The organism is Mycobacterium sp. SA01, assembly GCF_041287105.1.
Lineage (GTDB): Bacteria > Actinomycetota > Actinomycetes > Mycobacteriales > Mycobacteriaceae > Mycobacterium.
Genome location: NZ_JBGGNO010000020.1, coordinates 345,455 through 455,142 on the forward strand (window position 1 = coordinate 345,455; position 109,688 = coordinate 455,142).

The 109,688-nt window shown below is 67.4% G+C and carries 128 protein-coding genes (2 of these 128 running past the window's edge); 89 read left to right on the forward strand and 39 right to left on the reverse strand.

What is annotated here, in order from left to right:
- From AB4879_RS20775 to AB4879_RS20820, 10 genes are all read left to right on the forward strand, one after another.
- A protein-coding gene (locus AB4879_RS20775) for a 2,3-butanediol dehydrogenase (RefSeq protein ID WP_370509102.1) crosses the window boundary here: on the forward strand, positions 1–718 show its 3' portion. 335 nt of this gene lie to the left of the window's left edge; 718 of the gene's 1,053 nt are visible here — the last part of the coding sequence; the start codon falls outside the window, past its left edge; its stop codon occupies positions 716–718.
- On the forward strand, positions 715–1,494 hold the full coding sequence (locus AB4879_RS20780; RefSeq protein WP_102805264.1) for an acetoin reductase: 780 nt from the start codon (positions 715–717) through the stop codon (positions 1,492–1,494). Before AB4879_RS20775 ends, AB4879_RS20780 begins: the two co-directional genes overlap by 4 nt.
- A gap of 23 nt (positions 1,495–1,517) precedes the next feature.
- Positions 1,518–2,807, forward strand: coding sequence for a GAF domain-containing protein (locus AB4879_RS20785; RefSeq protein WP_370509103.1), 1,290 nt, complete (start codon positions 1,518–1,520; stop codon positions 2,805–2,807).
- Between the two features lie 10 nt (positions 2,808–2,817).
- Complete coding sequence (gene adh / locus AB4879_RS20790) at positions 2,818–4,341, forward strand: aldehyde dehydrogenase (protein WP_370509104.1); 1,524 nt, start codon at positions 2,818–2,820, stop codon at positions 4,339–4,341.
- Complete coding sequence (locus AB4879_RS20795; protein ID WP_370509105.1) at positions 4,341–4,844, forward strand: DUF779 domain-containing protein; 504 nt, start codon at positions 4,341–4,343, stop codon at positions 4,842–4,844. The genes adh and AB4879_RS20795 overlap by 1 nt, the downstream gene beginning before the upstream one ends.
- A 29-nt stretch (positions 4,845–4,873) precedes the next feature.
- Positions 4,874–5,152, forward strand: a complete 279-nt coding sequence (locus tag AB4879_RS20800) for a putative holin (RefSeq protein ID WP_370509106.1) — start codon at positions 4,874–4,876, stop codon at positions 5,150–5,152.
- The gene (locus AB4879_RS20805) at positions 5,145–5,699 is read left to right on the forward strand and encodes a hypothetical protein (protein WP_370509107.1); all 555 of its coding nucleotides are present in this window, start codon (positions 5,145–5,147) and stop codon (positions 5,697–5,699) included. The genes AB4879_RS20800 and AB4879_RS20805 overlap by 8 nt, the downstream gene beginning before the upstream one ends.
- A 4-nt stretch (positions 5,700–5,703) precedes the next feature.
- A complete protein-coding gene (gene lpdA / locus AB4879_RS20810) occupies positions 5,704–7,104 on the forward strand; it encodes a dihydrolipoyl dehydrogenase (protein ID WP_102805270.1) in 1,401 nt (466 codons plus the stop codon).
- Positions 7,101–7,370, forward strand: a complete 270-nt coding sequence (locus AB4879_RS20815; RefSeq protein ID WP_199189732.1) for a hypothetical protein — start codon at positions 7,101–7,103, stop codon at positions 7,368–7,370. Before lpdA ends, AB4879_RS20815 begins: the two co-directional genes overlap by 4 nt.
- A gap of 150 nt (positions 7,371–7,520) precedes the next feature.
- Complete coding sequence (locus AB4879_RS20820) at positions 7,521–7,733, forward strand: hypothetical protein (RefSeq protein ID WP_142391310.1); 213 nt, start codon at positions 7,521–7,523, stop codon at positions 7,731–7,733.
- Between the two features lie 6 nt (positions 7,734–7,739).
- Here AB4879_RS20820 and AB4879_RS20825 read toward each other — a convergent pair whose 3' ends face one another.
- Positions 7,740–8,276, reverse strand: coding sequence for a carboxymuconolactone decarboxylase family protein (locus tag AB4879_RS20825; protein WP_370509108.1), 537 nt, complete (start codon positions 8,274–8,276; stop codon positions 7,740–7,742).
- Positions 8,276–9,700, reverse strand: coding sequence for an acetate metabolism transcriptional regulator RamB (gene ramB, locus AB4879_RS20830; protein WP_370509109.1), 1,425 nt, complete (start codon positions 9,698–9,700; stop codon positions 8,276–8,278). The genes AB4879_RS20825 and ramB overlap by 1 nt, the downstream gene beginning before the upstream one ends.
- A 123-nt stretch (positions 9,701–9,823) precedes the next feature.
- Between ramB and AB4879_RS20835 the strand changes: the two genes are divergently transcribed.
- The 4 genes from AB4879_RS20835 to AB4879_RS20850 all read left to right on the forward strand — a co-directional run bounded on the left by AB4879_RS20835 (position 9,824) and on the right by AB4879_RS20850 (position 14,154).
- Entirely contained in the window at positions 9,824–10,639 is an 816-nt protein-coding gene (locus tag AB4879_RS20835) for an acyl-ACP thioesterase domain-containing protein (RefSeq protein ID WP_370509110.1), read from the forward strand.
- A 271-nt stretch (positions 10,640–10,910) separates the two neighbouring features.
- Complete coding sequence (gene aceA, locus AB4879_RS20840; protein WP_102805390.1) at positions 10,911–12,197, forward strand: isocitrate lyase; 1,287 nt, start codon at positions 10,911–10,913, stop codon at positions 12,195–12,197.
- A 90-nt stretch (positions 12,198–12,287) separates the two neighbouring features.
- Entirely contained in the window at positions 12,288–13,142 is an 855-nt protein-coding gene (locus tag AB4879_RS20845; RefSeq protein ID WP_102805276.1) for a 3-hydroxybutyryl-CoA dehydrogenase, read from the forward strand.
- A gap of 136 nt (positions 13,143–13,278) precedes the next feature.
- Positions 13,279–14,154, forward strand: coding sequence for a cyclopropane mycolic acid synthase family methyltransferase (locus tag AB4879_RS20850; protein ID WP_370509111.1), 876 nt, complete (start codon positions 13,279–13,281; stop codon positions 14,152–14,154).
- A 13-nt stretch (positions 14,155–14,167) separates the two neighbouring features.
- Here the strand turns inward: AB4879_RS20850 and AB4879_RS20855 are convergent, their stop codons facing one another.
- Both AB4879_RS20855 and AB4879_RS20860 read right to left on the reverse strand, forming a co-directional pair.
- Positions 14,168–15,025 carry a polyphosphate kinase 2 family protein gene (locus tag AB4879_RS20855; RefSeq protein WP_370509112.1) on the reverse strand — a complete coding sequence of 286 codons (858 nt, stop codon included), beginning with the start codon at positions 15,023–15,025 and terminating at the stop codon, positions 14,168–14,170.
- A 22-nt stretch (positions 15,026–15,047) separates the two neighbouring features.
- The gene (locus AB4879_RS20860) at positions 15,048–16,403 is read right to left on the reverse strand and encodes a hypothetical protein (protein ID WP_370509113.1); all 1,356 of its coding nucleotides are present in this window, start codon (positions 16,401–16,403) and stop codon (positions 15,048–15,050) included.
- 197 nt (positions 16,404–16,600) lie between these two features.
- On the opposite strand from AB4879_RS20860, the gene AB4879_RS20865 reads away from it, so the two are divergent.
- Positions 16,601–17,515 (forward strand): DUF4344 domain-containing metallopeptidase, encoded by a 915-nt coding sequence (locus AB4879_RS20865; RefSeq protein WP_370509114.1) that lies wholly within the window; start codon positions 16,601–16,603, stop codon positions 17,513–17,515.
- On the opposite strand, the gene AB4879_RS20870 is transcribed toward AB4879_RS20865, so the two are convergent.
- Complete coding sequence (locus AB4879_RS20870; protein WP_370509115.1) at positions 17,508–18,206, reverse strand: TetR/AcrR family transcriptional regulator; 699 nt, start codon at positions 18,204–18,206, stop codon at positions 17,508–17,510. The genes AB4879_RS20865 and AB4879_RS20870 overlap by 8 nt on opposite strands.
- A 110-nt stretch (positions 18,207–18,316) precedes the next feature.
- Here AB4879_RS20870 and AB4879_RS20875 point away from each other — a divergent pair, with 110 nt between their 5' ends.
- The 6 genes from AB4879_RS20875 (at position 18,317) to deoC (ending at position 22,243) form a co-directional block, all read left to right on the forward strand.
- Positions 18,317–19,651, forward strand: coding sequence for a DUF445 domain-containing protein (locus AB4879_RS20875; RefSeq protein WP_233209113.1), 1,335 nt, complete (start codon positions 18,317–18,319; stop codon positions 19,649–19,651).
- 92 nt (positions 19,652–19,743) lie between these two features.
- Entirely contained in the window at positions 19,744–20,136 is a 393-nt protein-coding gene (locus tag AB4879_RS20880) for a helix-turn-helix domain-containing protein (RefSeq protein ID WP_370509116.1), read from the forward strand.
- A 64-nt stretch (positions 20,137–20,200) separates the two neighbouring features.
- Positions 20,201–20,815 carry a heparin-binding hemagglutinin gene (locus tag AB4879_RS20885; protein ID WP_102805283.1) on the forward strand — a complete coding sequence of 205 codons (615 nt, stop codon included), beginning with the start codon at positions 20,201–20,203 and terminating at the stop codon, positions 20,813–20,815.
- A gap of 53 nt (positions 20,816–20,868) precedes the next feature.
- Positions 20,869–21,144: a DUF2516 family protein gene (locus AB4879_RS20890; protein ID WP_192827587.1), complete on the forward strand. Its 276-nt coding sequence runs from the start codon at positions 20,869–20,871 to the stop codon at positions 21,142–21,144.
- A gap of 50 nt (positions 21,145–21,194) precedes the next feature.
- On the forward strand, positions 21,195–21,560 hold the full coding sequence (locus AB4879_RS20895; protein ID WP_370509539.1) for a DUF2599 domain-containing protein: 366 nt from the start codon (positions 21,195–21,197) through the stop codon (positions 21,558–21,560).
- Entirely contained in the window at positions 21,560–22,243 is a 684-nt protein-coding gene (deoC, locus tag AB4879_RS20900; RefSeq protein WP_370509117.1) for a deoxyribose-phosphate aldolase, read from the forward strand. The genes AB4879_RS20895 and deoC overlap by 1 nt, the downstream gene beginning before the upstream one ends.
- Here deoC and AB4879_RS20905 read toward each other — a convergent pair.
- From AB4879_RS20905 to AB4879_RS20925, 5 genes are read right to left on the reverse strand one after another with little or no spacing between them, the layout of a single operon-like run.
- The gene (locus AB4879_RS20905) at positions 22,240–23,175 is read right to left on the reverse strand and encodes an LmeA family phospholipid-binding protein (RefSeq protein ID WP_370509118.1); all 936 of its coding nucleotides are present in this window, start codon (positions 23,173–23,175) and stop codon (positions 22,240–22,242) included. The two genes, deoC and AB4879_RS20905, sit on opposite strands and share 4 nt — an antisense overlap.
- Positions 23,172–23,993, reverse strand: a complete 822-nt coding sequence (locus tag AB4879_RS20910; protein ID WP_370509119.1) for a carbon-nitrogen hydrolase family protein — start codon at positions 23,991–23,993, stop codon at positions 23,172–23,174. Before AB4879_RS20910 ends, AB4879_RS20905 begins: the two co-directional genes overlap by 4 nt.
- A 4-nt stretch (positions 23,994–23,997) precedes the next feature.
- The gene (locus AB4879_RS20915; RefSeq protein ID WP_102805286.1) at positions 23,998–24,783 is read right to left on the reverse strand and encodes a class I SAM-dependent methyltransferase; all 786 of its coding nucleotides are present in this window, start codon (positions 24,781–24,783) and stop codon (positions 23,998–24,000) included.
- Positions 24,776–25,288, reverse strand: coding sequence for a DUF2505 domain-containing protein (locus tag AB4879_RS20920; protein ID WP_370509120.1), 513 nt, complete (start codon positions 25,286–25,288; stop codon positions 24,776–24,778). The genes AB4879_RS20915 and AB4879_RS20920 overlap by 8 nt, the downstream gene beginning before the upstream one ends.
- 21 nt (positions 25,289–25,309) lie before the next feature.
- Positions 25,310–25,816: a DUF2505 domain-containing protein gene (locus tag AB4879_RS20925; RefSeq protein ID WP_102805288.1), complete on the reverse strand. Its 507-nt coding sequence runs from the start codon at positions 25,814–25,816 to the stop codon at positions 25,310–25,312.
- Positions 25,817–25,821: 5 nt separating this feature from the next.
- On the opposite strand from AB4879_RS20925, the gene AB4879_RS20930 reads away from it, so the two are divergent.
- The 3 genes from AB4879_RS20930 to AB4879_RS20940 all read left to right on the forward strand — a co-directional run bounded on the left by AB4879_RS20930 (position 25,822) and on the right by AB4879_RS20940 (position 29,471).
- Positions 25,822–26,910 (forward strand): UDP-N-acetylmuramate dehydrogenase, encoded by a 1,089-nt coding sequence (locus AB4879_RS20930; RefSeq protein ID WP_370509121.1) that lies wholly within the window; start codon positions 25,822–25,824, stop codon positions 26,908–26,910.
- Between the two features lie 119 nt (positions 26,911–27,029).
- Positions 27,030–27,992, forward strand: coding sequence for a hypothetical protein (locus AB4879_RS20935; RefSeq protein ID WP_370509122.1), 963 nt, complete (start codon positions 27,030–27,032; stop codon positions 27,990–27,992).
- Between the two features lie 75 nt (positions 27,993–28,067).
- A complete protein-coding gene (locus AB4879_RS20940) occupies positions 28,068–29,471 on the forward strand; it encodes an Ig-like domain-containing protein (RefSeq protein WP_370509123.1) in 1,404 nt (467 codons plus the stop codon).
- On the opposite strand, the gene AB4879_RS20945 is transcribed toward AB4879_RS20940, so the two are convergent.
- On the reverse strand, positions 29,455–30,204 hold the full coding sequence (locus AB4879_RS20945; RefSeq protein WP_370509124.1) for an SDR family NAD(P)-dependent oxidoreductase: 750 nt from the start codon (positions 30,202–30,204) through the stop codon (positions 29,455–29,457). The genes AB4879_RS20940 and AB4879_RS20945 overlap by 17 nt on opposite strands.
- A gap of 196 nt (positions 30,205–30,400) precedes the next feature.
- Here AB4879_RS20945 and AB4879_RS20950 point away from each other — a divergent pair, with 196 nt between their 5' ends.
- From AB4879_RS20950 to AB4879_RS20975, 6 genes are all read left to right on the forward strand, one after another.
- Entirely contained in the window at positions 30,401–31,726 is a 1,326-nt protein-coding gene (locus AB4879_RS20950; RefSeq protein WP_370509125.1) for an ROK family protein, read from the forward strand.
- A gap of 20 nt (positions 31,727–31,746) precedes the next feature.
- Positions 31,747–33,042, forward strand: coding sequence for a D-inositol-3-phosphate glycosyltransferase (mshA, locus tag AB4879_RS20955; protein WP_370509540.1), 1,296 nt, complete (start codon positions 31,747–31,749; stop codon positions 33,040–33,042).
- A 47-nt stretch (positions 33,043–33,089) separates the two neighbouring features.
- Complete coding sequence (locus tag AB4879_RS20960) at positions 33,090–33,596, forward strand: YbjN domain-containing protein (protein WP_102805397.1); 507 nt, start codon at positions 33,090–33,092, stop codon at positions 33,594–33,596.
- A 12-nt stretch (positions 33,597–33,608) separates the two neighbouring features.
- Complete coding sequence (locus AB4879_RS20965; RefSeq protein WP_370509126.1) at positions 33,609–34,355, forward strand: phosphoglyceromutase; 747 nt, start codon at positions 33,609–33,611, stop codon at positions 34,353–34,355.
- Between the two features lie 133 nt (positions 34,356–34,488).
- Entirely contained in the window at positions 34,489–35,694 is a 1,206-nt protein-coding gene (locus AB4879_RS20970) for a sensor histidine kinase (RefSeq protein ID WP_370509127.1), read from the forward strand.
- Complete coding sequence (locus AB4879_RS20975) at positions 35,691–36,377, forward strand: response regulator transcription factor (RefSeq protein WP_036343195.1); 687 nt, start codon at positions 35,691–35,693, stop codon at positions 36,375–36,377. Before AB4879_RS20970 ends, AB4879_RS20975 begins: the two co-directional genes overlap by 4 nt.
- A gap of 28 nt (positions 36,378–36,405) precedes the next feature.
- Here the strand turns inward: AB4879_RS20975 and AB4879_RS20980 are convergent, their stop codons facing one another.
- A complete protein-coding gene (locus tag AB4879_RS20980; RefSeq protein WP_370509128.1) occupies positions 36,406–37,953 on the reverse strand; it encodes a sugar transferase in 1,548 nt (515 codons plus the stop codon).
- A gap of 179 nt (positions 37,954–38,132) precedes the next feature.
- Positions 38,133–38,954: a hypothetical protein gene (locus AB4879_RS20985; RefSeq protein WP_199189734.1), complete on the reverse strand. Its 822-nt coding sequence runs from the start codon at positions 38,952–38,954 to the stop codon at positions 38,133–38,135.
- A 51-nt stretch (positions 38,955–39,005) separates the two neighbouring features.
- On the opposite strand from AB4879_RS20985, the gene AB4879_RS20990 reads away from it, so the two are divergent.
- The 9 genes from AB4879_RS20990 to AB4879_RS21030 all read left to right on the forward strand — a co-directional run bounded on the left by AB4879_RS20990 (position 39,006) and on the right by AB4879_RS21030 (position 46,587).
- Positions 39,006–40,019 (forward strand): Ppx/GppA phosphatase family protein, encoded by a 1,014-nt coding sequence (locus AB4879_RS20990; protein WP_102805297.1) that lies wholly within the window; start codon positions 39,006–39,008, stop codon positions 40,017–40,019.
- Positions 40,016–41,002: a hypothetical protein gene (locus tag AB4879_RS20995; RefSeq protein WP_370509129.1), complete on the forward strand. Its 987-nt coding sequence runs from the start codon at positions 40,016–40,018 to the stop codon at positions 41,000–41,002. Before AB4879_RS20990 ends, AB4879_RS20995 begins: the two co-directional genes overlap by 4 nt.
- Before the next feature lie 7 nt (positions 41,003–41,009).
- Positions 41,010–41,855, forward strand: coding sequence for a sugar phosphate isomerase/epimerase (locus AB4879_RS21000; RefSeq protein ID WP_102805299.1), 846 nt, complete (start codon positions 41,010–41,012; stop codon positions 41,853–41,855).
- A 40-nt stretch (positions 41,856–41,895) separates the two neighbouring features.
- The gene (locus AB4879_RS21005) at positions 41,896–42,693 is read left to right on the forward strand and encodes a thioesterase family protein (protein ID WP_370509541.1); all 798 of its coding nucleotides are present in this window, start codon (positions 41,896–41,898) and stop codon (positions 42,691–42,693) included.
- 137 nt (positions 42,694–42,830) lie between these two features.
- Positions 42,831–43,694, forward strand: coding sequence for a pyrroline-5-carboxylate reductase (proC, locus tag AB4879_RS21010; protein ID WP_102805301.1), 864 nt, complete (start codon positions 42,831–42,833; stop codon positions 43,692–43,694).
- Positions 43,695–43,833: 139 nt separating this feature from the next.
- The gene (locus tag AB4879_RS21015) at positions 43,834–44,094 is read left to right on the forward strand and encodes a helix-turn-helix domain-containing protein (protein ID WP_036343205.1); all 261 of its coding nucleotides are present in this window, start codon (positions 43,834–43,836) and stop codon (positions 44,092–44,094) included.
- A gap of 150 nt (positions 44,095–44,244) precedes the next feature.
- Positions 44,245–44,346: a 30S ribosomal protein bS22 gene (locus tag AB4879_RS21020; RefSeq protein ID WP_003402602.1), complete on the forward strand. Its 102-nt coding sequence runs from the start codon at positions 44,245–44,247 to the stop codon at positions 44,344–44,346.
- A 73-nt stretch (positions 44,347–44,419) separates the two neighbouring features.
- The gene (locus AB4879_RS21025) at positions 44,420–45,493 is read left to right on the forward strand and encodes an SDR family oxidoreductase (RefSeq protein ID WP_370509130.1); all 1,074 of its coding nucleotides are present in this window, start codon (positions 44,420–44,422) and stop codon (positions 45,491–45,493) included.
- A gap of 29 nt (positions 45,494–45,522) precedes the next feature.
- Positions 45,523–46,587, forward strand: coding sequence for a lysophospholipid acyltransferase family protein (locus AB4879_RS21030; RefSeq protein ID WP_370509131.1), 1,065 nt, complete (start codon positions 45,523–45,525; stop codon positions 46,585–46,587).
- 16 nt (positions 46,588–46,603) lie between these two features.
- On the opposite strand, the gene AB4879_RS21035 is transcribed toward AB4879_RS21030, so the two are convergent.
- Complete coding sequence (locus tag AB4879_RS21035; RefSeq protein ID WP_102805304.1) at positions 46,604–47,110, reverse strand: MaoC family dehydratase N-terminal domain-containing protein; 507 nt, start codon at positions 47,108–47,110, stop codon at positions 46,604–46,606.
- 38 nt (positions 47,111–47,148) lie between these two features.
- The gene (locus tag AB4879_RS21040) at positions 47,149–48,078 is read right to left on the reverse strand and encodes an HAD family phosphatase (protein ID WP_102805305.1); all 930 of its coding nucleotides are present in this window, start codon (positions 48,076–48,078) and stop codon (positions 47,149–47,151) included.
- A gap of 30 nt (positions 48,079–48,108) precedes the next feature.
- On the opposite strand from AB4879_RS21040, the gene AB4879_RS21045 reads away from it, so the two are divergent.
- The 9 genes from AB4879_RS21045 (at position 48,109) to AB4879_RS21085 (ending at position 55,091) form a co-directional block, all read left to right on the forward strand.
- Positions 48,109–48,369 (forward strand): glutaredoxin family protein, encoded by a 261-nt coding sequence (locus tag AB4879_RS21045; RefSeq protein WP_370509132.1) that lies wholly within the window; start codon positions 48,109–48,111, stop codon positions 48,367–48,369.
- Between the two features lie 106 nt (positions 48,370–48,475).
- Positions 48,476–49,843, forward strand: coding sequence for a glutamyl-tRNA reductase (locus AB4879_RS21050; protein WP_102805307.1), 1,368 nt, complete (start codon positions 48,476–48,478; stop codon positions 49,841–49,843).
- Between the two features lie 26 nt (positions 49,844–49,869).
- Positions 49,870–50,811 carry a hydroxymethylbilane synthase gene (gene hemC / locus AB4879_RS21055; RefSeq protein ID WP_199189746.1) on the forward strand — a complete coding sequence of 314 codons (942 nt, stop codon included), beginning with the start codon at positions 49,870–49,872 and terminating at the stop codon, positions 50,809–50,811.
- A 14-nt stretch (positions 50,812–50,825) separates the two neighbouring features.
- Entirely contained in the window at positions 50,826–52,487 is a 1,662-nt protein-coding gene (locus AB4879_RS21060; protein WP_199189736.1) for a bifunctional uroporphyrinogen-III C-methyltransferase/uroporphyrinogen-III synthase, read from the forward strand.
- Positions 52,488–52,501: 14 nt separating this feature from the next.
- Positions 52,502–53,482, forward strand: coding sequence for a porphobilinogen synthase (hemB, locus tag AB4879_RS21065; RefSeq protein WP_102805310.1), 981 nt, complete (start codon positions 52,502–52,504; stop codon positions 53,480–53,482).
- Positions 53,479–53,901 carry a hypothetical protein gene (locus AB4879_RS21070; protein WP_102805311.1) on the forward strand — a complete coding sequence of 141 codons (423 nt, stop codon included), beginning with the start codon at positions 53,479–53,481 and terminating at the stop codon, positions 53,899–53,901. The genes hemB and AB4879_RS21070 overlap by 4 nt, the downstream gene beginning before the upstream one ends.
- A gap of 20 nt (positions 53,902–53,921) precedes the next feature.
- Positions 53,922–54,305 carry a hypothetical protein gene (locus tag AB4879_RS21075; RefSeq protein WP_102805312.1) on the forward strand — a complete coding sequence of 128 codons (384 nt, stop codon included), beginning with the start codon at positions 53,922–53,924 and terminating at the stop codon, positions 54,303–54,305.
- The gene (locus AB4879_RS21080) at positions 54,298–54,804 is read left to right on the forward strand and encodes a DUF3093 domain-containing protein (protein WP_370509133.1); all 507 of its coding nucleotides are present in this window, start codon (positions 54,298–54,300) and stop codon (positions 54,802–54,804) included. The genes AB4879_RS21075 and AB4879_RS21080 overlap by 8 nt, the downstream gene beginning before the upstream one ends.
- Positions 54,801–55,091, forward strand: coding sequence for a hypothetical protein (locus tag AB4879_RS21085; RefSeq protein ID WP_370509134.1), 291 nt, complete (start codon positions 54,801–54,803; stop codon positions 55,089–55,091). Before AB4879_RS21080 ends, AB4879_RS21085 begins: the two co-directional genes overlap by 4 nt.
- On the opposite strand, the gene AB4879_RS21090 is transcribed toward AB4879_RS21085, so the two are convergent.
- Positions 55,048–56,193, reverse strand: coding sequence for an amidohydrolase family protein (locus AB4879_RS21090; protein WP_370509135.1), 1,146 nt, complete (start codon positions 56,191–56,193; stop codon positions 55,048–55,050). The two genes, AB4879_RS21085 and AB4879_RS21090, sit on opposite strands and share 44 nt — an antisense overlap.
- Before the next feature lie 139 nt (positions 56,194–56,332).
- On the opposite strand from AB4879_RS21090, the gene AB4879_RS21095 reads away from it, so the two are divergent.
- The 5 genes from AB4879_RS21095 (at position 56,333) to AB4879_RS21115 (ending at position 60,887) form a co-directional block, all read left to right on the forward strand.
- Positions 56,333–57,019 carry a GPP34 family phosphoprotein gene (locus tag AB4879_RS21095; RefSeq protein WP_370509136.1) on the forward strand — a complete coding sequence of 229 codons (687 nt, stop codon included), beginning with the start codon at positions 56,333–56,335 and terminating at the stop codon, positions 57,017–57,019.
- Positions 57,016–57,144 carry a hypothetical protein gene (locus AB4879_RS21100; RefSeq protein WP_370509137.1) on the forward strand — a complete coding sequence of 43 codons (129 nt, stop codon included), beginning with the start codon at positions 57,016–57,018 and terminating at the stop codon, positions 57,142–57,144. The genes AB4879_RS21095 and AB4879_RS21100 overlap by 4 nt, the downstream gene beginning before the upstream one ends.
- A gap of 47 nt (positions 57,145–57,191) precedes the next feature.
- Complete coding sequence (locus AB4879_RS21105) at positions 57,192–59,303, forward strand: heavy metal translocating P-type ATPase (RefSeq protein ID WP_370509138.1); 2,112 nt, start codon at positions 57,192–57,194, stop codon at positions 59,301–59,303.
- A gap of 128 nt (positions 59,304–59,431) precedes the next feature.
- Entirely contained in the window at positions 59,432–60,307 is an 876-nt protein-coding gene (locus AB4879_RS21110; RefSeq protein WP_370509139.1) for an oxygenase MpaB family protein, read from the forward strand.
- Entirely contained in the window at positions 60,300–60,887 is a 588-nt protein-coding gene (locus AB4879_RS21115) for a TetR/AcrR family transcriptional regulator (protein ID WP_370509140.1), read from the forward strand. Before AB4879_RS21110 ends, AB4879_RS21115 begins: the two co-directional genes overlap by 8 nt.
- Here AB4879_RS21115 and AB4879_RS21120 read toward each other — a convergent pair.
- From AB4879_RS21120 to AB4879_RS21130, 3 genes are read right to left on the reverse strand one after another with little or no spacing between them, the layout of a single operon-like run.
- Positions 60,884–61,105, reverse strand: a complete 222-nt coding sequence (locus tag AB4879_RS21120) for a hypothetical protein (protein ID WP_370509141.1) — start codon at positions 61,103–61,105, stop codon at positions 60,884–60,886. The genes AB4879_RS21115 and AB4879_RS21120 overlap by 4 nt on opposite strands.
- A 30-nt stretch (positions 61,106–61,135) precedes the next feature.
- On the reverse strand, positions 61,136–61,846 hold the full coding sequence (locus AB4879_RS21125) for a Rieske (2Fe-2S) protein (RefSeq protein WP_370509142.1): 711 nt from the start codon (positions 61,844–61,846) through the stop codon (positions 61,136–61,138).
- A complete protein-coding gene (locus AB4879_RS21130) occupies positions 61,843–62,382 on the reverse strand; it encodes an RNA polymerase sigma factor (RefSeq protein ID WP_370509542.1) in 540 nt (179 codons plus the stop codon). The genes AB4879_RS21125 and AB4879_RS21130 overlap by 4 nt, the downstream gene beginning before the upstream one ends.
- A gap of 132 nt (positions 62,383–62,514) precedes the next feature.
- Between AB4879_RS21130 and AB4879_RS21135 the strand changes: the two genes are divergently transcribed.
- Genes AB4879_RS21135 through AB4879_RS21145 form a run of 3 tightly spaced genes read left to right on the forward strand, consistent with a single transcriptional unit; the run spans position 62,515 to position 64,273 of the window.
- Positions 62,515–62,964: a cupredoxin family copper-binding protein gene (locus tag AB4879_RS21135; RefSeq protein ID WP_102805320.1), complete on the forward strand. Its 450-nt coding sequence runs from the start codon at positions 62,515–62,517 to the stop codon at positions 62,962–62,964.
- Positions 62,961–63,884, forward strand: a complete 924-nt coding sequence (locus tag AB4879_RS21140; RefSeq protein WP_370509143.1) for a metallophosphoesterase — start codon at positions 62,961–62,963, stop codon at positions 63,882–63,884. Before AB4879_RS21135 ends, AB4879_RS21140 begins: the two co-directional genes overlap by 4 nt.
- Positions 63,881–64,273 carry a hypothetical protein gene (locus tag AB4879_RS21145; protein ID WP_370509144.1) on the forward strand — a complete coding sequence of 131 codons (393 nt, stop codon included), beginning with the start codon at positions 63,881–63,883 and terminating at the stop codon, positions 64,271–64,273. Before AB4879_RS21140 ends, AB4879_RS21145 begins: the two co-directional genes overlap by 4 nt.
- Here the strand turns inward: AB4879_RS21145 and AB4879_RS21150 are convergent.
- Positions 64,227–64,607 carry a nitroreductase family deazaflavin-dependent oxidoreductase gene (locus tag AB4879_RS21150; RefSeq protein WP_102805401.1) on the reverse strand — a complete coding sequence of 127 codons (381 nt, stop codon included), beginning with the start codon at positions 64,605–64,607 and terminating at the stop codon, positions 64,227–64,229. The genes AB4879_RS21145 and AB4879_RS21150 overlap by 47 nt on opposite strands.
- 234 nt (positions 64,608–64,841) lie before the next feature.
- Between AB4879_RS21150 and hemL the strand changes: the two genes are divergently transcribed.
- The 7 genes from hemL to AB4879_RS21185 all read left to right on the forward strand — a co-directional run bounded on the left by hemL (position 64,842) and on the right by AB4879_RS21185 (position 72,043).
- On the forward strand, positions 64,842–66,158 hold the full coding sequence (hemL, locus tag AB4879_RS21155; RefSeq protein WP_370509145.1) for a glutamate-1-semialdehyde 2,1-aminomutase: 1,317 nt from the start codon (positions 64,842–64,844) through the stop codon (positions 66,156–66,158).
- 23 nt (positions 66,159–66,181) lie between these two features.
- The gene (locus AB4879_RS21160; RefSeq protein ID WP_370509543.1) at positions 66,182–66,763 is read left to right on the forward strand and encodes a histidine phosphatase family protein; all 582 of its coding nucleotides are present in this window, start codon (positions 66,182–66,184) and stop codon (positions 66,761–66,763) included.
- A complete protein-coding gene (locus AB4879_RS21165; protein WP_102805324.1) occupies positions 66,760–67,356 on the forward strand; it encodes a TlpA disulfide reductase family protein in 597 nt (198 codons plus the stop codon). The genes AB4879_RS21160 and AB4879_RS21165 overlap by 4 nt, the downstream gene beginning before the upstream one ends.
- Positions 67,353–68,123, forward strand: coding sequence for a cytochrome c biogenesis CcdA family protein (locus tag AB4879_RS21170; protein ID WP_370509146.1), 771 nt, complete (start codon positions 67,353–67,355; stop codon positions 68,121–68,123). The genes AB4879_RS21165 and AB4879_RS21170 overlap by 4 nt, the downstream gene beginning before the upstream one ends.
- Positions 68,124–68,212: 89 nt before the next feature.
- Positions 68,213–69,787 carry a cytochrome c biogenesis protein ResB gene (locus tag AB4879_RS21175; protein WP_370509544.1) on the forward strand — a complete coding sequence of 525 codons (1,575 nt, stop codon included), beginning with the start codon at positions 68,213–68,215 and terminating at the stop codon, positions 69,785–69,787.
- A 2-nt stretch (positions 69,788–69,789) separates the two neighbouring features.
- Positions 69,790–70,767 carry a c-type cytochrome biogenesis protein CcsB gene (ccsB, locus tag AB4879_RS21180; protein ID WP_102805327.1) on the forward strand — a complete coding sequence of 326 codons (978 nt, stop codon included), beginning with the start codon at positions 69,790–69,792 and terminating at the stop codon, positions 70,765–70,767.
- A 169-nt stretch (positions 70,768–70,936) separates the two neighbouring features.
- Positions 70,937–72,043: a MinD/ParA family protein gene (locus tag AB4879_RS21185; RefSeq protein ID WP_370509545.1), complete on the forward strand. Its 1,107-nt coding sequence runs from the start codon at positions 70,937–70,939 to the stop codon at positions 72,041–72,043.
- 8 nt (positions 72,044–72,051) lie between these two features.
- Here AB4879_RS21185 and AB4879_RS21190 read toward each other — a convergent pair whose 3' ends face one another.
- Entirely contained in the window at positions 72,052–72,213 is a 162-nt protein-coding gene (locus AB4879_RS21190) for a hypothetical protein (protein ID WP_199189737.1), read from the reverse strand.
- A gap of 47 nt (positions 72,214–72,260) precedes the next feature.
- Here AB4879_RS21190 and AB4879_RS21195 point away from each other — a divergent pair, with 47 nt between their 5' ends.
- Positions 72,261–72,584 carry a DUF4229 domain-containing protein gene (locus tag AB4879_RS21195; RefSeq protein ID WP_102805329.1) on the forward strand — a complete coding sequence of 108 codons (324 nt, stop codon included), beginning with the start codon at positions 72,261–72,263 and terminating at the stop codon, positions 72,582–72,584.
- On the opposite strand, the gene AB4879_RS21200 is transcribed toward AB4879_RS21195, so the two are convergent.
- Complete coding sequence (locus AB4879_RS21200) at positions 72,581–73,450, reverse strand: 1,4-dihydroxy-2-naphthoate polyprenyltransferase (protein ID WP_370509147.1); 870 nt, start codon at positions 73,448–73,450, stop codon at positions 72,581–72,583. The genes AB4879_RS21195 and AB4879_RS21200 overlap by 4 nt on opposite strands.
- 590 nt (positions 73,451–74,040) lie before the next feature.
- On the opposite strand from AB4879_RS21200, the gene AB4879_RS21205 reads away from it, so the two are divergent.
- The 7 genes from AB4879_RS21205 (at position 74,041) to AB4879_RS21235 (ending at position 80,215) form a co-directional block, all read left to right on the forward strand.
- Positions 74,041–75,249, forward strand: a complete 1,209-nt coding sequence (locus AB4879_RS21205) for a hypothetical protein (protein WP_370509148.1) — start codon at positions 74,041–74,043, stop codon at positions 75,247–75,249.
- A 102-nt stretch (positions 75,250–75,351) separates the two neighbouring features.
- On the forward strand, positions 75,352–75,882 hold the full coding sequence (locus AB4879_RS21210) for a MarR family winged helix-turn-helix transcriptional regulator (RefSeq protein ID WP_370509149.1): 531 nt from the start codon (positions 75,352–75,354) through the stop codon (positions 75,880–75,882).
- Positions 75,883–75,916: 34 nt separating this feature from the next.
- Entirely contained in the window at positions 75,917–76,693 is a 777-nt protein-coding gene (locus AB4879_RS21215; RefSeq protein WP_102805332.1) for an S-methyl-5'-thioadenosine phosphorylase, read from the forward strand.
- Complete coding sequence (locus tag AB4879_RS21220; protein ID WP_370509150.1) at positions 76,690–77,721, forward strand: NAD-dependent epimerase/dehydratase family protein; 1,032 nt, start codon at positions 76,690–76,692, stop codon at positions 77,719–77,721. Before AB4879_RS21215 ends, AB4879_RS21220 begins: the two co-directional genes overlap by 4 nt.
- 174 nt (positions 77,722–77,895) lie before the next feature.
- On the forward strand, positions 77,896–78,483 hold the full coding sequence (locus tag AB4879_RS21225) for a peroxiredoxin (RefSeq protein ID WP_083118388.1): 588 nt from the start codon (positions 77,896–77,898) through the stop codon (positions 78,481–78,483).
- A gap of 2 nt (positions 78,484–78,485) precedes the next feature.
- Positions 78,486–79,019, forward strand: a complete 534-nt coding sequence (gene ahpD / locus AB4879_RS21230; protein WP_370509151.1) for an alkyl hydroperoxide reductase AhpD — start codon at positions 78,486–78,488, stop codon at positions 79,017–79,019.
- Between the two features lie 71 nt (positions 79,020–79,090).
- The gene (locus tag AB4879_RS21235; protein ID WP_102805335.1) at positions 79,091–80,215 is read left to right on the forward strand and encodes a nitronate monooxygenase family protein; all 1,125 of its coding nucleotides are present in this window, start codon (positions 79,091–79,093) and stop codon (positions 80,213–80,215) included.
- 1 nt (position 80,216) lies between these two features.
- Here AB4879_RS21235 and AB4879_RS21240 read toward each other — a convergent pair whose 3' ends face one another.
- From AB4879_RS21240 to AB4879_RS21250, 3 genes are all read right to left on the reverse strand, one after another.
- The gene (locus AB4879_RS21240) at positions 80,217–80,837 is read right to left on the reverse strand and encodes a TIGR03085 family metal-binding protein (protein WP_370509152.1); all 621 of its coding nucleotides are present in this window, start codon (positions 80,835–80,837) and stop codon (positions 80,217–80,219) included.
- Positions 80,838–80,923: 86 nt separating this feature from the next.
- The gene (locus tag AB4879_RS21245; RefSeq protein WP_102805405.1) at positions 80,924–81,946 is read right to left on the reverse strand and encodes a cell wall metabolism sensor histidine kinase WalK; all 1,023 of its coding nucleotides are present in this window, start codon (positions 81,944–81,946) and stop codon (positions 80,924–80,926) included.
- On the reverse strand, positions 81,933–82,637 hold the full coding sequence (locus AB4879_RS21250) for a response regulator transcription factor (protein WP_102805336.1): 705 nt from the start codon (positions 82,635–82,637) through the stop codon (positions 81,933–81,935). The genes AB4879_RS21245 and AB4879_RS21250 overlap by 14 nt, the downstream gene beginning before the upstream one ends.
- 100 nt (positions 82,638–82,737) lie before the next feature.
- Between AB4879_RS21250 and AB4879_RS21255 the strand changes: the two genes are divergently transcribed.
- The 4 genes from AB4879_RS21255 to AB4879_RS21270 are packed head-to-tail and all read left to right on the forward strand — an operon-like array spanning position 82,738 to position 85,810.
- Complete coding sequence (locus AB4879_RS21255; RefSeq protein WP_370509153.1) at positions 82,738–83,394, forward strand: glycosyltransferase family 2 protein; 657 nt, start codon at positions 82,738–82,740, stop codon at positions 83,392–83,394.
- Positions 83,391–84,050: a DUF2064 domain-containing protein gene (locus AB4879_RS21260; protein WP_370509154.1), complete on the forward strand. Its 660-nt coding sequence runs from the start codon at positions 83,391–83,393 to the stop codon at positions 84,048–84,050. Before AB4879_RS21255 ends, AB4879_RS21260 begins: the two co-directional genes overlap by 4 nt.
- Complete coding sequence (locus AB4879_RS21265) at positions 84,051–84,680, forward strand: methyltransferase domain-containing protein (protein ID WP_370509155.1); 630 nt, start codon at positions 84,051–84,053, stop codon at positions 84,678–84,680.
- A gap of 8 nt (positions 84,681–84,688) precedes the next feature.
- Entirely contained in the window at positions 84,689–85,810 is a 1,122-nt protein-coding gene (locus tag AB4879_RS21270; protein WP_370509546.1) for a molybdopterin-dependent oxidoreductase, read from the forward strand.
- Positions 85,811–86,199: 389 nt separating this feature from the next.
- On the opposite strand, the gene AB4879_RS21275 is transcribed toward AB4879_RS21270, so the two are convergent.
- Positions 86,200–87,555 carry a hypothetical protein gene (locus tag AB4879_RS21275; RefSeq protein WP_370509156.1) on the reverse strand — a complete coding sequence of 452 codons (1,356 nt, stop codon included), beginning with the start codon at positions 87,553–87,555 and terminating at the stop codon, positions 86,200–86,202.
- 85 nt (positions 87,556–87,640) lie between these two features.
- Here AB4879_RS21275 and AB4879_RS21280 point away from each other — a divergent pair, with 85 nt between their 5' ends.
- Both AB4879_RS21280 and AB4879_RS21285 read left to right on the forward strand, forming a co-directional pair.
- The gene (locus AB4879_RS21280) at positions 87,641–87,979 is read left to right on the forward strand and encodes an ArsR/SmtB family transcription factor (RefSeq protein WP_370509157.1); all 339 of its coding nucleotides are present in this window, start codon (positions 87,641–87,643) and stop codon (positions 87,977–87,979) included.
- Entirely contained in the window at positions 87,969–88,460 is a 492-nt protein-coding gene (locus AB4879_RS21285; RefSeq protein WP_370509158.1) for an SRPBCC family protein, read from the forward strand. Before AB4879_RS21280 ends, AB4879_RS21285 begins: the two co-directional genes overlap by 11 nt.
- Here AB4879_RS21285 and AB4879_RS21290 read toward each other — a convergent pair.
- Genes AB4879_RS21290 through AB4879_RS21305 form a run of 4 tightly spaced genes read right to left on the reverse strand, consistent with a single transcriptional unit; the run spans position 88,436 to position 91,241 of the window.
- On the reverse strand, positions 88,436–88,837 hold the full coding sequence (locus AB4879_RS21290; RefSeq protein WP_370509159.1) for a TIGR03668 family PPOX class F420-dependent oxidoreductase: 402 nt from the start codon (positions 88,835–88,837) through the stop codon (positions 88,436–88,438). The genes AB4879_RS21285 and AB4879_RS21290 overlap by 25 nt on opposite strands.
- Positions 88,834–89,703 carry an alpha/beta fold hydrolase gene (locus tag AB4879_RS21295; protein ID WP_102805342.1) on the reverse strand — a complete coding sequence of 290 codons (870 nt, stop codon included), beginning with the start codon at positions 89,701–89,703 and terminating at the stop codon, positions 88,834–88,836. Before AB4879_RS21295 ends, AB4879_RS21290 begins: the two co-directional genes overlap by 4 nt.
- A gap of 39 nt (positions 89,704–89,742) precedes the next feature.
- The gene (gene menE, locus AB4879_RS21300) at positions 89,743–90,888 is read right to left on the reverse strand and encodes an o-succinylbenzoate--CoA ligase (protein WP_370509160.1); all 1,146 of its coding nucleotides are present in this window, start codon (positions 90,886–90,888) and stop codon (positions 89,743–89,745) included.
- Positions 90,889–90,938: 50 nt separating this feature from the next.
- Complete coding sequence (locus AB4879_RS21305) at positions 90,939–91,241, reverse strand: DUF3349 domain-containing protein (RefSeq protein ID WP_083118234.1); 303 nt, start codon at positions 91,239–91,241, stop codon at positions 90,939–90,941.
- Between the two features lie 229 nt (positions 91,242–91,470).
- On the opposite strand from AB4879_RS21305, the gene AB4879_RS21310 reads away from it, so the two are divergent.
- From AB4879_RS21310 to AB4879_RS21320, 3 genes are read left to right on the forward strand one after another with little or no spacing between them, the layout of a single operon-like run.
- Positions 91,471–92,727 carry an inorganic phosphate transporter gene (locus AB4879_RS21310; RefSeq protein WP_102805344.1) on the forward strand — a complete coding sequence of 419 codons (1,257 nt, stop codon included), beginning with the start codon at positions 91,471–91,473 and terminating at the stop codon, positions 92,725–92,727.
- 28 nt (positions 92,728–92,755) lie between these two features.
- A complete protein-coding gene (locus AB4879_RS21315) occupies positions 92,756–93,037 on the forward strand; it encodes a hypothetical protein (RefSeq protein WP_370509161.1) in 282 nt (93 codons plus the stop codon).
- A gap of 7 nt (positions 93,038–93,044) precedes the next feature.
- Entirely contained in the window at positions 93,045–93,353 is a 309-nt protein-coding gene (locus tag AB4879_RS21320) for a DUF3349 domain-containing protein (protein WP_370509162.1), read from the forward strand.
- On the opposite strand, the gene AB4879_RS21325 is transcribed toward AB4879_RS21320, so the two are convergent.
- The 7 genes from AB4879_RS21325 to fadD8 all read right to left on the reverse strand — a co-directional run bounded on the left by AB4879_RS21325 (position 93,350) and on the right by fadD8 (position 98,969).
- Complete coding sequence (locus tag AB4879_RS21325) at positions 93,350–93,736, reverse strand: VOC family protein (RefSeq protein WP_370509163.1); 387 nt, start codon at positions 93,734–93,736, stop codon at positions 93,350–93,352. The genes AB4879_RS21320 and AB4879_RS21325 overlap by 4 nt on opposite strands.
- Before the next feature lie 15 nt (positions 93,737–93,751).
- Positions 93,752–94,597, reverse strand: coding sequence for an SDR family oxidoreductase (locus AB4879_RS21330; protein ID WP_370509164.1), 846 nt, complete (start codon positions 94,595–94,597; stop codon positions 93,752–93,754).
- A 72-nt stretch (positions 94,598–94,669) separates the two neighbouring features.
- On the reverse strand, positions 94,670–95,572 hold the full coding sequence (locus AB4879_RS21335; RefSeq protein WP_102809275.1) for a 1,4-dihydroxy-2-naphthoyl-CoA synthase: 903 nt from the start codon (positions 95,570–95,572) through the stop codon (positions 94,670–94,672).
- A gap of 15 nt (positions 95,573–95,587) precedes the next feature.
- The gene (locus AB4879_RS21340; protein WP_370509165.1) at positions 95,588–96,061 is read right to left on the reverse strand and encodes a nitroreductase/quinone reductase family protein; all 474 of its coding nucleotides are present in this window, start codon (positions 96,059–96,061) and stop codon (positions 95,588–95,590) included.
- 15 nt (positions 96,062–96,076) lie between these two features.
- The gene (locus tag AB4879_RS21345) at positions 96,077–96,775 is read right to left on the reverse strand and encodes an HAD family hydrolase (RefSeq protein ID WP_370509166.1); all 699 of its coding nucleotides are present in this window, start codon (positions 96,773–96,775) and stop codon (positions 96,077–96,079) included.
- A gap of 27 nt (positions 96,776–96,802) precedes the next feature.
- The gene (locus AB4879_RS21350) at positions 96,803–97,345 is read right to left on the reverse strand and encodes a hypothetical protein (protein WP_370509167.1); all 543 of its coding nucleotides are present in this window, start codon (positions 97,343–97,345) and stop codon (positions 96,803–96,805) included.
- Between the two features lie 22 nt (positions 97,346–97,367).
- Entirely contained in the window at positions 97,368–98,969 is a 1,602-nt protein-coding gene (fadD8, locus tag AB4879_RS21355) for a fatty-acid--CoA ligase FadD8 (protein ID WP_370509168.1), read from the reverse strand.
- Positions 98,970–99,084: 115 nt separating this feature from the next.
- On the opposite strand from fadD8, the gene AB4879_RS21360 reads away from it, so the two are divergent.
- A complete protein-coding gene (locus AB4879_RS21360; RefSeq protein ID WP_370509169.1) occupies positions 99,085–100,452 on the forward strand; it encodes a DUF2254 domain-containing protein in 1,368 nt (455 codons plus the stop codon).
- On the opposite strand, the gene AB4879_RS21365 is transcribed toward AB4879_RS21360, so the two are convergent.
- On the reverse strand, positions 100,424–100,957 hold the full coding sequence (locus AB4879_RS21365; protein WP_370509170.1) for a DUF421 domain-containing protein: 534 nt from the start codon (positions 100,955–100,957) through the stop codon (positions 100,424–100,426). The two genes, AB4879_RS21360 and AB4879_RS21365, sit on opposite strands and share 29 nt — an antisense overlap.
- Before the next feature lie 179 nt (positions 100,958–101,136).
- Here AB4879_RS21365 and AB4879_RS21370 point away from each other — a divergent pair, with 179 nt between their 5' ends.
- From AB4879_RS21370 to AB4879_RS21385, 4 genes are read left to right on the forward strand one after another with little or no spacing between them, the layout of a single operon-like run.
- Positions 101,137–101,391, forward strand: a complete 255-nt coding sequence (locus AB4879_RS21370) for a DUF3253 domain-containing protein (RefSeq protein ID WP_102809269.1) — start codon at positions 101,137–101,139, stop codon at positions 101,389–101,391.
- Positions 101,392–101,445: 54 nt separating this feature from the next.
- Positions 101,446–102,972, forward strand: a complete 1,527-nt coding sequence (locus tag AB4879_RS21375) for an MFS transporter (RefSeq protein ID WP_370509171.1) — start codon at positions 101,446–101,448, stop codon at positions 102,970–102,972.
- Between the two features lie 18 nt (positions 102,973–102,990).
- On the forward strand, positions 102,991–104,556 hold the full coding sequence (locus AB4879_RS21380; RefSeq protein WP_370509172.1) for a long-chain-fatty-acid--CoA ligase: 1,566 nt from the start codon (positions 102,991–102,993) through the stop codon (positions 104,554–104,556).
- Positions 104,556–105,539, forward strand: coding sequence for an o-succinylbenzoate synthase (locus AB4879_RS21385; protein ID WP_370509173.1), 984 nt, complete (start codon positions 104,556–104,558; stop codon positions 105,537–105,539). The genes AB4879_RS21380 and AB4879_RS21385 overlap by 1 nt, the downstream gene beginning before the upstream one ends.
- Positions 105,540–105,565: 26 nt before the next feature.
- On the opposite strand, the gene AB4879_RS21390 is transcribed toward AB4879_RS21385, so the two are convergent.
- Positions 105,566–106,120: a TetR family transcriptional regulator gene (locus tag AB4879_RS21390; protein ID WP_102809265.1), complete on the reverse strand. Its 555-nt coding sequence runs from the start codon at positions 106,118–106,120 to the stop codon at positions 105,566–105,568.
- Positions 106,121–106,197: 77 nt separating this feature from the next.
- Between AB4879_RS21390 and AB4879_RS21395 the strand changes: the two genes are divergently transcribed.
- The 4 genes from AB4879_RS21395 to AB4879_RS21410 form a co-directional block, all read left to right on the forward strand.
- Positions 106,198–107,073, forward strand: coding sequence for an SDR family oxidoreductase (locus AB4879_RS21395; RefSeq protein WP_370509174.1), 876 nt, complete (start codon positions 106,198–106,200; stop codon positions 107,071–107,073).
- A gap of 65 nt (positions 107,074–107,138) precedes the next feature.
- Positions 107,139–108,284: an LLM class flavin-dependent oxidoreductase gene (locus AB4879_RS21400; protein ID WP_370509175.1), complete on the forward strand. Its 1,146-nt coding sequence runs from the start codon at positions 107,139–107,141 to the stop codon at positions 108,282–108,284.
- Between the two features lie 61 nt (positions 108,285–108,345).
- A complete protein-coding gene (locus tag AB4879_RS21405) occupies positions 108,346–109,293 on the forward strand; it encodes a GlxA family transcriptional regulator (RefSeq protein ID WP_102809262.1) in 948 nt (315 codons plus the stop codon).
- 11 nt (positions 109,294–109,304) lie between these two features.
- A protein-coding gene (locus AB4879_RS21410; protein WP_370509176.1) for a DJ-1/PfpI family protein crosses the window boundary here: on the forward strand, positions 109,305–109,688 show its 5' portion. It continues 360 nt past the right edge of the window; 384 of the gene's 744 nt are visible here — the first part of the coding sequence; the start codon lies at positions 109,305–109,307; the stop codon falls past the right edge of the window.

Here is a 109,688-nt window from a genome sequence, read left to right on the forward strand (position 1 = left end):
CTGCCAGCAGATCGGCTTCCACGGCCTGATGTCCGACGGCGGGATGGCCGAATACACGACGGTGCCGACCAGCATGCTGCACAAACTCCCCGACAACGTCTCGCTGGAACTCGGGGCACTCGTCGAGCCGATGTCGGTGGCCTATCACGCCGCCACCCTGGGCGATGTCCGCCCCGGCGACACCGCGATGGTGTTCGGTGCCGGGCCGATCGGCATCGGACTGTGGTTCGCGTTGCGCGGCAAGGGACTTGACGACGTTCTGGTCGTCGAACCCTCTCCGACCCGGCGCGCCGCCATCGAGGTGCTCGGCGCGACGACCCTGGATCCCGCCGCCCTCGATATCCCCGGCTTCATCGCAGAACACACCGGAGGACGCGGCGCCGATGCGGTGTTCGATGCCGCCGGCGTCACCCCCGCAGTGGCGACGGCGCTGGCGTGCGTGGGTTCCCGCAAACCCATGGTCAGTGTCGCGATCTACGAAAAAACACTGGAGACACCACTTCTCAACCTGGTGATGAACGAGTCCCGGATCCAGGGATCGCTGTGCTACACCGGCGCCGACTTCGAGGCGGTCATCGCGCTGATGGCCGCCGGCAAGTACGACACCACCGGATGGGTGACCCGCATCCCGATCGACGATGTGGTCGACGAGGGATTCGAGGCGTTGCATGCCGGCACCAAGATGAAAGTTCTCGTCGACCCCAACGGAGAATCATGAGCCTGAACGGAAAGGTCGCGCTGGTCACCGGTGCGGCACGAGGCATCGGACGCGGCATCGCGCTGCGGCTCGGCCGCGACGGCGCTGACCTGGCCCTGGTCGACGTGCGACCGGAAGGTATCGACGCCGTCGCCAACGAGATCAGCGAGATCGGCTGCAAAGTAACCACATTCGTCGCCGACGTCAGTGATCGCCTACAAGTCTTCGCCGCCGTCGACCATGCCGCCTCGGCGCTCGGCGGCTTCGACATCATGGTCAACAACGCCGGTATCGCACTGGTCGGCCCGATCGCCGACGTCACGCCCGACCAGATCGAGAAGCTCTGGGCGATCAACGTCAACGGCGTGCTGTGGGGCACCCAGGCCGCCGTCGCCATGTTCAGACGCAACGGCACCAAGGGAAAGATCATCAATGCTTCGTCGATCGCCGGCCACGACGGCTTCGCGATGCTCGGCCCGTACAGTGCCTCCAAGTTCGCCGTGCGCGCGCTGACCCAGGCCGCCGCCAAGGAACACGCCGCCGACGGGATCACCGTCAACGCCTACTGCCCGGGTGTGGTGGGCACCGACATGTGGGTGGAGATCGACAAACGGTTCGCCGAACTGACCGGGGCCGCCGAAGGCGAGACTTACGAGAAGTTCGTCGGTGGTATCGCCCTGGGACGTGCCGAAACCCCCGATGACGTGGCGGGCTTCGTCTCGTATCTGGCCGGCCCGGACGCCGACTACATGACCGGCCAGTCGGGTCTGATCGACGGCGGCCTGGTCTACCGCTGAGATGCGGAGCACAATCGGCAGTAATGCAAGGGGTGTACGTGCCTGAGCCCGCAGTCGCGCTCGGCGAGGACCCGCGCAACTATGCGCGGCTGATGTCGGCTGTCTACGACGCGACGATGGCGGGCCATCGCGCCCCCGCCCGCCCGCGCGACGTCATCGGCGAATCGTGGCACCGGCTGATGTCGGCCGGGATCGACCCGGACCGCCGCGCCCAGCCCGTCGTCGAAGCCGGCGGGCTGGAGGCGCTGCGCCGGGCGTCCGGCTTGATGGCGGTGCTCGACGAGGTCTCCCGCGGGTTGGAATCCCTGGTCGCCGACGGCACCAACATCCTCGTCGTCGCCGACTCGCAAGGCCGGGTGCTGTGGCGGTCCGGCTCGCCCGCGGTGCTCAACAACGCCGACCGGCTGGGCTTCATCGAAGGTGCGCACTGGGCGGAAGGGGAAGTCGGCACCAACGCCATCGGCACCGCCTTGGTGTCCAAGCGCGCCGTGCAGGTGTTCTCCGCCGAGCATTTTCTGCGCACCCACCACTCCTGGACGTGTGCGGGCGCGCCCATCCGCGATCCGCGAACCGGGCAGGTGATCGGCGTGGTCGACGTATCCGGTCCCGCGGCGACCGTGCACCCGACGACCGTCGCGCTGGTCGACGCCGTCGCCCGGCTCGCCGAGTCGCACCTGCGTGAACAACACGACCGCACCTTGAACCGGCTGCGCATGGTCGCGGCCCCGATCCTCGCCCGGATCGGCAAGCCGGCGTTGGCGGTCGACGCCGAGGGCTGGGTGGCGGCCGTCGACTCGCTGCCGCTGCATCACCGCATCCTGTTACCGGAGGACATCGCGGCAGGCCGCTCGTGGATCCCCACCTTCGGAATCTGCGATATCGATGTGCTGCCCGGCGGGTGGCTGGTTCGGCCGGCTGACGACGACGACGCGCCCGCGTTGGCACAGGCCTCGTTGGACTTGAGCGTCGCCGGCGCACCGGCGTTGGACATGACTGGACAGTTCGGGCGGTGGCGCCACGACGTCTCGCTGCGGCACGCCGAGATCTTGCTGATCCTGGCGCGTGATCCCCGCGGCCGTTCGGCGCCCGAGTTGGCTGCCGACCTTTATGGTGATCGTTCCCGGGTCGTCACGGTTCGCGCCGAATTGTCCCGGCTGCGCAAGCAGTTCGCCGGTCTGCTTGCCGCCCAGCCCTACCGCTTCGCCGGCGGAATCGAGGTGACGGTCCGCTACCCGGCGGACCTGTCGATGGTGTTGCCCGCGTCGACCGCACCCGCGGTTCGCGCTATTCGTATCAATGCAAGTGTCTCGTAGAGGAGTACCTATGCCAGTGTTCGCCCGCCCCGGAACGTCGGGATCTGCCATGTCTTTTCAGTCCCGCTACGAGAACTTCATCGGTGGTGAGTGGACGGCGCCGGTGGGCGGCCAGTACTTCGAGAACCCGACACCGGTGACCGGTGAGGTGTTCTGCGAGGTAGCGCGGTCCACCGATGCCGATATCGAGCTGGCCCTGGACGCCGCCCACGCCGCGGCACCCGGCTGGGGGAAGACGTCGGCGGGGGAGCGGGCGGTGATCCTGAACAAGATCGCTGACCGCATCGAGGCCAACCTGGAGTCGATCGCGCTGGCCGAGTCGTGGGACAACGGTAAGCCGATTCGGGAAACGCTGAACGCCGATATTCCGTTGGCGGTGGACCACTTTCGGTATTTCGCCGCCGCGATCCGCGCGCAGGAAGGCGCCCTGTCCCAGATTGATGAGGACACCGTCGCCTACCACTTCCACGAGCCGCTCGGCGTGGTCGGGCAGATCATCCCGTGGAACTTCCCGATCCTGATGGCGGTGTGGAAGTTGGCGCCGGCGCTGGCCGCGGGCAACGCGATCGTGCTCAAGCCCGCCGAGCAGACCCCGTCCTCGGTGCTGTATCTGATCTCGCTGATCGCCGACCTGTTGCCCGCCGGAGTCCTCAACGTGGTCAACGGCTTTGGTGTCGAGGCGGGTAAGCCGTTGGCGTCGAGCAACCGGATCGCCAAGATCGCGTTCACCGGGGAGACCACCACGGGCCGGTTGATCATGCAATACGCCTCCCAGAACCTGATCCCGGTCACCCTGGAGTTGGGCGGCAAGAGCCCGAACATCTTCTTCTCCGATGTGATGGCCGCCAACGACGATTATCAGGACAAGGCGTTGGAAGGCTTCACGATGTTCGCCCTCAACCAGGGCGAGGTCTGCACGTGTCCGTCGCGCAGCCTGATCCAGTCCGATATCTACGACGAGTTCCTGGCCATGGCGGCGATCCGGACCAAGGCGGTGCGCCAGGGTGACCCGTTGGACACCGAGACGATGATCGGGGCGCAGGCGTCCAACGATCAGCTCGAGAAGATCTTGTCCTACATCGAGATCGGCAAGAGTGAGGGCGCCCAGATCGTCACCGGCGGGGAGCGCGCCGATCTCGGTGGCGACCTCAATGGCGGCTATTACGTGCAGCCGACGATCTTCACCGGTGACAACGCGATGCGGGTCTTCCAGGAGGAGATCTTCGGCCCGGTGGTGTCGGTGACCTCGTTCACCGATTACGACGACGCCATCCGCATCGCCAACGACACCCTCTACGGGTTGGGCGCCGGAGTGTGGAGCCGCGACGGCAACACCGCCTACCGCGCCGGCCGCGACATCAAAGCCGGCCGGGTCTGGACCAACTGCTACCACGCCTATCCCGCGCACGCGGCGTTCGGCGGGTACAAGCAGTCCGGCATCGGCCGCGAAAACCACAAGATGATGCTCGACCATTACCAGCAGACCAAGAACCTGCTGGTGTCCTACAGCAACAAAGCGCAAGGCTTCTTTTAGTGGGCGACGTGGAGGAGCAGACGCCGCCGCGGGCACTGATCACCGCGGCGGCCGCTGAGCTGCTGCATCGCTTGCAGCAGCGGCACGGGTCGCTGATGTTTCATCAGTCCGGCGGCTGCTGCGACGGGTCGTCGCCGATGTGCTACCCGGACGGCGACTTCATCGTCGGCGACCGTGACGTGCTGCTCGGGGTTCTCGAAGGCACCCCGGTCTGGATTTCCGGCCCGCAGTTCGAGACGTGGAAGCACACCCAGCTCGTCATCGACGTCGTCCCCGGTCGCGGCGGCGGCTTCAGCCTCGAGGCCCCCGAGGGGATGCGCTTCCTCAGCCGCGGACGGGCGTTCACCGATGCGGAAAACCGGTTGCTGGCCAGCGATTCTCCGCTGACCGGAGCCGATTATGAGCGCGGCGCGCGACCCGTTGAACGGACCGATCTTGTGGTCATCGAGGCGGCAGACGCGTGTGCAATCCCTGGTCGGCGCGCCGGAGTCGTTCAGCAATAGTCCGTGCCACTGCACGTACCCTGATAAGCGTGATACCCCTGCCTCGGGCATGGCTGCTCACAAGTGCGTTGCTGGTGGGCACCGTGACCGGCCTCATTGCGGCGGTCGTGGCCACCCTGGTGGTCAAGACGCCGGTTCGCCCCGACCTGGTGGTCGGCTTGGTGGTGGCTGTTCCGAGCGTCATCGGCATGCTGCTGATCCTGTTCTCGGGCCGCCGCTGGATGACGACAGTGGGGGCATTCATTCTGGCGATGGCGCCAGGTTGGCTGGGGGCATTGGTTCTGGTTCAGGTGGTGTCGCATGGCTGAAAAAACGTCCCTGCCGTCGACCGAGCCCCACCACGCGCCGATCTTCGACACCGGCCCGCATCCCCACGCACTCCGGTCGCTGACCGACGAACCCGAGGCCGAAGTCTCGGAGGAATCCATCGCCTTCAGCGAGTTGGAGAACTTCGACACCGATGCGTTCCTGCACCGGGTCGAGGGTTCGCTACACGCGGAGCCGGTGGTGGTGCCGCCCGCGTCGACCGCCGCCGCCGGCACCTACCAGTACGTGAAGCGGTGGCACTTCGTGTTCATCGTCGCCGCGGTATGGGTGCTGGCCGCAGCCACCGGCCTGGGCTTCTACTTCTGGTGGTACACCTCGCTGCAGAAGACCCCCGCGGTGTTCTGCGTGCTGATCTACCTGATCGTCTGCTCGGTCGCCAGCATGCTGGTCTCGATGGTGCCGAACCGGCCATCGGTAACGGCCCTGGCCATCGCGCTGATGTCGGCACCGTTGGCCTCGGTGGCCACCGCCGCGCTGCTGCATGGCGCCTACTACTTCGAATGGATTGCCCGCCCGACGATAGGCTGAGGTCGTGACTCACTATGACGTCGTCGTTGTCGGAGCCGGTCCCGGCGGATACGTCGCGGCGATCCGCGCGGCACAGCTCGGACTGAACACCGCAATCATCGAACCCAAGTATTGGGGCGGAGTCTGCCTCAATGTCGGCTGCATCCCGTCGAAGGCGTTGCTGCGCAATGCCGAGCTGGCCCACATCTTCACCAAGGACGCCAAGACGTTCGGCATCAGCGGAGAGGCCACCTTCGATTACGGAGTCGCCTTCGACCGCAGCCGCAAGGTCGCCGACGGCCGTGTGGCCGGGGTGCACTTCCTGATGAAGAAGAACAAGATCACCGAGATCCACGGCTACGGGAAGTTCACCGGCCCGAACAGCATCGAGGTCGACCTCAACGAGGGCGGTACCGAGAAGGTCGAGTTCGACAACGCGATCATCGCGACCGGCTCGAGTACCCGCTTGGTTCCGGGCACCTCGCTGTCGAAGAACGTCGTCACCTACGAGGAGCAGATCCTGTCCCGGGAGCTGCCCAAGTCGATCGTCATCGCCGGCGCCGGCGCGATCGGCATGGAATTCGCCTACGTGATGAAGAACTACGGCGTCGACGTCACCATCGTCGAGTTCCTGCCGCGCGCGCTGCCCAATGAGGACGCCGAGGTCTCCAAGGAGATCGAGAAGCAGTACAAGAAGCTCGGCGTGAAGATCCTCACCGGCACCAAGGTCGAGTCCATCACTGATAACGAGGCCGACGGGTCCGTGGTTGTCGTGGTCAGCAAGGACGGCAAGACCGAGGAGATCAAAACCGAGAAGGTGTTGCAGGCCATCGGCTTTGCCCCGAATGTCGAAGGCTTCGGACTCGACAAGACGGGCGTCGAGCTGACCGACCGCAAGGCCATCGGCATCGACGACTACATGCGCACCAATGTGCCGCACATTTACGCCATCGGCGACGTCACCGCCAAGCTGCAGCTCGCGCACGTCGCCGAGGCGATGGGTGTGGTGGCCGCCGAGACCATCGCCGGTGCCGAAACGCTGGCCCTGGGTGACTACCGGATGCTGCCGCGCGCGACGTTCTGCCAGCCGCAGGTCGCCAGCTTCGGCCTCACCGAACAGCAGGCCCGCGACGAGGGCTACGACGTGAAGGTGGCCAAGTTCCCGTTCACCGCCAACGGCAAGGCGCACGGGCTGGGCGACCCGACCGGCTTCGTCAAGGTCATCGCCGACGCCAAATACGGCGAGCTCCTCGGCGGCCACCTGATCGGGCCCGACGTCTCCGAACTCCTGCCGGAGCTGACCTTGGCACAGAAGTGGGATCTGACGGTCAACGAGCTGACCCGCAACGTGCACACCCACCCGACGCTGTCGGAGGCACTCCAGGAATGCTTCCACGGTCTCGCCGGCCACATGATCAACTTTTGAGACCGACGCTGATCGCCGGTATCGGCGGCATTGTGCTGGGCCACATCCTGTGGCTGATCGGTATCTCGTTGGCGACCAGCGGGCAGGACGTCAGCTTCTGGGTGCTGATCCTCTCGGCGGTGATCCTCGTTGTCACCGCGGTCGTCGGCTATCTGGCATGGCGGGCGTATCAGCGTAAGAGCATGGTGTGGGCGGCTTTTCTCGGCTGCGTGCCGGTCTCGCCGGTGATCTTCACGCTGATCGTTCTCGGCGTCACCTACCTGTAGACGGATCTGCCAGCTGTTCGACAGGTGCGTTTCAGGCTGCCTCAAGCAACAGGGTGTCGACTCCGTAATAGCCGGTGCCAGACAGGGTCCCGGCTGTGAACGGGGGGCGACATGGCCGAGTCGGCACGTGCTGGGCGCACGAAAGTTCTGATGGCAGTGATCGGGGGCGGCGCAGTGCTCGCGATGGGGGGCCTGACCGTCGCGTTCGACGACGGTGTGCCGATGGATTCGTCGCCGGTGGCGGCACCGGTGATGCCTGGCCCCATGACTCAGGGTGAGACGGTGACCACAACGATTCCACCGACCGTTCTGGACACCGAGAAGGCCGTCGTGACGCACAAGGCCCAGCCCTACAAGGGGTAGCCCGTCCTAGTCGGGGAAGTCCATCGGAACCCGCAGAGTGGCCAGAATCCCTGCGATCGCGTCGTAATGCCCTGCCAGGGCGCAGAATTCGATCACCTGCTCGCGGCTCAAGTGCGTCGACAGTGTGGCGAACGTGTCATCGGACAGGTCGCGATTGAGCACGAACTCGTCCACCGCGGTCAGCAGCGCGCGCTGCCGGTCAGTCAGTCCCTCGGCCGCCGGGCCGGCAAAGATCCTGTCCTGCAACGCCGCATCGACGCCACGGCTGCGGGCCAGCCTGCGGTGCTGCTGCAGCTCGTACTCCGAACCGCGCAGGTGACCGACGCGCAGGATCACCAGCTCTTTGTCCTGCTTGGGTAGCTTGCCCCAATTCAGCAGCACACCCGAATACGGCAGAAATGACAGGAACAGCAGCTTGTGCCGGCCCAGGACTTCGAAAAGGTGCATGTGCGGAGCGCGAATCGACCGTGCACCCAGCCGGGAGATGCCCCAGTTGACCAGGCCGAGCTCACGTCGGCCCCCGGGTGGAATACGTTGACCCATCAAGACTCCTTGACCAAATAGGGTGACACCGTGCTGCGGTGCTCATCGAGATCCAGCGCCCGTCCCAATGCCGGGAAGGCCCGCTGCGGGCAGTTGTCCCGTTCGCACACCCGGCAGCCCGCACCGATCGGTGTCGCGCTGTCTGATGACAGATCAAGACCCTTCGAGTAAACCAACCGGTTGGCATGTCGCATCTCGCAGCCCAGTCCGATCGCGAAGGTCTTGACCGGCTGGCCGTAGCGCGACGCCCGCCGTTCAACTGTGCGCGCCACCCACATGTAGTTCTGCCCGTCGGGCATCTGCGCGATCTGGACCAGGATCTTGCCCGGGTTCGAGAACGTCTCGTAGACGTTCCACAGTGGGCAGGTGCCGCCGGCGGAGGAGAAGTGAAAGCCCGTGGCGGACTGGCGTTTCGACATGTTCCCGGCCTTATCCACCCGGACGAAGGAGAACGGTACCCCACGCATGGACGGCCGCTGCAACGTCGAGAGCCGATGGCAGATCGTCTCGTAACTGACCTGATAGAAGGCCGAGAGTCGCTCGATGTCGTAACGAAAGTTCTCGGCCATATTGTGAAACTGCCCGTAGGGCAACACCGTTGCGGCCGCGAAGTAACTGGCCAGACCCAGGCGGGCCAGCTTCCGCGACTCCTCGCTGGTGAATTTTCCCTCGTCGACCAACTTGTCGATCAGGTCACCGCACTCGAGATACGCCAGCTCCGTGGCCATCTTGAACACTTGCTGGCCCGACGACAGATGGTTACTGATCTCGAGAGTGCGCGCCACCGGGTCGTATCGGTGCAGCACGGTATCGCCCATATCGACACGCCGGATGATGTGCACGCCATGCACCATCGTCAGCCGGTCGGCCAACTCCCGGGACAGCTCGGCACGGTGCATCCGCATCCGGATGGTGAGATCCTCGGCGGCGGTGTCGAGTTCGTGCAGATAGTTCTGCCGTTGGTAGAAGTAGTCGCGAACTTCCTCGTGCGGCATGGAGATCGACGCCGAGCCACTGCCCCCGGTGTTGAGGTTGAATCGATCCTCGGTGGCTGCCGCGAGTTGCGCGGTGGTGATCCGGTAGCGGCGATGCAGATTGACGATCGCGCGGGCGATCGCCGGGTGGGTGCCGACGATGTCGGCGACCTCGGTCATGTCGACATCGAGGTCGAGGTCGCGATCCATGGTCACTTCGCGCAGTTCGGCCACCAGTCGGGTGTCGTCCTCCGACGAGAAGAAGGTGGCATCAACCCCGAACACCTCGGTGATGCGCAGCAGCACCGCGACGGTCAACGGCCGGACGTCGTGCTCGATCTGGTTGAGATAGCTCGGTGATATCTCCAGCATCTGGGCCAGTGCGGCTTGGCTGAATCCGCGTTCGCTGCGGAGCTGTCGTATCCGGGAGCCGACGAACGTCTTGGCCACGCGCCCAGCGTACTCACGCCTGCGAAGGCTGCTTCGCAGCGTTGCCAACGCAGGCTGGTTGGCATCCGGGAGGGCCTTTGGCATGATCGCGCTGGGACGGGATGGGAGAGGACGACAGACCAGATGACCACCAGCACCACCGACACCGGCTTGGCAAAGGTGTTGATGCCGGTTCCCGATCCACATCCCGATGTTTTCGACCGCGAATGGCCGCTGCGCGTCGGCGATATCGACCGCGTCGGCCGGTTGCGTCTGGACGCCGCCTGCCGCCATATCCAGGACATCGGCCAGGACCAGCTCCGCGAGATGGGCCACGAGGAAACGCATCCGCTGTGGATCGTCCGGCGCACCATGGTCGATCTGATCCGCCCGATCGAATACCCGGAGATGCTGCGGCTGCGGCGCTGGTGCTCGGGGACCTCGAACCGCTGGTGTGAGATGCGGGTCCGGATCGACGGCCGCAAGGGCGGCCTCATTGAATCCGAGGCCTTCTGGATCAACATCAACCGGGAGACTCAGGGGCCGGCCCGCATCGCCGACGACTTCCTGGAGGGTCTGCAGCGCACCACCGATGTGAAACGGCTGCGGTGGAAGGCCTATCTGACCGCCGGCTCCCGGCATGACGCCAACGAGATCCGCGCTTTCCCCATCCGCGTCAGCGACATCGACCTGTTCGACCATGTCAACAACTCGGTGTACTGGAAGGTCGTCGAGGAGTTCCTGGCGCCGCAGCCGGAGCTCTTCGAAGCGCCGCTGCGGGTCACCATCGAACACGATGCGCCGGTCGCGTTCGGCGACAGGCTCGAGATCTTGCTGCACGTGTATCCGCCCGGCTCCACCGACAAGTTCGGCCCGGAGCTCGCGGATCGCACTGTTAGAACGCTCACATACGTCGTCGGCGAAGAGGTCAAAGCCGTCGCATCGATCTTCGCGGTCTGACGATCGCCGGTTTAACAGTACGGGCGTACTGACCTGCGAGAATCTGCTACTGAACGGTAACTTCTGAACCGGTTCAGCTGTTGGCTGTCTTCGCAACCTTTGCAGAGTTACCAGTCGGGTTGGCGAAAATTGGCACTCTTAATGGCTTGAACTGCGCTAATGGTGCGAGGCATGCTCGAGTCAGCACACCAGCCACGCTGCGTTGACGTTAACAACTGATTTGCCGTCAAGGTGGCCAGTCGATAAAGAAGGAGCGTAGGCGCCCATGACACTGTCCAACGTTGGCCAGCCGAAGAGCCCAGAAGAAATCCAGAAGGACTGGGACACCAATCCCCGCTGGAAAGGGATCACCCGTACCTACAGCCCGGCCGACGTCGTCGCGCTGCAGGGCAGTGTCGTCGAGGAGGCCACCCTGGCCCGCCGCGGCGCCGAGGTGCTGTGGAACCAGCTGCACGACATGGAGTTCGTCAACGCGCTGGGCGCCCTGACCGGCAACATGGCCGTGCAGCAGGTCCGCGCCGGCCTGAAGGCCATCTATCTGTCGGGTTGGCAGGTCGCCGGCGACGCGAACCTGTCCGGCCACACCTACCCCGACCAGAGCCTGTACCCGGCCAACTCGGTGCCGCAGGTCGTGCGCCGGATCAACAACGCGCTCATGCGTGCCGACCAGATCGCCAAGGTCGAGGGTGACACCTCGATCGAGAACTGGCTCGCCCCGATCGTCGCCGACGGCGAAGCGGGCTTCGGTGGCGCGCTGAACGTCTACGAGCTGCAGAAGGCGATGATCGCCGCCGGTGTCGCCGGTTCGCACTGGGAGGACCAGCTGGCCTCGGAGAAGAAGTGCGGCCACCTCGGTGGCAAGGTGCTGATCCCGACCCAGCAGCACATCCGCACCCTGACCTCGGCCCGCCTGGCGGCCGACGTCGCCGACGTCCCGACCGTCGTCATCGCCCGTACCGACGCCGAGGCCGCCACGCTCATCACCTCCGATGTGGACGACCGCGACAAGCCGTTCGTCACCGGTGAGCGCACCGCCGAAGGCTTCTACCGGGTTAAGAACGGCCTCGAGCCGTGTATCGCCCGCGCCAAGGCCTACGCGCCGTACTCCGACCTGATCTGGATGGAGACTGGCACCCCGGACCTGGAGTTGGCAGCCAAGTTCGCCGAGGGCGTCAAGAGCGAGTTCCCGGACCAGATGCTGGCCTACAACTGCTCGCCGTCGTTCAACTGGCGCAAGCACCTGGACGACGCGACGATCGCGAAGTTCCAGAAGGAGCTCGGCGCGATGGGCTTCAAGTTCCAGTTCATCACCCTCGCCGGCTTCCACGCCCTGAACTACTCGATGTTCGATCTGGCCTACGGCTACGCCCGCAACCAGATGAGCGCCTACGTCGAGCTGCAGGAGCGCGAGTTCGACGCCGAGGAGCGCGGCTACACCGCCACCAAGCACCAGCGTGAGGTTGGCGCCGGTTACTTCGACCGGATCGCCACCACGGTGGACCCGACCTCGTCGACCACCGCGCTCGCGGGCTCGACCGAAGAGGGCCAGTTCCACTAAATCACCGCACGAGCAGACGCAAACTCGCACGATCGGACATCCGAGAGTGCGAGTTTGTGTCTGTTCGCGCCTCTAGTAGAAAGAGTTCTCGTGAGTATTGAACGAGTGGGTGTGGTCGGAGCCGGGCAGATGGGCTCGGGCATCGTCGAGGTGTGCGCCAAGGCGGGTGCGAACGTCGTCGTCTACGAGCCGACCGACGCATTGATCAACGCCGGACGTGACCGCGTCACCTCCTCGCTCGAACGCGCGACGAGCAAGGGCAAGCTCTCGGAAGCCGATCGCGACGCGACGCTGGCCCGACTGACGTTCACCACGGATATGGCGGCTCTGTCGGATCGTCAGCTGGTGATCGAGGCCGTCGTCGAGGACGAGGCCGTCAAAGGCAAGATCTTCGCCCAACTCGACGAGCTCATCACCGACCCCGACGCCGTGCTCGCGTCCAACACCTCGAGCATCCCGATCATGAAGATCGCTGCGGCGACCAAGAATCCGAGCCGGGTGCTGGGCCTGCACTTCTTCAACCCGGTTCCGGTGCTGCCGCTCGTCGAGCTGGTCAACACATTGGTCACCTCCGCGGACGCCATCGCCCGGGTGGAGCAGTTCGCCGGTGAGGTGCTCGGCAAGAAGGTGGTGCGCTGCGGCGACCGCTCCGGGTTCGTCGTCAACGCCCTGCTGGTGCCTTACCTGTTGTCCGCCATCCGCATGGTCGAGGCCGGCGTGGCCACCATCGAGGACGTCGACACCGCAATCGTCGCCGGCCTGTCCCACCCGATGGGCCCGCTACGTCTTTCGGACCTGATCGGCCTGGACACCATGAAGCTCATCGCCGACTCGATGTACGACGAACTCAAGGACGCGCACTATGCGCCGCCGCCATTGCTGCTGCGCATGGTCGAGGCGGGACAGTTGGGCAAGAAATCCGGCCAGGGGTTCTACACCTACTGAGCGCGCCGCCGCACCCGCCGCTTGTGCATTTCCTTCGCTGATTGGCTAGGCTCCTGGATTTGGTCGGGGGGCCGCGCAGCAACATTGCATTTCGCGGCAACCGGCCGTGCACACAATGCGTTGGAGGTAGCTGTCGATGGTCGATGTGGATACGGATCTGACTCCCTACTACGAGGAATCACAATCCATCTACGACGTCTCCGACGACTTCTTCGCCCTGTTCCTGGGCCCGACCATGGGCTACACCTGCGGCTACTACGAGCGCGACGACATGACGCTCGACGAGTCCCAGACCGCCAAGTTCGACCTCGCGTTGGGCAAGCTCAACCTGCAGCCCGGCATGACACTGCTCGACGTCGGTTGCGGCTGGGGCGGGGCGCTCGAGATGGCCGTCCAGAAGTACGACGTCAACGTCATCGGCATCACTCTGAGCAAGAACCAGTCGGAGTTCGCGCGTAAGCGCCTGGCCAAACTCGACACCCACCGCTCCATCGAGGTGCGGCTGCAGGGCTGGGAGGAGTTCGACGAGCCCGTCGACCGCATCGTGAGCATCGGCGCCTTCGAGGCGTTCAAGGTCGAGCGTTACCCACTGTTCTTCGAGAAGGCCTACCAGCTGCTGCCCGACGACGGCCGCATGCTGCTGCACACGATTTTGGCGCACACCCAGAAGTTCTTCCGCGACAACGGGATCAAGGTCACGATCAGCGACCTGAAGTTCATGAAGTTCATCGAGCAGGAGATCTTCCCGGGCGGCCGGCTGCCTGCCGTCGAGGACATCGAGCAGCTGGCCGTCGACTCCGGCTTCACCCTCGAGCGCATTCACCTGCTGCAGCATCACTATGCCCGCACGCTGGACATGTGGGCGGCCAAGCTGGTCGCCAACCGGGACGAGGCCATTGCGATCACGTCGACGGAAATCTACGAGCGCTACATGAAGTACCTGACCGGTTGCGCGGACTTCTTCCGCCGCGGCATCACCAACATCGGTCAGTTCACCCTGGTCAAGGGCTGAGGCTCAGGCCGGCCTAAGCCTCCGCCAGCTTCTTCTTCTCCGCCTCGACGTCGAAGTCGGCGGGCGGCCACTCCAGCTTCATTCCTTTGAGCGCCTCGATCAACAGCTCGTTGATGGCCAGCCGGGAATACCACTTCTTGTCACAGGGGATGACGAACCACGGGGCGTAATCGGTCGAGGTCCGGTCCAGCATTGCCTGATACGCCTCTTGATACGCCGGCCACAGCTTGCGCTCGGCGACATCGCCCGGGTTGTACTTCCAGTACTTGTCCGGACGTTCGAGGCGTTCGGAGAGCCGCCTCTTCTGCTCGTCCAGGGAGACGAACATCGCGCATTTGACGATCGTGGTCCCGGAGTCGACGAGCTCCTTCTCGAAGGCGTTGATCTCGTCGTAGCGTGGCTCCCACACGTCGCGCGGAACCAGCTCGTGCACCCGCACGACCAGCACGTCCTCGTAGTGGGACCGGTCGAACACCCCGATGTTGCCTGCCGCGGGCAGCGCCTTGCGAACGCGCCACAGGTAGTGGTGGGCACGCTCCTCCTCGGTTGGCACGCCGAAGCTCGTGTAATGGATGCCTTGCGGATTGCCCGCTCCGACAACGTGTTTCACGGTGCCGCCCTTGCCGGCGGTGTCCATGCCCTGCAGGACGAGCAGCAGTGAGCGGTTGTCGCCGGCGCGGCCGTTCGCGTAGAGCATCTCCTGCAGACCGGCGAACCGCTCGTTGCGTTCGTCCTGCAGCTCCTCCGACCCGTCCTTGCCGTCGGAGTAACCCGGGGAGGAATCGGTGTCGATGTCGGCCACCTTGTCACCGGGAATGAACCGCAGGACCTTGCGCGGCTCATGGGTCCATTGCGACGGCAGATCACTCATAGCGGACGAGACTAACCCTCAATCACCCGCCTGTGCCGCGGCGCCGCGAAACCATCATGAACCCGACCACGGCCAGTGCCAGTACGCCCCCCGCGACGGCAACGCTGATCAGGACGGTCCGGTTCTTGTCGATCCACGACGTCGATTTGGACGCGGCGGCCAGTTTCACGTTGTAGCCGGGCAGCGGCTCCTGGGCCGGACGCTGGATGCCGGGCAGCAGCTGCGTCTGGTTGATGACGAACAACGCGTCGCCCTTGTCGGTCTTCGACCACTCACCCCAGGCCGGGACCTCCTCGTCGAGCAGGACCTTGGTGGCGTTGTTGACGGCCGGATCCTTGCCCAGGTCGGTGAGCGACGTCACCCGGAACGGTTCGGACTGTCCCCGGTCGAACTTGACCTGAACCAGCACGTTCTTCTGGGTGTTCACCGGCGCCGGCTTCTGCGGCGGCGCCTGGCCCGGACCCGGCTGGTACCCGCCGCCGGAGAAGCTGCCCACCGACAGGTTGGTAGCCGGTCCGGACGCCGGACGCGTCATCGCGGTGAAGTTGTAGGTGCCGGCATTGGGCACGTTCAGCGCGGCGCGCTGCAGCGGGGGCACCGTGAAGACCTGGGTGCCTCCGCCGTAGTCGTACAGCACGCTCAGCGGCGTGCGGTACGGATTGGTGAACACCGGACGGTAGAAGCGGTCATAGGTGATCCAGCTCGAATTCCACAGTGTCACCGGGCTACTCAGGGTCATGCCGGTGGTCATGGTCGAGGTGCTCACGGTCGACGAGACCGACTCCTGGTAGGTGGTGACCTCCTCGGACGTCACCTCGGTGGACGTGGTGGTCTCGACCTCTGAGGCGAGCGCCGTGGCGACGTCTTCCTGGGACACCTGCGGCTCGGCCGGTTCGGCCAGCCCGTCGGCGTTCGTGGGTTCCTGCGTGCCGCCGCCGGGCGCCGGCGCCGGGGTGCCGGGCGCCTCGTTCGTACCGCTGCCGCCGGGGGCTTCGGCACCGCCGGGCTCAGCGGGCGCGCCTGGTTCGTCGGTTGTGGCGCCGGCGGGCGGTTCGGTGCCGCCGGGCTCGTCGTGCATGCCACCGCCCGGCATGTCGATGCCGCCCGGTTCGTCGTGAGGAGCGCCGGCAGGCGGTTCGCCGCCGCCCGGTTCCTGATGGATCCCGCCGTCCGAGGGCTCCTCCACGCCGCCGCCGGACGGGGCCTCGGGTGCGCTGCCGCCGTCGTCGCCGCTGTAGCTGCTGCCGCCACCGTCGTCGTCGCCGAACGGATCCGCTGAACTGACCGCGGTACCAGCAAACAGCGCCGACGTCGATAACGCGACGGCGGCGATCACCGCCGCCGGCTTACGGAATTTTGCGGTGCTGTCGTTGTCCACCCCGGCCTCCCTAGACCCTTATGACGCGAAACCATTCCGCCCGAGGACATATCTCACGGGCAGGCCCGAAGGATTGTTCTACATGATTCGCAGCGCTTTCATGGGAGGTTGGGTTTCCTGCGCTCGTGCGCGTCCGTTTTCCCCGGCAGGCAGTTAACATCATGTGGCTTATGTGCGGATGAGCCTCGGGGGGATTGGTGCGGGCGCGAACCTGGTCGATCAGTGCAGCGGTGCTTGCGGTCGCGGTGGCCGCCGCCGGTTGTGGACGCGACACCTCAGCCACATCGACGTCGGAGTCGGTGGTGGCCCCGTCGACAGCTCAGGCATCTGCCACGCCGTCGGGGCAACCGGACGTGAACGAGAACGGCGTTCCGGACTCCTCGGCCGACGACAACGACTGGCCGGGCAAGATGACGGCGACCTATGAGGACGCCACCTCACCGGAGGCGGTGACGGGTCGCGACCTGATCAAGAATGACCATCTGCTGGAGGATCTGGCCGACGGCATCAACGAGTCGCTGAAGCTGCCGTTCGACATCCCGCTGATCGGCAAGCAGTGCGGCACGGCCAACGCGTACTGGAGCCCCGACGCCAAGTCGGTCACCATCTGCTACGAAGACGCCGCCGACGCGCTGAGCATCTACACCAAGGCCGGTGACCCCGACCCGACGGCCTCGGCGATCAACTCCGAGATCGCGACGTTCTATCACGAGACCGGGCACATGGTGATCGACATCTACGACCTGCCGGCGACCGGGCGGGAAGAGGACGTCGCCGATCAGCTGGCTGCCTACATCCTGCTGGCACCCGGCCCCGACGGGAAGATCGACCCGGAATCGGTCCAGGCGGTCAAGGACTTCGCCCGGGAGTTCAAGGGATACAGCGACCAGCGGGGCGGCGAGATCGACGAAGGTCAGCTCGCCGACGTGCACACACTGGATCTGGCTCGGATGTACAACCTCGAGTGTTGGGTTTACGGCGCCGATCCCACGGGCAACGCCGATCTGGTGAGCAGCGGCGCGCTGCCCCAGGACCGCGCCGATGGTTGCGAGGACGAGTACACCAAGCTGAGCAGTTCGTGGGATACCTTGCTCGGCCCGTACATCAAGTGAGCGGCGGCAGCGTCGGAGACGGATGCGGGCCGGAGTTGAACCGTTTCAGCGATCCGCCCGCCTCGACGATGCCGCACAGGGCGTTCCAGCACAGCATCGTCAGGTAGTCGATCAACTCGTCGCTGCTCATCCGCGGGTTCGACATCCACGAGTGCGTCGCCAACTGCACGCCGCCGACGATCAGATAGGCCCAGGGCTCGACGCCACCGGTGTCCATCCCGGCCCGCTTCATGCGTCTGCGCAGGACCACGGCGAGCATCCTGGCGATGATTTGCTCCGAGTCGGCGATGACTTTGGTTTTGCTGGCGGAACTGTTTGCCATCACGAATTGATACGTTGCGGGCTCGGCAGCGACGGTGTCCACATAGACCCGGATGATCTCGCGGGTGAGGTCGAAACCGTCCATGTTCGACGACAGGGCGGCAGCCATGTTGGGGATGAGGGTGGTTTGCGCGAAGCGCATCATCACCGCGGTGGTGAGGTCGTTCTTGTCGACGAAATAGCGGTACAGCACGGTCTTCGACACACCGATTTCCGCAGCTATCTCGTCCATGCTGACGTCACGGCCGCGCTGGCGGACGGCCTCGAGCGCGCCGTCCACCAATTCGGTGCGTCGCTCGACCTTGTGCTGATGCCAGCGTCGCTTGCGACCGTCTGTCTTGGCCCGGCTGCCGTCCAGGCCATGGCTCATGTTCTGTGCCACTATCGCGGAGTCCGTTCCCCTCGTTCGCAACGATTCTACGGTCTGATCCGAGGGCAGCGTCACATTAACTGGGTCGCGGGATAGCGGATGATGGTGGAGTGGCAGCCAAACATCGCCTCCCGGGGTTGCCCGCGGAGGCAGTCCGCACAGGTACCTCGCTTGCGGAATCGTTCGCCGGTGCCGACCCGGAGGCGGACGCGCAACGAGCACGTGCCCTGCGCCGGATGAAGGCGGTGGCGCTGAGCTTCCTGCTCGGTGCCACGGTGATTTTCTTGGCCTGCCGCTGGGGCCAGGCCCACGGCGGCCCGGCCTGGATCGGGTACGTCGGGGCGGCCGCCGAGGCCGGGATGGTCGGCGCGCTGGCCGACTGGTTCGCCGTCACCGCGCTGTTCCGCCACCCGCTGGGCCTCAAGATCCCGCACACCGCGATCATCAAGCGCAAAAAGGATCAGCTCGGCGAGGGGCTCGGCACGTTCGTGCGGGAGAACTTCCTGTCGCCCGCGGTGGTGGAGACCAAGCTGCGTGACGCCGAAGTCGCTGGGCGCCTTGGTAAGTGGCTATCCGAGCCGTCACACGCCGAGCGGGTCGCCACCGAGGCGGGCACCGTGCTGCGGGTCGTGGTGGAACTGCTCAACGATGACGACATCCAGCAGGTTATCGATCGCACCATCGTCCGTCGTCTCGCCGAACCGCAGTGGGGCCCGCCGGTGGGCCGGGTGCTCGGGCAACTTCTGGCGGAGAACCGTCAGGAAGCCCTGATCCAGCTGCTGTGCGACCGCGCGTTCCAGTGGGCGCTCAATGCCGGCGACACGATCGAGCGGGTGGTCACCCGTGACTCACCAAGCTGGTCACCGAAATTCGTCGACCAGCTGGTGGGGGACCGGATTCACCGTGAGCTCATGGATTTCACCGACAAAGTGCGGCGCGACCCGAATCACGAACTGCGGCAATCGGCCAACCGATTCCTGTTCGAGTTCGCCAGCGATCTGCAGAACGACGATGCGACCATTGCGCGCGCCGAAGCGGTCAAAGAGCAGCTGATGGAACGCGACGAGGTCGCACGGGCGGCCGAGACGGCGTGGAAGACGTTGAAACGCTTGGTACTCGAGGGCGTCGACGACCCGCAGAGCACACTGCGAACCCGGGTCACCGAGTCGGTGATGCGGATCGGGGAGTCGCTGCGCGACGATGCCGAACTCCGCGACAAGGTGGACAACTGGATCGTGCGCGGCGCGCAGCACCTGGTCGCCCAGTACGGGGCGGAGATCACCACGATCATCACCGACACCATCGAGCGCTGGGACGCCGACGAGGCGAGCCGGCGCATCGAGTTGCATGTCGGACGCGACCTGCAATTCATCCGGATCAACGGCACCGTGGTGGGCTCGCTGGCCGGCTTGATCATCTACACCGTGGCGCAATTACTGTTCTGACCTGCGCTAGCATGAGTGCTTGCAAAAGCTAGCACCCCCGCGTAGGGTGGCGTTCGTACGCACCGGACACCCATCGCGACGGGAGGGAACTCATGGCGCAAGACGGCGATCTTCAGGCCGTGGTAACCAGCGCCGCGCATGACATCGGCGGCTTCATCAGGGCGCAGCGTGAAGCCGCTCAGGTTTCGGTGCGGCAGTTGGCCGAGAAGGCCGGTGTCAGCAACCCGTACCTCAGTCAGATCGAACGGGGACTGCGGAAGCCGTCTGCGGAGGTGCTGAGCCAGATCGCCAAGGCGCTGCGGCTATCGGCCGAGGTGCTCTACATCCGGGCGGGAATTCTCGAGCCCGGGGAGGCGAGCATGGTGCACGACGCGATCATCGGGGACACCGTGATCACCGAGCGTCAGAAGCAGGTGCTGCTCGATATCTACACCTCGTTCTGTCAGCAGAACGAAGCTGCCCGTGAGGAGCTCATCCCTGAGTAACAGACCAGCAACTCGCGAAAACCATTAACGGACAACAACATCCAATCTGAAAGGAGCCACTACGATGGCTGAGAACAACCCCAATGTCGAAGACCTGAAGGCCCCGCTGCTCGCTGCGGTCGGCGCTGCCGATCTGGCCCTGGCCACCGTCAACGAAATCCTCGCGACCCTGCGTGACCGTGCCGAAGAGGCCCGCAGCGAGGCCAGCACCCGCGTCGAAGAGCGTCGCGCCGCGCTGACCAAGCTGCAGGAAGACCTGCCGCAGCGCGCCGAGGAGCTGCGCGGCCGGCTGTCCAGCGAGGAGCTGCGCAAGGCTGCGGAGGGCTACGTCGAGTCGGCCACCGCGACCTACAACAGCCTCGTCGAGCGCGGCGAGGCCGCCCTGGAGCGCCTGCGCAGCCAGTCGGACCTCAAGGACGTCGCCGCTCGTGCCGAGGGTTACGTCGACCAGGCCGTCGAGCTGACCCAGGAGGCCCTGGGCAACGTGTCGTCGCAGACCCGCGCCGTCGGTGAGCGCGCCGCCAAGCTGGTCGGTGTCGAACTGCCCGCCAAGGCCACCCCCGCCACGAAGGCCGCCCCGGCCAAGAAGGCACCGGCCAAGAAGGCCGCCCCGGCCAAGGCTGCGGCCAAGAAGGCTCCTGCCAAGAAGGCGCCGGCCAAGAAGGTCACCCAGAAGTAAGCAGAAGCAATTCGTCGTAAGGACAAGACCCGCCTACGCTTGTAGCCGTGATGCTGCAAGGTGTGGCGGGTCTTGTTCTTCAGGTCGTCTTCTGGGTGGTCACCGCGGTGACCATCTATGCGTTCGTCAATGCGGCGATGCAGCGACCGGATGCCTACACCGCGGCCGAGAAACTCACCAAGCCGGTGTGGCTGGTGATCCTCGGTGTCGCGGGTCTGCTGTCGCTGTTCCTGGGCGTCACCGGCGTGGCTATTGCCGCTGTGGCCACCGGCGTGTACCTGGTGGACGTGCGGCCCAAGCTGCTCGAGGTCCAGGGGAAGTCGCGCTGAGCGCTCGACGCCGTCTGGCCGCGGTGCTCCTGGCCGGCCCGGTCGGGCTGATGCTCGCCGCTCCGGCCGCCGCCGCGCCCCCTCCCGCTCCGCCGTACATCGACCACGTCACGTGGGCCGCCTGGGGCGATCTGAAAAGCCTGCGGGTCTATCCCACACCGGCCGGCCGCGCGGTGGCCGGTCAGTTGCTCAAGCCGCAGACCGACATCGACGAAGCCTGGGGTGAGGTGCTGGCGCTGGCACCCGAGGCCGACCTGCCCGGGATGCGGGACCAGTTCGTCTGCCACTTCCGGTTCGCGGAGTTCGGTCAGCCCGGCAAGACCAGCTGGAATCTGGAGCCGTGGCGGCCGGTGGTCGACGACCAGACTATGACCGAAGCCGGCTGCAATCCGGGTGGCCTCGAGGAGCCGTTCTGATGCTGAACCCCGCTCAGGTCGCCGCACTGGTCGACCACACGCTGCTCAAGCCCGAGGCCACCGACGCTGACGTGATTGCGCTGGTCGACGAGGCCGTGGACCTCGGCGTGCTGGCGGTCTGTGTGTCCCCGTCGATGGTGTCCGTCGCCGTCAAGGCCGCGAGCGCGCATCCGGAGGCCCTGGCCATCGCCGCTGTCGCCGGGTTCCCGTCGGGCAAGCACCTGCCGGTCATCAAGGCGCAGGAGGCTCTCGCGGCGGTCGACGACGGTGCCACCGAGATCGACATGGTCATCGACGTCGGGGCCGCCCTGGCCGGCGACATCGCCCAGGTGGCGGCCGACATCGCGACCGTCCGTTCCGCGGTGCCCGGAGCTGTCCTGAAGGTCATCGTCGAATCGGCCGCCCTGCTGAGCCTGGCCGACGAGGACACCCTGGTCGCGGTGTGCCGGGCCGCCGAGGAATCGGGAGCCGACTTCGTCAAGACCTCCACCGGATTCCATCCCGCCGGCGGCGCATCCGTGGTCGCGATCGAGATCATGGCGGCGACCGTGGGTGGTCGGCTCGGCGTCAAAGCCAGCGGCGGTATCCGCACCGCCGAGCACGCGATCGCGATGCTCGACGCGGGCGCGACCAGGCTGGGCCTGTCCGGGACGCGAGCGGTGCTCGACGGGTTGGCGGGCTAGACCCCGGCGAAGCAGGGATCCTGCTGGCCGTTGGGGATGGTCGCGTTCTGGGTGACGAACTTGGCCGTGACGCCCTCGTCGGTGACCGCGACGCTGTCCGCGTGAATGCCCATCGGCAGGTTCTTCGTCAGCGTCGACATGAAGGCGTCCAGCGCCGGCTGCACGGTTTCCCGCGGCAGCGTGAAGCCCAGCCCGGTCAGATTCACCACCTGCAGGGTGAGGCCGCCGTTGGAGATCGCCGGCTTGGTGGTGATGGAGCCCATCGCGCTCTTCAGCTCGATCGTGCCGTCCGACGGGCTCGTGCTGACGCCGCTGACCAGGCTGCCGAAGAACGGGATGGCGTTCTGCACGGTCTCCTTGATGCCGTCCTTGGTCCAGGCGATCGTGGCGTCCAGCGAACCCATGGTGCCGGCCGAGTTCGCGGTCTGGTCAATCCGGATGTCATCGAGCCACAGGTCGAGCTTCATGCCCTTGGCCCCACGAATCTGATTGCCCGCGGTCTGCACGTGGATGTCGCTGTAGTGCTTCGACAGGTGCTGCAGCAGGAAGGGCCGCGCGCCGAACGAGACATCGGCCTGGTCCTGCACCACGCAGGAGACGGCCCGCGACACCACGGTGTCGGCCTCGTGGCGCACGTAGAGTTCGGTGCCCAGCAGCCCGGCGATCACCACGGCCAGCACGATGACCAGTACCAGCACGATCGACAGCGGGTCGCGCAGGAAGCCCCGCTTACCCTCGTCCGGCTCCTCGCCGGGCGGTGTCTGCGACGGCGGGGGCATATGCGGGATGTGCTGAGTCGGCGCGTCAGCGGGGCCGCCCGGTCGGGGGATGTACTCGGTGGGTGTGCCTTGACCCGGGGAGGCGGCCCATGCCGGCGTGGTCGGGTCGCCGGGGCCGACGGGATGGTTGGGGCCCTGTGGCGGATTCGTCACCTGGGCGATTCTGCCTTATCAATCTGAGCGAACTCTGAGCGGTTACGCAGCACCGCGAGGGTTTCCCTGGTCGGCGCGACCCGATCGATGTCGATGTCGGTCACCAGGAGCTGCGGATCGGCGCCCGCCGCGGCGACCACTTCACCGAGCGGCGAGGCCACCATACTGCCGCCGACACCGGTCGGCGCCTTGGTCGACGTCGCCAGCTCGTCGCCCGGGTAACCCTGGTCGACGGCTGCGACGAAAGACTGCGAGTCCAGCGCGCGTGCGCGGGCCAGCAGGGTCCACTGCTCCAATTTGCCCGGCCCTGCGCCCCACGACGCATGCACGGTGATGAGCTGCGCCCCGCGGTCGGCGAGCTCGGTGTAGAGCGCGGGGAACCGGACGTCGTAACACAGCGTGATCCCGACGCCGACGCCGTCGACGGTGATCACGACGGGTTCCCGGCCGGGGGCCACCGCATCGGATTCAGCAAATCCGAATGCGTCGTACATGTGGATCTTGTGATAGTGCGCGTCGACGTCTGGTCCCGTCGCCAGGATCGTGTTGGTGACCCGCCCGTCGGGGGCGGGAGTGAACATCCCGGCCAGCACGGTGATGCCCGCACTCTGCCCGATGCGGCGCACCTCGTCAGCCCAGGCGCCGTCGAGTGGTTCGGCCACCGGGGCCAGCGGCACACCGAAGCGGCACATCGTGCCTTCCGGGAAGGCCACCAGCCGGGCACCGGCGTCGGCGGCGCGACGGGTGTAGTCCTCGACCAGCTTCAGGTTCACGGCCGGGTCGGTGTCCGATAGCAGCTGGGCCAGCGCAATCCGCATGGCTTCAGCCTACGTCCGGCGCGACCGTCGACCAGGGCACGGTGAGCACCGCATCCCGGACGGTGCGGCGCTGTGCCTCGATGGGGGCACCGGCCGCCCGCAGCTCGGCGAGCATCGCGCGCCAGCGATCACGCGGACCGAACACCGAATGCCCGGCAGCGCTCGCCCACGCCCGGTCCGCCGACGACAACAGGTCGTGAATAGGCTGGCCCGGAACATTATGGTGGATAAGCACTTTCGGCAACCGCTCGGCCAGGTCTGACGGGCGGTCGATATGCCGGGGGTCGCACGCCAGGGTCAGGCTCACCGGTCCGTCGCGGTCCAGCAGCACCCAGCAGCAGCGCCGCCCGAGCTCGTCGCAGGTGCCGTCGACGATCAGCCCGCCCGGCGCCAGCTGGGCCCGCATCTGCGCCCACGCCTGGTCCACCGCCTCCTCGGGGTACTGCCGCAGCACGTTGAACGCCCGCACGAGGACCGGATGCAGGCCCGCGAGTTCGAAACCGCCGACCCTGAACTCGACCCCGTCGACGTCGGGCACCACCCGCTGCGGGTCGATCTCCAGCCCGACGACCCGCACATCGGGCCGGACCGCGCGAAGCCGCGCGGCCAATTCCAGTGTGGTGACCGGCAATCGGCCGTACCCGAGGTCGACGATCACCGGGGTGGTGGCCGACTCCAGCGCCGCGCGCACCCGGGGGGAATTGACCATCCAGCGATCGGCACGCCGCAGCCGGTTGGCGTTGGTGGTGCCGCGGGTGGGGACACCCACCGGCCGTGGTGGTCTAGTGATGGCTGGCGATCCAGTCGCGGGTGAAATCCCGTTCGTTGTCGAACAATCCGCGCAGACCGTCCAGTACCCACTGTTCGATCTTGCCGCCGAGGAGTGGCACGTTGACCTTGCAGAGGCTGCGCAGGCGCAGTTCGCTTCCCGCGCCGGTCTGCTGAAGGACGTAGGTGCCGTCGAAGTCCAGCGGGGCGGCGGGCACCAGTGCCCGATAGTGCCCGTCGGCCGAGTTCGTCCCGGCGTCGAACGGGTCGAAATGTTGTTCGCGGGTGATGGTGAGCCGCAACGGAACCACCGCGGCGATCATCGACGGCATATCGCGGCGCGACACGGTGTGGGTGAACACGATGTCGGTGCCGTTGACGTCGGAGTGGAAATGCGTCATCTCGGAATCCGTGTGCTGCTGATGCTCGGCGACCAGGTCTTCCCAGTACTCGCGACTGGTGAAGCTCTGGTAGAGCTCAGCGACGGGCTTGTCGAGCCCGATGACGTAGTCCATGCGGCGGGACATGTGCCAACGGTACCTGTGACGTCAGCTGTTCTCGGCGATCCACCTGGTGGTGAACTGCTGCTCGGCGATCAGAAGGTCGACGAGTTGGTGGCCGATGAAATTCTCCACCTTGCCGCCCACCAGGGGGATGCGAACCTCGACGGTGGCGCGAAAAGCCAAGTGCGCCTGCAACTCTGCCGGTGTCAGGTGAGCACTTCCGGTCAAAGACACCGGCGCTCCGGGGATGGCGCCGCTGACAGTTGCTTCGGCTGTGCCGTCGACCAGTCCGGTCCAGCTCTCCACCCGGCGAATTTCGAGATCGCCGTGGTGGAACTGGGTGACCACAGCAGGCAGCCGGTCGACTCTGAGCACCTGGGTGGTCGCCACGTCGACGCCACCGCCGGCCGTCAACCGAATCGAGTCGAGCGACGCGTGGTCGGCACCGGAATCGGCCAACCGCGCCAGCCAGTACTGCTCGTCGCGCAGAGCCCGGTGCACTTGTTCGACGCTGCCCTCGTAGGCGGTGGCCATGTCGAATGAGCGCGGCATAGCTGGTGAGGCTACCGTTACGGGCCGTGGCAGCTGGGAACTCATACGGTGGCGCGGCGGTTGCCGAGAACGTGCCGCTGGCTCCGCTGACCACCCTGCGGGTCGGTCCGGTCGCGCGTCGCCTCATCACCTGCACCACCACCGAGCAGATCGTGTCGACATTGGGCACCCTCGATGGCGATTCCGACGGCCCGGTTCTGGTGCTGGCCGGGGGTTCCAACGTGGTGATCGCCGACGACCTCACCGACCTGACCGTCGTGCTGCTGGCCAGCCGAACCATCAGCATCCAGGGCGGGCTGCTTCGCGCCGAGGCAGGCGCGGTCTGGGATGACGTGGTCGTCGCCGCCGTCGCGGCGGGGCTCGGCGGACTGGAGTGCCTGTCCGGGATCCCGGGGTCGGCGGGCGCCACCCCGGTGCAGAACGTGGGCGCCTACGGCGTGGAGGTGGCCGACTGCCTGACCCGCGTCCGGCTGCTCGACCGGCGCAGCTCGCTGGTGCGGTGGGTGCCCGCCGCGGATCTGGGTCTCGGCTACCGGCACAGCGATCTGAAGGGCTCGTCCGACGCGGTGGTGCTGGAGGTGGAGTTCGGCCTGGACACCGACGGTCGCTCGGCTCCGCTGCGGTATGCCGAGCTGACCGGTGCGCTCGGCGTGCCTACGGGGGAGCGGGCTGCACCTGCCGACGTACGCAGCGCCGTGTTGTCGTTGCGCGCCCGCAAAGGCATGGTGCTCGACGCCGACGACCATGACACCTGGAGTGTCGGATCGTTCTTCACCAATCCTGTTGTCCCCGCGGGGCAATTCGAAGAGCTGCAGGGCCGGGTGGACGGCCCGGTGCCGCACTATCCGGGCGACGACGGGGTCAAGCTGGCGGCCGGCTGGCTGGTCGAGAACGCCGGTTTCGGCAAGGGTTACCCCGGCCCGGACGGTGCGCCGTGCCGGCTGTCGACCAAGCACGCGCTGGCGTTGACCAATCGCGGGGGCGCAACCACCGCCGATGTCCTGGCGCTGGCGCGCACGGTCCGCGACGGTGTGCGAGACAGCTTCGGCATCACTCTGGTGCCGGAACCGGTGCTGGTCGGCTGTTCGCTGTAGGCACTTCCGGTGCCCGGCCGCGAATATTCTGATAATTAACCCGCGCGACGAAAAATGCGGAGAATGGTGGGTGTCAGCCCGGCACCGGGTTTGCTTAGATCATCTACGGGGGATGTGAAATGGCTACTGCCAGCACCAAAACTGTCAATCGCGGACGCAACCGCACACTGGGCGTCAAGACATGGCTGGGGGCGGGGGCACTGACCCTGGGCGTCGGCGCCGCGCTGGCCGGCGCCACTGCTGTCGCGTCGGCTGATACCGGCGGCCATTCGGCGTCGGGTTCGGCCTCCTCGAGCTCGTCCAGCAAGTCTGACGCCGGGCCCAAGCGCACGGTGGCCGCCTCGGCCCGCACGGTCGCCAAGGTGACGACGGTTCCCTCGAGCTCGGCGGTCTCCAAGCCCGCAGCCAGCGTCAAACCGGCCGCCAAGGTCAAGACAGCCACCGCCAACGCGAGCCTTCCGCCGATCAATCAGACCATCAACACGCCGTTCGGTCCGATCTCGTTCGTGGCGAACGTGACCGCGCCGACCCCGCCTGACAGCGGGCCGGTGGCGATCGACGTCACCGCGAAGACCCCGCTCGGCGGCGCCAAGTTCTCGATCGGCGGAACGTCGACGTTCGTCGCTACGCCCACGCCGACCAGTACGACGGCGTTGACCGACGGGACCCTGCAACTGCCGCCGGCGGTGGCATTCGCCGCCAGCGCGGCCGGGGCGTTCGTCGGCGCCGGACTCAGCGCGGCCGACAGCCTGAACACCTTTGTCACCGCCGCACGCAGCGGAAACGTGGTGGGGGCGTTCGTCGCCTGGGCCGCGGCCGCACCGAAGTTCACGAATGCGCTGCTGTTCGGCAGCAGCACGCTCGACCTGCCGATCCCGACCGGCGGAACAGGTCCGGCCATCGTGGCGCACATCCCCGTCGGCGGGTTCTTCTCCCCGGCTCGGTCGCTGCGGGTGACCTGGGATGAGTACAGCACCGACCAGTCCGGCGTCACGGTGACGCTGAGCGCCGGCGACATCGTGTTTGCCGGATCGAAGTTCGGCGGTGCCGCGCCGGCGTTCCTGGCGATCTTCGGCCTCTGATCCCGCCGGGGTGGGGCGAATCCCACACTCCGCCGATTGGCCGCCGGGCGGCTGGGTTCCGTATCTTGGATTGACGTGAGCCCAGCCGACCGACCGCCGATCAACCGGCGACGCGCTTTGGCAGCGCTGGCGGTCGGCGTTGCCGCGCCCAGTGCGCTGGCGGCATGCATGAGTGGCCCTGGCAAACAGGCCGAGAAGCAGGGACCCCCGCCGAAGGCGTCGCTGAACTTCACCCCGGCCGACGACGCCAAGGATGTGCTGCCCACCAACCCAGTGAGCCTCGAGGTCAAAGACGGCTGGCTCCAGCACGTCGCGCTGACCAATGCCGACGGCAACCCCGTGGCCGGCACGCTCAACCGCGATCGCACCGCCTTCACCGTCACCGAACCGCTGGGCTACGGCGCGTCCTACACCTGGACCGGTTCGGCGGTCGGACGCGACGGGCAGGCGGTACCGATCGCCGCGGCGTTCACCACGATCAACCCCACCAAACAGGTCAACGGCCAGTTCCAGCTGTCCGACGGGCAGACCGTCGGGGTGGCCGCGCCGATCATCTTGCAGTTCGACGCCGCGATCGACGACGAGCACAAGCCGGATGTCGAAAAGGCGCTGACCGTCACCACCACGCCGCCGAACGAGGGCAGTTGGGCCTGGCTGCCCGACGAGGTGGGCGGCTCGCGGGTGCACTGGCGCACCAAGGAGTACTACCAACCGGGAACCAAGGTCCACGTCGACGCGCGGCTCTACGCGGTGAAGTTCGGCGATGACTCCTTCGGCGCGACGGACTCGACGCTGGACTTCGAGATCGGCCGCCGGCAGGTGGTCAAGGCCGATGCGACGTCGCACCGCATCCAGGTGATCACCGACGAGGGCGTGATCATGGACTTCCCGTGCAGCTATGGCGAAGCCGACAAGCCCCGCAACGTGACCCGCAGCGGCATTCACGTCGTCAGCGAGAAGTACGCCGACTTCTACATGACGAACCAGGCCGCCGGATATTCGAATGTCCATGAGCGCTGGGCGGTTCGGATCTCCAACAACGGCGAGTTCATCCACGCCAACCCGGCCAGCTCCGGTGCGCAGGGCAATACCAACGTCACCAACGGCTGCATCAACCTGTCCACCGGCGATGCCGAGCAGTACTTCGGCACCGCCGTGTACGGCGACCCGGTCGAGGTGACCGGCACGTCGATCCAGCTGTCCTACGCCGACGGCGACATCTGGGACTGGGCGGTGGACTGGAACGAATGGAAGGCCATGTCGGCGCTGTCCGACACCCAGCCCGAGACCAGCATCCCGAGCAGCGCACCGGCCACCCCGAGCGACGCGCCGACCCTGTCTGGCACACCCACGACGACGACCCCGACAACGACGAGTTCGTCGTCGGCGACGTCCACGACGAGTTCCACCACCACCTCTACGGCGACCACCTCTACGGCGACCCCGACGACGACCGATTCGGCTACGAGCGGCGGTTGAACCGGCTGGCGCTGGCCTGATCGCGGGGCCGCAGCACGATCTGGTCCAGGTTGACGTGCGACGGCCGTGACGCCACGAAGCCGATCACCTCGGCGACGTCGGCGGCGACCAGCGGGGTGATTCCCGAGTAGACCGCGTCGGCGCGCTGTTCGTCGCCGCCGAAACGAACCAGCGAGAATTCCGTCTCCACCGCCCCGGGCGCAATCTCGGTGAGCCGCACCGGTTTTCCGAGGAGTTCGCCGCGCAGCGTCCGGTGCAGAGCGCCCTGGGCGTGCTTGGCGGCGGTATACCCGCCCCCGTTGTCATAGACCTCGAGCGCGGCGATCGAGGTGACCGTGACGATCAACCCGTCACCGGATTCGATGAGCTTGGGCAGCAATGCGCGCGTCACCCGCAGTGTCCCGAGGACGTTGGTCTCCCACATCCAGCGCCAGTTGTCCATGTTCGCCTCGGCGATCGATTCCAGGCCTTTGGCACCGCCGGCGTTGTTGACCAGGACATCCACCCGCGGCACGCGCTGGGCCAGCGCGGCGACGGCGGCATCGTCGGTGACGTCGGCCACAATGGCGGTGCCGCTGATCTCGTCGGCCAGCCGTTCGATGCGATCGGCCCTGCGCGCCACCGCGACCACGTGAAAGCCAAGGGCGGCAAGAGCTCTCGAGGTCGCCTCGCCGATGCCGGAGCTCGCCCCGGTCACTACCGCTACACGGGAATGGGCGTCTGGAGTGATCATCGAACCAACTCTAGTAACTGTGCTAAGTTCGCCAACGTGATCCGAATCGGTCTGACCAGTTGTCTGGTCGCGCACACCGCGTGTTGTTGTCACGCGACTTGCTGCGCCTGACCCGACCGGACTTTCTCCTCTCGTCCCGCTCACGTCGCCAGGTGTGGCATCTGCCCCCATCTGAGACTCGAGAAGGACACCCCACATGCGTACCGTCGCTCTTTCGCCCCGCATCGCCGTTCATGACGCCGCCCGCCCACATCCCCTGCGGACCCGCCGCCACGTCGTGGCCCCGTCACTGCGGGTTCCCGATGGGGCTGCCGCATCGGTCTTCGCGGCCGTCCGCCAGCGTGGCGCCATCGGCCGCGATGTGATCGCCCAGGTCACCAACCTGTCGATCGCCACGGTCAACCGGCAGGTCGCCGCATTGCTGGATGCCGGGATCCTGCGTGAGCGGGCCGATCTGGCCGTGTCGGGCGCGATCGGCCGTCCGCGCGTCCCGGTCGAGGTTCGTCACGAACCGTTCCTGACTCTCGGCATCCACATCGGCGCGCGCACCACGAACATCGTTGCGACCGACCTGCTCGGCCGCACCCTGGACGCGGTCGAAACCCCGACGCCGCGCGGTGGTCAGGCTGCCGCACTGGCGTCGTTGGCCGGCAGTGCCCGTCGCTACCTGAGCCGCTGGCATCGCCGCCGTCCGTTATGGATCGGCGTGGCGATCGGTGGTGTGGTCGACAGCGGCACGGGCCACGTCGACCACAGCCGGTTGGGGTGGACACAGGCCCCCGTCGGCCCGGTGCTGGCCGAGGCGTTGGGTCTGCCGGTGTCAGTGGCATCCCACGTGGACGCGATGGCCGGCGCCGAACTGCTGCTCGGGCTGCGTCGTCCGCAGGCCCAGGCGTCGAGCAGCCTGTACGTCTACGCCCGTGAGACCGTCGGCTTCGCGCTGGTGATCGGCGGCCGGGTGCACAGCCCGATCAGCGGCCCCGGCACCATCGCCGCGCTGCCGGTGACCTCCGAATTACTAGGCGGCAGTGGGCAACTGGAGTCGACAGTCAGCGACGAGGCGGTGCTGGCCGCGGCCCGCGAGCGTGGCATCGTGCCCGGCTCCGGCCCCGGCGCGTCGATGACTACGCTGCTGCGCACCGCCCGCCAGGGCGACATCCCGACCGCGGCGCGCGCCCGGGAATTGCTTGCCGAGCGGGCCCGCGTCCTGGGCGGCGCGGTGGCCCTGCTGCGCGACATGCTCAACCCCGACGATCTGGTGGTCGGCGGCCAGGCCTTCACCGAATACCCCGAGGGCATGCAGTTGGTCGAGGCCGCGTTCGCCGAGCGGTCGGTGCTGCCGCACCGCGATATCCGGGTGACCGCGTTCGGCAACCGGGTGCAGGAGGCCGGCGCCGGGATCGTCTCACTGGGCGGCCTGTACGCCGATCCGATCGGCGCGCTGAGACGGGCACAGAACCGTCGCGAAGCCCTGAACGCGACGGGTGTAAAGATGGAGGCGTGCGGCACGCCCGGGAACTGAGCGACAGCTCGGTCGATGCGATGCCGCGGCGCGTCGCGGTGTTGTCGGTGCACACCTCCCCGCTGGCTCAGCCCGGGACCGGTGACGCCGGCGGAATGAACGTCTACGTACTGCAGACCGCGTTGCACCTGGCCCGGCGCGGGGTGGAGGTGGAGATCTTCACCCGGGCGACGTCGTCGTCGGATCAGCCGCTGGTCCGGGTGGCCCCCGGGGTGCTGGTGCGCAATGTCGTGGCGGGGCCGTTCGAGGGACTCGACAAGTACGACCTGCCCACCCAGCTGTGCGCGTTCACCGCCGGAGTGCTGCGCGCCGAGGCCAACCACGAGCCCGGCTACTACGACATCGTGCATTCGCATTACTGGCTCTCCGGCCAGGTCGGCTGGCTGGCCCGCGACCGGTGGGCAGTGCCGTTGGTGCACACCGCCCACACGCTGGCCGCGGTGAAGAACGCCGCCCTGGCCGACGGCGACTCGCCGGAGCCTCCGCTGCGCGCGGTGGGCGAACAGCAGGTGGTCGACGAGGCCGACCGGCTGGTCGTCAACACCGAAGATGAAGCACACCAGCTCATTTCGCTGCACAACGCGGACCCGCGGCGGATCGATGTGGTGTACCCGGGCGTCGATCTGGAGACGTTCACCCCCGGCGACCGACGCACTGCGCGAGCTGCGCTCGGCCTCCCCGACGGCGAGCGCGTGGTCGCCTTCGTCGGGCGTATCCAGCCGCTCAAAGCACCCGATGTGCTGTTGCGCGCCGCCGCCCGCCTGCCCGGTGTGCGGGTGCTGGTGGCCGGTGGCCCGTCGGGCAGCGGCCTGGCCGCGCCCGATGCGTTGGTGGGCCTCGCCGCGGAACTGGGTATTGCAGACCGGGTGACATTCCTTCCGCCCCAGTCGCGCGAGCAACTCGTCAACGTCTATCGCGCCGCCGATCTGGTCGCCGTGCCCAGCTATTCGGAGTCGTTCGGTCTGGTCGCGGTGGAGGCGCAGGCGTGCGGGACGCCCGTGGTCGCCGCCGCGGTCGGCGGGCTGCCGGTGGCCGTATCCGACGGAGTCAGCGGTGCGCTGGTCGCCGGCCACGAGCCCGGCCAATGGGCCGACGCGATCGCCACTGTGCTGGCCCGCGACCCCGACGAGCTCAGCAGAGCAGCCGTCGAGCACGCGCAGGGGTTCTCCTGGGCGCACACCGTCGACGGACTGCTGACCAGCTACGGCCACGCGATCGACGACTATGCCAGCGCCCGACACCGTCGCGCGGCCGGTGACGCGCTGGCCAAGCGCAACGGGCGGCGCTGGTCGATGCGGCGCGGGGTGCGGCTGTGAGTGGCGAGCGAGAAGCCGAAGGCGGATCGCGCGTCGGCGCCGCGGACGTGCATCAGGTCATCGAGAAGACGCTGGACGAGCACGGGCTGGTCTACAGCCGCCACGAAGGCGCCCACGGCGGGTTGCCGGGACTGATCGTCGAGCTGCCGGGGGAGCGCAAGCTGACGACCAACACCCTGCTGAGCGTCGGTGAGCATTCGGTGCGCGTCGAGGCGTTCGTCTGCCGGCAGCCCGACGAGAACCACCAGGGCGTCTACCGGTTCCTGCTCAAGCGCAACCGCCGGCTGTACGGGGTGGCCTACACGCTGGACAACATCGGCGACATCTATCTGATCGGGCGGATGGCGCTGGAGGCGGTGACCGCCGACGAGCTGGACCGGGTGCTCGGCCAGGTGCTCGAGGCCGTCGACTCCGACTTCAACACCCTGCTGGAACTGGGCTTCAAGTCGTCCATCCAGAAGGAGTGGGCGTGGCGGGTGTCGCGTGGCGAATCGCTGAAGAACCTGGCGGCCTTCGAGCACCTCATAGACGAGGACGACCAAACGGGGTCGTGAGAGGATTCCGGCATGGCTGACTCCACACTGATTCTGCTGCGGCACGGCGAAAGCGAATGGAACGCGCTGAACCTGTTCACCGGCTGGGTGGACGTCGACCTCACCGACAAGGGTCGCGCTGAGGCGGTGCGCGGCGGAACGCTGATGGCCGAGCAGGGACTGCTGCCCGACGTGCTGTACACCTCGCTGCTGCGCCGCGCGATCACCACCGCCCACCTGGCGCTGGACGCGGCCGACCGGCTGTGGATCCCGGTGACGCGCAACTGGCGGCTCAACGAGCGGCACTACGGCGCCCTGCAGGGCCTCGACAAGGCCGAGACCAAGGAAAAGTACGGCGAGGAGCAGTTCATGCTGTGGCGGCGCAGCTACGACACACCGCCGCCGCCCATCGAGAAGGGCAGCAAGTACAGCCAGGACGCCGATCCGCGCTACGCCGACATCGACGGCGGCCCGCTGACCGAATGCCTTGCCGACGTGGTGGCCCGCTTCGTCCCGTACTTCACCGAGACGATCGTCCCGGACCTGCAGGCGGGCAAGACGGTGCTGATGGTCGCGCACGGCAACTCGCTGCGAGCCCTGGTGAAGTATCTGGACAACATGTCCGATGCCGACGTGGTGGGCCTGAACATCCCGACCGGTATACCGCTGCGCTACGACCTGGACGCCGATCTGAAGCCACGGGTGCCGGGCGGCACCTACCTGGATCCCGAGGCCGCCGCCGCCGGCGCGGCCGCGGTCGCCAGCCAGGGCGCCAAGTAATTCCGGTGCTCACCTCGGATTTGGCAAACACGGGGTAAACGGGGGCGGAATACATGCGCGCTGAGAGTGTGACGTGTACCGATTTGGCCGCACGCTGCTGGGATGACGTTCACCGGATGCGTACCCTTTTCCTGTGAGTGTTGGCTCGGTGGTACTACTGGCCACCGCCGCAGCGCTGGTAGCGCTTGCTTGCGGACTCGGAATCGGGGCCGCACTCACCCCACGGATCCTCGAACGCAGGCAGCGCCGCGCGATCACCGAAGCCGGCATCACGGTGTCGCAGATGCTGCAGCATGTGGTGTCGCTGGCGCCGATCGGGATGGTGGTCGTCGACTCCCATCGCGACGTGGTGTTCATCAACGACCGCGCCACCGAACTCGGCATCGTGCGGGACCGCCAGCTCGACGAGCGGGCCTGGACGGCTGCCCAACGCGTGCTCGCCACCGGTGAGGGCGTCGAGGTCGACCTGTCTGCGCCGCAGCGCGCGGCGGCCGGCCGGTCGGGGCTGTCGGTGCGTGGGCACGTGCGGCTGCTGAGCAAGCAGGATCCCCGCTTCGTCGTGGTCTACGTCGACGACCAGTCCGAGCAGGCCCGGATGGAGGCCAGCCGGCGCGATTTCGTGGCCAACGTCAGCCACGAACTCAAGACCCCGGTGGCCGCGATGGGCGTGCTGGCCGAGGCGCTGCTGGAGTCGGGCGACGATGCCGAGACCGTGCGCCACTTCGGCAAGAAGATCCTCACCGAATCGCAGCGGCTGGCGAACATGGTCCGCGAGCTGATCGAACTGTCCCGCCTGCAGGGTGCCGAACCGCTTCCCGACCTCGACAGTGTCGACGTCGATTCCGTTGTCACCGAAGCTATTTCGCGGCACAAAGTGGCTGCCGACAATGCTGACATCACGGTGACCACCGACGCGCCGAGTGGGTTCCGGGTGTTGGGTGACCAGTCGCTGTTGGTCACCGCGCTGGCCAACCTGATCTCCAACGCGATCGCATACTCACCGGACGGATCGAAGGTGTCGATCAGTCGCCGTCGTCGTGGCGACAACATCGAGATCGCCGTCACCGACCGGGGTATCGGGATCGCCCGCGCCGATCAGGAGCGGGTGTTCGAACGGTTCTTCCGGGTCGACAAGGCGCGCTCGCGGGCCACCGGCGGCACCGGCTTGGGGCTGGCCATCGTCAAACATGTGGCGGCCAATCACAACGGCAGCATCCGGCTGTGGAGCCAGCCGGGCACCGGCTCGACGTTCACCCTGTCCATTCCCGCCTATCCGCATACCGACGATGACGAACCGGCCGACCTTTCGGCCATTGACGAGGAGGCACTACGCCAATGACCAATGTGTTGATCGTGGAAGACGAAGAGTCGCTGGCCGACCCGCTGGCGTTCCTGCTGCGCAAGGAGGGGTTCGAGGCCACCGTGGTCGGCGACGGCCCGTCGGCGCTGGCTGAATTCGACCGGTCGGGGGCCGACATCGTGCTGCTCGACCTGATGCTGCCGGGCATGACCGGCACCGACGTGTGTAAGCAGCTGCGGGCCCGCTCCAGCGTGCCGGTGATCATGGTGACCGCCCGCGACAGCGAGATCGACAAGGTCGTCGGTCTGGAACTCGGCGCCGACGACTACGTGACCAAGCCGTACTCAGCCCGCGAACTGATCGCCCGCATCCGCGCCGTGCTGCGTCGCGGCAGCGATACCGAGGACTCCGGCATCGGCGACGCGATCCTGGAGGCCGGCCCGGTGCGGATGGATGTCGAACGGCACGTCGTGACCGTCGGCAGCGAGCCGATCACCTTGCCGCTCAAGGAATTCGACCTGCTGGAGTACTTGATGCGCAACAGTGGACGGGTACTCACCCGCGGTCAGCTCATCGATCGGGTGTGGGGTGCGGACTATGTGGGGGATACCAAGACCCTCGACGTCCACGTCAAGCGTCTGCGCTCGAAGATCGAATCCGATCCGGCCAACCCGGTGCATCTGGTCACGGTGCGCGGTCTGGGCTACAAGCTGGAGGGCTAGACGCCCCGGGGGTTCCTGGCGGCGGGGCCTAGTAGGCGCCGTCGCCGCTCAGGACCGTCCTGATGGTCTTGGCGATGATCATCAGATCGCGGATGGGCGACCAGTTTTCGATGTAGCTGAGGTCGAGGCGGACGGCGTCCTCGAGGGGCAGGTCTGACCGTCCGCTGACCTGCCAGAGCCCGGTCAGTCCGGGCTTCACCGTCAGCCGCCTGCGGACCAGATCGTCGTAGGAGTCCACCTCGCGGCGCACCTGCGGGCGCGGCCCCACCACGCTCATGTCGCCGCGCAGCACATTGATGAACTGCGGCAGTTCGTCGATGCTGTACTTGCGAATGATCTTGCCCACGTGGGTGATCCGCGGGTCGTCCTTATCTTTCCAGAACACCGGATCGCTGCCGTTGGCGGCGATCATCGCCTGCGCGTCGGCGTCGGCGCCGTCGACCATGCTGCGGAACTTGAGCATCGTGAACGTCGTGCCCTTGAACCCGATTCGTTCGGAGGCGTAGAACACCGGCCCGGGTCCGGAGAGCCGCACGGCGAGCGCGGCGAGGAAGAACACCGGCGCCATGATCGTCATCGCGGCGAGGGTGAACACGACGTCGAACACCCGCTTGGCCACGGAGTTGGCGCCGTCGTACTGGGGCTTGGTCACCTCGAACATCGCCATGCCGGCGACGGGTCGGCTGTGCAGCCGATCCTCGGCGATGTCGACCAGGCCGGGAGCGATCATCAGGTCCACGCCCAGCGAATCGAGTTCCCAGATCAGCCGGCGGATCTCGGTGGGATGCAGATGGTCGGTAGCGGTCAGGGCGACGGTGTGGGCGTTGGTGTGTCGGACGGCGTCGACGATCGCCTGGTCGATCCCGACGATCGGGATGTGGCGTCCGTCGACGTCGATGCCGTCGTGCTGTGCGGTCGGTCCGGTGGGTGTGCAGATCCCCACGACGCGGTAACCGGCGCCGGGATCTCGCACGAAGTTGGTGGCGACGTCGGCGGCGGTCCTGGCGCTGCCCACGACGAGCACCGAGATCTGGTGTTCGTCGCGGCGGAGTTCGGCGGCCGCCACCCGGCGCCAGCACAGTCGGCTGGTCAGAAGGCCGAGCAGGCCGACGGCGAAGACGACGGCGAGATAGGTTCGCGACACGTCGACGTGCAGGAGCAGCGCACCGATCGCGATCAGCCCGAAGAGTTGGAGGGTGGCGAGGATGACGCTCATGTATTCACCGACGTCGCGGCCCACCACCCGGCGGACGCGGTATCCGGTGAGGCCGAGCGCGGCCATCCACGAGGCGGCCAGTGCCGCTGAGCCAACGGCGTAGGTCAGCAGGACAGCGGGGTGGCCGGCGAATAACGCCATCGTCGTGGCTGCCGAGGCAAGGCAAATAACGGCGGCATCAGTCAAGATCAATCGCCTGGAGTGCCGGACGTGCCGGGTCTCGCGTCGGGAAGCCTGCGCCTGTTGCCAGAGCGGGGGGATGCTGCTCTCGTCAAATAACGATTCGGTTGAGTTTTGGCGAAGATAGTTGGGGCGGCTGTTACCGACTGAGATCTGATTATCAGACTGTTCAGCCAACACAGCGAAGATCTGCTCCCATAGTCACCGAACTGCTATTAACTGCACCGTAACCCTACTTAGGTCACAAGGCAACCTCAGCGACGGATGACGAAGATCACGAGTTTTATACAGAGTGATGCAGAACTAGCAAATTACGGTCAGCGCCTGGTGGGGCTGGAGAGCCCGGGCGTGATAGTGCGCTACTGCGCGGCGCGGGTGGCGGGGTGGATGGCGATCAGCGGAAATCCGCCACGCCGCCGGCACATCGCCGCCAACTCCGAGTACGCCTTCTCGCCGAGCAATTCGGTCAGCTCCGGGGCGTAGGACTGCCACACCTGCTTGGCACCGACGTGGGCGGCCGGGTCACCGGTGCAGTACCAGTGCAGGTCGGCCCCGCCTTCACCCCAGCCGCGCCGGTCGTATTCGGTGATGGTGGATTTCAGGATCTCCGAACCGTCCGGTCGGGTGATCCATTCCTGGACGCGCCGGATGGGGAGCTGCCAGCACACCTCGGGCTTCATGGTCAGCGGCTCGACCCCGAGCTTGAGCGCCTTGGTGTGCAGCGCGCAGCCGATGCCGGTCGGGAAACCCGGCCGGTTGAGGAAGATGCATGCACCCTTGTACTTACGGGTGCGCAGGCTCGGTTTGTCGTCGAACTCGTCCATCTCGAGGTAGCCCTTGCGGCCCAGTCCCTTGTCCCGGAACTGCCAATCCTCGTCGGTCAGGTGTTTGACGGCATCGTCGAGATTGGCGCGGTCGTCGTCGTCGGACAGGAATGCCCCGTGCGAACAGCAACCGTCATCCGGCCGCCCCTCGACGGTGCCCTTGCAGGCCGGCGTACCGAACACGCACGTCCAATTCGACAGCAGCCAAGTCAAATCCGCGGCGATCAGATGTTCCGGATTGTCCGGGTCGTAGAACTCCACCCACTCGCGGGGGAAGTCCAGGTCAACTTCGCCAGGGTGCGCATCTGTCACAGCGCCCAACCGTAGTCCACCTGCGCGCCACCTTCGCGCTGGCATTTGCCCCATGTCGCAGGTGCCGCGCGCGGAACGCAGGCTAGTTTTGTTCACGTGCGATTAGGCGTGCTCGACGTGGGCAGCAACACAGTTCATCTGTTGGTGGTCGATGCCCACCGCGGCGGGCATCCGACTCCGATGAGCTCGACCAAAGCCGCGCTGCGGCTCGCCGAGGCGATCGACGACTCCGGCAAGCTCACCCGCCGCGGTGCCGACAAGCTGATCGACACCATCGACGAGTTCGCCAAGATCGCGGCCAGTTCGGGCTGCGCCGACCTGATGGCCTTCGCCACCTCCGCGGTGCGCGACGCCAAGAACTCCGAGGATGTCCTGGCGCGTGTGCTCGCCGAAACGGGGGTGAACCTGCAGGTCCTGTCTGGTGCGAACGAGTCGCGGCTGACGTTTCTGGCGGTGCGCCGGTGGTACGGCTGGAGCGCCGGTCGCATCATCAACCTCGACATCGGCGGCGGCTCGTTGGAGCTGTCCAACGGCGTCGACGAAGCGCCCGAGGTGGCACTGTCGCTGCCGCTGGGCGCGGGCCGGCTCACCCGCGAGTGGCTCCCGGACGATCCGCCGGGCCGCCGCCGGGTCGCGATGCTGCGCGACTGGCTGGACAACGAGCTGGCCGAGGCCAGTTCCTTCGTCCTGGATGCCGGCCTCCCGGACCTCGCGGTCGCCACGTCGAAGACCTTCCGGTCGCTGGCGCGGCTCACCGGCGCCGCCCCGTCGGGTGCCGGGCCCAGGGTTAAACGAACGCTGACCCTCAACGGCCTGAGGCAGCTCATATCTTTCATCTCTAGGATGACCACGACAGATCGTGCCGAGTTGGAGGGAGTCAGTGCCGAGCGGGCGCCACAGATAGTGGCCGGTGCTCTGGTGGCGGAGGCGAGCATGCGAGCACTGTCATTGGAATCCGTGGACATCTGCCCGTGGGCGCTGCGCGAGGGTCTCATCCTGCGCCGACTCGACAGTGAAGCTGACGGAACTGCCCTGGTGGAAACCGCCGTGGGGGATGCTGGAAGCAAAAATTTTGATCGGTCGACTGCCCGATCGAGAGGCACACGATGACAGCACCAGATGACAGCGAGAACAGCAGGCCCATCTCGGTGGCCGAGCTGCTCGCGAAGAACGGAACGATCGGCTCACCGCCGGTCGGGGGGCGCCGCCGTCGTCGTCGCGGTAACAGTGACGCCGTGACCGTCGCCGAGTTGACCGGTGAGATCCCGATCTTCCGGACCGGCGAGATGCCCGTCGTGCGTGAGGACCGCGAGGACCACGTCGCCGAGGAGCCGGTCGAGCCTGCGCCGCCTGCCCAGCCGTCTGCCGTCACCAACGGCTCGGCCGCCGCGACGGCGGTGGTCGAGGACGACGAGACTGCGGAACACGAGGAACACGAGGACGAGGCGCCGGAGCGGCCGTTCGACGGACCGCCGCCGCGCTCGGAGCGCCCGCTGCCGCGACGCGAGCCGGGCCCGGAGCGCGCCTATGACCCGCGCCCGCAGCGCCGGCCCGAACCCACCCCCGTCGACGAATCGGACTCCGACGCCGAGCAGATGGCGTTCGACCCGGTCGACGAGGCGGCGCCGGTGCTCGACCTGACCGCCGACGAACAGGTCGACGAGGCCGCCGAGCTGCAGTCCTATCTGCGGTCGTCGGCAGGCGCCCTGTTCAGCGGCCAGACCGTCGCGGACGACCTCGCCCGCCGCGGGGTGGCCGTCGACGAGCACGATGACGACGCGGCATCGGCAGACCTCGACACCCAGGCGGACCATCCGCGCGAAGGCAAGCTCACCGCGCTCTGGCGCGGGCTGCTGGTGGCCGGGCAGTCGATCCTGGCCGTCGCGTTCGGTGCCGGGCTGTTCATCGCGTTCGACCAGCTGTGGCGGTGGAACAACATCGTCGCGTTGGTGCTGTCGGTGTTGGTCATCCTCGGTTTGGTGATCGCCGTCCGAATCGTCCGTAAGACCGAGGACATCGCCAGCACGCTGATCGCCGTGGCGGTCGGTGCGCTGGTGACGCTCGGCCCGCTGGCGCTGCTGCAATCGACCTGATCCCTCAGTGCGCCCAGCCATCAAGGTCGGTCTGTCGACTGCCTCGGTCTATCCGCTGAGGACCGAGGCCGCATTCGAGTATGCGGCCGAATTGGGTTACGACGGAGTCGAACTCATGGTGTGGGCCGAAACCGTGAGCCAGGACGTCGGCGCCATCGCCAAGCTGTCCCGGCGGTACAACATGCCGGTGTTGTCGGTGCACGCGCCGTGCCTGTTGATCTCCCAGCGGGTGTGGGGTGCCAATCCCATCCCGAAGCTGACCCGCAGCGTGCAGGCCGCCGAGCGGCTCGGCGCGCAGACCGTGGTGGTGCATCCGCCGTTCCGATGGCAGCGCCGCTACGCCGACGGGTTCAGCGAACAGGTCGCCGAGTTGGAAAGCCGCAGTGACGTTCTGGTGGCGGTGGAGAACATGTTCCCGTTCCGGGCCGACAGGTTCTTCGGCTCCGGTGACTCGTCGATCGAGCGGATGCGCAAGCGCGGCGGCCGTCCGGGGGTGGGCATTTCGGCGTTCGCGCCGTCGTATGACCCGCTGGATGGCAACCATGCGCACTACACGTTGGACCTGTCCCATACCGCGACGGCGGGTACCGACGCCCTGGAGATGGCAGACCGGATGGGTGAGGGTCTGGTGCACCTGCACTTGTGCGACGGCAACGGTGCCTCGACCGACGAACACCTGGTGCCCGGCCGGGGAACCCAGCCGACCGCCGAGGTGTGCCAGATGCTGGCCGCGAGTGACTTCACCGGGCATGTGATCCTGGAGGTCACCACCTCGGGTGCGCGCACCAAGGCCGAGCGCGAGGCGCTGCTGGTCGAATCGCTGCAGTTTGCGCGCACCCACCTGCTGCGGTGAGTGCCGCGGCGCGCGGAATTGTTGTGTGAGAAAGGCATTGATGCACCCCCGGTTCGCCGACGCGATGATGTTGCACCCCGTCGAGGATGGTTTCGAGGCAAACCTCAACGAGCACTGGACAATTGGGCCCAAGATCCACGGCGGTGTGATGCTGGCGCTGTGCGCCAACGCCGCCCGGGCGGCGTATGGCGACCCGCAGTTCCAACCGGTCGCGGTGTCGGCGGACTTCCTGTCGGCGCCGGATCCCGGATCGGTTCGCCTGGTCACCACCGTGCAGAAGCGGGGACGCCGAATCGGTTTGGTCGACGTCGCCCTCACCCAGGGTGGGCGCACCTGCGTGCGCAGCGTCGTCACCCTTGGCGATCCCGAACATCACGTCGAGCCCCTGCTGTCGGCCAATCCGGTGACACCGCTGATGAGCGTCGAGCCGCCGGAGCACATCGAGCCGATCGGCCCGGGCCATCCGGCGGCGGCGATCAACAATCTGGCGCGCGGCTGCGACATCCGCCCCGAGCTGGACGAGACCCACACCGAGTCCGGTGCGCCGGTGTTCAAGATCTGGGTGCGGCCCAAGGACGGGCCGGTGGACGTGTTGTTCGCGTTGATGTGTGGCGACATCTCGGTGCCGGCGTGCTACGCGGTGGGCCGCCGCGGCTGGGCGCCGACGGTGCAGATGACGGCGTACCTGCGCGGCATGCCCGACCAGGGTTGGCTGCGGGTGGCGTGCACGACGACCCAGATCGGCCAGGACTGGTTCGACGAGGACCACACCGTGGTGGACAGCGCCGGACGCATCATCGTGCAGACCCGCCAGCTGGCCTTGGTGCCCGCCCAGTGACGTCGGCGCGCAACGCCGTCGGGCCAGCGAAGCGCGCCGAAATCGTGGGGACCTCGAACGGCCGACCCAGGCCGAATTCATCGGCCTCCTCCTCGTGCCGCGGGCGGCCCGCATCGGTCGGCCGATAGGGTCTGCCCATGGCCAGAATCGCGATCATCGGCGGCGGCAGTATGGGCGAGGCGATCCTTGCGGGACTGCTTCGGGCGGGCCGGCAGGTGAAGGACATCGTCGTCTCCGAACGCATGCCGGAGCGTGCTCACTACCTGGGCGAGAAGTATTCGATCCAGCTGGCGTCGGTGTCGGAGGCGGTGGAGACCGCGACCTTCGTCATCGTGGCGGTCAAGCCCGGTGACGCCGAGTCCGTCGTCGCCGAGATCGCGGAGGCCGCCGCCCTGGCCGAGGGCGACAGCGTCGAGCAGGTCTTCGTGACCGTCGCCGCCGGGGTGACGATCGGCTTCTACGAATCGCGGCTGCCCGCCGGATCACCGGTCGTCCGGGTGATGCCCAATGCACCGGCTCTGGTCGGTGCGGGCGTCAGCGCCATGGCGCCGGGGCGCTTCGCCACCGCTGAGCAGCTCGCTGACGTCGCGGCGGTGTTCCGCTGCGTCGGCGACGTGTTGACGGTCCCGGAGAGCCAACTGGACGCCGTCACGGCCGTCTCCGGTTCGGGGCCGGCCTACTTCTTCCTGTTCGTCGAAGCATTGGTCGACGCGGCGGTCGCCAACGGGCTCGGGAGGGCCGTCGCGACGGACCTCGCCGTGCAGACCATGGCCGGATCCGCGGCGATGCTGCTGGAACGCCTCGATAGTCAGCGCGCTGCTGGCGAAGACGTCGGCCTGGACACGTCGCCGGCCCGGCTGCGGGCGATGGTCACATCACCTGGCGGCACCACTGCCGCTGGCCTGCGGGAACTCGAGAACGGTGGGCTGCGGGCGGCCCTCGCAGCTGCCATCGATGCCGCAAAAACCCGCTCTGAGCAGCTAGGAATTACATCAGAGTAGTTCAAAGAATTTCTGATGGATTGACCCACACCCGTCGCAGTAACCCCATCCGCCACGCTATTCTCCTCGTGTATGCACGGCTGGGTGCCAGCGGTGGGGAAGCCGCTGGAACTGCCCGTGCCTGACGGATTGGGTTGCGATGACGTCTATGAACGGGCCATCAGCGCGGGATTCGGCTGGAAAATCGGCGCGTGATGCCGGCGCCGACAACCCGCCCGCCGCTCGAGCTCAATTTCTCACCGTCGCCGAGGTCGCCGCGCTGATGCGCGTCAGCAAGATGACGGTCTACCGCCTGGTGCACAACGGCGAGCTGCCAGCGGTGCGGGTGGGCAGGTCGTTCCGGGTGCACGCCAAGGCCGTTCACGATCTGCTGGAGACGTCGTACTTCGACGCGGGCTAGCGAGCTCGTCGCGCAGGCGTTCATCGCACGCTTGCCGGCTCGTCGGCACCAGGTCGTTTTCCGTTCCGGATGCCTGCTTAGGTAAGGTGTCCGGGACACAAGAAGCCTGCTCTCGTGCAGGCACTGCGAGGATTTAGGTAGCGGATTTTCATGGGTTCAGTCATCAAGAAGCGGCGTAAGCGCATGTCGAAGAAGAAGCACCGCAAGCTGCTGCGTCGTACCCGGGTCCAGCGCAGAAAACTCGGCAAGTAGTCGTCGCACCCGGCCTGGCTCGGCCATCTCGTCGAGCCGTGCCGGGTTTCGCGCAGGCCGATAGGCTGTCCTGATGTCTTCCGGCGGTATCGACAACGAAGCCCCGCATTACCCGAAGGTCGTGCTGGTCACCGGAGCGTGCCGTTTCCTCGGCGGGTACCTCACCGCGCGTCTGGCGCAGAACCCGCTGATCAACAAAGTCATCGCCGTCGACGCCGTCGCGCCCAGCAAGGATCTGCTGCGCCGGATGGGCCGCGCCGAGTTCGTGCGCGCCGATATTCGAAACCCGTTCATCGCCAAGGTGATCCGCAACGGCGAAGTCGACACCGTGGTGCATGCCGCCGCGGCCTCGTACGCCCCGCGATCGGGTGGGCGCGCCACGTTGAAGGAGATCAACGTGATGGGCGCCATGCAGCTGTTCGCGGCGTGCCAGAAGGCGCCCTCGGTGCGGCGGGTGATCCTTAAGTCGACCTCCGAGGTCTACGGCTCGCACCCGCACGACCCGGTGGCGTTCACCGAGGACAGCAGTAGCCGCCGCCCACCGGCGGAAGGGTTCGCCCGCGACAGCATCGACATCGAGGGCTACGCCCGCGGACTCGGCAGGCGCAGGCCGGACATCGCGGTCACGATTCTGCGGCTGGCCAACATGATCGGCCCGGGCATGGACACCGCGCTGTCGCGGTACCTGGCCGGCCCGCTGGTGACCACGATGCTCGGCCACGATGCGCGGCTGCAGCTGCTGCACGAGCAGGACGCACTCGGGGCGCTGGAGCGGGCGACGATGGCCGGCAAATCGGGCACCTTCAACATCGGCGCCGACGGCGTGATCATGATGTCGCAAGCGGTTCGGCGGTCCGGCCGCGTTGCGATTCCATTGCCGAATTCCGCGGTTTGGGCACTGTATTCGTTGCGAAGAGCGGGCCGGGCTTCCGACCTCAACCGTGACCAGATGGATTGGCTGAATTACGGCCGGGTCATGGACACCACCAGAATGCGCTCCGAGTTGGGCTTCGCGCCGAAATGGACGACGATGGAGGCGTTCGACGACTATGTGCGCGGCCGAGGTTTGACGCCGATCATCGACCCGAAATGGGTACGATCTGTGGAGAGTCGCGCGGTCGCCGTTGCGCAGCGGTGGGGCGGCTGAGGGGCCAATGGTGGGGAGAGGGTACCGAAGTGGCGGGTGAATCAAAGGCGAAAGTGATTCCGCTGCACTCGAATACGAGTCGAGTCGCGGCGGCCCGTCGTGCTGCGCAGCGTGCCGATGCGGCGCGCCGTCATCCCTCGCTGCTGTCCGACCCGGGCACCCGCGCCTCGGCGGAGGAGATCGCCGCCGTCGTCCGGGAAATCGACGCGCGGCGCGGGCCAGGGGGAAACGGGGTTGCCGAAGATGCGCCCAATGAACTGGCGCAACGCATTTCGGCCGTCGCGGAGTATGTGACCAAACGATTCACCGGCGACTATTCGGTCGACGAATTCGGGTTCGACCCGATGTTCAACAATGCGATCGTATTGCCGTTGCTCCGGCCGCTTTTCCAGAATTGGTTCCGGGTCGAGGTCAGCGGCATCGAGAATCTGCCGAAAAAGGGCGCCGGCCTGGTGGTCGCCAATCACGCCGGAACGTTGCCGATGGACGGGTTGATGTTGTCGGTGGCGGTCCATGACCATCACCCGGCGAATCGGGACGTCCGATTGCTGGCGGCCGACATGGTCTTCGATATGCCGATGCTCGGCCCGATCGCCCGCAAGGCCGGGCACACCATGGCGTGCACCACCGACGCCCATCGTCTGCTCGCCGGCGGGGAACTCACCGCCGTCTTCCCGGAGGGCTACAAGGGTCTGGGCAAGCCGTTCCGGGACCGCTACAAGTTGCAGCGGTTCGGCCGGGGCGGCTTCGTCTCGGCGGCGTTGCGCACCAAGGCGCCGATCATCCCGTGCTCGATCGTCGGGTCCGAGGAGATCTATCCGATGATCACCGACGTCAAGCTCCTGGCGCGGGTGCTCGGGCTGCCCTACTTCCCCATCACGCCGCTGTTCCCACTGGCCGGCCCGGCTGGGCTGATCCCGCTACCGTCGAAGTGGCACATCGCATTCGGCAAGCCCATCGAGACGGCCGACTATGACGAGGCCGCCGCCGACGATCCGATGATCACGTTCGACCTCACCGATCAGGTGCGCGAGACCATCCAGCAGACGCTGTATCAGTTGCTGACCAAGCGTCGCAACATGTTCTTCGGCTGAGCGCGGTCGCTGCGCGCTAGGGTTGCCTGCCCATTGCTGCCGCGGCGATGGCCGCGACCTGAGCATTGGTTTCCTCGTCGCCCCCGGCTTCGCCGATCATTGTCACGACGGTCGTCATCACCGGTTTGCCCTCTTCGTCGGTGACTTCGCTGCGCAATTCGCTGATCACCGTGCCGTGCGATTCGACAACCGAGTCCAGCCACGAATCGAAGAACAATTTGTCGCCCGCCACAATCCGGCGGTGGAATTTGATCTTCTGGTCGCGGTGAATGACGCGGGCGATATTGATGCCGACATCGAAGTTGCGGAAGATGTCGAGCTGCACCTGGCGGCCCGGGATCGCGATGAACGTCAGTGGCGCCACCACGTCGGGGTAACCGGCGGCCTTGGCCGCCTCCTCGCTGAAGTGCAGCGGATCGTCGGACTGGATCGCCTTGGCGTACTCGCGGATTTTCTCGCGACCGACGAGGTAGTAGTCCGGGTAGCGGTAGTGGGTTCCGATGATGTCGCTGGCGATTGACACCCGGGGAGCCTATCAGCGGGTATGGCGGACGCTGTGAATCAGCGCCGGCGCGAGACCGCCGCCGCGAGCGCACCGCCGACCGCGCCGAGCGCCAGCGCCGACGGCACCCCGATGCGCGCCGCTTTGCGTGCGGTGCGGAAATCGCGGATCTCCCAGCCCCGCTCGCGGGCCAGCTCGCGCAGATCGGCGTCGGGGTTGATCGCGACCGCGGTGCCCACCAGCGACAGCATCGGCACGTCGTTGTAGCTGTCGGAGTACGCCGTGCAGCGTCTGAGGTTCAGCCCTTCGCGAATGGCCAGCTGCCGCACCGCGTGTGCCTTGCCCACCCCATGCAGGATGTCGCCCACCAGCCGGCCGGTGAAGACCCCGTTCTCCGACTCGGCGACGGTCCCCAGCGCGCCGGTGAAACCGAGCCGGCGGGCGATCGTGTCGGCCAGCTCGTACGGCGTCGCGGTGACCAGCCACACCTGCTGGCCGGCGTCGAGGTGCATCTGCGCCAATGCCCGGGTGCCCGGCCAGATCTTGTCGGCGATGATCTCGTCGTAGATCTCCTCGCCGACAGCGATCAGTTCGGCCGTCGACCGTCCTTCGATGAACGCCAGCGCCTTGCGCCGGCCCTCGGCGACATCGTCGCTGTTCTCCCGGCCGGTGAGCTGAAACTTGGCCTGCGCGTAGATGAATTTGGCCATGTCGCCGTAGGTGAAGTACTTGCGTGCGGCCAGTCCGCGGCCGAAGTGCACCAGCGACGAGCCCTGCACCAGCGTGTTGTCCACGTCGAAGAACGCGGCCGCGGTGAGGTCGGCAGGCGGCGGCACGGCCGGCTCGGCGGCCGCCGGCCCCGGCTCGCGAACCGCGGCGATGCTCGCGTCGCGCGCCACCGCACTGGCTTGCTCGGCGACCAGTTCGTCGACGGCCAGCTCCGCGCTGGCATCACCGGCAAGCTCCTCGTCGTGGTCCCCGGAACCCATGGGTCAACCCTAACTGCGACACTGGCTCAGATGAGCCGCGCACACGTCGAGCTGTTGACCCGGGCCGGGTGCACCCTCTGCCGGCAGGTCTACGGGCGCCTCACCGACCTGGCCGCCGAACTCGATTTCGAGCTGTCGGCCACCGACGTCGACGCCGCTGCGGCCGCGGGGGACAACGCCTTACGTGCCGAGTTCGGCGACCGGCTGCCCGTCGTGCTGCTCGACGGGCGCGAGCACAGCTACTGGGATGTCGATGTCGACAGGCTCCGCGCCGACCTGTCTCAGCGGTGAACACCGGCGGAATTTGGCCAGCCGCCTGCGCAGCGTTTACCGTGGAACTAAGTTTCACTAACGGAGCATTCCGTCACAGCGAGGGAGCGGGCCAGGTGATCGTGCCGTGAGCGTCCTGCTGTTCGGAGTTTCGCATCGCAGCGCTCCGGTTTCCGTTCTCGAGCAACTGTCCACCGACGAGTCGGACCAGCTCAAAATCGTCGATCAGCTTCTGCAGTCACCGCTGGTGACCGAGGCGATGGTGCTGTCCACCTGCAACCGCGTCGAGGTCTACGCGGTGGTCGACGCCTTCCACGGCGGTCTGTCGGCGATCGGCCAGGTGCTCGCCGAGCACTCCGGCATGCCGATGGGCGATCTGACCAAGTACGCCTACGTCCGCTACGCCGAAGCCGCCGTCGAGCATCTGTTCGCGGTCGCCAGCGGCCTGGACAGCGCGGTGATCGGCGAGCAACAGGTGCTCGGCCAGGTCCGACGTGCCTACGCCACCGCGGAAGCCAACAAGACCGTCGGGCGGATCCTGCACGACCTGTCCCAGCGCGCGCTGTCGGTGGGCAAGCGGGTGCACTCCGAAACCGCGATCGACACCGCCGGCGCCAGTGTGGTGTCGGTCGCACTGGACATCGCCGCCGGCCGAACGGACGGCTTGGCCGGACGCACCGCCGCCGTCGTCGGCGCCGGATCGATGGGCGGGCTGTCGGTCGCGCACCTGCTGCGCGCCGGGATCACTCATATCGATGTCCTCAACCGGTCGCTGCCCCGCGCCGAGCGGCTCGCCGAAAGCATCCGCCAGCAGGGCGCCACAGCGCAGGCGCTGAGCCTTGAGGAGCTGCCTGCCGCGCTGGCCGCCGCCGACGTCGTGGTCAGCTGCACCGGCGCGGTCCGTCCGGTGGTCTCGCTGGCCGATGTGCACCACGCGCTGGCCAGCGTCCGTCGCGATGAGACCGCAGCTCCGCTGGTGCTCTGCGACCTGGGCATGCCCCGCGACGTCGACCCCGCGGTGGCGGGTCTGCCCGGGGTGGCGGTCATCGACATGGACCGCGTGCAGCGTGAGCCGTCGGCCAGGGCCGCTGCCACCGACGCCGAAGCGGCCCGGCAGATTGTCGCCGCCGAGGTTGCCAGCTACCTGGCCGGCCAGCGGATGTCGGAGGTCACGCCCACCGTCACCGCACTGCGCCAGCGCGCCGCCGACGTCGTCGAATCCGAACTGCTGCGCCTGGACAACCGGTTGCCGGGCCTGGATGACGCCCAGCGCGACGAGGTCGCCCGCACCGTGCGGCGGGTGGTCGACAAGCTGCTCCACGCCCCGACAGTGCGCGTCAAGCAGCTGGCCAGCGCGCCCGGCGGCGACAGCTACGCCGAGGCGTTGCGCGAACTCTTCGAACTCGATCCGCAGGCCGTCGATGCCGTGGCCGCAGGTGAATTGCCCCTGCTGGCACCGGAATTCGATCAGGGCCGAACCGACGGCACCGGGTAGCGCGGTTGGCCGGCAGTAACGACGCGGTGATCCGGATAGGTACCCGGGGCAGCCTGCTGGCGACCACGCAGGCGGGGACCATCAGAGACCAACTGATCGAGCGCGGACACCGCGCCGAGCTGATCATCATCAGCACCGCCGGCGACCGCTCCGACAAGCCGATCGCCGAAATCGGGGTCGGGGTGTTCACCGCCGCCTTGCGGGAAGCCATCGCCGACGGCCGCGTCGACATGGCGGTGCACTCGTACAAGGATTTGCCGACAGCATCCGACGAGCGGTTCACCATCGCCGCGATCCCGCCCCGGGAGGACGCCCGCGACGCCTTGGTGGCCCGCGACGGCATGGTTTTGGGGGAGTTGCCTGCGGGTTCGGTGATCGGCACGAGCTCGGTGCGACGGGCCGCGCAGCTTAGAGCACTGGGTCTCGGTTTGGAAATCCGCCCCCTACGAGGCAACCTAGATACCAGGTTGAACAGGGTAAGCAGTGGTGATCTCGACGCCATCGTGGTTGCCCGGGCGGGCCTGGCCCGTCTTGGACGACTCGGCGATGTCACCGAGACGCTGGAGCCGGTGCAGATGTTGCCAGCGCCGGCCCAAGGTGCGCTTGCGGTCGAGTGCCGCGCAGGCGACACCGAGCTGGTGGCGCTGTTGGGATCACTCGATGATCCCGACACCCGCGTCGCGGTCACCGCGGAGCGAACCCTGCTGGCCGAACTGGAGGCGGGTTGTTCCGCACCGGTGGGCGCGATCGCCGAAGTGGTCGAGTCCATCGATGACGACGGCCGCGTCTTCGACGAGCTGTCACTGCGCGCATGCGTGGCGGCAGCAGACGGATCCGACGTGATTCGTGCGTCCGGTATCGGCACCCCCGGCCGGTCCGCAGAGCTAGGGCTCTCGGTCGCCGCGGAGTTGTTCGAGCTCGGTGCGCGTGAGGTCATGTCGGTACAGACTCCGCACGTAGAGCGGTAGGCGGGAGTGAAGCGATGACTGGTCATGTGAGCGGTCGGGGACGCAAGGCGAAGCCGGGACACATCACGTTCGTCGGCTCGGGTCCGGGTGACCCCAACCTGTTGACGACGCGAGCCCGCACCGTGTTGGCCAACGCCGCGCTGGTGTTCACCGATCCCGACGTGCCGCCGGCCGTCCTGAGCACGGTCGGCACCGACCTGCCACCGGCGTCCGGCCCCGCGCCGGCGCCGGACGGTCCCCCTGCTGACGGTCATGACGAGACCGCGCCGCCGGTTGTCTCCGTCGGCCCGGACATCCGGCCCGCGCTCGGTGACCCGGCCGAGGTGGCCAAGACGCTGGTCCAGGAGGCCAAGGCCGGCTTCGACGTGGTGCGCCTGGTCGCCGGGGATCCGCTGTCGATCGACTCGGTCATCACCGAGGTCAACGCCGTCGCGCGGGCTCACGCCGAGTTCGAGATCGTTCCCGGCCTGCCCGCCACCAGTGCCGTCCCGACCTACGCGGGTCTGCCGCTGGGATCGGCGCACACCGTGGCCGACGTGCGCGGCGAGGTCGACTGGGCGGCCCTGGCCGCCGCACCCGGCCCGCTGATCCTCACCGCGAGCGCCTCGCACCTTCCCGAGGCCGCGCGCACCCTGATCGAGTACGGCCTGGCCGAGGCCACGCCGTGTGTGGTGACCTCCAACGGCACCACCTGTGGCCAGCGTTCGGTCGAGACCACCCTGCACGGCCTGACCGACCGCGCCACCCTGGCCTGCAACAGCGATCCGGCAGGTCCGCTGACCGGCACGCTGGTGGTCACCATCGGCAAGACGGTGGCGCACCGCGCGAAGTTGAACTGGTGGGAGAGCCGGGCCCTGTACGGCTGGACCGTGCTGGTGCCGCGCACCAAGGATCAGGCCGGCGAGATGAGCGACCGGCTGGTCGGCCATGGGGCACTGCCCATCGAGGTGCCCACGATCGCCGTCGAGCCGCCGCGCAGCCCGGCCCAAATGGAAAGGGCCGTAAAGGGTTTGGTGGACGGCCGTTACCAGTGGGTGGTGTTCACCTCCACCAACGCGGTGCGTGCGGTCTGGGAGAAGTTCGGCGAGTTCGGTCTGGACGCGCGGGCTTTCTCCGGCGTGAAGATCGCCTGCGTGGGCGAAGCGACCGCCGACCGGGTCCGTGCCTTCGGCGTCAGCCCTGAGCTGGTGCCCGCCGGTGAGCAGTCCTCACTCGGTCTGCTCGACGAATTCCCGGAGTACGACAGCATTTTCGATCCGGTGAACCGGGTGCTGCTGCCGCGCGCCGACATCGCCACCGAGACCCTGGCCGAGGGCCTGCGCGACCGTGGCTGGGAGATCGAAGACGTCACCGCCTACCGCACCGTGCGTGCGGCACCGCCGCCGGCCGAGACCCGCGAGATGATCAAGACCGGCGGGTTCGACGCGGTGTGCTTCACCTCGAGCTCGACGGTGCGCAACCTGGTCGGCATCGCCGGAAAGCCGCACGCCCGCACCATCGTGGCGTGCATCGGGCCGAAGACGGCGGAGACGGCCGCGGAGTTCGGGCTGCGGGTCGACGTCCAGCCGGAGACCGCTGCGGTCGGTCCGCTGGTCGACGCGCTGGCCGAGCATGCCGCCCGGCTGCGTGCCGAGGGAGCGTTGCCGCCGCCGCGCAAGAAGAGCCGACGCCGCTAACCGGAAGCCGTTACATGTCGTTCCCGAGGCAGCGCCCGCGCCGATTGCGCTCAACCCCGGCGGTTCGCCGGTTGGTCGCCGAAACCACGGTGGAGCCAAGGCATTTGGTGCTCCCGATGTTCGTCGCCGACGGGATCGACGAGCCTCGGGAGATTGCCTCGATGCCGGGGGTCTATCAACACACCCGCGATTCGCTGCGCCGCGCCGCCGAACAGGCGGTGGCTGCCGGCGTCGGCGGCGTGATGCTGTTCGGTGTTCCTCGCGAAACGGACAAGGACGCTCTCGGTTCGTGTGGGGTGGACCCCGACGGCATCCTCAACGTGGCACTGCGCGACCTTGCCAAGGACCTCGGCACCGATACCGTGCTGATGGCCGACACCTGCCTCGACGAGTTCACTGACCACGGGCATTGCGGCGTGCTGGACGCCCGGGGCCGGGTCGATAACGACGCCACCAACTCCCAGTACGTCAAACTTGCTGTGGCACAGGCAGAATCGGGGGCCCACGTGGTGGGGCCCAGCGGTATGATGGACGGTCAGGTGGCGGCCATCCGCGATGGTCTCGATTCGGCCGGGTTCACCGACGTGCTGATCCTGGCCTACGCCGCGAAGTTCGCCTCGGCGTTCTACGGACCGTTCCGCGATGCGGTGGCGTCCAGCCTGCAGGGGGACCGGCGTACCTATCAGCAGGACAGCGGCAACGCGCGGGAAGCGTTGCGCGAGATCGTTCTCGACCTCGACGAGGGGGCCGACATCATCATGGTCAAGCCGGCGATGGCCTATCTGGACGTGGTGCGAGCGGCCGCCGACGTCTCGCCGGTTCCGGTTGCCGCCTATCAGGTATCGGGGGAGTACGCGATGATCAGCGCGGCCGCGGCCAACGGATGGATCGACGGGCGTGCTGCCGCGCTGGAGTCGTTGACCAGCATCCGGCGCGCGGGCGCCGACATCGTGCTGACCTACTGGGCCGCTGACGTCGCGGGCTGGCTGGCGTGACACATCAGCAGCCGCCCGCGGCTCCCACGCGTCCCGCCGATGTCGATACCGGCTTCTGGCTGTGGCTCATCGCCCTACCGCTGATGGTCATCGGCTACCTCGTCGACGCGTACTTCACCGCGAGTAAGCACTCGTCGTTCTTCGTCATCGGGATCACCGTGTTGTTCGCGGTGACGGTGTCGGCGGTGGTCGTCACGTTCCTGTTCTTGATGCGGTCCGGCTATCGCTGGACCCGAACGGTGCTGACCGGTGGCGGGGTGGCCAGCGTCATCTACACCGCGGCCAGCCTGTTCAGCACCGATCGGGAGACCGTGCAAGCGGTCGTCTTCGCGGTCACCGGCATCATCGGTTCGGTTCTGATCATGGGCGGCGCCTACCTGCTGCACCGGCCGGACGCGCACGGGTTCTTCAGCAAGTGACCCGATAGGCTGGCCCGACCATGACCGCAACCCAACCCCGGCCGCGCCTTGTCTCGATCGCGTTCTGGTGCTGGCTGGCCGGCTCCATCGTGCTGATGTTGGGCGGACTACTGCTGGTGTTCTCCACCGGCCCGGTTCCGGTGTTCTTCCGCGGCGCCGGCGTGCTGTGGATCGTGGCCGGCGCGCTGTTGAGCTACATCGCAGGCCGCACCCGTGGCGGTGACACCCGCTTCCGGCGAGCCGCGGTGGCGCTCTCGGTCGCGCTGGCGATACTGCTGGCGCTGTTCTCGGTGATGACCGGCGGCCTGGTGTGGCTGTTCGCCCTGGTGCTGGTGCTCGTTCCCGCGGTGTTGATCATGCGACCCGCGGCCCAGGAGTGGTACACCCCGGAGTCCGATGTCTGACGATCAGCTGACCGAGCAGCCGGAGCGGCTGTTCTTCGAAACCGGCGCCAGCTGGTACTGGCTGGTCGCCGGGCCGGCGTCGGCGATCGCGATGCTGCTGATCCAGATCAAGGGTGGGGTGGGATTCCAGCCGGTCGTGCCGCTGATCTTCCTGGTGCTCGTCACCGGCTTCCTCTACATCCAGGTCAAGGCGGCCCGTATTCACACCAGTGTGGAACTGACCCGCGACGCCCTGCGCCAGGGCACCGAGGTCACCAAGCTGATCCACATCGTGCGGGTGTTCCCGCCGGCTGAGCATTCGGTGAAATCGCGGGAGCCGCTGGAGAAGTGGCAGACTTCGCGGGCGCTGGGAGAGTTGTCCGGGGTGCCCCGCGGCCGGACCGGCATAGGCGTCGAGCTCACCGGCAAGCGCACCGCGCAAGCCTGGGCGCGCAACCATCGCGCTCTGCGTGCCGCGCTGACCGCACTGGTCGAGGGCGAGACGGTGGACGCCTCGTGAGGCACATCGTCCAGTTGGTCCTGGCGGCCCTGGCGTTGGCCGGCGCCGTAATGACCGGTTTGGCCGCGCGCAGCGTGGCGGTCGTGGCGCCGGTCACCGACGGTCAGCCCTCGACGACCTCGGCGGTCTTCAACCCGCCGCTGATGATGCTGACCTGGTTGCTGGTCACCCTGGCCGGGGTGCTCGCGGTGCTGGGTGTGGCCGGTCTGATCCGGGCCAGGCGGGCCCGCACCGCCGTACAGCTCAGAACACCCGAGTCTGCCCCTCCAGCACTGGAACCGTCGTAGGCAGCTTGTAAGTCTCGACGCCGTTGCGCCACATCACAGCATCACGCGCATGGTCGGGCAGGTGCTTGACCAGCCAGCGCGGGTCGTCGAATGTCCAGTGCGGGTAGTCCGAGGAGAACAGCAGGATCTTCTCGCATTCCATCCATTCGAAGGCCCGCAACAGTTCGGTCTTGTCCTCGGGATAGTCCAGCGGCTGGGTGGTGAACTTGATGTGGTCCTTGACGTAGTCGCTCGGCTTGCGCGTGATGTCGACCCACGATTTACGCGCGTCGTAGATGGCGTCCATCCGCCACATCAGCGGCAGGATCCAGTTGAATGCGTGCTCGACGAACACGATCCGCAACGTGGGGTACCGGTCGAAGACGCCGTCGAAGATCAGGCTCATCACCTGATTGGCGGCCAGCAGTGAGTAGCTGACCATGAAGTCGTGGTTGTAGCTGGGGAACCCGACCGGCGGGATCGGCAGGGTCTCGAACTTCCCCCGACCGAGGTGGCAGCTGACCGTGATGTCGTGTTTGGTGGCGGCCGCCCAGACCGGGTCGTATTTCGGGTCACCCCATGACGGCCGGGGTTCGGCCTTGATCAGGATCTGCGACATGTACGGGTGGCCGGCCCACTGCTCGATCTCGCGGGCCGCCCCGGCCGGATCTTCGATAGCCACGCTGATCGAGCCGCGCCAGCGCTGGTGCCAGTTGTTGCGGCTGTCCAGCCAGTGTTCGTCGAGCCAGCGGTTGGTCGCGATGGCCGACGCCTGCGCCGCGTCGGCCAGCCGCGCCCCGGGAGCCAGCGGTTCCAGGATGCAGATGTCGGCACCGGCATCCATGACGAGTTGGCGAAACGCCAGATCAGGGTCGGTGCCGGCGAACTCACCGTCGGGCGGGAAGGTATCGGTGCGCATCGCATAGGCGTGCGCATAGTCGGGGGCGTCGTAGTAGATCTGCTCCCCGATGGGGTGCGAGAGGAAGTAGTTGGTGCGCCAGGGCTCGGGGATGTAGTCGATCAGCACTCCGCGGCGCGGTACCGGGTGGACGTCGGAATCCACGCACCGCACGGGGATGTGTTCGGTCGGTGCTGACCGCGCCTCGATATGGGTCAGTGTCATCCGGGTCATCTCTTCGTCGTCGGTGTGCCCATTCTCTCACTCCGGGCTATCCACAGCGGACCAAAAATTGAGTAGTCGGCTACGGATGTCCTCGCGCGGTCGGGTACCCAGAGTTGGAGACGGGGAGCGAGGAGGCGGTATGGGGCGCATCGGCGATCTGACGTCTGAGTTCTCCGCCGTGCCCTCGACCCTGCACGGGCAGCTGTTCCTGCTCGCGTTCGATCCTCGGAGCGGTCGGTTCGACGGTTACGATCCTCAGCTCTTCGGCTATGCGTTGCGGGCCGCGATGCTGACGGATCTGTATCTGCGGGGTTTCCTGGTGGAGCGTGCCGGCACGCCGGTCCCGGCCCGGGCGGCCAGTCCCGACGATCCGATTCTGCGCGCCGAATTCGCCCAGGTGGGCGTTCACAATCGGGCGACGTGGGCGCAGTTGATCGCCGGTGACCAGCACGAAGCGATCACCGCGGTGCGGGAACAGCTGGTCAACCAGGGCTGGCTGCGCACGCGACGGCGGCAGCCCGGTCTCGCGGACCCGGGCCTCGAGCCGTTCGACCAGTGCCGGGTCCGCGCCTTGGCCGACGCGGCCCGCCGCGCGCTGCGGGACGCGGTTGCGGGCCTTCCGGCGGAGCCCCGGCCGGTCGCGTGCGGCTTGCTTGCGGTGATGGCCGAACTGCCCGTGATGGGCGAGTTCTCCGCCGAGGTGCATGGCCGGGGTGGTCTTGACGGGTTGGCGGTCGGTGGTTTGGTGCCTGTGTCGGGGTTGATCGACGCGATCCGCGAGCGTCGCGGGGGCCGCTGTCCGGGGTTGATGGGCGGGTCATCGTGACGGCCGGACGGCCTCGGCACCTGTGGTCGGCGCCCCCGCCGGACAGCTCGGACGACGAACCCGACCCGCCGGACCACGAGGATTTCGAACCGCCCGAGGACGAGACCCGCGTGTTGTTGTGGTGACTCAGTAGGCACTGGACAATATACCCCCTAGGGGTATCATCGGGTTTATGGCGACAACGGACCTTCAGTTGACCGGCATGAGCTGTGCGTCGTGCGCGGCTCGCATCGAACGCGGCCTCAACGACCTGGACGGTGTGCAAGCCACGGTGAACTTCGCCGTCGAGCGCGCACACGTCGAGCACGGCCCGCAGGTGTCCGAGGGCGATCTGATCCACGCCGTGGAATCCACCGGCTATCACGCGTCGGTGGTGGACCACTCGGGCCACGGTGACGACCACATGAACCACGACATTCCGAGTGAACAGCTGCGTCCCCGGCTGATCGGCTCGGCGGTGCTGGCGGTCCCGGTGGTGGCGCTGTCGATGGTGATGCCGTGGCAGTTCCCGGGATGGCTGTGGGTGGTGCTGGCGCTGACGACCCCGATCGTGTTCTGGGGCGGCTATCCGTTCCACAAGGCCGCGTTGAACAGTGCGCGCCACGGATCCTCGACGATGGACACCCTGGTGTCGATCGGCACACTGGCCGCCTACCTGTGGTCGCTGTACGCGGTGCTGACCGGCGCCGCCGAGCACGGGCACGGCCACGTCTACTTCGAAGTCGCGGCCGCCGTGACGGTGTTCCTCCTGGCCGGCCGGTACGCCGAGTCCAAAGCCAAGCGGTCGGCGGGAGCGGCGCTGCGGGCGCTGCTGTCGCTGGGTGCAAAGGAGGCGACCGTGCTGCGCGACGACGCAGAGGTTCGCATCCCGGTGCAGGACTTGAACGTTGGCGATGTCATCGTCGTGCGGCCCGGAGAGCGGGTGGCCACCGACGGCGTGATCGTCGACGGCGCGTCGGCGCTGGACACCTCGGCGATGACCGGGGAGTCGGTGCCCGCCGACGTCGGCCCGGGTGACGAGGTACTCGGCGGAGCGGTCAACACCTACGGCCGGATTCTGGTGAGCGCCAAGCGCGTCGGCGGTGACACCCAGCTCGCCCGGATGGCCCGGATGGTTTCCGACGCACAAAGCGGGAAGGCGTCCATCCAGCGGCTGGCCGATCGGGTGTCGTCGATCTTCGTGCCGGTGGTGTTGGCCATCGCGGCGGTCACGCTGATTGCCTGGCTTGTGGCCGGCGGCTCGGCCACGGCGGCGTTCACCGCGGCGGTCGCCGTGCTGATCATCGCCTGCCCGTGCGCACTCGGCCTGGCGACACCGACGGCGATCCTGGTCGGCACCGGCCGCGGCGCTCAGCTCGGGGTGCTGATCAAGGAGCCGCAGGTTCTCGAAACCGTCACCGGCATCGACGCCGTCGTCCTCGACAAGACCGGCACGGTGACCACCGGCTCGATGGCCGTGGCTGCCGTGGAGACCGAAACCGGCGACGACGCCGACGCGGTGCTGGCTCAGGCGGCCGCGGTCGAATCGGCGTCCGAGCACCCGGTTGCCGCGGCAATCGTGGCGGCCGCCCGGGAGCGGGGCCTGACCGTGCCCGCGGTGCGCGACTTCGCCAACGACCCCGGGACCGGCGTCAGCGGCGTCGTCGACGGGGTGCGGGTGCAGGTGTCCCGCGCATCGGACGACGACGGGCGCACCAGCGTCGAGGTCCGCGCCGACGGCAGCCGCCGCGGGGTGATCCGGTTGGTCGACGCGGTCAAGCCGACCAGCGCGGAGGCCATCGCCGAGTTGAAGGCGATGGGCATCACGCCGATCCTGCTGACCGGCGACAACACCGCCGTTGCCGCGCGGGTGGCCGCCGAGGTCGGTATCGCGGCCGAGAACGTCATCGCGGGCGTGTTGCCCTCGGAGAAGGCCGACGCCATCAGCCGATTGCAGGCACAGGGACGCAAGGTCGCGATGGTCGGGGACGGGGTCAACGATTCGGTGGCATTGGCTACCGCCGACGTTGGTATGGCGATGGGCACTGGGACCGATGCCGCGATCGAGGCCGGGGACGTCACGCTGGTCCGCGGGGACCTGCGCACCGTCCCGACCGCACTGCGGCTGTCGTCGCGCACGCTGCGGATCATCAAACAGAACCTGTTCTGGGCGTTCGGCTACAACGTCGCGGCGATCCCGCTTGCGGCGCTGGGCCTGCTGAACCCGATGATCGCCGGCGCGGCCATGGCGTTCTCCTCGGTGCTGGTGGTGACCAACAGCCTCCGGCTCAAGCGCTTCTCCTGACCGCGCCCAAACCGACGATTGGCCGGGAAAGTGCGAGTAGATCCCCGCATTTCGTCGATCTCGGCGGTGGGGTGACGCTCGTCACGAAGCGGTTGGTACAAAGTGCGAACTCTGTAACACTGTTGCACATGACGGACCTCGCCGAATCTGACTCCGCAACCGACGCCCTCCCGCTGGGCCCGCAGTCACTGGTGTGGCGCTACTTCGGCGACAACCGGATGTTCCTCATCGGCCCGCGTCCGGCAGTGCTGCAGAACATGCTTGCCGAACTCGGACAGGGTGTGCTCGACCATTCGGTGTGGTTCGCCGACACCGCGGCCCGGATCAAACGGTCGTTGCCGCCGATCTTCATGACCGTCTACGGCAGCGAGGACGACAACGCCGGCGCCAGCGTCCGCGACTTTCACCACAACATCAAGGGCGACATGCCTGGCCCACCCGGAAAGGCCGGCCGCTACCACGCGTTGGATCCGGACACCTACTACTGGGCGCACGCCACCTTCTTCGATCAGGCGCTGTACTTCGCCGACACCTTCGTCAAGCGGCTTTCGCGCGAGGAGAAGGAGCAGATGTACCTGGAGTCCAAGACCTGGTATCGCCGCTACGGCGTCAGTGATCGCCCGATGCCTGCCGACTACGCCGAGTTCGAGCGCTACTGGGACCGGATGATCAACGAGGTGCTGGTGGCGCACCGGACCGCCGTCTACGGTGTCGGCTACGTGACCAAGGGATTTCCGCGACCCAAAGCCGTGAACCCGATCGTCTGGCGGCTGGTGGCACCGATCTTCAACCCGATCGCGGCGTTTCTGACCACCGGTGGGATGCCGCCGCGCACCCGCGAAATTCTCGGCCTGCCGTGGAGTGATCGCAAGGAGCGCAATTATCAGCGCTTCGCGGCGTTCTGGCGCTCGCGTCCGGTGAACTGGCTGTGGGATCATCTTCCCATGAATGTCCGCTATAACCGCTACGCTGCAAAGGGTTTCGCGCAGGCAGGGCATGCCTGACCAGTCGACCGAAGCGATACTCGACGCCGCGCTCGTCGAGTTCGATCAGCATGGCATTCGCCGGGTCGCCCTCGATGACGTCGCCCGCCGGGCCGGGGTGAGCCGGACGACGATCTACCGGCGCTTCGCCAACAAGGACGACCTGGTGGCCGCGGTGATGGACCGGGAAAACCTACGGTTGTTCCACGACATCGCCGAGGACTTGAAAACTGCTCGCCCGCAGTCGAATTACTACGTCGAGGCGTTCACTCAGGCGATCCTGCGATCCCGACGGCACCGGGTGCTCAACCGCATGGTCGTCGACGAGCCGGCGCTGACGTTGGAGCTGGCCCGGTTGCATTACGGCGCCGCGGTCCAGCGAATCGAGGCGGCGCTGCAGGTGATCTTCCCGCCCGGGTTCGCCGAGCGGATCGGGCCTCAGGCCGTCCATGAACTGGCCGACAACATCTGGCGCTACGCGTTGATGGCGATGCTGTTGCCCAGCCCGGTACCGCTCGAAACCGCGGACGATATACGAGCTTTCGCCACCAAGCACTTCCTGCCCAGCCTGCCCGAAGTGCTGCGCGTGGTACCGGTTTAAGTACCGGCCGGGCAGTCCAAGTCCACATACGCCACCGGCGCTGCCTGGTGGACACCGGTGACGGTGCACTGGGACAGCCCATCGCTCGGCTGACCGTTGAATTGCACCTGATAACCCTGGGCCTGAAGTTCGCTGACGATATCGGGTGCCGATCCGGTTCCGGCGGACACGACGTGGGCGATGCCGACGAGTGCTGCTGCAATGAGGTTGCTGTACATATTTGTAGATAGGCGCGCGGGTTACAGCTCTCAGGTCGTCCGCGGTGGTGGAGCCAGCACCTCCACCACGCCGTTGAGCTCGCGGACTTCGAAGTGCGGCAGCGGTTTCGGGGCGATCGGCAGGGCATGCGTGACGACGGCGCCGGCCGGTGAGAACGATGTCGAATGGCACGGGCAGCGCAGCCGGTCATCGCCCTGGTCGAACCACAGCTTGCAGCCCTGGTGGGTGCACACGCCGGACACGGCGTCGACCCGGCCGTTGACCCGGCGGACGAATCCGTTGACCGAGCCCAGATCGAATGCGCGCACTGCCCCTTCGGAGAGGTCGGCGCTGGACGACACGGTCTGCCACGCCCCGTCGGTGGGCACCAACTCCGCGTCGGCGACGGGTTGGTCGCCGGTGTGCGGGCGGACCACCATCCGGTCGACCGCAACCCCGGCGACCGCAGCCGTTGCCGCGGCGGAGGTGCCGACGATCACCTGTCGGCGGGTGGCTGACATGGCTCGCTTGGCGGGTGGTGTGCTCGTCGAAGATGCCGGATCCGACGACATGTCGGCGGCCAGCCGGGCTTTGAGCCGGTCGACGAATTCCGGTCGGGGTTTGCCGGCGTCCTCGCGGGTGGCGGCGAGGTCGATCGCGGTGCGCAGCTGGGCCGCCTCGAACTCGTCGGGGGTGAAGCCCTTCGGCTGGCGGCCGGCGAGCATGTCGTCGATGTAGTGGCGAAGATCGCGGCGGGTCATGGCAGGGCCCCCTCGCTGATCTGTGCGGCCAGCCGCAACGCTCTATGCTGCAACACTTTCGCGTTCGCGACGCTGATGCCGAGCGTAGCGGCCGCGTCCCGCACCGAACAGCCTTGGAGGAACCGCAGTTCCAGTATCCGGCGATAGTTGTCGGGCAGGGCGCCGAGAAGCGTGGCGACGCGCTGCGGGGCGGTGCTCGGCGCGGCGGGACCGAATACGGTGGCCGGCACGTCCTCGATGGTGGTGATCTCGGTGCCCAGGGTGGCCCGCCAATGCGCGGCCAATACGGTGCGCGCGGTGGCCCGCAGGTAGGCACGCACTTCCGCGATGCTGGCGGTCAGACGCAGCGGGCGCATCGCGGCCAGAAACACCTCCGAGGTCAAGTCCTCGGCGTCGGCGCGGTTCCCCACCCGGCCGAAGATCAGCCGGTAGACCCACGTGACGTTGTCGTCGTACACGGCTTCCCAATCGGGATAGCGCGCGTCGGCGACCAGACGTAGCTCGGGTCGTGGGCGTGGATCGTCGTCCGCCGCCATCATCGGTTGCCTTCCACTCATCGATAGGAGATAGGCGGCGGGGTTACCCGACCGTCGGCGTGTAACCGCCGCCCTACCTCTTGATGAGACGGTCCGCGCCGCGGACTTGGTTCAGCCGAGGAGGCAGCTTCCATGCATCACACCCGTACCGCGCTGGCATGCCTGGCGGTCGTCGTCGGCGCCGCTGCGTGCTCCACACCGGCGAAGGCCCCACCGCCGACCGTCGATTTCGCGCCAAACGGCGGCACATCGGTTGGCATGCCGGGGATGTCGAACATGCCCGGTATGCCGATGCCACAGGCCACGACAGCCGTGTCCGCCCCGCCCATCGCCGGAACAGCGGTCAACATCACCAATTTCGCGTTCACGCCGGCCACCCTGACCGTCAAGGTCGGCGACACCGTCACTTGGACGAACAAGGACGAGGAGCCGCACACCGTCGTCGCAAACGACGGCTCGTTCCACTCGCCGGGCCTGGATGCCAACGCCACGTACAGCTTCACGTTCACCAAGGCGGGCAGTGTCGACTACATCTGCAGCATCCACCCGTTCATGCACGGCACCGTGGTGGTGAGCGCGTGACCGGCGACCCGCACCAGATGAGCAGGCGCCAGCTGATCCGGCACGGCGCCTGGTTCGGCGCGGCCGTCGGGCTGGCCGTCGTCGGCGGTGAGGTGCTGTCCCACGTGGCGAGCGCCCCGGCCGCAACCGACGCCCGGCCCACGCTGCGGTTCGCTCAGATCAGCGACAGCCACATCGGGTTCACCGGCGCCGCCAATGCCGACGTCACGGGATCCTTCGAGCGGGCCATCCGGCAGGTCAACAGTCTCGGGTACACGCCCGATTTCGTCATCCACACCGGTGACCTCACCCATCTGGCCACCCCCGCCCAGTTCGACCAGGTCAGCCAGATGCTGGGCGCCTTGAACACCCCGCACGTCTGCACCGTGCCGGGCGAGCACGACTCGGTGGACGACGCCGGGCAGAAGTACCGGTCGGTGTTCGGCGCGGGCACCCGAGGTGACGGCTGGTACAGCTTCGACATCGCGGGCGTGCACGTCATCGGGTTGGTCAACACGTTGAACCTGAAGAAACTGGGGCACCTCGGGGCGGACCAGCTGGAGTTCGTCGAGAAGGACGTGGCGTCGCTGTCGTCGGACACCCCCATCATCGTGTTCAGCCACATCCCGCTGTTCGCGATGTACCCGGACTGGGGCTGGGGCACCGACGACGCCACCCAGGCGCTCAGTTACCTGCGCCGGTTCTCGTCGGTGACGTGCCTCAACGGTCATGTCCACCAGCTGTTTTCGAAGACCGAGGGCAACGTCACGTTCTACAGCGCCACCACCACGGCCTACCCGCTGCCGCATCCCGGTGACGGGCCCGCTCCCAAGCCGCTGACGCTGCCCGCCGGTCAGCTGCACGATGCCCTCGGCATCCGCGAGGTCAGCTACACCCGCGGCCAGAACGTGCTCGCCCTGAAAGAGCAGACCCTGCGATGAGCCGTCTGGTGAACCTCGGCATCGCCGCGAGCCTGCTGGTCAGCGCGGCCAGCCACGGCTATCTCTATCTGCACGGATACTCCGCCGCCCCGGTCGTCGGTCGGGGGTTCCTCGCGCTGACGAGCGTGTTCGTCGCGCTGGCCATCCTGATCGCGGTCGGCGGGCCGGCGTGGTTGCGTGCGGTGGCGTTGGTGGCCGCGCTCGGTTCGTTGGGTGCGTTCGCGATGTCGCGCACGGTCGGGTTGCAGGGGTTCGTCGAACATGGCTGGCAGCCGGCACCGCACGCGGTGATCAGCGTGCTGGCCGAGACCGTCACCGTGGGGCTGTGCGCCTGGTCGTTAGTCAGGAGCGGGTCAGCAGTACTGCGGACTCGAACGGCAGCATCCTGACCAGCGGACGCCAACCTGCTGAAATATGATGGACAGCTTCGGTTTTGGGCATCACGCGCGGATTGCTGACGGTGAAGGTTCGTCCGTAGCGGGTGAGCTGCCCGCCGCCGGCTGCGGTGATGTTCTTGAGCCAGTCGCGGTTGGGCCCGTAGGTGAGCAGGATGGCGATGCCGTCGTCGGTGGTGAACACCATCAACGGGGTGCGGTATGGCCGCCCGGAGCGGCGGCCGACGTGGTCGAGGATTCCCATCGTCGGAACGAAGCCGGCCCACAACCGCTGCACCGGATTGGTGACGTACCGGTTGAACCTGGCCAGCCATTGCGGCAGTTGCATCACCCGATCCAACTCCTAACCGGGGCGTACCTCAAGGCCACGTGCTGGCCGGACGACGCACTCCGGCGTGAGAGTGCAGCCACGCACCAGGTCACTCGCACTCGTGCGGCGTGAGTTCAATCTCGGCGGACTTGTGACCGCTTCTGCCTGCCATTTGTCGCTCCGAGGCGGACGAACGAACCCACTCCTACACCCTGTAGTTGAGCATGCTCTCGGTCTGGGACACTGGTGGCCATGAGCAGTACGGATCAGGCCGCCTCCACGGCGGCATCGGCCGGGCTGTTCGCCGACGCCTGCGCAGTCATCCCCGGTGGAGTGAACTCGCCGGTCCGGGCCTTCAACTCCGTCGGCGGCACGCCTCGCTACATCACCTCCGCCAAGGGCTACTGGCTGACCGACGCCGACAGCAACCGCTATATCGACCTGGTGTGCTCGTGGGGCCCGATGATCCTGGGGCACGCGCACCCGGCCGTCGTCGAGGCTGTGCAGCGGGCCGCCGCCGACGGCCTGTCGTTCGGCGCGCCGACCCCCGGGGAGACCGAGCTGGCCGCCGAGATCATCGCCCGGGTGAAACCGGTCGAGCGGGTGCGCCTGGTCAACTCCGGCACCGAGGCCACCATGAGTGCGGTGCGCCTGGCCCGCGGCTTCACCGGCCGCTCCAAGGTCATCAAGTTCTCCGGTTGCTATCACGGCCACGTCGACGCGCTGCTCGCCGACGCCGGTTCGGGTGTCGCGACCCTGGGTCTGCCGTCGTCGCCAGGAGTCACCGGCGCCACGGCCGCCGACACGATCGTGCTGCCCTACAACGATGTCGCCGCCGTGGAGGAGTCCTTCGCCAAGTTCGGTGACACCATCGCCGCGGTCATCACCGAGGCGTGCCCGGGCAACATGGGCGCTGTGCCGCCGCTGCCCGGCTACAACGCCGCGCTGCGGCGCATCACCGCAGAGCACGGCGCGCTGCTGATCATCGACGAGGTGATGACCGGGTTCCGGATGAGTCGAAGTGGTTGGTACGGGCTCGATCCCGTCGATGCCGATCTGTTCACCTTCGGAAAGGTGATGAGCGGTGGGCTGCCCGCCGCGGCATTCGGCGGTCGCAGAGACGTGATGGAACGCCTGGCCCCGCTGGGTCCGGTGTACCAGGCCGGCACCCTGTCCGGGAACCCGGTGGCGGTGGCCGCCGGACTGGCCACCTTGCGCAACGCCGACGACGCGGTTTACGCCGCCCTCGACGCCAACGCCGACCGGCTGGCCGGGCTGCTCTCAAATGCGCTCACCGAAGCCGGTGTGGCCCATCAGGTTCCCCGGGCCGGCAACTTCCTGTCGGTGTTCTTCACCGACTCGCCCGTCACCAACTTCGGGCAAGCCAAGGCCAGCGAGACGTGGCGGTTCCCGGCGTTCTTCCACGCCCTGCTCGACGCCGGGGTGTACGCGCCGCCGAGCGCCTTCGAAACCTGGTTCGTCTCAGCCGCGCTCGACGACGCCGCCTTCGACCGAATCGCCGGGGCATTGCCGGCGGCGGCTCGCGCTGCCGCAGGAGCAAAGCAGTGAGCGGCCGAACCGTCGTACACGTCATGCGCCACGGCGAAGTCCACAACCCGGAGGGCATCCTCTACGGGCGCCTGCCTGATTTCCACCTCTCCGATCGTGGCCGCGCCCAGGCCGAGGCGGTGGCCGGCTGGCTGGCCACCCGCGACATCGTCTACGTGGTGGCGTCACCCCTCGAGCGCGCCCAGGAGACGGCCGCGCCGATAGCCGCGCACCACGGCTTGGCCATCGACACCGATGACGAACTCATCGAGTCGCACAATGTGTTTCAGGGTGAGAAGGTCTCGCCGGGCGACGGGGCGCTGCGCGACCCGCGCAACTGGTGGCATCTTCGCAACCCGCGCACACCCACCTGGGGCGAGCCTTACCGGGAGATCGCCGAGCGGATGCGCCGCGCGGTGGAGCGGGCCAGGGTCAAGGGTGCCGGGCACGAAGCGGTCTGCGTCAGCCATCAGCTGCCGGTCGAGACGCTGCGCCGGTCCATGACCGGTAGTAAGCTGCACCACTTTCCGACCCGGCGGCTGTGCAACCTGGCATCGGTGACGTCGTTCTACTTCGATGGGAATGAGTACGTCGGCTGGGGATACTCGGAGCTCGCCGGGCGGTGAAGCGGCTGTTGGTCCTCCTGGTGGCGGCGACGGTGTTGGTCGGCTGCTCCACCGGTGACGACGCTGTCGCTCAGGGCGGCACATTCGAGTTCGTCGCCCCGGGCGGCAAGACCGACATTTTCTACGACCCGCCGAGCAGTCGCGGCACCCCGGGACCGCTGTCCGGTCCAGAGCTGATGGACACCTCGAAGACCCTGTCGCTGAAGGACTTCGAGGGCAAAGTGGTCGTGATCAACGTGTGGGGTCAATGGTGCGGGCCGTGCCGGTCTGAAATCACCCAGTTGGAGCAGGTTTACGCCCAGACCCGTGACCTGGGAGTGGCGTTCCTCGGGATCGATGTGCGGGACAACGACATCAGCGCGCCGCAGGACTTCGTCGTCGACCGCAAGGTCACGTTCCCGTCGATCTACGACCCTGCGATGCGCACGATGATCGCCTTCGGCGGCAAGTACCCCGCCACGGTGATCCCGTCGACGGTCGTGCTCGACCGGCAACACCGGGTCGCCGCGGTGTTCCTTCGCGAACTGCTGGCCGAGGACCTGCTGCCGGTGGTTCAGCGGCTGGCCGCCGAGCCGAAACCGGGCACGCCATGACCGGTTTCGCGCAGACTGCCGCCGCGGGCCCGCTGCTGCTGGCCCTGGGTGTCTGCGTGCTTGCCGGTTTGGTGTCGTTCGCCTCGCCGTGTGTGGTTCCGCTGGTTCCCGGCTATCTGTCCTACCTCGCGGCGGTCGTCGGTGTGGACGATACGTCCGGCCCGGTGGCCGTGCGGACTCAGCGCCTGCGGGTGGCCGGGTCGGCGCTGCTGTTCGTCGCCGGCTTCACCCTGGTCTTCGTGCTCGGCACGGTGGCGGTGCTGGGGATGACCACCACCCTGATCACCAATCAGCTTGTGCTGCAACGTGTCGGTGGGGTGCTGACCATCGTCATGGGTCTGGCGTTCATCGGCTTCATCCCGGCCCTACAGCGCCAGGCCCGGTTCACCCCGCGCCGGTTCGCCGGTGTGGCGGGGGCACCGCTGCTCGGCGCGGTGTTCGGGCTGGGCTGGACACCGTGCCTGGGTCCGACGCTGACCGGGGTGATCACCGTCGCCTCGGCCACCGACGGCGCCAGCGTCGCCCGCGGTGTCGCCCTGGTGATCGCCTACTGCCTGGGCCTGGGTATCCCGTTCGTGGTGCTGGCGCTGGGATCCAGTTGGGCGGCCAACGGTTTGGGCTGGCTGCGCAGGCATACCCGGACCATTCAGGTCGTCGGCGGTGTGCTGTTGATCGCCGTCGGGCTGGCCCTGGTCACCGGGGCATGGAACGACTTCATCTCCTGGGTGCGCGACGCTTTCGTCTCCGACGTGAGGTTGCCGATTTGACGACCGCCCCGCCGCGAGCAGACACAAAATCGCCCAAAACAGGGGGTTTTGGGGCGATTTTGCGTCTGCTCGGCAGGTCAGTCCGCACTCTGTGGCGGGCGCTGACCTCCATGGGCACCGCGTTGGTGCTGCTGTTTCTGCTCGCCGTCGCGGCTGTGCCCGGCGCGCTGCTGCCGCAGCGCAGCTTGAACGACGCCAAGGTCGAGCAGTACATCGCCGAGCACAACATCATCGGGCCATGGTTGAACCGCCTGCAATTCTTCGAGGTGTTCTCCAGTTTCTGGTTCACCGCGATCTACGCGCTGTTGTTCATCTCGCTGGTGGGCTGCCTGACCCCGCGGATGATCGAACACGTCAAGAGCATGCGTGCCGTGCCGGTTCCGGCCCCGCGCAATCTGTCCCGGCTGCCCAAGTACGCCACTGCCGAGGTGGTCGGGACGCAGGAGGCCGTCGCGGCAGGCATATCCGAGCGGCTCAAGGGCTGGCGTCGGGTCACCCGCCACACCGACGACGGCATCGAAATCTCCGCTGAGAAGGGTTACCTGCGCGAGTTCGGCAACATTGTTTTCCACTTCTCGCTGCTCGGCCTGCTGGTGGCGATCGCCGTCGGCAAGCTGTTCGGTTACGAGGGCAACGTCATCGTCATCGCCAACGGCGGCCCCGGTTTCTGCTCGGCGTCACCGGCGGCATTCGACTCGTTCCGGGCCGGTAACAGCGTCGACGGCACCTCCCTGTACCCGATGTGCGTGCGAGTCAACGACTTCCAAGCCCACTACCTGCCCAACGGCCAGGCGCTGTCGTTCGCGTCGAACATCGACTACCAGGCCGGGGACGATCTGGCCGCCGGCACCTGGCAGCCCTACCGTCTCGAGGTCAACCATCCGCTGCGCATCGGCGGCGACCGGGTGTACCTGCAGGGCCACGGCTACGCGCCGACGTTCACCGTCACCTTCCCGAACGGGCAGAAGCGGACCCAGACCCTGCAATGGCGCCCGGACGATCAGCACACCCTGCTGTCCTCGGGCGTCATCCGCGTCGACCCGCCCGGCGGCATGTACCCCGACCCCACCGAGCGGCGTAAGCATCAGCTGGCGATCATGGGGCTGTTCGCGCCCACCGCCGAACTCGACGGCACCCTGCTGTCGTCGAAGTATCCGGCGGCCAACGACCCGGCGGTGGCCATCGACATCTACCGCGGCGACACCGGGCTGGACACCGGCCGACCGCAGTCACTGTTCACCCTCGACCCGCGCCTCATCGAGCAGAAGCGGCTGACCAAGGTCAAGCGCACCAACCTGCGCCTTGGCGAGGAGGTGCGCCTCGACGACGGCACCGTGGTCCGGTTTGACGGCGCCACCCCGTTCGTCAACCTGCAGGTTTCCCACGATCCCGGGCAGGTGTGGGTGCTGGTGTTCGCGATGTCGATGATGGGCGGTCTGCTGGTGTCGCTGATCGTGCGCCGCCGCCGGGTGTGGGCGAGGATTTCCACCGGCGGGCAGGAGCGAAGCGACTCGGGAGATGGCCCTGGCAGTTCGAGCGGTACGGTGAATGTCGAGCTGGGCGGTCTGGCCCGCACCGACAACTCCGGCTGGGGCAACGAGTTCGAGAAGCTCACCGAACGGATGTTGGCGGACCCGCCGGAGCCGTCGAAAGAGAAGGTCTGAGCATGAATACCGAGCACATCGACATCGGGCTGGCCCGCTACTCCGATTGGGCTTTCACCTCGTCGGTCGTCGTCCTGGTCTTGGCGCTGCTGCTGCTGGCCGTCGAACTCGCCTACAGCCGAGGCCGCAAGGTTGAGGCCCGCGAGCTGGTATCGGCCGGGGCCGTCTCCGCCGACAGCGACCGCCCCGGCGTCGTCGTCGACCGACCCGGGCGCTCCGCCGACGAGCGCATCGGCACCGCCGGCTTGTCGCTGGTATACCTCGGCATCGCCTTGTTGTTCGTCTGCATCGTGCTGCGCGGGCTGGCCACCGCGCGCGTGCCGTGGGGCAACATGTACGAGTTCATCAACCTGACCTGCTTCTGCGGGCTGATCGCGGCGTCGATCGTGCTGCGCAGACCGCAGTACCGCGCGCTGTGGGTTTTCGTACTCGTTCCTGTACTCATCCTCCTGACCGTCTCGGGCCGTTGGCTGTACACCAACGCCGCACCGGTGATGCCCGCGCTGCAGTCGTACTGGCTGCCGATCCACGTGTCGGTCGTCAGCCTCGGCTCGGGTGTCTTCCTGGTCGCCGGGGTGGCCAGCATCCTGTTCCTGCTGAAGATGTCGTCACTGGCCGATCCCGGCCGGGATGGACGGCTGGCGCAGATCGTGCAGCGGCTGCCCGACGCTCAGACTCTCGATCGAATCGCTTACCGCACCACGATTTTCGCGTTCCCGATCTTCGGCTTCGGCGTCATCTTCGGTGCCATCTGGGCCGAGGAGGCGTGGGGCCGGTACTGGGGCTGGGACCCCAAGGAGACGGTGTCGTTCATCGCGTGGGTGGTCTACGCCGCATACCTGCACGCCCGCTCGACGGCGGGATGGCGCGACAAAAAAGCCGCGTGGATCAACGTCATTGGCTTCGTCGCGATGGTCTTCAATCTGTTCTTCATCAACCTGGTGACGGTCGGCCTGCACTCCTACGCCGGAGTGAGCTGACACGAGCGTGCGCTAGGGTTCAAAGGACCCACGAACCACCACTCGACCCGAAACGATATGTCAGGGGGAAGTGCACGTGTCCACTCCTCATGGGTCCCGCCAGGGCCATGAATTAACTGATGCGACAACGGTATTCCGCACCGAACAGCGGTTCACCGATCCGGCGACCATGGCACCCGAATCCGAACCGGACTGGCTGGCGCCCACCCCGCCGATCGGCATCCCGATGGAGTCGCTGACCGCGGCCGCGCCGCTGTTCAACCAGGCCGCCCCGCGGTTGAAACCGTATGAAGCCGAGCATCCGGTGCCGTCCTACCGCCCGACGGTGCCGCCGACGCCGTATCCGGACCTGTCGACGAGCGCGCTGCTGCGCCAGGTGAAGCCGCCGCCGTCCGGTGGCTGGCGACGCTGGCTGTATCTGGCGTCGGGCAAGCTGATCAACGTCGGCGAGGGCCAGCGCGCCGCGCACCACACCAACCTGGTCGCCCAGGTGAACCGTCCGCTGCAGGGCTGCTACAAGATCGCGCTGCTGTCGCTGAAGGGCGGGGTCGGCAAGACGACGATCACCGCCACTCTGGGCGGGACGTTCGCCACGATTCGGGGCGACCGGGTGATCGCGGTCGACGCCAATCCCGACCGCGGGACCCTGAGCCAGAAGGTGCCGCTGGAAACCCCGGCCACCGTGCGTCATCTGCTGCGCGACGCCGAGAAGATCGAGCGCTACAGCGATGTCCGCGGTTACACCTCGCAGGGCCCGAGCCGGCTGGAAGTGCTGGCGTCAGAAAGCGACCCCGCGGTGTCCGAGGCGTTCAGCGCAACGGATTACGACAAGGCGCTGGCGGTGCTCGAGCGGTTCTACAGCCTGGTCCTCACCGACTGCGGCACCGGACTGCTGCACTCGGCGATGTCGTCGGTGCTGTCGCAGGCCGACGCACTGGTCGTGGTGAGTTCAGGTTCGGTGGACGGGGCCCGCAGCGCCTCGGCGACGCTGGACTGGCTGGACGCCCACGGTCATCAGGACCTGGTGCGGCGGTCCGTGTGCGTGATCAATGCCGTCCGGCCGCGGTCGGGCAAGGTCGACATGCAGAAGGTGGTGGACCACTTCTCGCGGAGGTGCCGCGCGGTGTGCGTGGTGCCGTTCGACCCGCATCTGGAAGAGGGCGCCGAGATCGATCTCGAGCGGCTGAAGCCGAAGACTCGTGAGGCGCTGGTTCAGCTGGCCGCTGTGGTGGCCGACGGATTTCCCGCCGTCGAGGCGAACGAACGGTTCGGCTAGCGCGGGCGCTAGCGGGGGTTGTTGTCGCCGTGGCTGAGTCGCCACAGGAAGTCGGGGTCGTCGTCGGGGCCGACGACCCTGGTCTTCGGCCGCTGCGCCTGGGCGCGAACCGCGCGCCAGCCGACGTAGACCGCGGCGGCGATGATCAGAATCAACAGCAGGTACAGCACGAAAACCTCCTTTGTCCGAATATACGCGCGTCGGTAGGCTCGGCGCGGTGTCGGACAATTCGGACAACAAGACCCCGGGCGCGGGCGGTCGCTTAGCGCTCGACGTCCTCGTGTACACCCTTGCGCGGATCGCCTTGGTGGTAGTTCTGACGGCGGCGATCTACTACCTCGGCAAGCTGATCGGGATCACCGAGTTCCCGCTCATCGTGGCGTTGTTGTTCGCGATCGTGCTGGCTCTGCCGCTGGGGATCTGGCTGTTGGCGCCACTGCGCAAGCGGGCCACCGCGAGCATCGCCGCGGTTGATGAGCGTCGTCGCCGGGACCGTGAGCAACTGCAGGCCCGGCTGCGCGGCAAGGAGCCGACCGACTAGCCGAGCGCGAGCGCCAGTGCCACCGCGATCGACCAGACCAGCATCGTCAGGCCGGTATCGCGCAGCACCGGGATGAGCTCGCGACCACCGAGGCCGCGGCGCACCGGGCCGGCCGCACGCAGGGCCAGCGGTGCGGCGATCAGGCCGACCGCGCACCACGGTGTGGCGAGCATCAGGACCAGGGTCAGCACGCCGGCCACGGCCAGCATGGACTGGTAGAGGATTCGGGTGCGGCCATCGCCCAGCCGGACGGCCAAGGTGACCTTGCCCGCCACCCGGTCGGTCGGGATGTCACGCAGGTTGTTGGCCACCAGCACGGCCGACGACAGCGCGCCGGTCGCGACGGCCAGCGCCAGGCCGACCAAGTCGACCCGCAGCGCCTGGGTGTACTGCGTGCCCAGCACGGCGACGAGGCCGAAGAACACGAACACCGCGACTTCGCCGAATCCGGCATAGCCGTAGGGTCGCGAGCCGCCGGTGTACAGCCACGCTCCCGCGATACAGACGACACCCACCGCGATCAGCCAGGGCGCGCTGACGACGGCCAGCGCCAGCCCGGCGACCGCGCCCACACCGAGGCTGACGACGGCAGCGCTCAGCACCGCGCGCGGTGACGCCAGCTTCGAGCCGACCAGTCGCAGCGGTCCGGCCCGTTCATCGTCGGTTCCGCGGATGCCGTCGGAGTAGTCGTTGGCGAAGTTGACCCCGACGATAAGTGCGAGTGAGACGACAAGTGCCAGCAACGCCTTCCACCACACAAAGGCGTCCAGCCAGGCCGCTGCGCCGGTACCCGCGACCACCGGCGCCACCGCGTTGGGCAGAGTTCTGGGTCTGGCCCCTTCGACCCACTGCGCGATGCTCGCCATGCCCGCAATCGTCGCACGCAGGTCAGCCCGGGTGCTCAGGTGTCGTGCGGCCCTGGGTGCCGATATTTGCTCGCCGGCCGGTAAGGGTCTGTTAACTAAGTAGCTGGGCGGCGCCGCTGAAATTAGTTAGCCAGGGGGAGGCAATCTGGGTATCTGTGTTCGCAGGAGGGCCGCGAGTCGATCACTTGGCTTTGCCGCAGTGGGTGGGCGCCGGGGTAGCTGGGGTAGGCGATGTGAATCTACCGCGGACCCGGCTCAGTGCGTCCACGGAATCGGCCCCCAACAAATGAAACCAGACCACACGGCTTGTCGTAGCTGCTCGTGGGGGCTTCTCGGTTGATGGCGATCTAGCAGCCGGCGCTGTTCGGATGCCGATGCGGATAGTTGCCTCCTAAAATATTTCACGCGTCAGATCTGTTCGCTGGAGAAGCGGAGAATGGCCTTTACCAGTGCTTCCGCGGGGGGACCGACATTGCGGTCGGGTGCCTGCAACTGACTGACAAGTAAGTTCTTTCCGGAATGCGGCAGCTCTCAGGTTTCCCTCAGGTAACTTTTGCCCGGTCCGCACTTGTCCCCTGACAGGAGTAACCATGCCCATTGCTGTCCGGCCCTCTGTCGCCACCGGGGTAGCACTGCTCGGAGCCGGCGCTATTGCGCTGGCTCCGATTCAACCGGCCGCTTCCTCGCTCTCGAACATCCACGCCCCGGCCGTCTTCTCGACCGCGAGCATTCAGCTCACAGCTGCCGGTGGATTCGACCCCGTAACCCCGTGGGTCGATGTCCTGACTGCCGCAGCCAGCAACGTGGCAGCGATCGGTCAGGAGTGGCTGGCCAACCCGGCGCCCGCGCTACGCCAGCTCGGCACCAACTGGCTCGGCTACGGCGAGACCGTCGGCACTGCCCTGGGCGGTGTCGCAACCGGCACCTGGACCTACTTCACCCAGACCGTGCCCGAATCGATCAACACGGCCATCCAGCAGATCGCCGACGGCGACCTGTCCGGGGCGGCATCGACGATCAACAACGCGCTGGGCAGCGCCATCTTCTCGATCGGCCTTCCGCTGTTCCCGGTGCTGGACATCCCCGGCAAGATCACCGACAACCTCAGCGCAGTGGTCAAGACGCTGGCCGGGCTCAACACCGCGCTGCCGCTGGTCCTCGGCATCCTCGGCCCGATCGAGGGTGGGATCCAGGCGTTCGGCGACAGCGCGCAGAGTGTGCTCGACGCGGCGGCAGCCGGCGAGTATGTCACCGCTTTCAACAACGCCGTCAACACCCTGCCGACGGTCGTCGGAGCGGTGCTCAACGGCTACCAGGACGGCGTCTATCCCGGGCTGTTCTCCCTGCCGCCGGAGCCTGGCGTTCTCGGTGGGGGCTTGGTCCACGCTCTGCTGGTCGATATCCCGAATGCGATCGCCGTCGCTCTGGGCGCGCCGGCCCCGGTTACTACCGCCGCGGCGAAGAAGGCCGCCCCCAGCGCTGAGGCCGTGGTGGCCGATGCGCCGGCTGCCGTCGAGAACGGATCCGGTGTGGCTCAATCCAAGACAGCAACTGCTGCGGTCAGCCCGGCCGCCGATTCGGCGGCCGAGGGTGCGGAAGCGGCCGCGGGTTCTGATTCGACGGTCAAAGACGGCAACAAGGTCGAGCCGGGCCAGGTCACTGGCTCAGGTGCGGCGGGCGCGCGTGGTGCCGCGGCCGCCGGCTCCTCGAAGCCCGCGGGTGCCGCTGGGGCGAAGAAGGAGTCGGGTGGCAGCAGCGGTGCCAAGGGGCACAGCGCTCGGCATGCCGCAGGTAACTAACCGGCGGCCACTGGTCGTCATGAGGTGAGCGGTGGCCCCCGGTCCAGGTGACCGGGGGCCACCCTCCGTTCCGATCCGTTCCGAAAGGTCAAGCGAGGACGCGTGTCGACACGTCGACCGGGCGACGTAGGCCGTCGATTGGTTCAACAACGCCGCCACAGACTGGGCCTCGACGATGTCGAGGCCCATGCGTGGGTGCAGTTCGAGTCGGTCGCCATCGCACTGCACGGCCTGGTCAATCGAGCCCTGCAGCATCAGCACCAACTGAGCCTCGCCGACGTCCAGTTGATGACCCATCTGAAGAGTCATGGTCCCAGTCCGATGGGTGCTCTGGCCGAGATGCTGATGGTCACCCCGAGTGCGCTGACCCAGCAGATCCAGCGCCTGGAGCGGCGGCGGCTGGTCGACCGGGAGTCGAGTAGCGATGACGGCCGCCGAGTGCTGGCGACGCTCACCCGCCACGGGCTGCGGGTGGCCGCCGCGTCGTTGGAGACCTACGCCGGTGTGGTGCGTGCCCACTTCCTCGATGAGCTGAGCAGGAATCAGATGATCGCGCTCGGCGATGGCTGCCGGCGGATCAGCGCCCGGTTGAAGGAAGCGGATTCGGCCGGGGGATCGTCCGACGGCCAGTGATCGGCGAGATCGGAACTGCCTGCACAATGGTCGAATGCTCGGAGTCATCGGCGGCAGCGGTTTCTACACCTTCTTCGGGGCCGACGCGCGCAGCGTCAACCTGGATACGCCCTACGGGGAGCCGAGTGCGCCGATCACGGTCGGCCGGGTCGGCCAGCACGAGGTCGCCTTTCTGCCCCGGCACGGCCTGAGCCATGAATTCTCGCCCCACAAGGTGCCCTACCGGGCCAACATGTGGGCGCTGCGTGCACTCGGCGTGCGGCGGGTGTTCGGGCCGTGCGCAGTCGGCAGCCTCACTCCCGAGCTCGGACCGGGCGCCGTCGTCGTCCCCGATCAATTGGTCGACCGGACCCGAGGCAGGCTGGACACGTACTTCGACTCCGGCGGCATCCATGTCGGCTTCGCCGATCCGTACTGCCCGACGTTGCGCTCGGCGGTGACGGGGCTGCCCGGTGTGGTCGACGGCGGCACCATGGTGGTGGTGCAGGGGCCACGGTTCTCCACCCGAGCCGAGAGCCAGTGGTTCGCGCGCGAAGGGTTCAGTTTGATCAACATGACCGGATATCCCGAGGCGGTGCTCGCCCGGGAGTTGGAAATGTGTTATGCGGCAATTGCTTTGGTGACCGATCTGGATGCCGGCGTGGATGTCGGGGCGGGTGTTCGCGCGGTCGACGTCTTCGCGGAGTTCGAGAAGAACATGGGGCCGTTCAAGCAGTTGGTGCTGGAAGCCATCGACCAGGTGGCGTCTGACCGCGTGTGCGAGCACTGCCTTGCGCACGAAGGTGTCGAGTTGCCGTTCGACCTGCCATGAGGATCCTGCTGACCGGCGCGGCCGGGTTCATCGGCAGCCGGGTGCGCACGGCGCTGTTGGCCGACGGGCACGAGGTGGTGGCCGCAGACGTCATGCTCGACGCGGCTCATGGTCCCGGGGCCCAACTGCCCGCCGACACACACCGGGTCGACGTGCGCGACGCGGATGCCTTGGCCCCCTTGCTGTCCGGGGTCGACGCCGTGTGCCATCAGGCCGCTGTGGTGGGGGCGGGTGTCAACGCCGCCGACGCGCCGTCCTACGGCAGTCACAACGACTATGGGACCGCAATTCTGCTGGCGCAGATGTTCGCGGCCGGCGTGCAGCGGTTGGTGTTGGCGTCGTCGATGGTGGTCTACGGCCAGGGCGGATACCGCTGCCCCGAACACGGTGCCGTCGAACCATTGCCGCGCACCCGGGCCGACCTCGATGCCGGCGTCTTCGAACATCGTTGCCCCCTCGGGGGTGAGGAACTGCAGTGGCAGCTGGTCGGTGAGGACGCGCCGCTGCGCCCCCGCAGCCTGTACGCCGCCAGCAAGGCGGCTCAGGAGCACTACGCGCTGGCGTGGGCCGAATCGACCGGCGGGTCGGTGGTCGCGCTGCGTTATCACAATGTCTACGGCCCTGGCATGCCGCGTGACACCCCGTACTCGGGAGTGGCCGCGATATTCCGGTCGTCGCTCGAGAAGGGCGAGTCGCCAAGGGTTTTCGAAGACGGCGGCCAGATGCGAGATTTCGTGCACGTTGACGACGTCGCAGCGGCAAACGTCGCGGCCGTGCGTTCGGAAGCCGGTGGATTTCTGGCGGCGAACGTGTGCTCGGGGCGGCCGGTCTCGATCATGACGGTCGCCACCCGGATCTGCGAGGCTCGGGGTGGCCCGGCGCCGGTGGTCACCGGCCAGTTCCGCAGCGGTGACGTCCGCCACATAGTGGCCGATCCCGCCCTGGCTGCCGAGCGGCTGGGATTTCGGGCCGAGGTCGACCCGGACCGGGGACTGCGGGACTTCGCCTTCGCGCCCTTGCGGGCGTGACCCGCGCCACATCTTTAAATGCCTTCGCTCCGTGGGCATTTCATGGATGATGTCCGCGGTCCCCGGAACTGGTGACAATGGTCACCTTCGGCGCGGGGAGCGCTGACTAAACCGCACCGCAATGGCAGAATCTGGATTGGTTCCAATTTAGCTATACAAGGAGTGGTGACGATCATGGCTCTGTTGACAATCGGGGATCAGTTCCCGGCCTATGACCTCAAAGCGGTTGTCGGGGGTGACCTGTCGAAGGTCAACGCCCAGCAGCCCGACGATTACTTCATTCAGGTGACGAGCTCGGACAGCCCGGGCAAGTGGCGCATTATCTTCTTCTGGCCCAAGGACTTCACGTTCGTCTGCCCCACCGAGATCGCCGCGTTCGGCAAGCTCAACGACGAGTTCGAAGACCGCGATGCCCAGGTGATCGGGGTGTCGGTGGACAACGAGTTCGTCCACTTCCAGTGGCGCGCGCAGCACGAGGATCTCAAGAAGCTGCCGTTCCCGATGGTGTCCGACCTCAAGCGCGAGCTCGCCCTGGCCACCGGCGTGCTCAACGCCGACGGCGTGGCCGACCGTGCCACGTTCATCGTCGACCCGAACAACGAGATCCAATTCGTCTCGGTGACCGCGGGATCGGTCGGCCGCAACGTCGACGAGGTGCTGCGGGTGCTCGACGCGTTGCAGTCCGACGAGCTGTGTGCCTGCAACTGGAAGAAGGGCGACCCGACCATCGACGCCGGCGAGTTGCTGGCCGAGGCGGTCTGAGTATGAGCATCGATAACGTCAAGGAAGCTCTGCCGGAGTACGCCAAGGATCTCAAGCTCAACCTGGGCAGCATCGTCCGCTCGACCGAGCTGACCGAACAGCAGTTGTGGGGCGCGCTCGTGGCGACCGCCGCGGCGACCAAGTCCGAGCGGCTGCTGCGCGAGGTGACCGAGGACGCCTTGGACGTGCTGTCCGAGGAGGCGTATCACGCCGCGTTGGGCGCCGCCGCGATCATGGGGATGAACAACGTCTTCTACCGCACCAAGTATCAGCTCGAGGGTCGGTATGACGACCTGCGGGCCGGTCTACGGATGAACATCATCGCCAACCCGGGCGTGGCCAAGGCGGACTTCGAGCTGTGGTCGCTGGCCGTGTCGGCGATCAACGGGTGTGCGCAATGCCTGACCGCGCACGAGGACGAGCTACGTAAGGCCGAGGTGTCCCGGACGGTGATCTTCGAGGCGATCCGGCTGGCGTCGATCGTGTCCGGGGTTGCACAAGCCCTGCTCACGACGCAGGCGCTCACCCCCGCCTGATCGATCAGCAGCTCGACCCCCTTCCCAACCCGGTGGTTGGTCGGGAAGGGGGTCGAGCGCATACTGGGCCGGTGAAGACTGAGATCTGCGACCAGTTCGGCATCGAGTTCCCTTTGTTCGCCTTCAGCCACTGCCGCGACGTCGTAGCCGCCGTGACCAACGCGGGCGGCTTCGGCGTGCTCGGCGGCACCGCCTACACCCCCGATCAGCTCGACCAGGAGCTCACCTGGATCGACGAGCAGGTGAAGGGCAAGCCGTACGGCGTGGACATCATCGTGCCCGCCAAATTCGAGGGCAAGGGCGAGAACCTCTCGTTCGGTCAGCTCGCCGACCGCATTCCCGAGGATTTCCGCGGCTTCATCAACGAACTCCTCGCCGCCCACGACATCGACGTCAGCGATCAGCCGCGGATGGCCGCGTCGTCGCTGAGTGGGGACACCGGCGCGAGCCTGCTCGACGTCTCGCTGAGTCATCCGATCAAGTTGATGGCCAACGCACTCGGCGTTCCGCCGGACTACATGATCGAGGCAGGCAAGCAGACCGGCATCCCGGTCGCGGCGCTCGTCGGCGCCAAGGAGCACGCGATCAAACAGGTCAACGCCGGCGTCGACCTCATCGTCGCGCAGGGCACCGAGGCCGGCGGTCACTGCGGTGAGGTGACCACCTTGGTGCTCATCCCCGAGGTCATCGAAGCCATCAAGCCGATTCGCGAGGTCCCGGTGCTGGCGGCGGGCGGGATCGTGACCGGCCGGCAGATGGCCGCATCCGTCGCCCTCGGTGCCGCCGGCGCCTGGACGGGTTCGGTGTGGTTGACCACCGAGGAGGCCGAGACAGCCCCGTACACGGTGCAGAAGTTCCTGGCCGCGACGTCGCGCGACACGGTCCGGTCGGCCGGCCGCACGGGAAAGCCGTCGCGCCAACTGGTTTCGGATTGGACCGATGCGTGGGCACCGCATGAGGGTGGTCGCCAACCGCTGCCCCTGCCGCTGCAGAACATGATCGCCGAGCCGGTGTTGCGCCGGATCGACAAGCTCGCCGAGGGCGGCCATCCCGGTGCTCAGGCGTTGGCGACCTACTTCGTCGGCCAGGGCGTCGGGCTGATGAACAAGGTCAAGCCGGCCCGCGAGGTGGTTCTGGAGTTCATCGAGGATTACCTCGCCGCCGCCGAGCGGCTCAGTAGGTCACTCGACGACTGATCTACAGCCCCTTCGGCGCGGCCTTCACGGCCTGCACGTCGGAGGGGTCGCCGTCGAAGTCGACGTGGGCCGGCCGTCCGGTCGCGAACAACAACAGCTCCTCGGGAGCGCCGGTCACCGTCACGGCCGGGCCGTGGCCCGCGGTCAGCACGGTCGTGCCGTCGGGGGTGCGCAGCTGCACGCGGGCCGGCATCTTGGCCAGCGTCAGCCGGGCCATCATTCCCAGAGTGCGCCGCAACTTTCCGGTCAGTTCCGCGTCGAGCACCCGCGGCTGCCAGTCCGGCTGGGCGCGGCGGACGTCCTCATGGTGGATGAACATCTCGGCGACGTTGGCCACCGAATCGACCAGCTTCAGCGGTGAGTAGAGCGGCGGGCCTGCGGCCACCTTGTCCACCAGGTCGTCCCACTGCGTCTGACCGGCCACCGCGTCCTGCACCTTGGCGGTGTGCCCGGCAAACAGCGGGATCAGGATGCCGGGCGCGGCATCCACGCGATACTCGCGAACCATCAAGTGCGCTGCCAGGTCTCGGGCCGTCCAGCCTTCACACAAGGTCGGTGCGTCGGGTCCGACGTCGCGCAGGGCGGCGACGAGGGCGGCACGTTCACGCTGGGCTACGGACATCTCGCCCACGCTACTACGCCCAAACCGACGTTTCGCCGGAGAAGCTCGAGTAGATCGCTGCAGAACGTCGATCTCGGCGAACCTGCTCACTCCGACTTCGGCAGCCGGACCTCGAACCGGGCGCCGTGGGCGGTGTTGTGCGCCGACAGGGTGCCGTGGTGTGCCTGCACCAGCCCGGCCGCGATCGCCAACCCCAGGCCGGAGCCGCTGGGCAGCGACGAATCCTCGCGCGGCACACGACCGTTCGAGCCGCGATAGGCCACGTCGAACACCCGCGGCAGGTCCGTCTCGTCGATCCCGACGCCGGTGTCGTCCACCCGCGCCCACGCGCCGGTGGCATCGCTGCCGAGCGCCAGCGTCACCGCCCCACCGGACGGGGTGTGCGCAATCGCGTTCGCCACCAGATTGGACAACACCCGGACCAGCGCGCGATCGCTGCCGATCACCCGGACCGGGTCGGCCGGTACCGACGCGGTCAGGTGCACCCCGGCCCGCTCCGCGGCGATCTTGTGGGCCGCGATCACGTCGTCGACGACCTCGTCGAGGGCCACCTTCTCGTATGGTGCGTGGACCGCCCCGGCGTTGATCTTCGACATCTCGAACAGGTCGTCGACCATCTCGGAGAGCCGAACCGATTCGTGTTCAATGTGTTTGGCCTGCACCCGCACCTCGTCGTCGCTGACCACCCCGTCGGCGATCGCCTCGGCCAGCGCGCGGATGCCGGCCAGCGGGGTGCGCAGGTCATGGCTGACGAACGCCACCAAGCGGCGTCTGGACTGTTCGGCCATCCGCTCGGCGTCGTGAATCTCTCTCTCCCACACCGTCCGGCGTGCCTGATAGCGGGCCAGCATCACCGCCGCGGGCAGTGTCACGATCGCCACGATCAGTAGCACGACGGCGATCGGCGCGAACGTGCTGGTGATCATGAATCCGCTGGCGCCCAGCACGCCGGTCAGCGTCGCCAGCGTCGGGATCAACACCAGGGCGACCATCGTGACCGTCATCGACCAGGACCGGGCCAGCCGGATCACCAACGCGCCCAACAGGACTACCGGCAGCGAGCAGGCCAGCGCAAGTACCGCGATCTGGGCGAGATCATGCGGTGGCACGGTCACCGCCGCCGGCTTCACCGCGCCACAGGTACCCACGGCCCCAGACCGTTTGTACGCGGTGATGATCGCCGAGCTTGGACCGCAAGCGCTTGACATGCACGGTGACCGTCGACAGGTCACCGAAGTCCCAATGCCACACCTGCTGCAGCAACTCCTCGCGGGAGAACACGGTGTCGGTGTGAGTCAGGAAGAACAGCAGCAGATCGAATTCGCGGTTGGTCAAGCCCACCGGCTTACCGTCGATCTGCACGGCACGCGCCGCCGTCGACACCGTCAGGTCACCGACGGTCATCTCCAGCGGGAGAGCGGCCGCGGGGGCCGGGGCCCGCCGCAACACCGAACGCACCCGCAGCGCGAGCTCGCGCGGGCTGAACGGCTTGGTCAGGTAGTCGTCGGCGCCGGCCTCCAGCCCCGCTATGCGGTCTTCTTCCTCGCCGAGCGCGGTCAGCAGGATCACCGGAACGCTGAAGTCGCCGTGCTGGCGCAGGGTTCGGCACAGCGACAGACCGTTGGGTCCGGGCATCATCACGTCGAGCACGGCGACGTCGATTCGCTGCGTGCCCAGCACCCGCAGCGCCTCGCTCCCATCGCCGGCCACCGCCACTTCCAGGCCGTCGCGCTCGAGGTATCGGCGCACCACGTCACGGACGACGGTGTCGTCGTCGGCGATGAGCACACGTGCGGGCATAGGAAAAGGTTAGCCAACAGCAGCCTTCACCTGCACCAACGTCACGATTTTGTCATTCCCTCCCGCGCAGATTCGCCAATGCTCGCCTAGGTTGGCTCCTATGCCCGACTGTCCGGTCACGGTGGTGCTGCCCTGCCTGAACGAAGCGGATTCACTGCCCACCGTGCTGGCCGCCATGCCGCCTGGTTATCGCGCTCTGGTCGTGGACAACAACAGCACCGACGGCACGGCGCAGGTCGCTGAGCAGCACGGCGCGGACGTGGTTCACGAGGCCCGGCCGGGCTACGGATCCGCGGTTCACGCCGGGGTGCTGGCGGCCACCACGCCCATCGTCGCGGTGCTCGACGGTGACGGTTCGCTGGACCCCGCCGATCTGCCGCGGCTGGTCGCCGCGCTGGAGGCCGGCGCCGACATGGTGACCGGCCGGCGCCGTCCGCTGCCAGGGGTGACATGGCCCTGGCATGCCCGTTTGGGCACCGCGGCGGTGTGCTGGCGGTTGCGGACCCGGCATCGGCTGCCGGTCCACGACATCGCGCCGATGCGGGTGGCCAACCGTGACGCGTTGCTGGCACTCGGCGTAGTCGACCGCCGTTCGGGGTACCCGCTCGAACTACTGGTTCGTGCCGCTGCCGCGGGATGGCGTGTGGTGGAGGTCGACGTCGACTACGGCCCGCGGGTCGGCGGCAAATCGAAGGTCAGCGGGTCGGTGCGAGGAAGCTTCACCGCCGCCGTTGACTTCTGGAAGGTCATTTCGTGACGCCGATCCCGGTCACCGTGCTGGTGGTGGCCAAAGCGCCGATACCCGGACTCGCCAAGACCCGGTTGGCCGCGACGGTGGGGGACCGTGCCGCGGCCGACATCGCTGCCGCCGCGCTGTTGGACACCCTCGACGCGGTGGCCGAAGCCCCGGTCACGCATCGGGTGGTCGCGATGACCGGCGAGCTGGATCACGCCTGCCGGGCCGATGAGATACACGATCGGCTCGCCGACTTCACCGTGATCGCGCAACGCGGGGACGGCTTCGCCGACCGGCTGGCCAATGCGCACACCGACGCCGCGACGGTTCGTCAGCCGGTGCTGCAGATCGGGATGGACACCCCGCAGGTCAGCGCGGAGCTTCTCACCGCCTGCGCCCACCGACTCATCGACGCACAGGCCGTACTCGGAATGGCGCGCGACGGCGGGTGGTGGGTGCTCGGCGTGTCCGACGGCGCGAGTGCCGACTGTCTGCGCGATGTGCCGATGTCCCAGTCCGACACCGGCGCTGTAACGCTCGCCGCGCTGGAGCACACCGGTATTTCCGTGACCCTTGTCGAGGAACTGCACGACGTCGACGCCGTCGACGACATTCCTGCCGTCCGCGCTGCCTGCTCGCCGTCGAGTCGGTTCGCCCAAGCCACCCGAGGACTGTGAATGTTGGGACAGCTGTACGACGACGCCCTCGACGGTGAGCGATGTTGGTTGCGCCACGGCGACGGCCGACGGCACCCGCTTCCGGTGCGCAGCTGGCTGGGCGGTCAGGACGCCGACAGCGTGTTCGACGCGGCCATCGTGGCGCTGTGCGACGGTCCGACGATCGACTTGGGTTGCGGCCCAGGACGTTTGGTAGCGGACTTGATCCAGCGCGGTATTCCTGCCCTTGGTGTCGACCAGTCGGCGACGGCGGTCCGGCTCGCACGGCGTAGCGGTGCACCGGCGTTGCTGCGCGACGTGTTCGAGCCGCTGCCGGGTACCGGCCGCTGGCAGACGGTGCTGTTGGCCGACGGGAACATCGGTCTGGCCGGTGATCCGCGCCGGGTCCTGCGTCGGGCCGCGGAGCTGCTGTGCGCCGGCGGTCGTTGCGTGGCCGAGTTCGACCCGGGCACAGTCGGGGTGCGGACCAGCTGGGTGCGGTTGGAGTCGTCGAACAACATCGGCCCGTGGTTCAAATGGGCCTCGGTGGGTGTGGACTGCGCGGCCGCGCTGGCCGAAGAAGCCGGGTTGACGTTGGTCGGGATTCACCCGATCGGCGGGCGTGTGGTGGCTACACTCACGCTGACGTGACGCCGCAGATGGGATCGACCACGAAGGCCACATCCTTGCGTGGTACAGCAGTGACGGCTCGGGTCGGGGTCGCCCTCGGTGTCGCCGTGGCCGTCTGCTTCGGCACGGGATTGATCAGCCACTTCATCCAGCATCCGCAACCGTGGTTCTTGTGGCCGACGCGCCCGGTCTGGCTCTATCAGCTGACCCAGGGCATGCACGTCATCTCGGGTATCGCCGCGATCCCGCTACTGCTGGTCAAGCTGTGGTCGGTGTACCCCAAGCTGTTCGAACGGCCCATCATCGGCGGGCTGACCCGGCAGATCGAGCGTGCGTCGATCCTGGTTCTGGTGGGCTCGATGATCTTTCAGCTGTCCACCGGCGTCATGAACATCGCGCAGTGGTATGCGTTCAAGTTCTTCTTCACCACCAGCCATTACGCGATGGCCTACGTCGCGGCCGGGGCGGTCCTGGTGCACATCGGGGTGAAACTGCCGGTGATCCGCCGGGCTCTCGGCGAGCCTCTCGAGGAGCCGCCCACCGGTGAGCTGCGGGTCGGTCCCAGCCGGCGCGCGGTGCTGGCCGGCACCTGGCTGGCCGTCGGCGCGGCAACGGTAGTCACAGCGGGGCAGACGATTCCGTGGCTTCGGCGGGTGTCCCTACTGGCCCCGCGGTCGGGCGAGGGCCCCCAGGGTGTGCCGGTGAACCGGTCGGCGTTCGCCGCCGGGGTGCTCGGCAGCGCGCGCTCGCCGGACTACCGGCTGACCATCGTCAACGGTGCCGCCGTCACGGCGATGACCGTCGACGAGCTCGCGGCGATGCCGCAAACCACCCATCGGCTTCCCATCGCGTGTGTGGAGGGCTGGAGTGCCACCGCAGACTGGACTGGTGTCGTTCTCGCCGACCTACTCAAAGCTGTTGGCGCCAAGGATGATTCCGATGTCCGGATGATCTCGCTTGAACCGCCGGGGCCGTACTCGCGCACTGTGCTGCCCGCGCGGCACACCCGAGATTCACAGACCCTGATAGCGCTGAAGCTCAACGGCCAGACCCTCGACCTCGACCACGGTTATCCGTGCCGGCTGATCGCTCCGACGAGACCAGGTGTGCTGCAGACAAAATGGCTGTCCAGAATTGAGGTGGTGACGTGACGTCCGCCCGGCTTTTCCTGGTGGCGCTCGGGGTGGCGCTCGGCGTCTACGGTGTGGTGCTGGTGGCGGACAACTCGACCGACGTCATCATCCGCATCGTGGTGTGGGCCTTGATCGGTGTGCTGCTGCACGACGCGGTGTTCGCGCCGGTGTGCGTTGCCCTCGGGTTCGCCGGCCGGCGTCTCCTGCCGCACAAGTGGTGGACGCCGGTGCTGGTGGCCGCACTCCTCACGGTGGTCCTTGTGCTGCTGGCGATTCCGGTCTACGACAAGCCCGGACTGCATCTGGACAATCTGACGGTGCTCGACCGCAACTACGAGACCGGCTTCTGGATCGCGCTTGCCGTGGTCTGGGGCGCGGCACTGCTGTATCTCGTCGGTGACCGGGTGCTACCAGTTGGTCAGGATGAAATGGTTGAGCAGCAGCGCGCCGATGATGTTGAGGCCCAGCCACCATCGGTGGGCCCGGACGGGCAGCAGGGCACCGGCGGCGGTGAGCCACACCTCGAACGGTAGCCAGATCCGTTCGGTCTCGGCTTTCGACAGCATCGACAGGTCGGCGAACAGGATCGCGACCAGGGCGGCCAGGAGCAGCAGGTGCAGCCCGGAGCGTCGTTTGATCGCGGCGATGTCGAATACCCGGCCGATGCCGGCGACGCTGCCCAGCCCGATTGCGCACACCACCGAGGCCAGGTTGGCCCAACTCCAGTACTGGAACGGCCGGTTCAGCGCAATGCCCTGCCAATACCGCTGCTGCACAAGGGTGTAGCCGTCGAACCACCAGAAGCCTGCGATCGCGAACACGCCGACCACCGCCAGTGCGCCCAGCGCCGCCGGAATCAGTACCCGAACCGCGCCGCGCCACGACGTCGCGCACATCAGGACGGCGAGCGCGGGCACGGCCATCAGGGCCAGCCCGTAATTGAGGAAGATCGCCCAGCCCAACACCAGGCCGGCTGCCACGGCGACCAGCAGGGGCCGGCGCACCGTCCGGCGAACGGCCAACGCCAGCAACGCGATTCCCCACGCGGCGACACCCGCGAAATAGCCGTCGGCGGACACCGCGATCCAGATCGCGGTCGGTGCGACGGCGACGAACGGCGCGACCAGGCGTGCCGTCTGCTCACCGTTGAGTGCTCGTACCGCGACCACGATGGCCGCCGCTGCGGACGAGCCGACCAACAGACACCACAGGCCGGCCCACGCGCCGCCGCCCAGCCCGATGCGGTCGAGCCAGACGAACGTCAGCAGCGCCCCCGGCGGATGGCCGGAGACGTGGGTGATCCACGAATTCGGTTGGAAATCCAGGATCCGGCTGGCGAACGTGCGGACCGCTACCGGGATGTCGGTGATCGTCGGAACCTGATTGAGGTATTCGTGCCGGGCGGTGAGCCGGCCGGCGAAGCCGCGCTGCCAGCCGTCGATCATCGCCAGAGAGAACGCCCAGAGCATCGACGTCGCCCACACCGTGAGCGTCAACGCTCGCCAGGGCAGCCGCCGCGCGAGCGTGGCGCCCCAGATCACGGCCGCCACACCGATGAGGATCGCCGGTACGGTGCCCCAGCCGACGTGGGCGTTCCACCACCCGAAGATGGGTGCGGTGTCGGCGAAGCTCTTGATTTGGGCGGGGGAGCTGTTGATCAGCGGGGTGACGATGCCCAGATGAAGGTGCGGAACGACGAACGCCGCTATCACCAGCAGCACGCCGACGGTTACCGCGACCGCTTCCTTGCGACCGATGCTCACAAGACTCCAGCGTACGGACAGCCCAGTTAGTGTAAGCAGTGGCTAACGGTTGACGGACGCTTACCGTTAGTTGTAGCTTACCGATGTGCCCGGATCTGCTGCCGCCGTCCTCGATGCCTTGGGGGACCGCACGCGGCGATCGATCTTCGAAAAGCTGGCTGACGGTCCGATCGCCGTCGGCGTTCTCGCTGAGCAGCTGCCCATCTCGAGACCGGCTGTCTCGCAGCATCTTCGAGTGCTCAAGGAAGCCGGTCTCGTGGTGGAGACGGCCGCCGGAACCCGTCGGCTGTATCGGGTCAACCCGGCTGGGCTGGCCGCGGTCCGGTCTTACCTCGACCGGTTCTGGGAGGCGACCTTGGACAACTTCGCGCTGCTGGCCGAGGCCGAAGCGCACCGACAGGGAGGACCTTCTCATGACCGCTGAGTCAACGTCAGATCTGCACGTGATCCGCTCGATCACCGTCCCACTCGCGCCGGCGGCGGCGTTTGATCTGTTCACGCGCCGGATGACCGAATTCTGGCCGTCAGGCCACTCGATCGGCGCCAGTCCCTTTGAAGCCGTGGTGATGGAGCCGAAAGTCGGCGGCCGCTGGTACGAGCGAAGTGCGGACGGTGTCGAGTGCCCGTGGGGCCGGGTGTTGGCGTGGGAACCGCCGCGCCGGGTGGTACTGGCCTGGCAGCTCAACGCCGACTGGACCTATGACCCCGGCTTCGAAACCGACGTCGAGGTCAGCTTCACCGAAGTCGAGGTGGGTCGCACGAAAGTGGAACTGCGGCATGGGCATCTGGAGCGGTTTGGGGAACGCGCCGTCGAGATGCAGACAACCTTCGACTCGCCCGGAGCCTGGGACAGCATCCTCGCCGGATACGCCGAAGCGATTCAGTCGCCCCAGGACGTCCACTGATCGACGTCCACCGCGATCACCGGGCCGTCCAGCGGAACCCACTGGTACTGGGGGTATTTCGCGCGCAACAGTTCATAGCCGCGTTCGCATACCGAATCGTCGTGGTGGATTGCCGCGATGCCGTCGGCCCGCACCCACCACAGCTGCGACCAGTCGTCGTCGTAGTGGTCCACCAGGATGCTCACCCGCGGGTTGGCCTCGATGTTGGCCAGCCGCCGCAGCCGGTGAGTGGTTTTCGGCTTCCCGTCCACCGCGGTGTAGATGGTGGACTCGGCCACCGCGAACACGATCGGCACCACGTGCGGGGGGCCGTCCGGTGTCACGGTGGCGAGCCTGGCCACCGCCGCGGCGGCGAATCGGTCGACGGGTTCGGTCACGCCTGGGTGGCGGGCTGCTCGATGTCGGCGCCCGCCGTGGTGGCGATGAAGTCGTCGATCAGGTCGACTACTTCCATCGGGCGCTCCACCTGGGGGAAGTGTCCGACGCCGGCCAGCACTTCGAGCCGGACGTCCGGCCGCGTCTCATGCGCGGAGTACGCGTGCTCGACGGGAATGATGGCGTCCTGATCGCCCCAGATGACCATGACCGGCATGGTGGCGACGTGCAGTCGGTTCAAGGCGCTGACGGCCTGCCCGCGGTAGTCGACCACCGAACGCAGCGTGCGCAGGAACGCCTGCCGCGTCTCGGCATCGGCGAAGGAACTGTAGGCGTTCCAGATCTCCCCGCCGCGCGGCGAGGTGATGCCGAGCTTGCTGAACAGCGACCGCACCTTCTCACCGGCGGCGAGCACCGGCGGCGGCGCGATGATCGGCATGATCAGCTCGGCGCCGGGCGCGGAGAGCAGTCGCAATGTCCATCCGACGTCCGGGCCCAGCCCACCGCTGTTCATCAGGACCAGCCGCCGGCAGTAGTCGGGGTGCTGATAGACGAATTGCATGGCGATGCCGCCGCCCAGTGACTGCCCGACGACGGTGGCGTGCGTCACGCCGAGTTCGTCGAGCAAGTCGCGCAGAAACACCGCGAACGCGCCTAGCGAGTAGTCGCTGCGCGGCTTGTCGGAACGCCCGTGGCCGGGCAGGTCCGGGGCGATCACCCGGTATCTGCGCGACAGCGGGCGCATCATCTGGCGCCAGGTCTGCGAGCTGCCGGCCATGCCGTGCAGCAGCAGGATGACGTCGCCCTGGCCTTCGTCGAGATAGGCCACCTGGTCACCGTGCAGGTCGAGAAACTTCAGCTCGTCCATACTCTTCTGTCCCCTCTATGTGGCTGCGTAAACCATTGTTCACCAGCCGTAGCCGCCGGGTAGGTCGCCGCCGTTGGCAAACCGCTCGCGCAGCGCGCGACGGTCGAGCTTGCCGATGCCGCGTCGCGGCAGCTCGTCGAGAATGTGCAGTTCACGGGGGGCGGCCGTCGGATCGAGCGACTCGGCCAAGTGCTCACGAATGTCGTCCAGGCTGGGTTCGAGGGCCCCAGTGACAAGCACCACTGCGGCCGCCACCCGCTCGCCGAGCCGGTCGTCGTCGAGGCCGAACACCGCGCAATCGGCGATCGCCGGGTGCTGCAAGAGCACTGCTTCCACCGGTGCGGGCATCACCGTCAGCCCGCCGGTGCTGATGCCCTCGTCGACCCGGCCCAGTACGCGCAGCCGGCCGTCCTCGTCGACGGTGCCCAGATCATCGGTCCGAAACCAGCCGGCTTCCGAAAACGGATCGGGATCGGGCGGATTGCGATAGCCCAGCGCCAACGTCGGACCGCCGATCACGATGCGACCCTCGCCCGGCTCGGCACCATCGTCCAGCCGGATGGTCACCCCGGTCAGCGGGACGCCGTCGTACACGCATCCGCCGGCGGTCTCGCTGGAGCCATAAGTCCGCACCACCGTGATTCCGGCTGCCGCCGCACCGTCCAGAACTGGCCGCGGCGCGGGCCCGCCACCGAGCAGCACGACGTCGAGTTCGGCGAGTGCCGCGGTGGCCTCGGGGTCCAGCAGCACCTTGGCGAGCTGAGTGGCAACCAGCGAGGTGTAGCGCCGCCCCGATCCCAATTGCGCTATGGCCGTGGGTAATTGCGTTACATCGAAGCCTGCTGAGACGTCCATCTCGACCGGCACCGTGCCGGCCTGCAGGCTGCGCACCAGCACCTGGATCCCGGCGATGTGATGCGTCGGCAGCGCCAGCAGCCAGGTTCCCGGGCCGCCGAGGTGATCCAGGGTGGCCGATGCGCTGGCGATCAGCGCCGCAGGGGTGAGCATCGCGCCCTTGGGCGTGCCGGTGGTGCCCGACGTCGACACCACCAGCGCGACGTCGTCGTCGATTTCCTCGCCGACTCGCAGGGAGCTTGTCAGCAGCTCGCTTTCACGCAAGTCGCCGGCGGGAATCGGCACCAGGGGCGCGTCGCGCCCGTCGAGCACACCATCCAGGGCGGCCATCACTGACTGCGCCGACGGGCCGGGCGGAATGGCGAGCGCTCGCAGAGTGGTTATTCGACGTCCTCACTGTCCCGTGGATCGTCCAGCGGCCAGCCGTAGTTCGCCAGCCTGTCATGGACCCGATCGATGTCCTCCGGAGTGGGCAGCGCGTCGGTGATCTCAGTGATCAGTACCCCGATGTCGATGTGGTCGAACGCGCCGCGCTCGAGCAGTGCGTTGGCCACCGCGATGACCTCGTCGTCGCTCAACCTCCGCCGCAGCAGCGCGAACAGCGGCACCTGGTCGGGGTGCGGGACCCCGTCGGGGTAACCGGCTTTGATCCAGGCCACGATCTTGGTGATGAAATTGGTCACCGCAGCATCTCCCTTGCGGGGGGCGTGTGGGCGCCCTGTGGAATGCACGAATTCTAGTCGGCATCGAATTGCCGCGCCTACGTTGTACCCCCGATGCGTCGGCCCCGAGAAACGGCGTAAGGCTGGTAGGTTAACGACCGATGAACACCTGCGGGACGTTCGCAAATGCCCAGTTCGAGGACTTTTGGCAACTGGTCAAAGTGCCTGAGCACCCAGCAGAATCTGTGTCATGAGCACGGAGATGATCATCCTGGTGTTGTTGATTGCCACGGCGCTGGCATTCGATTTCACCAATGGATTCCACGACACCGGCAATGCCATGGCGACATCGATCGCCACGGGCGCGCTCAAGCCCAAAACTGCGGTGCTGCTGTCCGGGCTCCTGAACCTGGTCGGTGCGTTCCTCTCGGTCGAGGTGGCCGTCACCGTGACCACGTCGGTGCTGAAGGTCCAAGACGGTAAGACGGGTCACCTGCTGCCGGGCATCTCGTCCTCGACGGGATTGACCATCATCTTCGCCGGCCTTATCGGCGGCATCCTGTGGAACCTGATGACGTGGCTGTTCGGCATTCCGTCGAGCTCGTCGCACGCGCTGTTCGGCGGATTGATCGGCTCCGGTCTGGCGGCCCTGGGCTCCGCCGGCGTCAACTGGTCGGGCGTCACCCAGAAGGTCTTGCTGCCCGCGGTGGCCTCACCGTTGATCGCCGGTTTGGTCGCCGGCTGCGGTACGTGGCTGGTCTACCGCATCACCCGCCGGGTACTGGCAAGCCGGCGGGAGACGGGCTTCCGATGGGGCCAGATCGCCACCGCTTCCCTGGTCTCACTTGCGCACGGCACCAACGACGCACAGAAGACGATGGGCGTTATCGCGCTGGCTTTGATCACCACCGGCCACCTGACCGGCGACGTGAAGAAGGACGGCCTGCCGTTCTGGATCATCTTCAGCTGCGCGCTGGCGATCGGCCTTGGCACCTACATCGGCGGCTGGCGAGTCATCCGCACGCTGGGCAAGGGCTTGGTCGAAATCGAGTCGCCGCAGGGCCTCGCCGCCGAAGCCTCCTCTGCCGCAGTCATTCTCACCTCCAGCGCTGCCGGTATGGCGCTGTCCACCACGCACGTCGCCACCGGCTCGATCCTGGGCAGCGGCGTCGGCAAGCCGGGTGCCGAGGTGCGCTGGGCCGTCGCCGGTCGCATGGTGGTGGCCTGGCTGATCACGCTGCCCGCCGCCGGGCTGGTGGGTGCGCTCTCGTACTGGCTGTCCGCTCTGGTCAAGGACATCAGTGGTTCGCAGCTGATGGGCGACGGCCTGATCTTCCTGATCCTGGTCGGGCTGTCGGGCTACATCTGGTGGCGCGCCCAGCAGCAGAAGGTCGACCACCGCAACGTCAACGCCGATTGGGATACGTCGACCAACTCTGTGGTGCCTGCCGAAGTGCGGGCGGCCACCGGGGACGCGAAGCCGGCCGAACCCACCGCCTCGGTCTGATCACCGCGACAAGCCAAAGGAAACGTTGATGACGTACTTCGAATCGATCCTCAAGGTGTTGGTGGTCGGGCTTGTTCTCGGTGCGGGCCTGCCTGCGCTGTTCGCGTCCGGCATGCTGGCCTACTCGTTCGGCGCCGGCGGCGAAGAAGCCGACCATGTGATCCACAAGCCGAACCCGGCCCTGAAGTTCCTGGGGATCGTCCTGTTCATCGTCGTCTCGCTGGTGATCGTGACGGCCGTCGCCTGGATCACCCGGTCGACGGTCATCCACCACTTCGGCGTCGACCTCTTCCCGATGCTGAAGAAGTGAGATTGCGATGACGATCCAACAGCCCCCCGCGTTTCTCGACAGCGTCCTCGGCTGGTTGCACAAGGGATACCCGGAAGGCGTTCCGCCGAAGGACTATTACCCGCTGCTGGCACTGCTGAAGAGGTCGTTGGCGGAGGACGAAGTGGTGCAGGCTGCCCAGTCCGTCCTGCGCGCAACCGATTTCGATACTCCCGTTACCGCGGACCAGATCCGCGATGCGGTTCGCGAGGTCATCGAGAAGGAACCCAACCCCGAAGAGCTGAACCAGGTTGCCGCCCGGCTGGCCTCGGTCGGCTGGCCGCTCGAAGCGCACTAGCCTCGGCTGTCGCGCCGCAGCGGGTGATCCTCGGGGACCTGCACGAAGATCAGCGTGATCCCGTCCGGGTCGTTGACGTGCATCTCGTGTAGGCCCCACGGTTCGCGCCGGGCCTCGCGGGCGATCTCGACTCCGCGGGACGTCAATTCCTGTTGGGTGGCGTAGAGGTCGCGCACCTGCAGCCACAACGAGGCGGGGTACGGGCTCTGCGCGTTCGCGGGGGCGCCGTGGCCGGCGAGTTCGATCAGCGACTGCCCGGCGTAGAACACTGTCCCGCCGCCGTATTCGCGCGCGATGGCCAGTCCGAGTGCGTCGCGGTAGAAGTCCAGTGAGCGTTCGTAATTCGCCGGCCGGAGCAGCATCCGGCTCGCAAGGATCTCCATGCCGTCGTGTCTACCTCAGTTCGGCTGCAGGCGCTGACGCTTCATCGCCCGGTTCATCGCGCCGGGTGCGACGACGTCGAGCGCGCGGGCGGTGACCGCCATGCGTGGCGCGATCCGCACCGGGCGGTGCCGCGCAGCCTCGATCATCCACTGGCCGGCCTCGTCCGGGGTCAGCGCGGGAAGCCCGTCGTACTCCTTGGTCGGCGCGATCATCGGGGTGGCCACCAGCGGGTAGTACAGCGTCGTGGAATGCACGCCCTGGCCGGACCATTCGGTTTCGATGACCCGGCTGACCGCGCTGAGCGCGGACTTCGACGCGTTGTACACCCCGAACAGGGGAGAGGCTTCGCTGAACACGCCCCAGGTGGCGACGTTGATGATGTGTCCGTCGCCGCGCTCCAACATGGCGGGCGCCAGCCCGCGGATCAGGCGCAGCGGTGAGAAGTAGTTCAGCATCATGGTGCGCTCGACGTCATGCCAGCGGTCCAGCGATTCGGCCAGCGGTCTGCGGATCGAGCGGCCTGCGTTGTTGACCAGGATGTCGACGGCGCCGACCTGCTGCGCCAGCGCGTCGACGGCGTCGAGGTCGGACAGGTCGCACGGGATCGCGGTCGCGGATCCGCCGGCGTCGGTGATGCGGTCGACGACCTCGGCGAGCAGGTCTTCGCGGCGGGCAGCCAGGATGACCTCGCACCCTTCGGCGGCGAACTGTTCGGCGCCGGCGGCACCGATGCCCGAAGACGCGCCCGTGATCAGCACCCGCTTGCCGCGCAGGTCGACGGTGATGCCGGTCGGCAGGCTCAGCGGTGGTCGCATACCGGTCAGTGCGATGGCCTCAGTGATTCGGCGCAGGGGATTCACGGCTGCTGAGTCTATGCCGAGCGATTTCGGCGCGTTTACCGCCGCTGAGCGAACGAAAACGCGCCCAAATCCCTAGAAATATCGGGGGAATGGAGTCCAATCGGGATCGCGCTTTTCCAGGAACGCATCCCGGCCCTCGACGGCCTCGTCGGTCATGTAGGCCAGCCGGGTGGCTTCTCCGGCGAACAATTGCTGGCCCACCAATCCGTCGTCGAGCAGGTTGAAGGCGAACTTCAGCATGCGTTGGGCCTGTGGTGATTTGCCGTTGATCTCCTTGGCCCACTGCACGCCCACGTTTTCCAGCTCGGCGTGGTCGACCACCTCGTTGACCGCGCCCATGTGATGCATCTGCTCGGCGGTATAGGGCCGGCCGAGGAAGAAGATCTCCCGGGCGAACTTCTGGCCGACCTGCCGCGCCAGATAAGCGCTGCCGTACCCGCCGTCGAAGCTGCCGACGTCGGCGTCGGTCTGCTTGAACCGGGCGTGCTCCCGGCTGGCCAACGTCAGGTCGCACACCACATGCAGGCTGTGCCCGCCGCCGGCCGCCCACCCGTTGACCAGACAGATGACAACCTTCGGCATGAACCGGATCAGCCGCTGGACCTCCAGGATGTGCAGCCGCCCCGCGCGCGCCGGATCGACGGTCTCGGCGGTTTCTCCTTCGGCGTACTGGTATCCGCTTCGGCCCCGGATGCGTTGGTCGCCGCCCGAGCAGAACGCCCAGCCGCCGTCCTTGGCTGACGGCCCGTTGCCCGTCAGCAGCACCACGCCGACATCCGGCGACATCCGGGCGTGGTCGAGCGCGCGGTACAGCTCGTCGACGGTGTGCGGCCGAAATGCGTTGCGAACGTCGGGACGGTCGAACGCCACCCGCACCGTGCCGTCGGAGACGTGGCGATGGTAGGTGATATCGGTCAGGTCCTCGAAGCCGTCGATGGCTCGCCACTGCGACGGGTCAAAAGGATTGTCAGTCAAGGGTTGTGAACTCCATTACTCAGGGGATCCCTTACTCAGGGGATCGAATCGGAAAACGGCACAGCGGCCGGCCAGCGCCTCGAACTCTTCGGGCTTGCCCTCGGTGACCAGCCCGGCGTTCTTCATGAAGCTGACGCCGGTGGGAACCAGGACGGGGAACGCCCGCAGCAGAGGGCGTGCCTCCTCGGCGGGCAGCTCCACGATGCGTACCGCTTCACTGCGCCGGCCGGTGGTCAGGGTGACGACGCCGGCGGCGCGGGCGTTGCGCACCCAGTCCGCGCCGGGGAAACCGCCCACCACGTAGCGCTTGCCGTCGACGGTGAACGGGGTGATCGGCGTCGAGCGTGCCTTGCCCGACATCCGTCCGGGCACCGTCAAAACCACCGGTGATTGCGTCCCGAACGGGATTCCCAGACGCATCGCCGCCATGAACATCTTGTTCATCGGCTTGAGCCACCACGGCGGCCTGATGCGCTCGGAGTCGGCCATGCCCAAAAGGTACGCCTAGCATCCGATGCCGCGGTCGCGCAGTGCGTCGACGAGCCCGGTGGGGCGCTCGGTGACGGGCAGCGGGTCGACCAGGATGAAGTCGCAGCCGAGCTGACGCGCGGCGCCGTCGTTCTCCTCACTGTCGCCGACCATCACCGCCTCGTCGGCCGCGACGCCGAGTCGCTGCAGCGCGATCTCGAAGATCCGCGGATCGGGTTTGACCGCACCGACTTCGAACGACAGCACGAACTCGTCGGCGTCCGCGCCGGCGGTACGGAAGCAGGGGCGGATGTCGAAGGCGATGTTGGACACGATGCCGGTGCGCAGGCCCTGCGTCCGAAGCGATCCCAACACCTCGACGGTGTCGGGGTAGGGCAGCCACGACGCGGGGTCGACGGCTCGCTGATAGAGCGTTTCGGCATGGTCGGCCGCCAGGCCGGCGTCGGTGAGCGCGTGCAGGTAGGCCTCCCGGTGCAGAGCGGGTGCGAGGTCACGGTTGACCCAGGCTCGCTGCGCCTCTTCGGTTCTCGTCACCGAGCCGCCGGTGGGGTGGGTGAGGCGCTCCATCAACTCGGCTTGCGCGTGCTCGTCGACGGCGCGACGGCCGTCCTCGTCGATCAGCTCCATCCCGGCGAACCAGCGGTCGTCCTCTTCGAGACGAAACAGGGTGCCGGAGAAGTCGAACAGCACAGCGCGCACAGGCATGGCCCCCATGCTGCCAGTGCGTCGGCGCGGCGCCGCTCAGGGCCTGGGGTTGGTCCAGGTGGGGTTGGTCATGCCGGGCGCATTCGAAGACGGCGCGGGGTGGTGCGGCCGGTGCTCCAACATCGATGCGCCGCGGTAGTACGCGAACGTCATACCCAATGCGATCAGCCCAGCCATGAACGCGATCTGCAGCGCCACCGAGACCGAGCGGGGCACGGCAGGGACCGTGATCCTGCCGCGGATCCTCGGCACGATTCGTTCCGCACGCGGCATGATCGGCTGCTCTTTGCCGCGCAGGAACTGCATCACCACATCGGTGGCCCGATGGATCTGCTCACGATCCACGTAGAGCTGGACGCCGGGTGCCGGTGCGCCTTTCAGGCCGCTCGGCCGGGCCACGTACCCGCCGATGTCCGCGTCGCGCAGCAGCGCGAGAACCGCTGCCGCGTCGGCGGTTTCGAGGTCGGCCAGGATGACCCAGGTGTCGGCCCACACGTCGTTGTCCTGGCCGCCGGGCGGCAGCCAGAACATCACGTCGCGCTCTTTGAGGTACTCGAGCGGGATGACGCGGGACAGCATCAGCCAAGTATGCGCCGCGGACCTAGCCGATGGCTCGCGATGACCCTTCCCAGAACTGCGCCCGCACGGCCTTCTTGTCCGGCTTGCCCAGCGCGGTCACCGGCACCGAGTCGACGATGATCACCTGCTTGGGTGACTGCACCGAACCCTTGCGGTCCTTCACCGACGCCTGGATCTCGGCCGTCAGCGTCGCCACCGCGTCATCGTCGCTGGGGTGGTCGGGCCGCAGCACGACCACCGCGGTGACGGCCTCGCCCCACTTCTCGTCCGGGGTCCCGATCACGCACACCTGCGCGACGGCGGGATGTTCGGCGACGACGTCCTCCACCTCACGCGGGAACACGTTGAAGCCGCCGGTGACGATCATGTCTTTGACCCGGTCGACGATGAACCAGTAGCCGTCCTCGTCCTCGCGCGCCATGTCGCCGGTGTGCAGCCAGCCGTCCTTGAACGTCTTGGCCGTCTCCTCCGGCAGGTTGTGGTATCCGCCGGACAGCAGCGGCCCGGACACGCAGATCTCGCCGACTTCGCCCTGGGGCACTTCGTTGCCGTCGGCGTCGAGCAGTGCGGTGCGGGCGAACAGGGTGGGCCGCCCGCAGGAGGTCAGTCGCTTCTCGTCGTGGTCTTTCTTGCCGAGGTAGGAGATCACCATCGGCGCTTCGGACTGTCCGTAGTACTGCGCGAAGATCGGTCCGAAACGGCGGATCGCCTCGGCCAGGCGCACCGGGTTCATCGCCGAGGCGCCGTAGTACACCGTCTCCAGCGACGACAGGTCGCGGGTGTGCGAATCGGGATGGTCCATCAGCGCGTAGATCATCGACGGCACCAGCATGGTGGCGGTGATCTTCTGCTCTTCGATCACCCGCAGCACCTCGGCCGGGTCGAACTTGGTGAGTACCACGAGCTCGCCGCCCTTGACCACGGTCGGCACGAAGAACGCCGCGCCGGCATGCGACAGCGGCGTGCACATCAGGAACCGCGGGTTCTCCGGCCACTCCCACTCGGCGAGCTGAACCGTCGTCATCGTGGTGATCGACTGTGCGGTGCCCAGCACGCCCTTCGGCTTACCGGTGGTGCCGCCGGTGTAGGCCATGCCGCCGACGTGGTCGGGCGGAAGGTCGGCCGCCACCAACGGCGTCGGCGTGTACTTGGCGGCCTCGGCGATCAGGTCCACCGCGGAATCACCGAGGGCGTCCGGCACCGGGCCGAGCGTCAGCACCTGCTTGAGGGCGGGCACCTTCTCCAGCAAGCCCTGCGCGCGCTCGATGAACATCGGGTTGGGGTCGATGATCAGTGATGTCACCCCGGCGTCGTTAAGCACGTAGGCGTGGTCGTCGAGTGAGCCGAGAGGGTGTAGTGCCACCCGGCGATAGCCCTGGGTCTGGCCGGCGCCGATGATCATCAGCACCTCCGGCCGGTTCAGCGACAACAGCCCCGCGGTCGCCCCGGTTCCGGCGCCGAGCGCCTCGAACGCCTGAATGTACTGGCTGATGCGGTCGGCGAGCTCGCCTCCGGTCAGGGTGGTGTCCCCCAGATGCAGCACCGGCTTGTTCTTGTTGCGCTTGAGCGCGCCGACGGTCAGGTGGCCCGAATGCAGGGGATGGCGAAGCAGCTCGTCACTCATGCGGTCCACATTAGAACGTGTTCCAGTTCGGAAGGAAGGGCCTCCTGCTGTCCCCGGCGGTTTGAAGAGACGTCAATATGGTGAATCCGACCAGTCGTCGGCGAAAGGATCTGGCGTGTTCGACTTGTTCGCCGCCGCGGGTCAGCGCCGTGCGGTTCTCGCCGACGCCATCCGGAGCCGGCTGTGGCCGGTTCCCGCACTGGGCGTGGTGGCTGCCGTCGCCGTCGGAGTCGGCTTGCCCAAGCTCGACGCTGTTGTCGACAACCACATGTCCCCTACGCTGGCCGGCTACCTGTTCGGCGGAAGTGCCGATGCGGCGCGCGAGGTACTCGGCGCCATCGCCACGTCGTTGATGACGGTGACGTCGTTGACCTTCTCGTTGACTCTGGTGACACTCCAGCTGGCCAGCAGCCAGTACTCGCCGCGGCTGCTGCGGACATTCGCGGCCGATCCGTTTGTTCAACGCACGCTTGCGTTGTTCCTGGCGACGTTCGCCTACGCCTTGACCGTCTTACGGACCGTGCGCAACGACAACCAAGGGTCGGGACTGTTCGTCCCGCGGATCTCGGTCACCGTGGCGTACCTGCTGGCGATGGCCAGCGTGCTCGTGTTGGTGTTGTTCCTCGGGCACCTCGTGCGTCAGATCCGGATCGAGACGATGCTGGACCATGTCTCGGCCGACATCTTCGACACGACTCGGCGCACCTTGGATCCGATCGACGAGCAGCAGAACGATGTGAGCCCGACACCGCCGGCGCATTGCGACATCATCACGGCCGACAGTTCGGGCTTCCTGGTTCAGGTCGATGACCATGCCCTCGTCTCGGCCGCTGTCGACGCCGGTGCGGTGGTGTGGATCGACCGCCCGGTCGGAAGCAATGTGGTGGCCGGGGTGCCGGTGGCCTTCTTCTGGGCCATCGAACCAGGAAAAGGGCTGGAAGACGGTGGCTCCGACGCGCTGCGCCGCTGCGTCGCGGCGGCGCTGCACACCGGCGTCGAACGCACCGCGACCCAAGACATCGGCTACGGACTGCGGCAGATGACCGATGTCGCCGTACGGGCACTGTCACCGGGGATCAACGACCCCACCACCGCGATACATGCGTTGAACTCCTGCACGGCGGTCCTGGGCGACCTGGCCCGATATCGCCTCGGAACGAGGATTCTGCGCGACGACGACGACGTACTCCGGGTTGTCATCGCCCAGCCGGACCTACCCGAGTTGCTGGACCTCGTGTGCGGTCAGCCACGGCTGTACGGTGCGCAGGATCCGCGGGTCATGGGGACTTTGCTGGCACTGCTGAGGGACGTGGCCTGGCTTGTGCGGCTGCCCGAGCATCGGCACGCGATCGCCGAGCAGTGCGCACGTCTACAACGCAGCATCGCGGGGCAGGACTTCGACGTTGCAGAACGCAATGACCTCGAGCTGGTTGCCCGCCAAGTCGGCGAGGCGCTCAACCAGCGGTGGAGTCCGTCGACTTGAGCCTGTGGTCCGGCGCACTCAGTGCCGAGCCGTCGCCGATCTTGTCGACGCCGATGACGCTGAACGACCCGTCCGATTCCAGCACCACCGCGGCGACACCGGCGAGATCGCCGTGCCCGGAGGACCTGACGGCTTGCCGGACATCGTCGACGCTGACTCGTTCACGGCGCAGCGCATCGTGGTCGATTTTTCCGTTCGCCATCAGCACGCTGTGCCTGGCAGTCAGTACTGAACGCCCGAGGGGTTGGCGGGAGAGCTTGGCGGCGAGGTACTGCAGAGCAGCCAGCAATGCCAGTGCTGCAGCGCCTTCGGCGAACGAGACGTCTCCGCTCAGCAGGATGGTAGCCAGTGTGGACCCCACGGCGACGGTGACCACCAGGTCGAAGGCATTTAGTTTGGCCAGCGTGCGTTTGCCCGACACCCGTAACGTCGTAATCAGGAAGACGTACGCCGCAGCGCCCACGAGCAGTACTCGCACGATGTCGCTCCAGGCGTCAAACCACATAACGCACAACCACTTTCCGACGATAGGCCGTTGCCGAGCACCGCGGCGTTCGATCCTCTGCCCATCGAGTTACCCGGCGGCTGCCGTCGGGAAACGATCGAGAGTCAGCTATGAACTTCGGAGTCGGCTCACCCGGGGCGAGATGGCTGCACAATGCATGCGCGAAGAACGGCGTCGCGATGACTGACGTGGGCGGTCGGCTGCGCGCCGCGATCCTCTCGATGACAGCCGAGCGTGCCCCGCGCACGATCTGCCCGTCCGACGCCGCCCGCGCCGTGGATGCCGAGCACTGGCGTGAGTTGATGGATACGACCCGCGACGTCGCCCGCGAGCTGGCCAGGAGCGGCGATGTCGTCGTCACGCAGAAGGACGAGGAGCTCGACCCGGACGCGGAGTGGCGCGGACCCATCCGGATACGACGAACCCCGACCTGATTCGTGGGTGGCGTTTCGGCGCGCCCACACAATGGCCGCGGCTAGCATCTGCCCATGTCGCAGCAGCAGGTGACCGGCCTCGCCGCGACCATGACGATCGTGGCCATGGGGCTCGGCTACAGCATCACCGCCGCCGACCCGACGATCCTGTCGGCCAACCTCGCCGAGGTGCGCCACGGTCTGGGCTTCAGCCCCAGCACCGCCAGTTTCCTGGCCTGCCTGGCCACTCTGACGCTGGCCGCGGCGGTGCTCGGCGCGGGTGCACTGGGGGACCTGTACGGCATGAAGCGCATGTTCGCGATCGGCTGTTACGGCTCGATCGGCTTCGGCGTGCTGGCGGCCGTGGCACCCAACGTGGCGGTGCTGACGTTCGCTCGGGCCGGGGTGGGCATTGCTTTCGCATTTGTTCTGGGGTTGTCGCTGGCCATCATCAACGCGGTTTTTCCGGCGGGACGCCGTGCCGCTGCGATCGCGATGTACCTCGGCGTCGGTCACGCCCTCAGCGTGTTCCAGCCTGCGGTCGGAAGCTGGCTGGCGGCGCATTTCGGTTGGCGTGCATGCTTTCTGGTGACCCCGGTGCTGGCCGCCGTCACGCTCGCGCTGACCATGCGATACGTACCGGAGACGTTGCGGTGGCAGCGCAAGCTGGACGTCGTCGGGATCTTGTTGATCGCCGTCGGGCTGATCCTGTTGATTCTCGGGCTCACTCAGCTACAGGGCGGTTTCCATGTGAGCGCCCTGGTGCAGATCCTGGTCGGGATCGCGCTGGCGGTGGCGTTCGTGTTCTGGGAGCGACGCACCGACGAGCCGGCGTTGGACATGCGCATCTTCGGATCCGGCCGGTTCAACGCCGCGGTGATCGCCGGCGCGACGTTCAACTTTCTGCAGGGCGGGGCCACCATCCTGTTCGCCTACTACCTGGTCACCATCCGTGGTGAGTCGCCGGAGATGCTCGGGCTGTTGCTCATTCCCGCGGTGCTGCTGGCGTCGGTGGCCGCGACCGCGGCGGGGCGTGCGGTCGATCGGTGCGGCGAGCGCGCGGTGCTCATGTCCGGGTTGGCCATCCTGCTGGCCGGGATGGTGATGCTGGTGGTGCTCGACGCCCACACGCCGATCCTGGTCATGGGTGTTGCGGTGGCGCTGAACGCGATCGGTGGCGCGGTGGTGCAGACCCCGCAGTCCACGATCATGATGTCCAGCGCGCCGGCGGAATTGGGTGGCGTCATCTCGGCGGTGAAACCGGCTGTCGGACAGGCCAGTTACTCACTGGGGCCGGCGCTGTTCGCGTTGGTCGGCACGACGCTGTTCCTGCGCGACGGCCGGCACAAGCTGGAGGGGTCGGGGATCACCGAGGAGCAGGCCCGCGACGCCTTGCGTGTCGCGCACGGCGGCGTGCCCGGCCCGGCGGCCGGCGCCGAGGTCTTGGACCCGGAGCAGGCCCGCTGGGTGGTGTCGGAGGCAGCGCAGAGTTGGCTGACCGCCATCCACGACTTGAGCCTGATCATGGCCGTCGTGCCCGCGGCCGCAATGGTGGCTGCCTGGGTGCTGCTGCGACCGAAGGCTGGCTCGTCCTCGGCCTGACGTGGCAATCTGACTCGTATGCAACCACCCGAACCACGCTTCCTCGATGACCGGCCGGCGTACTGGGCCGAGCACAAGCCCGACGGTCAGGCCATCAGTTATCTGGACCGCACCTGGACCTGGGCGCAGTGGGACGACCGGATCCGGCGCCTGGCCGGCGCTCTGGTGGAGCGCGGCATCGGGCGCGGCGACGTGGTGGCGTTCCTGGACAAGAACCACCCGGCATGCGTCGAGCTGACGCTGGCGGCGGCGTCGATCGGCGCGGCCACCGCCGTGATCAACTTCCGGCTGGCCGCCGACGAGATGGACTACGTCCTCAATGACTCGGGTGCCAAACTGCTGATCGTCGGCACCGAGCTGATGGGTGCGGTCGACAAGATCCGCGACAAGCTGACCAACGTCACGGCGGTCATCGAGGTGACGCCCGACGGCGCGGACGGTGACGGGTATGAGGCCCTGTTGGCCGCCGCCACCCCGGCCGGGCGTCCGGCCGAGGTCGATCCCGAGGACGCCGCGCTGGTCATGTACTCCTCGGGCACCACGGGCCGGCCCAAGGGAGTGGTCCTGTCTCATCGAAACGTGTTGGCGCACACGATGAATGCCGCGACGTTCGAGTTCGGCGACGAGGACAAGAACATGGTGGCGATGCCGTTGTTCCATGTCGGCGGGTCGGCCTACGTGCAGTACGGCATCCACGCCGGTATCCCGACGATCATGACGCGTGAGGCCGACGGTGCGTCGCTGGCCGGTGCTCTCCTGCAAGGTGCCAACCGGACGTTCCTGGTGCCCGCCGTGCTGGGCAAGGTGCTGGAGTCCGGCGAGGATGCGGTCAAGCTGTTCAGCGTGCTCAAGACGTTCGTCTACGGCGCCTCCCCGATGCCGCCGGCGCTGCTGAAGTCGGCGCTCAAAGCCTGGCCGGACACCGATTTCATCCAGGTGTACGGCCTGACCGAGGTCTGCGGGGCGATCACCCAGCTCTCCCCGGAGGTACATCGCGACGACTCCCGGCCCGAGCGGATGATCAGTGCCGGCCAGCCGTCTCGTGAGGTGGAGGTCCGGGTGGTCGACATCGACACGCTGGCTGAGGTCCCGGTCGGTCAGCCGGGCGAATTGTGGTTCCGCACACCGCAGTTGATGAAGGGCTACCACAACAAGCCGGAGGCCACCGCCTCGACGATCACCGAGGACGGCTGGTTCCGATCCGGTGATATCGGCCGTGTCGACGAGGACGGTTTCATCTTCGTCGAGGACCGGCTCAAGGACATGATCATCTCCGGCGGTGAGAACATCTACTCCGTCGAGGTTGAGCGGGTGCTGACCGATCATCCGGCCGTGCTCGACGCCGCGGTGTTCGGTGTGCCGGACGAGAAGTGGGGGGAGTCGGTCAAGGCGGTCGTCGAATTGTCCGCCGGCGGCCAGACGTCCGAAGAAGAACTGGTGGCCTGGTGCCGGGAGAGGCTGGCGCACTACAAGTGCCCGCGCAGCGTGGAGATCTCGCCGGCGCTGCCGCGCAACCCCACCGGCAAGCTGCTCAAGCGTGACCTGCGCAATCCGTACTGGGAGAACCGCGGCCGCGCGATCTGATGACGGTTGCGCTGGACGACCTGCTGGACCGGTTGCACGTTCTCGCTCTGCCGATGCGGGTTCGCTTCCGCGGCATCATGGTTCGTGAGGTGGCACTGATCGACGGGCCCGCCGGCTGGGGCGAGTTCGGCGCGTTCGTCGAATACGAACCGCCCGAGGCGGCACACTGGCTGGCGTCCGGAATCGAATCCGCCTACCGCACACGGCCTTCGGTCGTGCGTCAGGTGGTGCCGATCAATGCGACGGTGCCTGCGGTCCCGGCCGGGCAGGTGCCGGAGGTGTTGGAGCGTTTCCCCGGCACGCGTACCGCCAAGGTGAAGGTCGCCGAGCCGGGCCAGACGCTGGCCGACGACGTCGCCCGGGTCAACGCGGTGCGTGCGGTGATCCCGACGGTGCGGGTGGACGCCAACGGCGGGTGGACCGTCGAGCAGGCGGTGGCCGCGGCGAGCGCGCTGACCGCCGACGGTCCGCTGGAATACCTTGAGCAGCCCTGTAAGTCGGTAGCCGAGTTGGCCGAGGTGCGCAGCCGGGTGGACGTTGCGGTGGCCGCGGACGAGAGCATCCGCAAGGCGGCCGACCCGCTGGCAGTGGTACGCGCGCGGGCAGCCGACATCGCGGTGCTCAAAGTGCCGCCGCTGGGCGGGGTGCGGGCGTTGTTGGACATCGCCGCCGAGATCGACATCCCGGTGGTGATATCGAGCGCGCTGGACACCGCGGTCGGCATCGCCGCGGGCCTGACCGCCGCGGCGGCATTGCCGCGGCTCGAGCATGCCTGCGGGTTGGGCACCGGTGGGTTGTTCGTCGAGGATGTCGCGGAGATCAGCCTGGTTGACGGAGGACTGCCGGTCGGCGATGTGGTGCCTGACCCGGCTCGGCTGGCCGCGCTCGCCGCGCCGGCCGAGCGCCGCGACTGGTGGATCGAGCGGGTCCGCGCGTGTTTTCCTTTCGCCCAAACCGACACATCGCAGAACAATCGCGAGTAGATCCCTGCACAACGTCGATCTCGGCGCTAGAAGCTGCCCTTCAACTCCGCGACCGCGCGGCGCACGAAGTGAGCGAGGTCGTGCGTGTCGTCGGCCAGCCACTGCTCGAAGGCCAGCTGAAAGACCGCGGCCCCGGCCTCGGCGGTCAGGCGCGCGGTGGTCTCGGCGACACCGCGGCGGACCAGGCCGTCGGCCATCGCGGCGGCCAGCGCGGACCGTTTGGACAGCTCGCGTTCCTGCAGGGCTGGGTTGGCATCGATCACTGCCTGCCGCAGCCGCGATGCGTCCCGGCGATCGTCGAAGAAGGCGCCCACCGCCTGCAACGCCGCGCTGACCGCATCCAGGGGAGCGGCCGAATCCGCAGCTTCCGCAACGCCTTTCGTCAACTGTTCCAGTAGTTGAGGTTGGCCACCGAAGAGCACTTCGCGCTTGTCGGCGAAGTAGCGAAAGAAGGTGCGCTCGGTCAGGCCCGCGCGCTCGGCGATCTCGGCCACGGTCGTCTGGTCGAATCCGCGTTCGGTGTAGAGCGCCATGGCCGCCTGCTGCAGGCGGCCCTGCGCGTCCGGCTCCCAGCGACTCATGCGGGAATTTTAGCGGGATGACAGTTGCTGACATCAGCGCTAGGTTTGATGACAGCGACTGACATGGAGGTAGTCCCATGAAGATTTTCGTGACCGGAGCGTCCGGCTGGGTCGGCTCGGCAGTGGTGCCCGAACTGCTGGCGGCCGGCCATCAGGTACACGGCCTGGCTCGCTCCGATGAGTCCGCCGCCGCATTGACCGCCGCCGGCGCCGACGTCCACCGCGGTGACCTCGCTGACCCGGACACTCTGCGCAGCGGAGCCACGGACGCCGACGCCGTCATCCACCTGGCGTTCCACCATGATTTCGAGAACTTCTCCGCCGCAGGCGAACTCGATCGCGCCGCGATCACCGCGCTCGGTGAGACGCTGGCTGATTCCGGCCGCCCCCTGATCGTCACCAGTGGAACCGCCGGGCACGCGCTCGGCCAAGTGCTCACCGAGGACCAGGCTGCCAACCCGCAGTCCCCGCGCCTCTCCGAGCAGGCCGCGCTGGCGTTCGCCGACCGTGGAGTGCGGGTGTCGATCGTTCGGCTTGCGCCGTCGGTGCACGGCAAGGGCGACTACGGGTTCGTCCCGCGGCTGGTCGACGTCGCGCGCGAGAAGGGTGTGTCCGCGTATGTCGGCGACGGCACCAACCGCTGGTCGGCGGTCCACCGCACTGACGCCGCGAAGCTGTTCCGGCTGGCCGCCGAAGGTGCACCCAGTGGGACCGTGCTGCACGCGATCGGCGAAGAAGGTGTGCCCACCCGGGCGATCGCCGAGACCATCGGCCGAGGCCTGGGCGTTCCGGTCACCAGCATGCCTGCCGAGAACGCGATGGATCACTTCGGGTGGATCGGTGGGTTCTTCAGCCTCGACATGCCGGCCGGCAGCGCCGTCACCCGTGAGCGGTTCGGCTGGCAGCCCACCGGTATCGGGTTGCTCGAAGACCTGGAGCGACATTACTTCTGACGCCCGGCGGAATTGAGTAGTCGACTACGGAAGCTGTCCGCCGCGGGCCCCAACACACTGAACCGATGTCAACTTTCCGCGTCGGAATGATGGACCCCATCGTGGCGGGACGCCCCACGGTCGATTTCCTCACCAAAGCCAATTACGCGGCCGCGGCCGCCGCTCGCGTCGACTCGTTCTGGGTGCCCGATCACCTGAATTCGCTGTTTCCGCGCTCACTGTGGAACAACCCGAAGTACTGCGGCGGAGCGGCCCTGCTGCCGCGCGGCGACGCGTACCTGGAGCCGTGGACCATGCTGGGCAACATCGCCGCGCGCAACCACGCTCGCCTTCGCCTCGGGGTCGGGGTGACCGACACGGGCCGGCGCAATCCGGCCGTCACCGCACAGGCAGCGGCCACCCTGCACCTGCTGACCCGCGGCCGCGCGATCCTCGGCATCGGCAGCGGCGAACGGGAAGGCAACGAACCCTACGGCGTCGAATGGTCCACACCGGTGGCGCGGTTCGAAGAAGCCATGGCGACCATCCGAGCGTTGTGGAATTCACAGCGGGAGTTGGTGAATCGCGACTCGCCATTCTTCCCGCTGCGGAATGCCCTCTTCGAGCTGCCGCCGTACAAGGGCAGGTGGCCGGAAATCTGGATCGCCGCCCACGGCCCGCGGATGTTGCGCGCGGCGGGTCGCTATGCCGACGGGTTCTATCCGGCGTTCCCGCACACTCCGCAGGAGTACGCACAGCGGCTCGAGGCCGTGCGCACCGCAGCTTCTGACGCGGGGCGCGACCCGATGTCGATCAAGCCGGCGCTCTGGTTGATGACGTTGGCCGCCAGGAACCACGACGACCTCGACGAAGCGCTCGAGTCCGAAGTGATCCGGGCGGCGGCACTGAATGCCCCCGATCACTTCTACGCCCGCCACGGCGCCCAGCATCCGCTCGGTATCGGCTTCACCGGCGCGCAGGACATCCTCCCGCAAGACATGGACGAACAGACGGCCCTGTCCCATGTCAAAGCCATTCCTACCGAGGTGGTCCGCGACTGCCTGCTGTGCGGGACGCCTGAGGACATCGTCGAGCGGGCCGCGCAGTGGCGCGATTGCGGCGTCGAGTACGTGGTCCTCGCGAACGTGGGACCGCTGCAGCGCAGCCTGCGGAAAGGCGCGGCGTCGATGCTGCCGCTGATGCAGGCCCTGCGGCGCCTCAGGAAGCTGTGATGTCCTGATCTGTGGGGTGCATGGCCTAGACGCCATCACCGGATGCCTCGACACTGAACGCATGGCGCGATCGGTGGTGATCCTCGGGTTTCCCGGCGTGCAGGCACTGGACCTGGTCGGACCGCACGACGTGTTCACCGGCGCCGCGCTGCTGACCGAGGGCGGCTACCGGGTCAGCGTCGCCTCCCGCGACGGCAGTCCGGTGAGCACCCCGACCGGCCTGGCGTTCGTCGCCGAGGCGATGCCCGAGCCCACCGACATCGACACCCTGGTCCTGCCCGGCGGGCCCGGCGTCGACGCCGCCCGCGATGACCCCGCCACCATGGCCTGGATCCGCGCGGCAGCCGCCAACTCGCGGCGCGTGGTGAGCGTGTGCACCGGCTCGTTCCTGGTCGCGCAGGCCGGTCTGCTGGACGGGTGCCGCGCCACCACACATTGGGCGTTCGCCGACCAGATGGCCCGCGAGTTTCCGGCCGTGACTGTCGACCGCGACGCGATCTTCCTGCGCAGCTCGGCCACGGTGTGGACGGCGGCCGGGGTGACCTCCGGCATCGACCTGTCCCTGGCGCTCGTCGAGGACGACTACGGGACCGAAGTCGCCCAGACCGTCGCGCGCTATCTCGTGCTGTATCTGCGCCGGCCCGGCGGTCAGACCCAGTTCGCGGCGCCGGTGTGGATGCCGCGCGCCCGTCGCCGGCCGATCCGCGAGGTGCAGGAGGCGATCGAGGCCGATCCCGGTGCCGCCCACAGCATTTCCGAGTTGGCGCGTCGTGCGGCGATGAGCCCGCGGCACTTCACCCGGGTGTTCACCGAGGAGATCGGCGAGGCCCCCGGCGCCTACGTCGAACGGGTGCGCACCGAAGCGGCCCGCCGTCAGCTCGAGGAGACTGACGACACGGTCGTCACCATTGCCGCCCGCTGCGGCTTCGGCAGCTCGGAAACGTTGCGTCGCAACTTCATTCGACGGGTCGGCATCTCGCCCGACCAATATCGCAAATCGTTCGCATAAAGGAGACTGTCATGCAGATCGCCATCGTTCTCTATCCCGGTTTCACCGCCCTGGATTTCATCGGGCCCTACGAGGTGCTGCGCTGGCTGCCCGACGCCGAGGTTCGCTTCGTGTGGCATGACATCGGCCCGATTACCGCGGACTCCGGTGTGCTCGTCGTCGCCGCCACCCACTCGTTCGACGAAACACCCTCTCCCGACGTCATTCTCGTGCCTGGCGGGATGACGACGATCGAGCACTCCCGCGACGAGAAGCTGCTCGACTGGGTGCGCCAGGCCCACCGGACCGCAACCTGGACGGCGTCGGTGTGCTCAGGGTCGGTGATCCTCGCGGCGGCGGGCCTGCTGACGGGCAAGCGGGCGACGTCGCACTGGGCGGCGCTGACCGCGCTCAAG

Excerpts from the sequence above, each read along its gene's own strand:
- AB4879_RS20820 (WP_142391310.1), top strand. The coding sequence starts at position 7,521 with ATGGCAGTGATCGGGGGCGGCGCAGTGCTCGCGATGGGGGGCCTGACC.
- AB4879_RS21250 (WP_102805336.1), bottom strand. The coding sequence starts at position 82,637 with ATGCCCGCACGTGTGCTCATCGCCGACGACGACACCGTCGTCCGTGAC.
- AB4879_RS21370 (WP_102809269.1), top strand. The coding sequence starts at position 101,137 with ATGACTGACGTGGGCGGTCGGCTGCGCGCCGCGATCCTCTCGATGACA.
- AB4879_RS21060 (WP_199189736.1), top strand. The coding sequence starts at position 50,826 with ATGACTGGTCATGTGAGCGGTCGGGGACGCAAGGCGAAGCCGGGACAC.
- AB4879_RS21125 (WP_370509142.1), bottom strand. The coding sequence starts at position 61,846 with ATGACCCGCCGCGATCTTCGCCACTACATCGACGACATGCTCGCCGGC.
- AB4879_RS21375 (WP_370509171.1), top strand. The coding sequence starts at position 101,446 with ATGTCGCAGCAGCAGGTGACCGGCCTCGCCGCGACCATGACGATCGTG.
- AB4879_RS21150 (WP_102805401.1), bottom strand. The coding sequence starts at position 64,607 with ATGCAACTGCCGCAATGGCTGGCCAGGTTCAACCGGTACGTCACCAAT.
- AB4879_RS21270 (WP_370509546.1), top strand. The coding sequence starts at position 84,689 with ATGGGATCGACCACGAAGGCCACATCCTTGCGTGGTACAGCAGTGACG.
- AB4879_RS21385 (WP_370509173.1), top strand. The coding sequence starts at position 104,556 with ATGACGGTTGCGCTGGACGACCTGCTGGACCGGTTGCACGTTCTCGCT.
- AB4879_RS20925 (WP_102805288.1), bottom strand. The coding sequence starts at position 25,816 with ATGCCGCGCTCATTCGACATGGCCACCGCCTACGAGGGCAGCGTCGAA.
- AB4879_RS21390 (WP_102809265.1), bottom strand. The coding sequence starts at position 106,120 with ATGAGTCGCTGGGAGCCGGACGCGCAGGGCCGCCTGCAGCAGGCGGCC.
- AB4879_RS21405 (WP_102809262.1), top strand. The coding sequence starts at position 108,346 with ATGGCGCGATCGGTGGTGATCCTCGGGTTTCCCGGCGTGCAGGCACTG.
- AB4879_RS20950 (WP_370509125.1), top strand. The coding sequence starts at position 30,401 with ATGCGTACCGTCGCTCTTTCGCCCCGCATCGCCGTTCATGACGCCGCC.
- AB4879_RS20975 (WP_036343195.1), top strand. The coding sequence starts at position 35,691 with ATGACCAATGTGTTGATCGTGGAAGACGAAGAGTCGCTGGCCGACCCG.
- AB4879_RS21160 (WP_370509543.1), top strand. The coding sequence starts at position 66,182 with ATGCGCCACGGCGAAGTCCACAACCCGGAGGGCATCCTCTACGGGCGC.
- AB4879_RS21025 (WP_370509130.1), top strand. The coding sequence starts at position 44,420 with ATGTCTTCCGGCGGTATCGACAACGAAGCCCCGCATTACCCGAAGGTC.
- AB4879_RS21380 (WP_370509172.1), top strand. The coding sequence starts at position 102,991 with ATGCAACCACCCGAACCACGCTTCCTCGATGACCGGCCGGCGTACTGG.
- AB4879_RS21240 (WP_370509152.1), bottom strand. The coding sequence starts at position 80,837 with ATGTCCGTAGCCCAGCGTGAACGTGCCGCCCTCGTCGCCGCCCTGCGC.
- AB4879_RS20880 (WP_370509116.1), top strand. The coding sequence starts at position 19,744 with ATGGCGCAAGACGGCGATCTTCAGGCCGTGGTAACCAGCGCCGCGCAT.
- ccsB (WP_102805327.1), top strand. The coding sequence starts at position 69,790 with ATGAATACCGAGCACATCGACATCGGGCTGGCCCGCTACTCCGATTGG.
- AB4879_RS21075 (WP_102805312.1), top strand. The coding sequence starts at position 53,922 with ATGACCGCAACCCAACCCCGGCCGCGCCTTGTCTCGATCGCGTTCTGG.
- menE (WP_370509160.1), bottom strand. The coding sequence starts at position 90,888 with ATGGCCGCCCTGGATGGTGTGCTCGACGGGCGCGACGCGCCCCTGGTG.
- AB4879_RS21315 (WP_370509161.1), top strand. The coding sequence starts at position 92,756 with ATGACGTACTTCGAATCGATCCTCAAGGTGTTGGTGGTCGGGCTTGTT.
- AB4879_RS21080 (WP_370509133.1), top strand. The coding sequence starts at position 54,298 with ATGTCTGACGATCAGCTGACCGAGCAGCCGGAGCGGCTGTTCTTCGAA.
- AB4879_RS21110 (WP_370509139.1), top strand. The coding sequence starts at position 59,432 with ATGACGGACCTCGCCGAATCTGACTCCGCAACCGACGCCCTCCCGCTG.
- AB4879_RS21265 (WP_370509155.1), top strand. The coding sequence starts at position 84,051 with ATGTTGGGACAGCTGTACGACGACGCCCTCGACGGTGAGCGATGTTGG.
- AB4879_RS21395 (WP_370509174.1), top strand. The coding sequence starts at position 106,198 with ATGAAGATTTTCGTGACCGGAGCGTCCGGCTGGGTCGGCTCGGCAGTG.
- AB4879_RS20910 (WP_370509119.1), bottom strand. The coding sequence starts at position 23,993 with ATGCGGATTGCGCTGGCCCAGCTGCTATCGGACACCGACCCGGCCGTG.
- hemL (WP_370509145.1), top strand. The coding sequence starts at position 64,842 with ATGAGCAGTACGGATCAGGCCGCCTCCACGGCGGCATCGGCCGGGCTG.
- AB4879_RS21095 (WP_370509136.1), top strand. The coding sequence starts at position 56,333 with ATGGGGCGCATCGGCGATCTGACGTCTGAGTTCTCCGCCGTGCCCTCG.
- AB4879_RS21345 (WP_370509166.1), bottom strand. The coding sequence starts at position 96,775 with ATGGGGGCCATGCCTGTGCGCGCTGTGCTGTTCGACTTCTCCGGCACC.
- AB4879_RS20835 (WP_370509110.1), top strand. The coding sequence starts at position 9,824 with ATGACCACCAGCACCACCGACACCGGCTTGGCAAAGGTGTTGATGCCG.
- AB4879_RS21225 (WP_083118388.1), top strand. The coding sequence starts at position 77,896 with ATGGCTCTGTTGACAATCGGGGATCAGTTCCCGGCCTATGACCTCAAA.
- AB4879_RS21255 (WP_370509153.1), top strand. The coding sequence starts at position 82,738 with ATGCCCGACTGTCCGGTCACGGTGGTGCTGCCCTGCCTGAACGAAGCG.
- AB4879_RS21115 (WP_370509140.1), top strand. The coding sequence starts at position 60,300 with ATGCCTGACCAGTCGACCGAAGCGATACTCGACGCCGCGCTCGTCGAG.
- AB4879_RS20945 (WP_370509124.1), bottom strand. The coding sequence starts at position 30,204 with ATGATCACTCCAGACGCCCATTCCCGTGTAGCGGTAGTGACCGGGGCG.
- AB4879_RS21310 (WP_102805344.1), top strand. The coding sequence starts at position 91,471 with ATGAGCACGGAGATGATCATCCTGGTGTTGTTGATTGCCACGGCGCTG.
- AB4879_RS20825 (WP_370509108.1), bottom strand. The coding sequence starts at position 8,276 with ATGGGTCAACGTATTCCACCCGGGGGCCGACGTGAGCTCGGCCTGGTC.
- AB4879_RS21145 (WP_370509144.1), top strand. The coding sequence starts at position 63,881 with ATGAGCCGTCTGGTGAACCTCGGCATCGCCGCGAGCCTGCTGGTCAGC.
- AB4879_RS21045 (WP_370509132.1), top strand. The coding sequence starts at position 48,109 with ATGAGCCGCGCACACGTCGAGCTGTTGACCCGGGCCGGGTGCACCCTC.
- AB4879_RS21130 (WP_370509542.1), bottom strand. The coding sequence starts at position 62,382 with ATGGCGGCGGACGACGATCCACGCCCACGACCCGAGCTACGTCTGGTC.
- AB4879_RS21020 (WP_003402602.1), top strand. The coding sequence starts at position 44,245 with ATGGGTTCAGTCATCAAGAAGCGGCGTAAGCGCATGTCGAAGAAGAAG.
- AB4879_RS21365 (WP_370509170.1), bottom strand. The coding sequence starts at position 100,957 with ATGTGGTTTGACGCCTGGAGCGACATCGTGCGAGTACTGCTCGTGGGC.
- AB4879_RS21285 (WP_370509158.1), top strand. The coding sequence starts at position 87,969 with ATGACCGCTGAGTCAACGTCAGATCTGCACGTGATCCGCTCGATCACC.
- ahpD (WP_370509151.1), top strand. The coding sequence starts at position 78,486 with ATGAGCATCGATAACGTCAAGGAAGCTCTGCCGGAGTACGCCAAGGAT.
- AB4879_RS20805 (WP_370509107.1), top strand. The coding sequence starts at position 5,145 with ATGGCTGAAAAAACGTCCCTGCCGTCGACCGAGCCCCACCACGCGCCG.
- AB4879_RS21185 (WP_370509545.1), top strand. The coding sequence starts at position 70,937 with ATGGCACCCGAATCCGAACCGGACTGGCTGGCGCCCACCCCGCCGATC.
- AB4879_RS20935 (WP_370509122.1), top strand. The coding sequence starts at position 27,030 with ATGGCTACTGCCAGCACCAAAACTGTCAATCGCGGACGCAACCGCACA.
- AB4879_RS20995 (WP_370509129.1), top strand. The coding sequence starts at position 40,016 with ATGACAGCACCAGATGACAGCGAGAACAGCAGGCCCATCTCGGTGGCC.
- AB4879_RS21205 (WP_370509148.1), top strand. The coding sequence starts at position 74,041 with ATGCCCATTGCTGTCCGGCCCTCTGTCGCCACCGGGGTAGCACTGCTC.
- AB4879_RS20965 (WP_370509126.1), top strand. The coding sequence starts at position 33,609 with ATGGCTGACTCCACACTGATTCTGCTGCGGCACGGCGAAAGCGAATGG.
- AB4879_RS21105 (WP_370509138.1), top strand. The coding sequence starts at position 57,192 with ATGGCGACAACGGACCTTCAGTTGACCGGCATGAGCTGTGCGTCGTGC.
- adh (WP_370509104.1), top strand. The coding sequence starts at position 2,818 with ATGCCAGTGTTCGCCCGCCCCGGAACGTCGGGATCTGCCATGTCTTTT.
- AB4879_RS21295 (WP_102805342.1), bottom strand. The coding sequence starts at position 89,703 with ATGGACGAGCTGAAGTTTCTCGACCTGCACGGTGACCAGGTGGCCTAT.
- AB4879_RS20920 (WP_370509120.1), bottom strand. The coding sequence starts at position 25,288 with ATGTCCCGCCGCATGGACTACGTCATCGGGCTCGACAAGCCCGTCGCT.
- mshA (WP_370509540.1), top strand. The coding sequence starts at position 31,747 with ATGCCGCGGCGCGTCGCGGTGTTGTCGGTGCACACCTCCCCGCTGGCT.
- AB4879_RS21200 (WP_370509147.1), bottom strand. The coding sequence starts at position 73,450 with ATGGCGAGCATCGCGCAGTGGGTCGAAGGGGCCAGACCCAGAACTCTG.
- AB4879_RS20785 (WP_370509103.1), top strand. The coding sequence starts at position 1,518 with ATGCAAGGGGTGTACGTGCCTGAGCCCGCAGTCGCGCTCGGCGAGGAC.
- AB4879_RS21400 (WP_370509175.1), top strand. The coding sequence starts at position 107,139 with ATGTCAACTTTCCGCGTCGGAATGATGGACCCCATCGTGGCGGGACGC.
- AB4879_RS21040 (WP_102805305.1), bottom strand. The coding sequence starts at position 48,078 with ATGGGTTCCGGGGACCACGACGAGGAGCTTGCCGGTGATGCCAGCGCG.
- AB4879_RS20985 (WP_199189734.1), bottom strand. The coding sequence starts at position 38,954 with ATGCCAGCGCGAAGGTGGCGCGCAGGTGGACTACGGTTGGGCGCTGTG.
- AB4879_RS21215 (WP_102805332.1), top strand. The coding sequence starts at position 75,917 with ATGCTCGGAGTCATCGGCGGCAGCGGTTTCTACACCTTCTTCGGGGCC.
- deoC (WP_370509117.1), top strand. The coding sequence starts at position 21,560 with ATGCTGAACCCCGCTCAGGTCGCCGCACTGGTCGACCACACGCTGCTC.
- AB4879_RS21325 (WP_370509163.1), bottom strand. The coding sequence starts at position 93,736 with ATGGAGATCCTTGCGAGCCGGATGCTGCTCCGGCCGGCGAATTACGAA.
- AB4879_RS21350 (WP_370509167.1), bottom strand. The coding sequence starts at position 97,345 with ATGCTGTCCCGCGTCATCCCGCTCGAGTACCTCAAAGAGCGCGACGTG.
- AB4879_RS21120 (WP_370509141.1), bottom strand. The coding sequence starts at position 61,105 with ATGTACAGCAACCTCATTGCAGCAGCACTCGTCGGCATCGCCCACGTC.
- AB4879_RS20850 (WP_370509111.1), top strand. The coding sequence starts at position 13,279 with ATGGTCGATGTGGATACGGATCTGACTCCCTACTACGAGGAATCACAA.
- AB4879_RS20780 (WP_102805264.1), top strand. The coding sequence starts at position 715 with ATGAGCCTGAACGGAAAGGTCGCGCTGGTCACCGGTGCGGCACGAGGC.
- AB4879_RS21220 (WP_370509150.1), top strand. The coding sequence starts at position 76,690 with ATGAGGATCCTGCTGACCGGCGCGGCCGGGTTCATCGGCAGCCGGGTG.
- AB4879_RS21320 (WP_370509162.1), top strand. The coding sequence starts at position 93,045 with ATGACGATCCAACAGCCCCCCGCGTTTCTCGACAGCGTCCTCGGCTGG.
- AB4879_RS20885 (WP_102805283.1), top strand. The coding sequence starts at position 20,201 with ATGGCTGAGAACAACCCCAATGTCGAAGACCTGAAGGCCCCGCTGCTC.
- AB4879_RS21170 (WP_370509146.1), top strand. The coding sequence starts at position 67,353 with ATGACCGGTTTCGCGCAGACTGCCGCCGCGGGCCCGCTGCTGCTGGCC.
- AB4879_RS21090 (WP_370509135.1), bottom strand. The coding sequence starts at position 56,193 with ATGACACTGACCCATATCGAGGCGCGGTCAGCACCGACCGAACACATC.
- AB4879_RS20870 (WP_370509115.1), bottom strand. The coding sequence starts at position 18,206 with ATGAGCCATGGCCTGGACGGCAGCCGGGCCAAGACAGACGGTCGCAAG.
- AB4879_RS20855 (WP_370509112.1), bottom strand. The coding sequence starts at position 15,025 with ATGAGTGATCTGCCGTCGCAATGGACCCATGAGCCGCGCAAGGTCCTG.
- hemB (WP_102805310.1), top strand. The coding sequence starts at position 52,502 with ATGTCGTTCCCGAGGCAGCGCCCGCGCCGATTGCGCTCAACCCCGGCG.
- AB4879_RS20895 (WP_370509539.1), top strand. The coding sequence starts at position 21,195 with ATGCTCGCCGCTCCGGCCGCCGCCGCGCCCCCTCCCGCTCCGCCGTAC.
- AB4879_RS21135 (WP_102805320.1), top strand. The coding sequence starts at position 62,515 with ATGCATCACACCCGTACCGCGCTGGCATGCCTGGCGGTCGTCGTCGGC.
- proC (WP_102805301.1), top strand. The coding sequence starts at position 42,831 with ATGGCCAGAATCGCGATCATCGGCGGCGGCAGTATGGGCGAGGCGATC.
- AB4879_RS21015 (WP_036343205.1), top strand. The coding sequence starts at position 43,834 with ATGACGTCTATGAACGGGCCATCAGCGCGGGATTCGGCTGGAAAATCG.
- fadD8 (WP_370509168.1), bottom strand. The coding sequence starts at position 98,969 with ATGAGTGACGAGCTGCTTCGCCATCCCCTGCATTCGGGCCACCTGACC.
- AB4879_RS21005 (WP_370509541.1), top strand. The coding sequence starts at position 41,896 with ATGCACCCCCGGTTCGCCGACGCGATGATGTTGCACCCCGTCGAGGAT.
- AB4879_RS21340 (WP_370509165.1), bottom strand. The coding sequence starts at position 96,061 with ATGGCCGACTCCGAGCGCATCAGGCCGCCGTGGTGGCTCAAGCCGATG.